The 115,343-nt window shown below is 68.1% G+C and carries 89 protein-coding genes and 1 pseudogene (2 of these 90 running past the window's edge); 35 read left to right on the top strand and 55 right to left on the bottom strand.

Annotated elements, in window-relative coordinates; translation table 11 throughout:
* From bglX to JOE57_RS18320, 16 genes are all read right to left on the bottom strand, one after another.
* Positions 1 to 824, bottom strand: the 5' portion of a protein-coding gene (gene bglX / locus JOE57_RS18390; RefSeq protein WP_204920089.1) for a beta-glucosidase BglX. 1,408 nt of this gene lie to the left of the window's left edge; 824 of the gene's 2,232 nt are visible here — the first part of the coding sequence; it begins with the start codon at positions 822 to 824; its stop codon lies beyond the left edge, outside the window.
* A 115-nt stretch (positions 825 to 939) separates the two neighbouring features.
* Complete coding sequence (locus JOE57_RS18385; RefSeq protein WP_338041412.1) at positions 940 to 2,577, bottom strand: GAP1-N2 domain-containing protein; 1,638 nt, start codon at positions 2,575 to 2,577, stop codon at positions 940 to 942.
* Positions 2,578 to 2,582: 5 nt separating this feature from the next.
* Positions 2,583 to 3,707 (bottom strand): TRAFAC clade GTPase domain-containing protein, encoded by a 1,125-nt coding sequence (locus JOE57_RS18380; RefSeq protein ID WP_204920087.1) that lies wholly within the window; start codon positions 3,705 to 3,707, stop codon positions 2,583 to 2,585.
* Complete coding sequence (locus JOE57_RS19040) at positions 3,700 to 3,822, bottom strand: hypothetical protein (protein WP_275588370.1); 123 nt, start codon at positions 3,820 to 3,822, stop codon at positions 3,700 to 3,702. The genes JOE57_RS18380 and JOE57_RS19040 overlap by 8 nt, the downstream gene beginning before the upstream one ends.
* A gap of 1 nt (position 3,823) precedes the next feature.
* Positions 3,824 to 6,097, bottom strand: coding sequence for a serine/threonine protein kinase (locus JOE57_RS18375; RefSeq protein ID WP_204920086.1), 2,274 nt, complete (start codon positions 6,095 to 6,097; stop codon positions 3,824 to 3,826).
* 264 nt (positions 6,098 to 6,361) lie between these two features.
* Positions 6,362 to 7,366 carry a LacI family DNA-binding transcriptional regulator gene (locus JOE57_RS18370; RefSeq protein ID WP_204920085.1) on the bottom strand — a complete coding sequence of 335 codons (1,005 nt, stop codon included), beginning with the start codon at positions 7,364 to 7,366 and terminating at the stop codon, positions 6,362 to 6,364.
* A gap of 73 nt (positions 7,367 to 7,439) precedes the next feature.
* Positions 7,440 to 9,965, bottom strand: a complete 2,526-nt coding sequence (locus JOE57_RS18365) for a GH116 family glycosyl-hydrolase (protein ID WP_204920084.1) — start codon at positions 9,963 to 9,965, stop codon at positions 7,440 to 7,442.
* Between the two features lie 48 nt (positions 9,966 to 10,013).
* Positions 10,014 to 10,634, bottom strand: coding sequence for a hypothetical protein (locus tag JOE57_RS18360; protein ID WP_204920083.1), 621 nt, complete (start codon positions 10,632 to 10,634; stop codon positions 10,014 to 10,016).
* A 47-nt stretch (positions 10,635 to 10,681) separates the two neighbouring features.
* On the bottom strand, positions 10,682 to 11,566 hold the full coding sequence (locus JOE57_RS18355; protein WP_204920082.1) for a carbohydrate ABC transporter permease: 885 nt from the start codon (positions 11,564 to 11,566) through the stop codon (positions 10,682 to 10,684).
* Positions 11,563 to 12,426, bottom strand: coding sequence for a carbohydrate ABC transporter permease (locus JOE57_RS18350; RefSeq protein WP_204920081.1), 864 nt, complete (start codon positions 12,424 to 12,426; stop codon positions 11,563 to 11,565). The genes JOE57_RS18355 and JOE57_RS18350 overlap by 4 nt, the downstream gene beginning before the upstream one ends.
* Before the next feature lie 71 nt (positions 12,427 to 12,497).
* Entirely contained in the window at positions 12,498 to 13,802 is a 1,305-nt protein-coding gene (locus JOE57_RS18345; protein WP_204920080.1) for an ABC transporter substrate-binding protein, read from the bottom strand.
* Positions 13,803 to 14,156: 354 nt separating this feature from the next.
* Positions 14,157 to 15,794: a hypothetical protein gene (locus JOE57_RS18340; protein WP_204920079.1), complete on the bottom strand. Its 1,638-nt coding sequence runs from the start codon at positions 15,792 to 15,794 to the stop codon at positions 14,157 to 14,159.
* Positions 15,791 to 18,367 carry a GH116 family glycosyl hydrolase gene (locus JOE57_RS18335; RefSeq protein WP_204920078.1) on the bottom strand — a complete coding sequence of 859 codons (2,577 nt, stop codon included), beginning with the start codon at positions 18,365 to 18,367 and terminating at the stop codon, positions 15,791 to 15,793. Before JOE57_RS18335 ends, JOE57_RS18340 begins: the two co-directional genes overlap by 4 nt.
* Positions 18,368 to 18,795: 428 nt before the next feature.
* Complete coding sequence (locus tag JOE57_RS18330; protein ID WP_204920077.1) at positions 18,796 to 19,491, bottom strand: hypothetical protein; 696 nt, start codon at positions 19,489 to 19,491, stop codon at positions 18,796 to 18,798.
* Between the two features lie 35 nt (positions 19,492 to 19,526).
* Positions 19,527 to 22,769 carry an ATP-binding protein gene (locus JOE57_RS18325; protein ID WP_204920076.1) on the bottom strand — a complete coding sequence of 1,081 codons (3,243 nt, stop codon included), beginning with the start codon at positions 22,767 to 22,769 and terminating at the stop codon, positions 19,527 to 19,529.
* The gene (locus JOE57_RS18320) at positions 22,759 to 23,598 is read right to left on the bottom strand and encodes a hypothetical protein (protein ID WP_204920075.1); all 840 of its coding nucleotides are present in this window, start codon (positions 23,596 to 23,598) and stop codon (positions 22,759 to 22,761) included. Before JOE57_RS18320 ends, JOE57_RS18325 begins: the two co-directional genes overlap by 11 nt.
* Before the next feature lie 493 nt (positions 23,599 to 24,091).
* Here JOE57_RS18320 and JOE57_RS18315 point away from each other — a divergent pair, with 493 nt between their 5' ends.
* From JOE57_RS18315 to JOE57_RS18290, 6 genes are read left to right on the top strand one after another with little or no spacing between them, the layout of a single operon-like run.
* The gene (locus tag JOE57_RS18315; RefSeq protein WP_204920074.1) at positions 24,092 to 24,586 is read left to right on the top strand and encodes a matrixin family metalloprotease; all 495 of its coding nucleotides are present in this window, start codon (positions 24,092 to 24,094) and stop codon (positions 24,584 to 24,586) included.
* 18 nt (positions 24,587 to 24,604) lie between these two features.
* Positions 24,605 to 25,618: a HEAT repeat domain-containing protein gene (locus JOE57_RS18310; protein ID WP_204920073.1), complete on the top strand. Its 1,014-nt coding sequence runs from the start codon at positions 24,605 to 24,607 to the stop codon at positions 25,616 to 25,618.
* Positions 25,619 to 25,629: 11 nt separating this feature from the next.
* A complete protein-coding gene (locus tag JOE57_RS18305; protein WP_204920072.1) occupies positions 25,630 to 28,410 on the top strand; it encodes a hypothetical protein in 2,781 nt (926 codons plus the stop codon).
* A complete protein-coding gene (locus JOE57_RS18300) occupies positions 28,407 to 30,521 on the top strand; it encodes an outer membrane protein assembly factor BamB family protein (RefSeq protein WP_204920071.1) in 2,115 nt (704 codons plus the stop codon). Before JOE57_RS18305 ends, JOE57_RS18300 begins: the two co-directional genes overlap by 4 nt.
* Positions 30,518 to 32,701 carry a WD40 repeat domain-containing protein gene (locus JOE57_RS18295; protein WP_204920070.1) on the top strand — a complete coding sequence of 728 codons (2,184 nt, stop codon included), beginning with the start codon at positions 30,518 to 30,520 and terminating at the stop codon, positions 32,699 to 32,701. The genes JOE57_RS18300 and JOE57_RS18295 overlap by 4 nt, the downstream gene beginning before the upstream one ends.
* A complete protein-coding gene (locus JOE57_RS18290) occupies positions 32,698 to 36,276 on the top strand; it encodes a hypothetical protein (protein WP_204920068.1) in 3,579 nt (1,192 codons plus the stop codon). Before JOE57_RS18295 ends, JOE57_RS18290 begins: the two co-directional genes overlap by 4 nt.
* Here JOE57_RS18290 and JOE57_RS18285 read toward each other — a convergent pair.
* Entirely contained in the window at positions 36,273 to 38,861 is a 2,589-nt protein-coding gene (locus JOE57_RS18285; protein ID WP_204920067.1) for a cation-translocating P-type ATPase, read from the bottom strand. The genes JOE57_RS18290 and JOE57_RS18285 overlap by 4 nt on opposite strands.
* A gap of 308 nt (positions 38,862 to 39,169) precedes the next feature.
* Between JOE57_RS18285 and JOE57_RS18280 the strand changes: the two genes are divergently transcribed.
* The gene (locus JOE57_RS18280) at positions 39,170 to 40,849 is read left to right on the top strand and encodes a SpoIID/LytB domain-containing protein (RefSeq protein WP_204920066.1); all 1,680 of its coding nucleotides are present in this window, start codon (positions 39,170 to 39,172) and stop codon (positions 40,847 to 40,849) included.
* A gap of 74 nt (positions 40,850 to 40,923) precedes the next feature.
* On the opposite strand, the gene JOE57_RS18275 is transcribed toward JOE57_RS18280, so the two are convergent.
* A complete protein-coding gene (locus tag JOE57_RS18275) occupies positions 40,924 to 41,136 on the bottom strand; it encodes a hypothetical protein (protein WP_204920065.1) in 213 nt (70 codons plus the stop codon).
* A gap of 222 nt (positions 41,137 to 41,358) precedes the next feature.
* A complete protein-coding gene (locus tag JOE57_RS18270) occupies positions 41,359 to 41,856 on the bottom strand; it encodes an ArsI/CadI family heavy metal resistance metalloenzyme (RefSeq protein WP_204920064.1) in 498 nt (165 codons plus the stop codon).
* Positions 41,857 to 42,005: 149 nt separating this feature from the next.
* Here JOE57_RS18270 and JOE57_RS18265 point away from each other — a divergent pair, with 149 nt between their 5' ends.
* Positions 42,006 to 42,299, top strand: coding sequence for an ArsR/SmtB family transcription factor (locus JOE57_RS18265; protein ID WP_239578991.1), 294 nt, complete (start codon positions 42,006 to 42,008; stop codon positions 42,297 to 42,299).
* Between the two features lie 52 nt (positions 42,300 to 42,351).
* Here the strand turns inward: JOE57_RS18265 and JOE57_RS18260 are convergent, their stop codons facing one another.
* A complete protein-coding gene (locus JOE57_RS18260; RefSeq protein ID WP_204920063.1) occupies positions 42,352 to 43,152 on the bottom strand; it encodes a class I SAM-dependent methyltransferase in 801 nt (266 codons plus the stop codon).
* A 185-nt stretch (positions 43,153 to 43,337) separates the two neighbouring features.
* Here JOE57_RS18260 and JOE57_RS18255 point away from each other — a divergent pair, with 185 nt between their 5' ends.
* From JOE57_RS18255 to JOE57_RS18210, 10 genes are all read left to right on the top strand, one after another.
* Complete coding sequence (locus tag JOE57_RS18255; protein WP_204920062.1) at positions 43,338 to 44,858, top strand: glycosyltransferase 87 family protein; 1,521 nt, start codon at positions 43,338 to 43,340, stop codon at positions 44,856 to 44,858.
* 83 nt (positions 44,859 to 44,941) lie between these two features.
* The gene (locus tag JOE57_RS18250) at positions 44,942 to 45,892 is read left to right on the top strand and encodes a YihY/virulence factor BrkB family protein (protein ID WP_239578990.1); all 951 of its coding nucleotides are present in this window, start codon (positions 44,942 to 44,944) and stop codon (positions 45,890 to 45,892) included.
* A 4-nt stretch (positions 45,893 to 45,896) separates the two neighbouring features.
* Positions 45,897 to 47,228 (top strand): glycoside hydrolase family 15 protein, encoded by a 1,332-nt coding sequence (locus JOE57_RS18245; protein WP_204920061.1) that lies wholly within the window; start codon positions 45,897 to 45,899, stop codon positions 47,226 to 47,228.
* Between the two features lie 381 nt (positions 47,229 to 47,609).
* A complete protein-coding gene (locus JOE57_RS18240; RefSeq protein ID WP_204920060.1) occupies positions 47,610 to 49,304 on the top strand; it encodes a nitrite/sulfite reductase in 1,695 nt (564 codons plus the stop codon).
* 13 nt (positions 49,305 to 49,317) lie between these two features.
* On the top strand, positions 49,318 to 49,467 hold the full coding sequence (locus JOE57_RS18235; protein ID WP_204920059.1) for a hypothetical protein: 150 nt from the start codon (positions 49,318 to 49,320) through the stop codon (positions 49,465 to 49,467).
* Complete coding sequence (locus JOE57_RS18230) at positions 49,464 to 50,153, top strand: phosphoadenylyl-sulfate reductase (protein ID WP_204920058.1); 690 nt, start codon at positions 49,464 to 49,466, stop codon at positions 50,151 to 50,153. Before JOE57_RS18235 ends, JOE57_RS18230 begins: the two co-directional genes overlap by 4 nt.
* Entirely contained in the window at positions 50,150 to 50,743 is a 594-nt protein-coding gene (cysC, locus tag JOE57_RS18225) for an adenylyl-sulfate kinase (protein WP_204920057.1), read from the top strand. The genes JOE57_RS18230 and cysC overlap by 4 nt, the downstream gene beginning before the upstream one ends.
* Positions 50,743 to 51,675, top strand: a complete 933-nt coding sequence (gene cysD, locus JOE57_RS18220; RefSeq protein ID WP_204920056.1) for a sulfate adenylyltransferase subunit CysD — start codon at positions 50,743 to 50,745, stop codon at positions 51,673 to 51,675. The genes cysC and cysD overlap by 1 nt, the downstream gene beginning before the upstream one ends.
* Positions 51,675 to 53,063 (top strand): sulfate adenylyltransferase subunit 1, encoded by a 1,389-nt coding sequence (locus JOE57_RS18215; RefSeq protein WP_204920055.1) that lies wholly within the window; start codon positions 51,675 to 51,677, stop codon positions 53,061 to 53,063. Before cysD ends, JOE57_RS18215 begins: the two co-directional genes overlap by 1 nt.
* A complete protein-coding gene (locus JOE57_RS18210) occupies positions 53,060 to 53,872 on the top strand; it encodes a sirohydrochlorin chelatase (RefSeq protein WP_204920054.1) in 813 nt (270 codons plus the stop codon). The genes JOE57_RS18215 and JOE57_RS18210 overlap by 4 nt, the downstream gene beginning before the upstream one ends.
* Before the next feature lie 32 nt (positions 53,873 to 53,904).
* On the opposite strand, the gene JOE57_RS18205 is transcribed toward JOE57_RS18210, so the two are convergent.
* Positions 53,905 to 54,465 (bottom strand): hypothetical protein, encoded by a 561-nt coding sequence (locus JOE57_RS18205; RefSeq protein ID WP_204920053.1) that lies wholly within the window; start codon positions 54,463 to 54,465, stop codon positions 53,905 to 53,907.
* Between the two features lie 94 nt (positions 54,466 to 54,559).
* On the bottom strand, positions 54,560 to 55,093 hold the full coding sequence (locus JOE57_RS18200; protein ID WP_204920052.1) for an NUDIX hydrolase: 534 nt from the start codon (positions 55,091 to 55,093) through the stop codon (positions 54,560 to 54,562).
* A gap of 137 nt (positions 55,094 to 55,230) precedes the next feature.
* Between JOE57_RS18200 and JOE57_RS18195 the strand changes: the two genes are divergently transcribed.
* Both JOE57_RS18195 and JOE57_RS18190 read left to right on the top strand, forming a co-directional pair.
* The gene (locus tag JOE57_RS18195; RefSeq protein ID WP_204920051.1) at positions 55,231 to 55,971 is read left to right on the top strand and encodes a histidine phosphatase family protein; all 741 of its coding nucleotides are present in this window, start codon (positions 55,231 to 55,233) and stop codon (positions 55,969 to 55,971) included.
* A complete protein-coding gene (locus JOE57_RS18190; protein ID WP_204920050.1) occupies positions 55,955 to 56,821 on the top strand; it encodes an NAD(P)H-hydrate dehydratase in 867 nt (288 codons plus the stop codon). Before JOE57_RS18195 ends, JOE57_RS18190 begins: the two co-directional genes overlap by 17 nt.
* Before the next feature lie 214 nt (positions 56,822 to 57,035).
* Here JOE57_RS18190 and JOE57_RS18185 read toward each other — a convergent pair whose 3' ends face one another.
* The 4 genes from JOE57_RS18185 to JOE57_RS18170 all read right to left on the bottom strand — a co-directional run bounded on the left by JOE57_RS18185 (position 57,036) and on the right by JOE57_RS18170 (position 60,049).
* A complete protein-coding gene (locus JOE57_RS18185; protein WP_204920049.1) occupies positions 57,036 to 57,683 on the bottom strand; it encodes a DUF3618 domain-containing protein in 648 nt (215 codons plus the stop codon).
* Complete coding sequence (locus tag JOE57_RS18180) at positions 57,680 to 58,141, bottom strand: phage holin family protein (protein WP_204920048.1); 462 nt, start codon at positions 58,139 to 58,141, stop codon at positions 57,680 to 57,682. The genes JOE57_RS18185 and JOE57_RS18180 overlap by 4 nt, the downstream gene beginning before the upstream one ends.
* Positions 58,138 to 58,887, bottom strand: a complete 750-nt coding sequence (locus JOE57_RS18175) for a hypothetical protein (protein WP_204920047.1) — start codon at positions 58,885 to 58,887, stop codon at positions 58,138 to 58,140. Before JOE57_RS18175 ends, JOE57_RS18180 begins: the two co-directional genes overlap by 4 nt.
* Positions 58,888 to 59,143: 256 nt before the next feature.
* Positions 59,144 to 60,049: a PPK2 family polyphosphate kinase gene (locus tag JOE57_RS18170; RefSeq protein ID WP_204920046.1), complete on the bottom strand. Its 906-nt coding sequence runs from the start codon at positions 60,047 to 60,049 to the stop codon at positions 59,144 to 59,146.
* A 50-nt stretch (positions 60,050 to 60,099) separates the two neighbouring features.
* Between JOE57_RS18170 and JOE57_RS18165 the strand changes: the two genes are divergently transcribed.
* Positions 60,100 to 60,870, top strand: coding sequence for a dihydrofolate reductase family protein (locus tag JOE57_RS18165; RefSeq protein WP_204920045.1), 771 nt, complete (start codon positions 60,100 to 60,102; stop codon positions 60,868 to 60,870).
* 89 nt (positions 60,871 to 60,959) lie between these two features.
* On the opposite strand, the gene JOE57_RS18160 is transcribed toward JOE57_RS18165, so the two are convergent.
* Positions 60,960 to 62,027 carry a DNA polymerase domain-containing protein gene (locus JOE57_RS18160; RefSeq protein ID WP_204920044.1) on the bottom strand — a complete coding sequence of 356 codons (1,068 nt, stop codon included), beginning with the start codon at positions 62,025 to 62,027 and terminating at the stop codon, positions 60,960 to 60,962.
* A gap of 94 nt (positions 62,028 to 62,121) precedes the next feature.
* On the opposite strand from JOE57_RS18160, the gene msrB reads away from it, so the two are divergent.
* On the top strand, positions 62,122 to 62,568 hold the full coding sequence (gene msrB / locus JOE57_RS18155) for a peptide-methionine (R)-S-oxide reductase MsrB (RefSeq protein ID WP_204920043.1): 447 nt from the start codon (positions 62,122 to 62,124) through the stop codon (positions 62,566 to 62,568).
* A 1-nt stretch (position 62,569) separates the two neighbouring features.
* On the opposite strand, the gene hemQ is transcribed toward msrB, so the two are convergent.
* Genes hemQ through hemE form a run of 3 tightly spaced genes read right to left on the bottom strand, consistent with a single transcriptional unit; the run spans position 62,570 to position 65,729 of the window.
* Entirely contained in the window at positions 62,570 to 63,250 is a 681-nt protein-coding gene (gene hemQ / locus JOE57_RS18150) for a hydrogen peroxide-dependent heme synthase (protein ID WP_204920042.1), read from the bottom strand.
* A 2-nt stretch (positions 63,251 to 63,252) separates the two neighbouring features.
* The gene (hemG, locus tag JOE57_RS18145) at positions 63,253 to 64,653 is read right to left on the bottom strand and encodes a protoporphyrinogen oxidase (protein ID WP_204920041.1); all 1,401 of its coding nucleotides are present in this window, start codon (positions 64,651 to 64,653) and stop codon (positions 63,253 to 63,255) included.
* Entirely contained in the window at positions 64,650 to 65,729 is a 1,080-nt protein-coding gene (gene hemE / locus JOE57_RS18140) for a uroporphyrinogen decarboxylase (RefSeq protein ID WP_204920040.1), read from the bottom strand. Before hemE ends, hemG begins: the two co-directional genes overlap by 4 nt.
* 77 nt (positions 65,730 to 65,806) lie before the next feature.
* Here hemE and JOE57_RS18135 point away from each other — a divergent pair, with 77 nt between their 5' ends.
* The 4 genes from JOE57_RS18135 to JOE57_RS18120 all read left to right on the top strand — a co-directional run bounded on the left by JOE57_RS18135 (position 65,807) and on the right by JOE57_RS18120 (position 71,110).
* Positions 65,807 to 66,421: a DUF3000 domain-containing protein gene (locus JOE57_RS18135; protein ID WP_338041383.1), complete on the top strand. Its 615-nt coding sequence runs from the start codon at positions 65,807 to 65,809 to the stop codon at positions 66,419 to 66,421.
* On the top strand, positions 66,418 to 67,653 hold the full coding sequence (locus JOE57_RS18130; protein ID WP_204920039.1) for an HRDC domain-containing protein: 1,236 nt from the start codon (positions 66,418 to 66,420) through the stop codon (positions 67,651 to 67,653). The genes JOE57_RS18135 and JOE57_RS18130 overlap by 4 nt, the downstream gene beginning before the upstream one ends.
* Before the next feature lie 122 nt (positions 67,654 to 67,775).
* The gene (locus JOE57_RS18125) at positions 67,776 to 68,975 is read left to right on the top strand and encodes a thiolase family protein (protein WP_204920038.1); all 1,200 of its coding nucleotides are present in this window, start codon (positions 67,776 to 67,778) and stop codon (positions 68,973 to 68,975) included.
* A complete protein-coding gene (locus JOE57_RS18120) occupies positions 68,972 to 71,110 on the top strand; it encodes a 3-hydroxyacyl-CoA dehydrogenase NAD-binding domain-containing protein (RefSeq protein ID WP_204920036.1) in 2,139 nt (712 codons plus the stop codon). The genes JOE57_RS18125 and JOE57_RS18120 overlap by 4 nt, the downstream gene beginning before the upstream one ends.
* A 599-nt stretch (positions 71,111 to 71,709) precedes the next feature.
* Here the strand turns inward: JOE57_RS18120 and JOE57_RS18115 are convergent.
* The 3 genes from JOE57_RS18115 to JOE57_RS18105 all read right to left on the bottom strand — a co-directional run bounded on the left by JOE57_RS18115 (position 71,710) and on the right by JOE57_RS18105 (position 75,880).
* On the bottom strand, positions 71,710 to 73,209 hold the full coding sequence (locus JOE57_RS18115) for an amino acid permease (RefSeq protein ID WP_204920035.1): 1,500 nt from the start codon (positions 73,207 to 73,209) through the stop codon (positions 71,710 to 71,712).
* 261 nt (positions 73,210 to 73,470) lie between these two features.
* On the bottom strand, positions 73,471 to 75,378 hold the full coding sequence (gene dxs, locus JOE57_RS18110) for a 1-deoxy-D-xylulose-5-phosphate synthase (RefSeq protein ID WP_204920034.1): 1,908 nt from the start codon (positions 75,376 to 75,378) through the stop codon (positions 73,471 to 73,473).
* A gap of 127 nt (positions 75,379 to 75,505) precedes the next feature.
* Entirely contained in the window at positions 75,506 to 75,880 is a 375-nt protein-coding gene (locus JOE57_RS18105; RefSeq protein ID WP_204920033.1) for a hypothetical protein, read from the bottom strand.
* Positions 75,881 to 75,958: 78 nt separating this feature from the next.
* Here JOE57_RS18105 and JOE57_RS18100 point away from each other — a divergent pair, with 78 nt between their 5' ends.
* On the top strand, positions 75,959 to 76,372 hold the full coding sequence (locus JOE57_RS18100; RefSeq protein ID WP_204920032.1) for an HIT family protein: 414 nt from the start codon (positions 75,959 to 75,961) through the stop codon (positions 76,370 to 76,372).
* Positions 76,373 to 76,543: 171 nt separating this feature from the next.
* Here JOE57_RS18100 and acnA read toward each other — a convergent pair whose 3' ends face one another.
* From acnA to JOE57_RS18085, 3 genes are read right to left on the bottom strand one after another with little or no spacing between them, the layout of a single operon-like run.
* The gene (gene acnA, locus JOE57_RS18095) at positions 76,544 to 79,345 is read right to left on the bottom strand and encodes an aconitate hydratase (RefSeq protein WP_204920031.1); all 2,802 of its coding nucleotides are present in this window, start codon (positions 79,343 to 79,345) and stop codon (positions 76,544 to 76,546) included.
* A 53-nt stretch (positions 79,346 to 79,398) separates the two neighbouring features.
* Positions 79,399 to 80,634 carry a class I SAM-dependent RNA methyltransferase gene (locus JOE57_RS18090; protein WP_204920030.1) on the bottom strand — a complete coding sequence of 412 codons (1,236 nt, stop codon included), beginning with the start codon at positions 80,632 to 80,634 and terminating at the stop codon, positions 79,399 to 79,401.
* A complete protein-coding gene (locus JOE57_RS18085) occupies positions 80,627 to 82,627 on the bottom strand; it encodes an amino acid permease (protein ID WP_204920029.1) in 2,001 nt (666 codons plus the stop codon). The genes JOE57_RS18090 and JOE57_RS18085 overlap by 8 nt, the downstream gene beginning before the upstream one ends.
* Before the next feature lie 214 nt (positions 82,628 to 82,841).
* Here JOE57_RS18085 and JOE57_RS18080 point away from each other — a divergent pair, with 214 nt between their 5' ends.
* Together JOE57_RS18080 and JOE57_RS18075 are read left to right on the top strand one after the other, a co-directional pair.
* The gene (locus JOE57_RS18080) at positions 82,842 to 83,489 is read left to right on the top strand and encodes a potassium channel family protein (RefSeq protein WP_239580190.1); all 648 of its coding nucleotides are present in this window, start codon (positions 82,842 to 82,844) and stop codon (positions 83,487 to 83,489) included.
* A gap of 1 nt (position 83,490) precedes the next feature.
* Positions 83,491 to 84,183, top strand: a complete 693-nt coding sequence (locus tag JOE57_RS18075; protein ID WP_204920027.1) for a potassium channel family protein — start codon at positions 83,491 to 83,493, stop codon at positions 84,181 to 84,183.
* Positions 84,184 to 84,189: 6 nt separating this feature from the next.
* On the opposite strand, the gene JOE57_RS18070 is transcribed toward JOE57_RS18075, so the two are convergent.
* From JOE57_RS18070 to JOE57_RS18040, 7 genes are all read right to left on the bottom strand, one after another.
* Positions 84,190 to 84,897, bottom strand: coding sequence for a DUF3159 domain-containing protein (locus tag JOE57_RS18070; protein WP_204920026.1), 708 nt, complete (start codon positions 84,895 to 84,897; stop codon positions 84,190 to 84,192).
* Positions 84,894 to 85,313: an OB-fold nucleic acid binding domain-containing protein gene (locus JOE57_RS18065; protein WP_204920025.1), complete on the bottom strand. Its 420-nt coding sequence runs from the start codon at positions 85,311 to 85,313 to the stop codon at positions 84,894 to 84,896. The genes JOE57_RS18070 and JOE57_RS18065 overlap by 4 nt, the downstream gene beginning before the upstream one ends.
* An 82-nt stretch (positions 85,314 to 85,395) precedes the next feature.
* Positions 85,396 to 86,205: a DUF3710 domain-containing protein gene (locus JOE57_RS18060; RefSeq protein WP_204920024.1), complete on the bottom strand. Its 810-nt coding sequence runs from the start codon at positions 86,203 to 86,205 to the stop codon at positions 85,396 to 85,398.
* The gene (gene dut / locus JOE57_RS18055) at positions 86,202 to 86,684 is read right to left on the bottom strand and encodes a dUTP diphosphatase (RefSeq protein ID WP_204920578.1); all 483 of its coding nucleotides are present in this window, start codon (positions 86,682 to 86,684) and stop codon (positions 86,202 to 86,204) included. Before dut ends, JOE57_RS18060 begins: the two co-directional genes overlap by 4 nt.
* A gap of 35 nt (positions 86,685 to 86,719) precedes the next feature.
* A complete protein-coding gene (locus JOE57_RS18050; protein WP_204920023.1) occupies positions 86,720 to 87,175 on the bottom strand; it encodes a DUF3093 domain-containing protein in 456 nt (151 codons plus the stop codon).
* A gap of 75 nt (positions 87,176 to 87,250) precedes the next feature.
* Complete coding sequence (locus JOE57_RS18045; RefSeq protein ID WP_204920022.1) at positions 87,251 to 87,553, bottom strand: DUF4193 domain-containing protein; 303 nt, start codon at positions 87,551 to 87,553, stop codon at positions 87,251 to 87,253.
* 81 nt (positions 87,554 to 87,634) lie between these two features.
* The gene (locus tag JOE57_RS18040) at positions 87,635 to 89,791 is read right to left on the bottom strand and encodes a prolyl oligopeptidase family serine peptidase (RefSeq protein ID WP_338041382.1); all 2,157 of its coding nucleotides are present in this window, start codon (positions 89,789 to 89,791) and stop codon (positions 87,635 to 87,637) included.
* Positions 89,792 to 89,932: 141 nt separating this feature from the next.
* On the opposite strand from JOE57_RS18040, the gene JOE57_RS18035 reads away from it, so the two are divergent.
* Positions 89,933 to 91,021, top strand: coding sequence for a glycerate kinase (locus JOE57_RS18035; RefSeq protein ID WP_338041381.1), 1,089 nt, complete (start codon positions 89,933 to 89,935; stop codon positions 91,019 to 91,021).
* Between the two features lie 3 nt (positions 91,022 to 91,024).
* Here JOE57_RS18035 and JOE57_RS18030 read toward each other — a convergent pair whose 3' ends face one another.
* Together JOE57_RS18030 and JOE57_RS18025 are read right to left on the bottom strand one after the other, a co-directional pair.
* Positions 91,025 to 92,158, bottom strand: a complete 1,134-nt coding sequence (locus JOE57_RS18030; protein WP_204920588.1) for a ferrochelatase — start codon at positions 92,156 to 92,158, stop codon at positions 91,025 to 91,027.
* Positions 92,159 to 92,256: 98 nt separating this feature from the next.
* Positions 92,257 to 92,901: a trimeric intracellular cation channel family protein gene (locus JOE57_RS18025; protein WP_338041380.1), complete on the bottom strand. Its 645-nt coding sequence runs from the start codon at positions 92,899 to 92,901 to the stop codon at positions 92,257 to 92,259.
* Between the two features lie 107 nt (positions 92,902 to 93,008).
* Between JOE57_RS18025 and sepH the strand changes: the two genes are divergently transcribed.
* Complete coding sequence (sepH, locus tag JOE57_RS18020; protein WP_204920020.1) at positions 93,009 to 94,502, top strand: septation protein SepH; 1,494 nt, start codon at positions 93,009 to 93,011, stop codon at positions 94,500 to 94,502.
* A gap of 423 nt (positions 94,503 to 94,925) precedes the next feature.
* Here the strand turns inward: sepH and JOE57_RS18015 are convergent, their stop codons facing one another.
* The 5 genes from JOE57_RS18015 to JOE57_RS17995 all read right to left on the bottom strand — a co-directional run bounded on the left by JOE57_RS18015 (position 94,926) and on the right by JOE57_RS17995 (position 103,038).
* Complete coding sequence (locus JOE57_RS18015) at positions 94,926 to 97,613, bottom strand: glycoside hydrolase family 2 protein (RefSeq protein ID WP_204920019.1); 2,688 nt, start codon at positions 97,611 to 97,613, stop codon at positions 94,926 to 94,928.
* Positions 97,610 to 99,667 carry an MGH1-like glycoside hydrolase domain-containing protein gene (locus tag JOE57_RS18010; protein WP_204920018.1) on the bottom strand — a complete coding sequence of 686 codons (2,058 nt, stop codon included), beginning with the start codon at positions 99,665 to 99,667 and terminating at the stop codon, positions 97,610 to 97,612. The genes JOE57_RS18015 and JOE57_RS18010 overlap by 4 nt, the downstream gene beginning before the upstream one ends.
* Before the next feature lie 5 nt (positions 99,668 to 99,672).
* Positions 99,673 to 100,605: a carbohydrate ABC transporter permease gene (locus JOE57_RS18005; protein WP_204920017.1), complete on the bottom strand. Its 933-nt coding sequence runs from the start codon at positions 100,603 to 100,605 to the stop codon at positions 99,673 to 99,675.
* Positions 100,606 to 100,672: 67 nt separating this feature from the next.
* Positions 100,673 to 101,611, bottom strand: a complete 939-nt coding sequence (locus JOE57_RS18000; protein WP_204920016.1) for a carbohydrate ABC transporter permease — start codon at positions 101,609 to 101,611, stop codon at positions 100,673 to 100,675.
* Positions 101,612 to 101,616: 5 nt separating this feature from the next.
* Positions 101,617 to 103,038, bottom strand: a complete 1,422-nt coding sequence (locus JOE57_RS17995; RefSeq protein WP_204920015.1) for an extracellular solute-binding protein — start codon at positions 103,036 to 103,038, stop codon at positions 101,617 to 101,619.
* Positions 103,039 to 103,285: 247 nt separating this feature from the next.
* On the opposite strand from JOE57_RS17995, the gene JOE57_RS17990 reads away from it, so the two are divergent.
* Positions 103,286 to 104,335 carry a LacI family DNA-binding transcriptional regulator gene (locus tag JOE57_RS17990; RefSeq protein WP_204920014.1) on the top strand — a complete coding sequence of 350 codons (1,050 nt, stop codon included), beginning with the start codon at positions 103,286 to 103,288 and terminating at the stop codon, positions 104,333 to 104,335.
* Positions 104,336 to 104,348: 13 nt separating this feature from the next.
* Positions 104,349 to 106,217, top strand: coding sequence for a glycoside hydrolase family 127 protein (locus tag JOE57_RS17985; RefSeq protein WP_204920013.1), 1,869 nt, complete (start codon positions 104,349 to 104,351; stop codon positions 106,215 to 106,217).
* A 228-nt stretch (positions 106,218 to 106,445) separates the two neighbouring features.
* On the opposite strand, the gene JOE57_RS17980 is transcribed toward JOE57_RS17985, so the two are convergent.
* Both JOE57_RS17980 and JOE57_RS17975 read right to left on the bottom strand, forming a co-directional pair.
* A complete protein-coding gene (locus JOE57_RS17980) occupies positions 106,446 to 107,288 on the bottom strand; it encodes a rhodanese-like domain-containing protein (protein ID WP_204920012.1) in 843 nt (280 codons plus the stop codon).
* Positions 107,289 to 107,410: 122 nt separating this feature from the next.
* Positions 107,411 to 108,058: pseudogene (locus tag JOE57_RS17975) on the bottom strand (thymidine kinase); the annotation flags it as partial.
* 86 nt (positions 108,059 to 108,144) lie between these two features.
* On the opposite strand from JOE57_RS17975, the gene JOE57_RS17970 reads away from it, so the two are divergent.
* On the top strand, positions 108,145 to 109,335 hold the full coding sequence (locus JOE57_RS17970; RefSeq protein WP_204920010.1) for an aminotransferase class I/II-fold pyridoxal phosphate-dependent enzyme: 1,191 nt from the start codon (positions 108,145 to 108,147) through the stop codon (positions 109,333 to 109,335).
* Between the two features lie 17 nt (positions 109,336 to 109,352).
* Here the strand turns inward: JOE57_RS17970 and JOE57_RS17965 are convergent, their stop codons facing one another.
* The 3 genes from JOE57_RS17965 to JOE57_RS17955 form a co-directional block, all read right to left on the bottom strand.
* A complete protein-coding gene (locus JOE57_RS17965) occupies positions 109,353 to 110,495 on the bottom strand; it encodes an alkaline phosphatase family protein (RefSeq protein WP_338041379.1) in 1,143 nt (380 codons plus the stop codon).
* Positions 110,492 to 111,070, bottom strand: a complete 579-nt coding sequence (locus JOE57_RS17960) for a DUF5998 family protein (RefSeq protein ID WP_204920009.1) — start codon at positions 111,068 to 111,070, stop codon at positions 110,492 to 110,494. Before JOE57_RS17960 ends, JOE57_RS17965 begins: the two co-directional genes overlap by 4 nt.
* Positions 111,071 to 111,133: 63 nt before the next feature.
* A complete protein-coding gene (locus tag JOE57_RS17955; protein WP_338041378.1) occupies positions 111,134 to 113,791 on the bottom strand; it encodes a GNAT family N-acetyltransferase in 2,658 nt (885 codons plus the stop codon).
* A gap of 139 nt (positions 113,792 to 113,930) precedes the next feature.
* On the opposite strand from JOE57_RS17955, the gene glpK reads away from it, so the two are divergent.
* A protein-coding gene (gene glpK / locus JOE57_RS17950) for a glycerol kinase GlpK (protein ID WP_204920007.1) crosses the window boundary here: on the top strand, positions 113,931 to 115,343 show its 5' portion. The gene runs 105 nt beyond the window's last position; only the first 1,413 of its 1,518 coding nucleotides appear in the window; the start codon lies at positions 113,931 to 113,933; its stop codon lies off the right edge, out of view.

Below are 115,343 nucleotides of genomic sequence, written 5' to 3'. Positions count from 1 at the left end.
CTACGCACGACGTTGGCGTCGCTGACAACGAAGCCCTCGAACCCCCAGGTATCGCGCAGCACGTCGGTGAACAGCCACCGACTGCCGGCCGCCGGGATCCCGTTCAGCGGCATGTAGGCGGTCATCACGTTGCCGGCACCGGCATCGATCGCCGCCTTGAACGGCGGGAAGTAGACGTTCCAGAGCTCAGAGTCGGAAAGGTTCACCTCGTCGTAGTCGCGCCCGCCGAGGGCGGCACCATAACCGGCGAAGTGCTTCGGACCGGCGATCACGCGGTCAGGTTCACCCAGCTCACCGCCCTGGAAGCCCCGCACCTGGGCGACGGCCACGGCGGCGCCGAGATAAGGGTCCTCTCCGGCGCCCTCGATGATCCGGCCCCAGCGCGGGTCGCGGGCGATGTCGACCATGGGCGCGAACGTCCAGTGGATGCCGACCGCACGCGCCTCCCGGGCCGCGACGGCCTGACCACGCTCGATGGTGTCCGGATCCCATGAGGCGGCCATGGCGATCGGCACCGGAAGGATCGTCCGCAGCCCGTGGATGACATCGAAGCCGAACAACGCGGGGATGCCGAGCCGGTTGCCTTCAATGGCGAGCCGCTGGAGGCGATTGACCTCGGCCGGATCGAACACGAAGAGCAGCGAACCGGCGGCGCCCGAGCGCAGGGCCGACTCGACCATCTGCGGCTGCTGGTCGGCGTCGAAGTCCAGACCCGGCTCGGCGCCTTCCGGCAGACGGAAGTAGAAATACTGGGTCAGCTGCCCCGCCTTCTCGGCCGGCGACATCTGACTGATCAGCTGGTCCACCTGCGACTGGATCGTCATCCCATGCTCCTTCTGGCCTCAGCCCTGCGCCGCGCTCGGGTCACCCGCGGTCACGTTCGGGAGCGTACCGCGGCTCGGTCAGACTCGCCATGACAAGAAAGCTGAAGCGCGAGCGTCAAGGACGCACGATCATGATCACGGCCAGGACCACCACAGCTACGCCGAGCACCCCGACGGCCAGCAGCAGGAACATCCGCTGCAGCCGCAGCATCCGCTGCTGGTGGGTCACCTCCAGCATGGCGCCACGGATCCCCTCTGGCCAGTCCAGTAGCGAAACCATCCTCGGCCATGCCGCGGCAAGGCGACGTCGCGCATCACGCTGCAAGGCAGCGCCATCCGAGGAGAACCATCGGCCCAAGAGGTAGGTTGCCGTCGCCGCCGACGCCTGGGCGAACACCCGCTCGCGACGCTCAGGGCTGGAGATGCTGGCTAACCGATGCCAGCTCTCCGACAAGGCGGCGCCCTGCTCGTCGGCCGCCACCACAGCCGCGGCGAGCTCCGCGTCAGAGGAGGCCTCGCCCAGTGCGGCCGAATTCTTGCAGGTGCGCTGTCCAGCGAAGAGGAGCTCGAGGCAGATCGCGCGCCACTCGGGCGACAGCGGCTCGGTCGCATCCAGGCTGGCCGCGACCGGACCGAGCAGGACCTGTGGGAGATCCGCGGGGCTCTGTTGTCGTAGGTGCTCCTCCAGGACCGCGGGCAGCCGATCCCCTGGCCACTGGACCGACAGCTCGGTGGCCAGGTCCAGCACCTGCTCTGGGGTCCCTGCGGCCGCGACCCAGCGGGCCGCCGCTGACCTCTTCGAGGGACTCCCGGTCACGCCGAGCTCGACGATCTCGTCCACGAGCTGTGGCCGGGCCGCCACGTCCCGTCGCACCACCGAGTCGCTGCTCAGGGTGGGCCGGACCAGCAGCTCCAGGGCCACCGCTGCACGGCCGCGTACGTCCGAGCGATCCCACCGGGTCGTGAGCGACGCATCAGGCACCGAGCCGACCGGCTGGGTCACGATCATGTACTGCTCCAGGACCGCCCTCCACTGATCCTCGGTCCACCCACGACGTTCCCACCACAGATCCTCCAGGACCGCACCCAACGCCACCGCCTCGTCGAAGATGGCCAGTTGGGGGACCACCGGAACCTCGGGCCGCCGCATGGCCTGCGCTGGGGTGACCGCGCCGTCGACCTCACAGCGGTTGACGAGGTCAGCCGGAAATTCGCGACACGCACGACCCAGGATGGCGTCGGCCTCGGCAAGATCCCAACAGGCGAAGCGAGATCCCGGTGCGGGGGTCACCGACCCGGGCGCTTCCACCCTGCTCACGGACTCGTCCCACTGGTCGGGCGCCTTGATCTCGACCAACTCGGCGGCTGGGTCAGGTGCGGCGTCGACGCAACGATCCAGCACGAAGGCACCGCCCCGCACCAGCGGGCCAAGGTCGAGCGCGCCCAGGGTCCCCGACGGGTCGAACAGGGCGTGCACCGCATAGTTCTCCGGCCGGCCGGCGCCGTCAGTTCCTACCGGGCGTTTCGCCACCAGCAGCGACCCACCACGCACCCGTCGGCAGGAGACGAAGATGGCGCCGTCGGCTGAGACCCGCCGAGCCTCGGTGGACAGGGTCGTGACGGCCTCGCGGAGCCCAGGTTCGTCCAGCAAGCCCTTCGGCCAGCCGCGTGACAACAAAATCGTGCCGAACCCGGCCCCGTTCCCGTCAAGTCGTCGTTCCGCCCACGTGAACCGGAGCTGTTCACAGCGCACCACAGTCACCGAAGGGCCTGCGTTCCATGGTTGGGGTCCAGCATGCCGGTACGGACCAACGAGGTGAGCAGCGGGTCGAGGACGCGTTGCGGACGCGGGTTGACGAACCGACCGGTGCCTGGGTCGGCAGGCCCACCGGTCGCCGAGACGAGGTGATAGCTCACAGTCGTGAACGTCTCCTCGATCCGGCGTGCGACGACACGACCGTCGTCGTTGCTGTCCATGAACCTGCGGATATAGGCGGAGTCCTGTTCGATCACCTCGAAAGCGCGGTGCAGGGTGAGTCCATCGCCATAGCGGAGATCGGCCCGGGCCTCCTTGAGGATGTTGAGCGACGACGGGTCGATGTCGTCCGACTTGCACAAGATCACCGCCGCATGGGCCAACGTCTTGCTGTGCTTCGCCGCCTCCAACGCCACCTGGATCAGCGCATGGGTGTCACTCCAGGACTGCCGCTGGTCCGGTCTGCGCTGCGGTCGCGACTTCGGCAGGTGCAACGCCTCGGGCGTGATGAAGAACATCATGACGTCGGCCGCGAAGAGGGCACGGTTGTGCTCACCGAGGTCGGCATAGTCGCTGTAGTCACCGGCAGTGTCGAAGAAGGACAAGTAGGCCTGGAGCTCGCCGTCCTTGTAGCCCTCGACCGTGATCGCCTCGCGCGGTGCCGCCGTCGTCGTCGCCGCCGGCGCCTCACCGAAGCGATAGAACGGCCCGAACCGTTCGGCGATGACGCGTCTGGCCGCCTCCGGTCGGCGGAAATCCAGGTATGGCATCAGCCGACCGCGTTCGAGCAGGTCCAGCAGCGAGGCGAGGAAGACCGACTTCCCGGCCGCTGCCTCCCCCACCAGCCCGATGGCCACCGAGCGCACGCCGAAGGCGTCATCGGGAACGACGTGACCGTTCGGGCACTCGCCATGGATCCCCTGCCTGAACCGCTCGGCCAGAGCAGCCCGATCCTTCTGGTGGATGTGCCGCGGGTCACCCGTCCAGATCGCCTTGGCCCATTCGGCCGGCCCCCGGTCGTAGACGATCACGGGCTGGGCCGTCTCCTCGCCGTTGCGGGTCCGATACCGCACCTGCTCCTGGTTGATCTTGGCGAGGCAGTTCGGACAGAAGTAGGTCCTAGCCATGAACGACCGCCACCACGAGGAAGATCACGAAGAACAGGCCGAAGGTCGCCGCGAACACCCTGATCCGGAGGCCGCCCTGGCTCACGGGCTTGGTTCGACGCCGAAGCTCAGCCATCTCAGCCACCTCCCAGCGGTCCGATGAGCGCGGAGACGACCGCACCGGTGATGATCCCGAAAGCGGACCCGAGCACGGCGCATCCCCCGACGATCAGGCGGTAGGTGTTCACCGGCAGCTCCGCGACCTGCTGCCTCAACTTTGCCGGGCCCCGCAGCACCCTTCTGGGGATGGTCACCGGGGCGACGCCAGTGACCGTCTCGAGCTTGGCTGTCGGGGCAGGCTGGTGCAGGTTGCGGGCGAGCTGGGCTGCCAGCGCGTTCCGGTACAACCGCCCCTGCGGATCCGCCGACAGGGAGGCGGCCACCAGATCTCGAAGCTGTTCCGGCAGCCGACGCAACTGCGCGGCTCGGCGGTCGTCGTCGGCGGCGGGGATCTCCCCGAGGGCGGCCTTCATCACGACGGCCCCCCACGAGTACACGTCGGTCTGGGTGCTGATGGCCCAATGGTCGATGAACTCCGGCGGGGCGTACTCCCGGGTGGCGAACACCGGGGCGGTGGCCTGGGTGTTCTCGAGCGGAAACGCACACCCGTAGTCGACGACCACCGGGCGCCGATGCGGTGCCAGGATGACATTGCTCGGCTTGATGTCGCAGTGGGCGATGGCGACGTCTTCCATCTCCTCCAGGGCACCGAGGAGCTCATAGGCGAACTTGAGGAGCTTGTCTCCCGCCAGGGGTCCCCGCTTGAGCAGGTGCGTCTCCAGGTCCTCGCCTTCGACGAAGCTCAACGCCAGGTAGGCGGCGGCCTCGCCTCGGCGTTCGGAGTGGTCGATGTAGTTGCTGAGCTGGTTGCAGTTGAGGACGCGCTGAGCGATCATCGACTCCCGCTCGAACGCAGCCCGGTGATCGCTCTGGGCGTCGTCTCGCAGGACCTTCAAGAAGCACATTCCACGGCCGTCCCGGGCGATGAATTTCTCGGTGGAGTCCTGGCCGCCGCGCACCCGCTGCAGCAGGGAGAACGGCCCGAAGCGTTCGGGGTCCCCCGGCTCGAGCGGCGTGAAGTCGCGTCCCGTGAGCAGGACAGTGGGGGTCAGAGCCCAAGCCTCTGAGCCGTCGTGGCGCGGGTGGTCGGCCGACGGGTGGGCGGTCGCAGGCGGCGTTGTGCCGTTCGTCTGTGTGGCTGGTCGCAACGTGTTCGACTCGGCCGGACGAGGCGCACGCCGAAACGCCACGGCCGGTTCAGACGCCGGGTCGGCACCCGCCCGGGCAGGGTCGGTCTGCACCGCCGTCGCAGCGGCGACGCGTGCGAGCTGCGTTGACGCTGACCGCAGCAGCGTGGCCGGTGGCCTGCCTGATGCGGTCGGCACCGTCGCCTCGTCGGCGCCGTCACGAGCCGGCACCGGGCGCGACCATGGCAACGGGACGTTCTCCCAGCCGGACTGTCCCTCCACAGGGATCCAGTGCCTCAGTAGAAACCGGCCGTCCGCGGTGACGGCTCCAACCTCTGCGCCACCGGCGGCGTCAGCACCCGCGCCGGAGAGGGCCCGGATGGTCCGCCCCAGCGGGGCAGGCAGTTGCTGCCGGCTCGGGAACCACGGCCCCCAGCCGCCAACGCCGGTTCGACTGCTGGTCACCTGCTGACCGCTGTCCAGCACCGCCAGACGCTGGCTCGCCGTCGGGCCGGTCCCCCAGGAGGCATGGGCGAGGATCCTCTGCCCAGACAGCGTCAGGTCCATGGCCGGTGGATGCCAACGACCGCCGCCGTCTCGGAGGACGCGGTGCAGGTGGCCCTCCGCGTCAAGGCAGAACAACTCGAGGCTGCCGTCGTCGGCGACCGCAGCGTCGAGCGATATCGCACCGGGAGTGAACCCGACCGGTCGCCACCGGTCCTGCCCATCCTGGAGCCGGACGACCAGCTCACCGCGATCGGTGAGCAGCGCTTTCTCGGCCCGCCCGGCCGACCCGATCCAGACCGCCAGGGCCGTCACCCGGGCGCCGCCCAGATCGACGCGTTCCGCGCGTGACTCGTGCCAACCCGTTCCTGAGCTCTCACCGGGACCGGAGTGGGTCCAGCCCATCAGCACGGCCTGACCGTCCACCTCGGTCACCACCAGAATCTGTTCGCCAGGGTCACGATCTGACAGACGGCTGGATCCGAGAGCCACAATGGCACCGTCCAGCTCGGACACTCTGGTCCACTGCTCCCGGTTGAAGGCATCAGGGAGCGGTCGGAACTCCATCAGCTGCCGGCCGCTGGCAATAACGACGGAGTTGCTGAGCAGGCAGGCGTGCAGCGACCCTGGAGTGGGTCCACCCTGCCCGTTGCCAGCCATAGCTCTCCTTCACTTGGGCGCCGACCAGGAACCGCCGCGCGACCTGTCGGCGTCGCAACCAGTCAGAAGAAGGGTAGGCCACGGCCCGACTCACTCCGGCGACGGTTGAGGCAACGATCGTATAAACGCCGCCCAGCCGCAGGTGACGGACGTGGATAGCCGAACGGCAGCCTGCGGTTGCTATGCGCCGCCTATGGGAGCCACTTGCTGCCACTCGACCAGAGGCCCGACTGTCACGAAGGCTCATCAGCCCCTGGCCCAGCCTCAGCGGGTCTTCCGGGCTTTGGGTCGTTGGCAGCTGCCGCGAACAATCAACGTCGTGCTCATGATCATCGTCTGAGGATCCTCCGGGCCCTCCTTCTTGATCCGCCGCGCCAACAACCGCGCCGCCTCCGCACCGATTTCGTACGCGGGTTGCGCGATCACCGAGAGCGGGGGTTCGACCACCGTCGCCCAGTCGGCGTCGTCGAAGCTGATCATGCCCACGTCACGGCCGATCTTCAGCCCCTGACGTTTCAGGCTGGTCATGACTCCCAGCGCGAGCATCGCGTCAACGGTCAGCAGTGAGTCTGGCGGATCCGCTGAGCCGAAGAGCTTGTTGATCACGTCGACGCCGCTGTCGGTGTGGAACGGCACATGTCGCACGATCGAGGGCAGCCCGTGACGACGTACGACGTCCTCGTACCCGAGCCGGCGCTGCTCGGTCGTGGCCGTATCGGCGGGTCGGGTGATACAGGCCGGCCGCTGCCAGCCCTGCCGCAACAGATGCTCGGTGGCCATCACCGCCCCCTCGAAGGACGCCGCCGTGACGAAGTCCACCGGTTGCGCCAGGCGACGGTCGACGATGACCAGCGGGATGTTCCCCGACTGCACACTGGACACGTCGGAGTCATCGGCGCGGGGCGCGAGAATGACCCCGGCCACCCGTTCCTGCGCGGCAACCTCGAGATAACGGTCCTGCTTGGTCTGGTCCTCGTCGGTATTGCACAGCAGCACCGAGAACCCCAGCTCCTGGGCCACATCCTCCACCCCCCGGGCCACCGCGGTGTAGAACGGGTTGTTGATGTCGGTGATGATCAACGCCCAGACCTGGGTGCCCTGCCGGCGCAGGTTTCGCGCCACCGCGTTCGGCCGGTAGCCCAGCTGCTGAGCCGCAGCGTGCACCCGAGCGGCCAGGACGGGATCCACCCGGGCGCTGTTGTTCAGGGCACGTGAGACGGTTGCAGCCGAGACGTTCGCCGCCAAGGCGACATCGCTGATCTTCACCATCTCTGCTCGCCCCGCTCCTCTCTGCTCGGGCGCCAGACTACCCGCGGCTGGACGGTCGGCCGGAGCCACTCCGTCACGGTCGGGCGGAGACAGAAGTCACTCTCCACGTGCTGCCGGTGGTCAGGAGCTCCGTTGAAGGAGAGTAGTGGAGGTCGCCGACTATGAGGGTCGCAACGGCGAGCGGTCCGCCGAGTACGTGCAGGAGGCCGACCGTCTCGGCATCGTCGCCGGGCTCCCAGGTGCCGAAGGTCGATCCTGTCGACCAGAACGCCCGCCCGGTCCTTGGACGATCTTCGATCCGCAGAGTTCGGGTCACCCCGGAGTAGGAGATCCCGTTCCAGGTCGCAAACGCCGACCAGCTGGCCATCGCCCGTGCGTAGTGATGGCCGCACTCGGCCTCGTCAAAGGGGTTTCGTTTGGCCCCGTCGTAGCGGTCTCGAATGGCGCGGATGATCTCGCGTCCCTCGTCGACCGCACCGATCTGCAGCAGGCCGGTCGCTGCGGTGTATTCGAATCCGGTCATCACCTCGTTGAAATAGGGAAACGGACGCCTCGGTCGCCGGTCCTCGTCGTAGCTGCACATCAGGACGCCGGCTTCGTTCCCCAGGACAAAGCTCCGCATGTGGTTGAAGTGGTGCGTGAAGTCGCCTCGGAAATTGCGCTCCCGCACGGCCAGCAGGGCCGAGTTCACCTGCCGGGGGTCGAGCAGCTCACCGAGACCTACCAGGGTCGCGGCATACTGCCCCACCAGCTGGTCAACCAGGCACCCGTCGGCCAGCTGCAGGTCGGGCTCGGCTGTATCGGCCGAGCCCATGCTCCGGTGACGAAGTCCGGGGAGAATGGCGTCGGCATCCGCCACCGGCCTGACCTCATGTCGGTAGTAGGACCCGTTGAACAAGTGCTCGTCCACCCACTCTGAGCCGCTGGTGAAGAGCTTGCGACAGTAGCTCGCGAACTCGGGATCGCCGGCCGCGGTGGCCAGCTCCTCAGCCGCCCGGAGCGCGGCCAAGTACCACGAACCCATCTGCGGGTTGGGGCCGTAGTACTCCACGTCCATCGTGTTGTGCTGGACGCCCTCCATCACCCCGTCCCGGTCGGCGTCCCAGCCTCCCGGCAACCAGCAGAACTCCAGCGTCCGGCGGGCGGCGGGCCACAGGTCGCGCAGCATACTGTCGTCACCGCTGAGGACCCAGTCCAGGTACAGATGCACCAGACAGGCCATCTGTCCGTCTGCGGCAGCCAGTTTCCAGCTCTGTGACAGCTCCAGCGGAAGTCCTGCTCGGAAGCTCATCAGTCCGGCTTCGTCGGTGCAGCGGGCGAACTGCGTGTATCTGAACGACCGGGCGATCGGGGCGAACAACAGCGAGGTCGCGAACTCGTAGCCCCAAACGTGGGTACAGGTCCCGTAGCAACTGCCCTCCCGGTCCCCGACCCCTTCCCAGCCGTAATAGTCACCCGCCGCCGTCTGGAAGACCGTGGGGCTGCGCAAGGTACTTAGGTTGAACAGCGCCGCCTCGCGGATCTCGGCGGGAGCATCGGTCTCCACCACGCTGCGGATGCAGTCCACCGTGGCCGCCTCGAGGTCGGCCAGTCGGTCTTTCACCTCAACAGCGGTCAGCCAGGAGTCGGGATGTGCCACGGCGTAGGCGTTGCCAACGATGGCGTCGCTGTACTCCCCGATGTTGATCCCGCCGTACTCCTCCGAGCGCCAGGCGCGCCGATGCGGGAAGGACCAGGTGAGGAGGAAGGTCAACTCAGTGCTTTCCCCCGCGGCCAGTGTGACCTGCCCGGCAATGGAGGCGGTCGGCCGTGCGGCCTCGCTGACCCGCTCGTCGAGCCGGCCATCCTCCAGCAGGTCATCCCAGAAGTCCAGCAGTGAGTTACCCCAGCTCAGGTCGGCCCAGCCGGTGCGATGACTGACCCGCACATTCTCTGGGGCCAGCACAGCCATCGTCATCTCGCCCGCTGCCTCGGCATGATGTGGGAGGCCCGGCGCAGTCATGGTGACACCGGCCAGTCCCGCGGCGGTTCGATAGGTGTTCTGGTTCTCGCCTGCCTGGTCCTCGGTGCCGTTCGCGCCCACGAAGTTGGTGAGGGAGAACGCGACAGTGGCCTGCACTGTTTCAGCTGACCGGTTGGTGAGCCGGTGCCGCAGCACGGCGACCGGCAGGCTGCTGGTCTCGACATCGCCGATCACCAAAGGGTTGAAACCCTGCAGTGTGACGGCAAGTGGAAAGTCATCGTCCTGCAGTCGCACCTGACCGAACGGGTAGGCCGCATCGAAGCTGCACGACCGGAACCGCGGCAGCCCGTGGTTGGGGGCGGGCGAACCGAACGCGCCCTCGTAGAGGCCCGTCGGCAGCGGGCCCTCAACGGCCATGGCCTGCGCCGGCTGACCCGCCGCCTGGGCGCGAACTGCGAAGAACGCCGTGGAAGGGCGGAACCCCTTGCCCGGACGATTGCCCAGTTCGAAGTCCCGTAGGTCTCCCCTGCCGCCCAACCCCAACGTTCCCGTGCCGATCCCACCGAGGGGCAGCGAGATGCGTTCCAGGTGCTGCGAGTCGTAGGAACGCAGCACGGGCCAGTCGATCGAGTTCATCGAAGTCCTCTCCAAAGACGGTGGGTAGAGATCCAAGCAGAGCGGAGGTTAGGCGAGCTGACTCCGGCTACGCGCGGTGGCGGCAGCCACCCCGGCCGCCCAGACCAGCGCCAGGGGCCCGGGAAGCAACAGGATCATGGCGAAACTCAGGTAGGCGCTGGCCCAGATGCCGAGAGACAGTGCCGACAACACCGCCAGGACCGGCACCGGGTTCCGGGCAGCGATGAAGAACGCGACCAGCCATCCCTCGATCAGCCGCGGTGAAGTCCGCACGAAGAGCGGCAACGCGACCACCGCCGTGTAGACCGCAACCGTGCTGAGTGCCCCACCCAGGCCGACCGAGACGAGCATCCAGGTCTGTCCGCTCAACAGCCAGAGCTTCAGAGCGACCAGAGTGAGCAGGACGGTCACCATCGGTGCAGCAGTCACCTTGACCGCGGGCAGGTAGGCGACCTTCAGACCATGAAGCAGCTCAGCCAGGCCGAAACGCTCGTCCACGAGCAGACCCTCGCATCCGCACAGCAGCGCCGCGAACACGGGCACGACGACCAGCCCGAGGCCGATCAGCGTGACCCAACCGAGTTGGGGGGACAGCGCGCGGATCAGTGACCACCCGAGCGCCACGATGAGCGATCCGCAGACGAGCACGGGCAGATTGGGCCAGACCACTCGGGCTGCTCTGCGCAGCGGATCTGCTGAGCCGTGGGCGAGGCCGTTCACCCTCGGATGCCGATCGAGGCGACGCTCTCGACGAATGCCCGCTGGAAAGCCACGAAGACGATCAGCATGGGCAACACCACGATCGTGATGCCGGCGAACACCACGACCGCAGGCCCGCCGCCCTGGCCGGCAGAGAGCGAGACGAGGCCGATCGGCAGGGTCATCTTCTCCGGGCTGGTCAGGAAGATCAGCGGTCCGAAGTAGTTGTTCCAGGACGCTTCAAAGCCCAGGATGGCGAGTGCCGACAGGGCCGGACCGGCCAGCGGGATCATGATCTGGAACAGGATGCGGAGATGGCCTGCACCGTCTATCCGTGCCGCCTCATCCAGGTCACGCGGGATGGTGTTGAAGTACTGCCGCAGGAAGAAGATCGCGAACACGTTGATCAGTGCCGGCAGCCAGAGGGCCGTGAGATGGTCGATCAAGCCAAGCTTCCGCATCAGGATGAAGGTCGGGATGATGGTCAGCTGGGTGGGCACCATGAGCGCGGTGAGCAGCACGACGAAGACGGACTCTCGACCGCGGAAGGGGATCCGGGAGAAGGCGTAGGCGGCCAACGAGGCGGTGAACAACGAGCCCAACACCGAGATGGCGGTGACGATCAGGCTGTTCAGCGCCATTCGGCCTAACGGGATCAGATCGAACACATCCCCGAAGTTCTGCAGGCTGAACGGAATCGGCAGCCATGCGGGTGGCAGCTGGAAGGCCTCGCGGGGATCGATGAGACTCGTGGAGATCAGCCAGATCAGAGGCGCGATCATCAGGATGCCGATCACGAACAGGATCAGGCTGGTGACGAAGCGACCTGCGCGGAACCGCCTCCGACGCCGCTGGGGCGGCGACTGGACAGCGGACCGGTCGCCCGCAGTTGTTGCACTCATGCGTGATGCACCCACTTCCGTGAACCCCAGAACTGCAACAGGGTGACCAGCATGATCACCGCGAACACCACCAGGGCGATAGCTGACGCGTACCCGATCTGGAAAGCCTGGAAGCCCGTCTGGTAGAGGTACATCACGGCTGAGATGGTGGAGTCATTCGGCCCACCGCCGGTGATGATCTGGATCGGGTCGAAGATCTGGAACGCTCCGATGAAGGTGATCACCGAGGCGAAGAACATCGTCGGCGTCATCAGCGGCAGGGTGACGAAGAAGAACGTCTGCACCCGACTCGCCCCGTCGACCCGAGCCGCCTCCGTCATCTCGTTGGGGACGGTCTGCAAGCCAGCGAGCATGATCAAGAATGTGTAGCCGATGGTGTGCCAGAAGTCGATTCCTATGATCGACGGCAAGGCCCAGGACGGGTCGGTGAACCAACCTGGAGCCGTGATTCCGACCAGGCCCAGGTAATAGCTCAGGATGCCGAAGCTCGGATCCAGCACATATTTCCACAGCAGCGCAACAGCGGCCCAGGAGATCAGGAAGGGGAAGAACAGGGCGGTCCGGACGAAATAGGACAGCAGCCTGTTCAGCCCGCGGTTGACCGCGACAGCGAGCAACAGGCCACCAATCAGGTGGGTGACCACCGACGCGAAGGCAAACGCGAACGTGTTGCCCAGTGCCTTCAGGAGCAGGTCATCCGAGCCCAGGGCGCGAAAGTTCTTCAGTCCCACGAACTTGGCCGGCGTGAGCAGATCATAGGAGTAGAGACTCAGCACCATCGCCGCAATGAACGGCCCCAGGATGAAGATCAGGAACAGCAACAACGCCGGGCTGATGAACAACCATCCGGGCAGTGGCATGTTGCGACCCGAGGAGCTGCGCCGTGACCGTTCCCGCGCAGCCCCCCTCACACGGGTCGCCGTCAGTGCGGTCACGCCAACAGGTCCTGCAGCTTGGCGTTGGCCTCCGACAGGGCTGCCTGCGGAGTCTTCGTGCCACTGATGCCCTGCAGCCACGCCTCCTCGATCGCCTTCTGACACTCGGCACCTCGGTTGGGCGCGGGGATCGGGGTGGCGACCTTCAACAACTCGTACAGGAGCTGCGTGTTCTTTGGCGCATTCTGGAGAAATGCGTCTCCGGTCGCGTCCGAGATGCGGCCCGGCACGGCACCGCCGCCGCCGGTGGTGATGGTGTCTCCGAACTGCTCCGAGATCAGATAGGTGATCAGGGTCCAGGCCGCGTCCTTGTTCTTGGAGCCCTTGAGGATCGGCCAGGCGTCCCAGCCGACCGGGGAACCCGGTGTCGCCTTTGTCGGCCACTTGACCAGCTGGACGCCGTCGATGGCCTTGAGCCGACGCAGGTCGTTGGTCGGCCATCGACCACCACCGAACGAGGCCAGCTTGCCCCGGGACATCTGGGTGGGGGCGTCGAAGGTTCCGCCCGGTTTCGGAGCCAGACCATCCACCACGAGCGAACGAGCGTAGGTCAGTGCCTCGACCGCTTGGGGGCTGTCGTAGGTGGCCTGGGTCCAGTCCGCGTTGAACGTGCTGGCGCCGTTGTTGAGCAGCCACGGCATGACGTCGGTGAAGTAGCCATTGCCGGCACCGGTCAGGAAGGCACCGGTCTTGTCCTTGATCGTCCGCCCCACCTGGCGGAACTCGTCCCAGGTCCAGGCCTCGGTCGGAACCTCCACACCGGCGGCCGAGAGGACCTTGCCGCTGACATAGAGGGCCATCGTGTTGTAGCCACCGGGCAGGTAGTACGTCTTGCCGTCCGGGGAGGCGTACTTCCCCAGCCATTCCTTCAGCTGCGGTGGCGTGTCCTTGTAGTAGGCGTCGACAGCGGACTGGTCCTTCTTGATGTAGTCGTCCAGCGGCTCCAGAAGTCCCTTGGAGGCGAAGATGCGCTGGCCCTCGGTGGCGATCTGCACCACGTCCAGGGGCTGACCGCCGGCCAGCCTGGTGGAGACGGCGTTGGCGAAATCCGCCCATGACTTGGCGGCAATGCCCTGCGCCTTCAGGGTGATCTCCGGGTGTTCGGCCCGGAACTTGGTGAAGAGCTTGTCGTAGTCCTTCTGGCTCTCGGCATCGCCGTAGTAGACGAACGTCACCGTTCCGCCGGCCTTGCCGCCGGATCCGCTCGCACCCTCGTCACCGCCGCAACCGGCCAGCGGCAGGCCAACGGCCGGGATCAGAGCTGCTCCCCCGACTCCTGCCAGGAAATTCCGCCGGCTCAAGTGCTGCCTGAGCAGGCCCTGAACCCCTTCGTCTGATCCAGCTGATGTGAACTTCCCGCGCCTGCTCATTCGAGCCCCCTTTGGCTTGAAATCGATTACCATGATTGAACCCTTTGCCGATCAATGCGTCAACCCCTCAGAGTGATCCGAGGAGATCTTTTTCTCTTCCGGGCTGCTCCAGACCCGAAGGTGCGTGCAGTGCCTTACCTGTCAAATCCCTTGTCTAACGGCTAATCCTCGGGGACGTCCTGCCTCGGGCCTGAAACCCAGAGGGACTTTGTCGCCCGACTCGCTGCCCGGCTCGCTTGAGGAGAACGATTACTCGAGCCGACCAGCGCCTTTCACCGAGGCGGCTCAGAGGCTCACGTCGCCGCATAGATGTACCTGCAGTCCGAGCCGCTCGAACAGCGCCGCTTTGGCCAGTGCCGCCCTGTCGGCCGACTCCGCATCGGTGCCGTACGCCACCTGGACGTGGTTGGCCTTGTGACGAGCCATCAGCTGATCCCGGCCCACTCCATGAAGCACCGCGTGCATGATCGGCCATTGCGGGTCAGTGGCGTCCAGCCGGCGCTGGGTCTCCTCCGGCGGAAGCTCCGCGACATGGCCACGCCCGAGGTCAACGTGCAGTGCGCCATCGAGGATGAAGACCCGTGACCAGACGATCTCTCCCGGCCTGGAACAGCCCGAGAGTGTGCCGCCGCCGAGGGGGAAGAACATGGGCGGCTGCCGCATGCTGTAGGAGTGGTCATACCCGCCGTTATGGCTGGCCGGAACCGAGCCGGAGATCTCGAAGACCCAGACGAACTCGCCGTCGTATTCCTCTCCCCAACGCACGTCGTGCAACGTGGTCGCCGGGTCCAGCCCCATCGCCGTCCACAGCCGGTTGGTGATCAACGCGTCGACCGCGACACACTCGTCGACCTCGTTGAAGTGCGGCAGCGCCCGTCCGTCGTAGAGCACCCGAGAGCCGTCTCGACTGGTCACCGGGGGGCGTTCCACATTGTTGAGGAGGCCCTCGACGAGATCGCTGGCCGGCACCGTGTCCTTCAACCCCTGCTGGTACTGGATCCCGACCGCGTCGACACCGAAGTCGTCACTGATCCGCATCGCTGCGATGTACATCTTGAACTGCGAGTGCACCTGGTCCGGGGTGAGGTCGATCTGCGGATCGCTGCCGAAGCGGAACTCCAGGCCCGCCGCTTCCAGCCACTCCCCGATCGCCTCGGCCTCGGAGTCGCTCACGCGGTTCATCTCGGCCACCAGCGCACTCTGCGACAGCCGCTCCTTGTAGATGCCGAGCGGGTTGAGCAGCTCGTCATCGATGATCGCGTTGTACATCCCCATGCAGCCCTCGTCGAAGACTCCGATGATGGCCTTGTCTCGCCTCAGCTGGTCGGCGATCGCGCGACCGAGCTGGACCTCCAGGCTGCTGCCGTCCAGAGCAGGCAGATCGCGCACGTGTCCGAGGTCATGGTCGATGCTGCCGGTCTTCAGCCATTCGTGCAGCTTGTCGATCGCCCATGCATCGGTGAAGTCCTCGCTCCACAAGGGAGAATAGGGCACTCCTGCCTTCGTCAAGCTGCCCATCAGGTTCAGCAGTCCGACCAGACCCGGAAACTGGCCCGCCCAGTTCGCGACCAGCAGAATCGGCCCACGATGCGTCCGCAACCCGGGCAGCAGGTGATGGCTGTACTGCCAGACGGCCTCGACCACCACCAGCGGCGCGTCCGGAGGGATGTCGCGAAAGACCTCGATGCCGCGACGCTGGCTGTCGATGAACCCGTGCCCGGTGCCGTGGTCGACCTGGTGGGCACGCTCGACCTGCCAACCCAGCTGAACGGCGGCCGCAGTGAAGTCGGCCTCGAGTTGTTGTTGGGTCGGCCAGCACTTGGTGTTCGCCGACAATCTCAAGTCGCCGTTGGCCACCAGGTAGAGCGTGTTCGGCTCGGCGCTCGCGACCGGTGGCTCGGTGGGAAAGAGATAGGTCGTCACCGCTGCTCTCCTTGCCCGGTGGACTGCCGTGGCGCGTTCGACGGTTCCGACGTCAGCTGGATCGTCTGCCCAGCCACTAGCCGAGTCGGGCCGTCGAGGGTGAAGCGGGCACCGCCCGGGTGCACGAGGTCAACGTCCTCCAGCTCCAGCTCACCCCAGAGAAGCCGCAGGGTTGCGACGTCGGGCCGGATCTCGGCCTCGCCCCACCCTGACGCGGTGGACACGAACACCCGGGCTGTCTCGCCCTGGCTGGCCGCAGCGACCGGCGCCAGTCGGAGGGACCGACTGCGGGCGTCCCATTGCGCCCCGGACAGAGCGATGAGGGCTCCCCAGCTGGCCATGGAGCGGGCGTAGTGGTTGCCGCACTCGGCCTCGTTCCAGGGGTTGCGGCGGATCCCGTCATGGCGCTCCCGAACCGCGCGGACGATCTCCAGACCCTCATCCACCAGGCCCTCATAGATCAGGTGAGTGGCCACCTGGTACTCGATACCGCTCCAGACCTCGTCGCTGTAGACGAACGGGATGCGGGGCCGGCCGCTGTGCGGCCAGGTGCACAGCACCAGACCACGATCGTCATTGAGGGCATAGGTGCGCTGCACGCTTGCGTAGTCGGTGAAGTCGCTCCGGAAGTTGTGACGATAGATGGCGCCGGCGGCGCTGCGGACATGGTCAGGAGGCAGCACGTAGCCGAGGCCGGTGAGGTGCGCCAGGGTCTGGCCGAGCAGCTGGTCGGACAGGCAGCCGGTGCCGTACTGGTAGCGATGCTCATCGACGTCGGCAAGGCGCTGGTCGTAGTACTCGCCGTTGTACAGCATCTCGTCCATCCGCGCCGCTCCGATGTCCGCTGCCTCGGCATACCGCTTCGCGGTCTCGGTCTCTCCGACCGCTTCAGCCATCTCCGCGGCGGCCCGTAGCGCGGCGAAGAACATGGAGTTGGCCAGCGAGTTCTCGCCGTAGAACTCGATGTCGTAGGTGTTGTGCTGCTGGCTGTCCAGGACGTTGTCGCCATTGGAGTCCCAGGCGACGAAGGCGAAGTCCATCGCCCGCTTGGCGCCTGGCCACAGCTCGGCCAGGAAGCCGTCGTCGCCGCAGAAGCGCCACTCCCGGTAGAGCCGCACCACGGTGCCCATCTGCCCGTCGACGGCGGGGTGGAACTCGTGCGGCTCATTGCCGAACACCGAATTGGTGCGGAACCGCATCCGTCCGTCCGGCAGCGTCTCGTGGAGGAACTCGGTGCGCCGAGCACTGCGCTCCAGGACCGGAAAGAGGTGGGCGACAGTCTGCGCGTAGTTCCACACGTGCGTGCAGGTCCCTTCGCAGCTGCCCGCGTGATCGAAGCTTCCCTCCCAGGCGGCGAAGCAACCCTCCTCGCTGCCGTCGTCGAGCAGCAGGCAGGTCGTGCTGCGCAAGACCACCAGGGTCGCCGACACGGCGTCCACCAGCTCACGCGGCAACGTGGACCCGAACAGAACGTCGTGGAACGCTCGGGTCGCACCTTCCAGCTCGCCGAGCCGACCGTGCAGGTGTTCGGCGACCGCCCACGCATCACCGAACCTGGTTGCGTAGTGGTTGAGGACGATCTCGTCGGCATGCGTGTTCGGTAGCCCGACCATGCCGTTCCAGGCCTTCGATCGGTTCGGCGTATGCCAGGTCAGAAAGAACTCGAACGTCCTCGTCTCCCCGGGCGCGAGGTCGGCGACGATTCCGAGGCTGCCGGTACGCAACTTCGGCAACCGATCCAACGAACGGCCAAGCTCCGAGCCCCCTTCCAGGGTGAACGGATGGTCGCCCAACAGGCCGTCGCTGGTCAGATCGTCCCAGAACAGCTGCACGCCGTCCTGCCAGAAGTCGACTGCCCACTGCTCCGTCAGGGTGGTGCTGGGATCGGCGGTGGTGAGGCTCGCCGAACCGTACAGCAGGTGATCGGTGGGCAGGTCGGTCCCGAACTCCAGCCCTGTCAGCCCACCAGTTGTCCGCCGACGTACGGTCGGATTCCCCTCAAAGACGGGAAACTGGAACACGTTGTGGTCCACGATCCCCACCGGCGAGGACATGGAACCGGCCACGGTGACCTTGACGCCAGTGGCCAGCGGGTTGAACACGGTATACCGCAAGACCGCGCCAGGCAGTCCGGACGCCTGCACGTCCAGCGGAACGAGTGGAGTGAAGGCGTCCAGCCGCACCTGGACCGGAAGCACATCGTCAACGAAGTCAATGCCCAGCATTGGGTACTCACCGCGCATCGTGCTGGTGCGCAGCCGGGGCAGCCCGGCCACCTTGCCGATGTGATGCCCCGAGTCGCCCTCGTGCGGCGGCTGGATGCGCGACTCCAGGACGCGAGTCACAGCCGCCCCGCCGTGCGGCTGGGCGCGGATGGCGAAGAAGGTGAACGGCAACCAATGACCCTTGTCGGGATGGTTCGCGATCTCCCAGTCGCGAAACTCGCCGCGGGAACCGATCGAGACAGTTCCGGTGCCGATACCGCCCAGCGGAAACGCAGCGACCGTGGCCTCGGGGCCATAGCTACGTGCTGCCGGCCAGGCGCTGCTGGATGTGGACTCAACCGCAGCCATGGCGGTCCCCCTTCACACGTCGTGGTGGATGGTGATGGATCACGGCCGACGGGGATGGTGTGCAGCCCCGGCGGCCCGTCGGCTCGTGCCCGTTCCCGGCTTTCCGCCGGGTCGAGCCTGCCGACGTCCCTTACCGTGACAGAAATCGATTTCAAGCGCAAGACCCAATTTTTGACCGGGCTGCGCCTTCGAGAGTAGGACTGTTGTCGCTGGAGTGAGGAATCGATTGCGGCAGCCCTTCGACAGGCTCAGGGCGCGGAGGGACGGCTCTGGGCACGCCTCTTCGACAGGCTCAGGGCGCGCTGGGACGGCTCTGGGCACGCCCCTTCGACAGGCTCAGGGCACGCCCTTCGACAGGCTCAGGGCGCGCCAGTCAGCCCCTTCGACAAGCTCAGGGCGAGGGGGCTGCTCAGGGCGCGGCGGACGGGTCAGGGCATCATGCGCTGTGCACGCGCGTTGGCGCGCTGCTGTTCCTGCCTGGCCTTCTCCTCCCAGGCACGCCTGCTCTTGGCCATTTCGTCGCCAAGGGTCTTCATTCCCGCATGGCTGCCGACCTTCCGCTCCTCCGGCGAGCTTCCGATGCGGAGGGAGGCGCCGATGGCCCCTACGGTCAGCGCGACTCCCTCGTCGTACTGCTGCTGCACCTGGCGGGTGTTCTCCACGGCCAGCGTCCGGAACCAGTCGTTCTTGTCCGATGAAAGTGCGGAGTTAATCTTGTCCTTGATCAGTTGTTCATTGAGCGGCTCACCATTCTGGATCGAACGATTGTCCGGCTTGGCGAGGTCGACCTGCAGCACACTCAACGCGTGTCGAGCCCCCAGCGCCTTGGCCTCTTTCGCATTGGCGTCCTGGGTCTCACCGATGGCCTTCGCCACCTCATAGCCCTGATGGATCCCGTAGGTCGCCGCACCGAGAAGACCGGCCGTTGCGCTCTCGAGCGCGTACTCCCCGGCGTGGCCGAGCGCCTCCGCTATCAGGGCGTTGACGTGCACTGTCGTGTCGACGGTGGATTCGCGACCCGGTACGTCGGCACCGTGCACGGCACGTCGTGCCTCCTCCAGGCGACGACGCTGCTCCCGCCGAAGTTCCTTGAGGTGCTCGCCCGAAGTCCGCTTCTTGTCCAATGGTCCTCCCATGATGCCTTTCCTCCTAGTCGGGTTCAGCGCTGCTGAGGCGGTGTCTGGTCCGGCGCCGGCTCGTGGTCGAGCCCAAGGACGGATCGGGTCAGCCAGTCCCGGGTCCGCGACGGCCACTGCGACGGGTCGTGGTTGGTCTTCTGAATCAGGTAACACAGCGCCGCCCGGCGCAGCTCTCGCCGATCACCGGCATTCTGGTGCTCTTTCGGCTGCGACAGCACGCGCAACGCCGCTCCCTCACAGGCAGCGGTGATCAACTGTGGATCGTTCCCGGCCTCGACGAAATCCGCCTCCAATTCCTCATCCGCCAGCAGGGCGCGAATCCCGGACCGGTACAGGCAGATCGGCGGTTGGCCACAGACCTGGTCGCAGAAGGCATAGGGGGGCGCCGCCAACTCCGACGCAGCCCGGAAGGTGCGGCAGAACTCACCCAGGGAAGCGACCTGCTGCAACGAGAGGTTGACTCCAGCCACCAGCTCCGCACCCACAGGCAGGATGAGCTCGAGCATCGATTCGACCTCTGCGTACGACCAGCCATTGGTGGCGCCGACATCATCCAGCAGGCGGTGCAGGGCATGGGTGACGATGCAGAAGGCATAGGACCCGTCACGCTGCTCCCCGCCCACCTCTGAGCGGATCGCTTGCAGCACCTCGAGGATCAGGTCCTTCGTCACCGCCGCAGTTGCCGTTTCGTCACGCTCTGCACTTGCCGCGACGGCGCCGAGCACCGTCCTGGTGATCGCCTCCACCACCGACTGGCGTTCCGCCACCTGCCGTGCCTCGACGCACCAGGCTGCCGCGGGGGCGCAGTAGACCGCACAGGTGCGATAGCTGCGGAACAGGTCGACGAGGCCGGCATTGCGCCGGAACTCCTCCCACTGGGCGCGGATGTCGACCGCCGGTAAGGCACGCCCCTGGACCGGCCACACCCTGATCAAGATCGCACGATCGTCGCCGTAGGGACCGCCACCGTGCACGACCGCCTCCAGCGGAGCCAACGTGACCAGCTGACCCAGCTGTGCCTGGTCGAGGTTCATCGACGCACCCACTGCCGCCCGATCATCGCCGGCCACCAGCCGAAGTACGATCTTGAGCGCCGTGTTCTTGATCACCTCCGGGGCCAGCTTGGTAGGGATCTGCTCGGCGATCACGAACCCCTCCCCGTACGCCCGGATCTCCGAAAGCATATTGACGAAGGTGTCGACGGCTTTGCCCCGCGGATCTCCGGCTTCGGGATCACGCGCTGTGGACACGTTGGCCAGCAGACGGTGCGCCTCCTCGATCACAGTAAGGTGGCCGAGCGATCCTGACCTCTGAAGTGTGCCCGCCTGATAGGCCTCGTAGATGGAGATCAGGATGAGTCCCATCACGAAAGCCTTGTCGTCATCGTCGCCGATCCCCTCCAGCTCGAGCACAGTGCAGTCGTGAAACAGCGTCTCGATCGGGATCGACGTGGCGGTGTCCAGCATCCGGCCCTTCGCTCCAACCCGCAGACTGTCCAGGCGCGTCAGCAACGCCGTCCTGATGTTGGCCGCGATCTCCGGTTCGTAGCCGAGCTGGGGCACCAACATATCGATCTTGTGGTGCAGGTCGCTCAGCGTGGGGTGCGCCCGCGGGTGCCAGCCATCATGGTCCAGGCCGGCACGCACGTTGTCATTCGCAACGGCGTTCCAGCCCTTGTCTTGGTAGATCTCGTGAATCGCTCGCTCGAGCACCTGAGGCAGCGGTGACCACATGCCGAAGGTTGCGTTGAAAACCGACTTCAGCAGGTTGATGTGGGTGCTGACACTCACTCCCCGACGGATTTCGAACGGGTTCAGGCGGAACGGAGCCGAGCCAGCGTGCTCCTCACCCACAGTGAAAACGTGCAATGGGCGGTTGGGAGGGAGGATTCCGGCCAGCCGACGATACTCACGCTTGGCAGGTTCGACAGCGAGAAACGGCACCGGTGGCGTCTGCTGCTGCAACTCGGTGAGCAGGCGGAAGATCGTCTGCGTCTTCCCGCTGCCAGTGATGCCGACCACCAGGGCGTGCTTCGTGAGATCGTCCAGGTGTACCCGATAGGCGGTCTGCGTCGGGCGGCCCAGATTCAAGATCTCGCCGACGACGACTCCAGGCAGGCGTGCGGGCAGGTGGGAGGTGACGTCGAAGCTGGCCATGTCGCGGATGAAGAAGCCGGGCACCTCACGTCTGGGGAGGTGAACGAGGGCGGACAGCTGTGCTGAGGGCACCATGGTCTCGTAACGATGCGGCTGCCAACCGGCAATGGAGAACGGCCCCGGTCCGCTGGACCGTAGCTGCTGGATGGGACTGAAGCTGGCCGCCTTGCGACCGGCTCCCGGCGCGTCCAGGACCCTGATCCGGTCGATCCGTGCATTGTCGCCGCTGAACACCGACCGTACGAGGGCCTTGGCTCGTTGGTAGGTGGGCCGATCGCCGCCGCACAGGTAGGTCTGTGTCCACCAGGCGCCCTCGTACTGGCAGGCTTCGAGAAGTTGGTCCTGCAGCCCGAGGAGCTCGTGGTACATCGCGGCAATCGACTGGCCGCCCCGCTCCCGTCTCCCCCGCAGCTCCTCCTCCTGCTCGACCCGCAGCTGCTCACCCAGCAGCGCCATCCGCATCGCGCTCAGTGCCGAGTCGCTGATCGGGGTAGCCAGCACCAGATAGAGCCAGTTGGCGCCGTACAGCCCCCGGATCACTCGATCGATCTGGGCCTCCGCCTCGGCCGGGTCGGCAGCCTTGACGGTCGGCAGACCGGTGACCACGCCGATATGCTCGCTCTGGTCGAGAAAGGTGCGCATCTCCTGCAGCTGAGCGGCCAGTGAACGGTGATCATCGATGTTGCGTTCGGTCGGTGCTGCGGGCCACAGCTCGCCACCTGGGAACTGGCTTTCGAACAGGGCCTGCATCCCCTCCCCGTCACGCTGGTCATCGGTTCCCAGGTACAACCGCACCGCCCGCGGTGTTCCCCGGATGGCGAAGTAGACGGGCATGTCCTGCCCGTGACAACCCGCCAGCAGGTCCTCGGTCGGATAGGCGGACTCGCCGGACCGCTGGCTGGGCGCCCGGCTGATACTCGACACCTGTCGCAGCCAGACCGGCAGCGCCGCGGACACGTCGAATGCGGTTTCGCGCGCCGCAGCGATCTCCCAGGGCGGGATCACCAGACCCTGGTCGTCGAGTTCGGCGCGTTGGAGGTAGCGAATGCTGTCCGCATAGCGTTGCGCTCCGGCACGTTCCTCGTCATAGCGCTGATCAGGCGACACGCGTCGGCCCCTTCACCGTCAGGGCCGCGCCACCAGCGCTGTGATTGATGACCTCCCGGGCGTGCAGCGTTCCGGCCCTCATCCGTCCGACCACCACCACCCGGTCACCGTCTTGAAGCGACCCGGTGATCTCACGAGCACGAATCTCGATCGGGACGGCGGGGATCAAGCCGCCATGCTCGTCCCGTCGCGCCTGCACCCATTCGGCGTCGGTGGGCTGTACGCGGAACGTGTACACCTGGAGCGTCCGTCCATCGGCGTAGCGGGTGTCGACGACGCGATCAGGTGGCTGCCAATCCGTCACTCGGCCAACGACCCGTGTCTGTCCAACCCCCAGCCCGGTCTCGTCAAGCACAGTGAGGTTCCACACCTCCGAGGCCTTGATCGCTCCCCTCTTGGGTCGACCGATGACCGCCACCGGGCAGCCTTCGTCGATCTCGTCGCCATGGACGCGGGTCGCGTGATAGGTCACCTCGACCCTGGGGAGCAGAAAGCCGGAGCGATCACGTTGCGGCTGCCAGGACCGATCACAGAGCTGGAGATCGAAGACCCAGCGCGCCTCTTCCTTCGGATCGGCGCCACCGTCACCTCGACGGAGCTGGATGACGGTGCCGACTGTCGCCGGACGAGACCAGCGGTGAAGAAAGGGATAGAGGCCGAGGCTGAACACGACCGCGAAAACGATCAGGTACTCGGCCACCACGTCCGCGTCGAGCATGGCCCTGGATCCGGGCACGAAGACGTACATCACGAACGCGAGCACAGCGACCACCAGCGAGTAGGACACCCAGGCTCGAATCCGCGGACCTCGTCCGCGGGGGATCGGCATGGCTCTGAGCGGCGGCACTGGCAACGGGGGTGGCTGCGGCCCCGGCAGGACAGGCGCTGCAGACTGGCCTACCCGGAGCGGACGCGCGACGGGTCCCACCAATGGTGCACCGCAGCTGTCACAGAAGGCGGCGTCGTCCCGGTTCGCGGCTTTGCAGCGTCGACATTGCAGTGGCATGACATCCCCTGAGCGTCATGATCGCGACGAGGAGCAACACTCCCCTTCGCTTCCAACGTAGGTCAGGGGCACCCACGTCGTCAGGGCCGAAAGGCCTCAGCAGCGCGGCACCCGCTCGACCGCGCCGACGCCGGGTCGGCGCTGATCGGGCCGGCTGGCACCGTTGACGGTGACCTGTGCAGAAGCGGAGAATGGGGAATCAGCTTTTCAAGCGGCAGCCATGGCCGTGGAGGGTTTGGCACCGCGCTTTCGAGTCTTTGAATTCGGTTCAGCCACGGGGGCAGCTATGGCTGGTATCAGTCTCAACCTCATCCGAGTGGGTTCTGAACAGTTCACGGCAGACGACGAGACGATCCTGTCCTTCGCGGTCAACTACACCCGCGCGATCTACGGCAGCGTCGGGATAGCCATCAACCGCGTCGAGGACTACTTCATCAGCAACGAGCAGGCCGGTGGTTACGCGGTCATCGACCAGGACTCGGAAGCCGAGTTCCTCACCTCGCAATGGACTGTGCCGAACAACGCCATCGACGTCTTCGTGGTCAAGCTCTACGTCGGTGGCACTGCTGGTCTGTCTCCAGTGAAGGGGACCTGCAACAAGGACCTTCCCTTTCCCACCATGACCGGCGTAGTGATCGAACTGGTCGATGTGCTCACCAACCAGGTCCTGGCTCACGAGGTGGGTCACTACCTGGGCCTCGACCATGAAACCGACACCACCAACCTGATGTACAAGGACGTGCCGAACGGTGGGCTGCTCACGTTCCTGCAGGGGATCGCTATGAGCACGCACTGCTTCATCGAGGGCTGAGCGATTGGAGGTGGAGCCATGGTGCGGATCGATCTTCCCGAGGATGCCATCCGACCCGAGGTGATGGGTGAGGCGCTCGCCGGCCGGGTGCCGAACATTCCGGCCTCGGTGGCGCTGGCGCGGATCGCAGCGGCCGAGCTGCCTGGCATGGATCGGCAGGCGCTGCTCCGGGGCGTGGCCATGGATCAGGAGGTCGACGTCAGCGCCCGTGCGGGTGCGGTTCGCACTCTTCTGCGGGTCGATCCCTCGGCGGCCCTGCCGACAGCGCTCGACCTGGCCGGCGACGCGAACGACCTGTTGGCCAGCGTGGCGACCCAGACCCTGGGCAGGGCGGGTGACCCGGACACCTTGGCCGTCATCGAGCAGACCCGACAGGAAGCCCCGGGTGAGATGACCCGCCGGGCCGCGACCTTCGCCGAGACGCTCATCGTCCACCGCTTCGGTCTGACTGATCGCGAACCTGAGGTACCGGCGCTCGACACGCTGCCGGAGCCGGCCGGCGCCGGTGCCCTTTCGTTCGTTTCCTCGGCGCCGGGAGCGTACCGGCGGGCCGAGGCCCTCCAACGGGTGGGCGCCGACCTGCCCTGGGTCGCCCAGCTGGAGGTGGAGGTTTGCGAGCTCCAGTGCGGTCCTCGCCTGCTGGAGATCGTCGTCGCGGCCGACCTGATGACTGCGGCTGGGCGACAGGCCTTGCTGCTTCGCCCTTCCGTTCCGGCCATCGTCGCCTCGTTCAGCCAGGAGCACGACGAGTTCAGCACGTCTCTGCTGGCGCTCACCCGACCGTTGGGGCCGCACACTGTCTCGGTTCTGCTGACCCAGTTGACCGGCGACCCTGTGTACAACGGTGAGGGGACGGTGACCGAGTACGGTGTCGACGTCACGTTGTACGCCGTCCGCGCGCCCGGAAGCGCAGCCGTCGTCATCCGCGCCAGAGTCAGCGATGATGGCCTGGACGTCTCGGGCCTGTCGGGCCGCGGGCCCGAGGAGCCGGCGCGTGCACCGCAGCGCATGGACAGTCCGGACCACGGATAGACTGCAGGGAGATGTCGCCATTCCGGGGCTCGCCCACACTTCTGCTGATTCGTCCCGCTGACCACGTGATCCTCAGCGTCAACTGGACCGGCTTGCGCCTGGAGACCTCAACCAGCGGTGAGGCCCCCTTCCTGGTGGCCGCCGATGCCGGCGCCACGCTGCTCGTCACCTTTCCACCGCAGCATCTCGCCGAAGAGACCTTGGCCGAGTCCGGGACGCCCACTCTGTCCGCCCCAGTTGCCGGGCCGGGGAGCGATGTTCCGGTGTGCCGAGCGCTGCTGTCCGGGCCGAGCAGGCTGTCCGTGCGACTGCCGGCCGGGACAGTGGTGCGCGCCAGCGTGGCAGGGTTCCTGGACGCCCTCGCCGCCGGATCGGTACAACCGTCACCCAGCCCTCCCACCGATGCGGACACCGCCGTGGAGGTGCCCTGGCGGATGGTCTGGGCACCCGGCAGCGCGGTGCCCAGCGGACGCGTCCGTGTCGTGCCGGCGTCTCGGCCGGACTCGGCGACCAGCGGGGCGTCGCTGTGGCAAGCCCGCCTGATCGACGCCGGAGACGCCGCGCCGACGGCCCCACTGCTGACGGCCCCCCTGCTGACGTGCATCGACCCGACGATGGCCGGTTCGCCCGACCCCCCGTTCCGCATCCCGCTCGGCAGACTCGACCGCGTCAGCCTGGCGCGCGAAGCCGCCCGGATCCCGGCGCGGGCCGAGCGGATTGAGCTGACGGCGGTCGGTGCCAGCCTGCAGGCCACGGGGCTCTGGCCGGGCTTCGAGTGGGAGCAGTCGGTCGCCCTCGGCCGCGACATGCGGGTCCGCACCCTCGCGAGGGGAGCCATGTTCCCGTTCGGCCACCGCGCGGAGTTCCTCGAGTTGACGATGCGGAGCTTCGACCCAGCGATGGCCCAGGCAGCCGCGCTGCGCACCCGGCTCGTCCTGGTGGTGACCGAGCCCGTACGCACCCCGACTGCAGATCTGAGCTTTCCGTTCGGCGCGGTCACTGTGGTGTCAACGGTGGTCGACAACCTCGATCCGGTCCCCGGCACCGGTCGGGTGTCGTTCTTCCGGCCGATGAGAGGCGGCGTCCCGGTGCTGTTCGACGTCGAACTGGCCAACCCCAGCCAGCCAGCATCCGCCGCTCTGCCGATGATCTTCGTCGCCAATGTCTCCGAATCCACCTCCCTCGGTGATGAGCGTCTGATCGATCCGGGCTTGATCAGGCAGGTCTCGGCCGCGTACGGACAGGTCAGAGTCGCCCTCAAGTCGCCGGCTGCCCTGGACCTGGTCGGAGCCTCGACTCCCGCGCCAGGCGACGTGCACGAGGTGCACGCACTGACACTGGGCGGAGCTCGGGACGCGGACCAGTTCGTCCCCCAGCTCAGCGGGCTTCAGGTGGGGCTCCCCGCTGTACGCACGCTGCTCGACGACACTGCCACGCGGGAGGTGAAGTTCGCCGAGCGTTATCTCCGCGGTGGGGACGGCCATGACGCCCTGCTGGAGCTCGTCGACAGCACGATCAAGATCAACTTTGTCGGGCGCACGGAGCGCTCCGGCGGACTGGTGGCGCCGCAGTACGTCGCCAACGCACTATCCCGCACGGTTGGCCCGGTGAGCCTCCAGGCACTCCCCGATCCGGTCAGCGGTCTGATCCAGCCAGGCAACCTTTTCGGCCCCGATGCCAGCCTGTTGGGTTTCAAGCTGCGTGATCTGTTGGGGCCACTCCCCAACAAGTCCCCACGCATCACCTCGAGCCTGCGGGCCGGTCAGATCCCTGAGGTCAGCATGACGTGGACCGATGTGAAGTTCGATCCGCGTCCCCCGTTGCCGATGTTCATAGCCAATCCGCAGACCCGGCTCTCCGAGCTGACGGTCACCAGCTCGGGCGACTCCACCACGACGCTTTGCGTGATCAACAACTTCGACCTGTTGATGCCACCCGTCGGACCGCAGGTGCTGCGGCTGCATTTCGGATCGATCACCTTCGAGCAACACAACGGCCAGACACCCGCAGTCAACGTCCGGGGGGTCGAAGCTCGCTTCCTCGGCGTGCTGCAGCTGCTCGAGGAGCTGCAGCACTTCGTGGATCTCGGGGCAGCCGGTCCCTACCTGGACCTCAGTCGCACAGGGGTGACCGCCCGTTACAGCCTGCCGTTGCCACCCGTCGCCGCCGGCGCCTTCGTCCTGCGCAACATCGTCTTTCGCGCGGCGATCACCGTGCCCTTCAACGGAGACCCGGTGACCCTGGAGCTGGCTTTCGCCAGCAGGCGTGAGCCCTTCGTGCTGACCGTACTGGCGTTCGGTGGCGGCGGGTACGTCGAGCTGGCGATGGACCACACCGGACTGACCCGTCTGGAGGCCGCGCTGGAGTTCGGTGCCGTGATCGCGCTGGACTTCGTCGTCGCCAGTGCCGAGGTGCACGCCTTGGGCGGGATTCGCTTCGCGATACAGCCGGGCGGATCGGTCTCACTGACCGGCTATCTGCGGATCGGCGGCTCCGTCGACATCCTCGGCCTGGTCTCGGTCTCGGTGGAGCTGCGGATCGAGCTGTCCTACCAGGCGGAGAGCAAAGCGCTCGTCGGTCGGGCAACGCTCGTCGTCGAGATCGACCTGACTCTCTGGTCGGACAGCGTCGAGCTGGACTCCGGCGAGTGGGTGCTGGCGGGCGGGGCATCACCTCTCGAGGAGGCGATCCCGTTCGCGGCCCTGGGCGGTGCGACCGAGCATGATCGGGACCTGCAGCGCTGGAAGGACTACCGGGCCGCCTTCGCCCATCACGACACGGACTCGACGTGAGCACCGCCGGAACCGTGGTCGTCTCGACGCCACTTCCGTTCTCGGCCGGGACCCTTGCCTGCAGCCCCGACGGTGGGTCGATCGCCGTCGGGGCGTCCGCCCTCCTGGCTAAGGAAAGCACAGTCGGCGGACTGGCTCTCATCGAAGCGTTGAACGGCGAGGTCAAGTGGCAGGTCCCCGAGTGGCGGGTCGACGGCGTGCAGTTCACTCCTGACGGCGGCCGGCTGTTGGTGGGCAGCGAGTGGGGGTCGGGCTTGGACATCCCGAGATGGGGTGTGCACTCCGACCTGCGGTACCGCACACGCTGCCTGGACAGCTCCAGCGGGCAGCTGCTCTGGGAGCAGCCGGACCAACCCGGGTTCCTGTTCACCGTCTCCGGCGAGGGGCGCTGGGCCGCAGTGACCGCGGGCAGCGGGCAACGACTGATCCGGCTCGATGACGGCACGACCATGCACGATCTCGGAGAAAGCTCGCTGCCCCTCGTTGCACCGCTCTTCAGCGCCGACGGGGCACGGGTCGCGGTGGGCGCGGCAAGGCAGGTGCAGATTTTCGAGCTGCAGAGCGGCACGGTTGCGGCCGCCCTCGCCCTGCCGGATCGGATCGTCGCCCTCGGAGACCTGTTCGACGGTACGGTCGCGGCGCTGTGCCGGGGCGGCCAGCTGGTGACGTTCGACCTGTCGACGGGAGCGACGCTGGGCCAGTCGGCGCTGGAAGCCGGAGGGGTACAGCTCGGCTACTTCGGCATCCAGCTGTTGCCGCCTGCCGGGTTCAGCCCCGACGGACGACGCATCGCGGCCTTCTCCCGAAGCGGGGCGGTCGTCAGCGCGAGTGGGGATGGACGCCGGTTGACCGAGGCCCAGCCGCTCAAGCGCGACGTGAGTCACCACGTCTGCTTCAGCCCCGACGGGCGCCTGGTGGGCTCCAATCGGGTGGGCCCCGACGACCAGGACGGCGTCGGGGTGACGGTGCTGGAGGCGGGTACGGGGGCGGTGGTCTGGCAGCGACCGGACGCCAAGGTCATCGACGTCGGCTTCACCGCCCGCGGGGACCGGCTGGTCGTCGTCGGGAATGGCTTCGTCCGGCTGCACCGTCTCGGCACCGAACCGACCCAGGTCCTCATCGGCTCCCCGGTCAGCAGAGTCACGGTGACCGGCGGGATCGGCCTGGTCGGGGCGATCGGCAGCTCGCCGGTGGCCTCGATCTTCAGTGTTCGATCTGGCGAGCTGCTGCTGGAGAAGACCCATCCCGGGGCGCTCAGCTGGATCGGGTTCACACCGTCGGGTCAGACGTTCGCCACCGCCGGCAGCAGCGGCGGCGTCTGGCTCTACGAGACGGTGTCCGGTCGCAAGCTGTGGTTGGTCAACCACCAGGATGCGATCAGGGACGTCGCCATCAGCCCGGCCACCGGCCAGTGGCTGGCGACGGCCAGCGCGGACAGGACAGCTCGGCTGCTGGCCATGGACGGGGGAACCGAGCGCTGGCAACACCGTCACCCCCAGTCAGTCACCCAGGTCGCGATCAGTGCTGACGACCAGTTCGTGGCGACCGGTTGCGCCGACCGCGCGACCAGGATCCTCGACGCGGCGACAGGCGCCGAGCGGTTCAGGCTCGACCACGATGCGAAGATCGTTGCGCTGTGCTTCGACCTGACCGGGAGCCTTCTCGCTGTAGCCAGCCAGGACGGCACGGCAACGGTCGTCGACGCAGCAACGGGGCAGGTGGCCGCCCAGGTCACCCACCCCCGCGCGGTGAACGCTGTCGCGCTCAGCGCCGACGGGTCCCTGCTTGCCAGCGGCGGGGCCGACTGCCGCGTCCGCCTGACGGCTCTGAGCGCCGCCGAGCCGGCCCTGGTGCGGACGCTGGTCTTCCGCACGCCGGTGGAGCAACTGGCGTTCTCCTCCGCGGATGGGACGCTGGCCGTGCGGTCGGAGGGCCGTACGGTGCACGTCTTCGATGTCGACGCCGGGATCGAGACGTACCGGCTGGTGCATCCGGCCGGTGTCCGCCACGTGGCGTTCAGCGGTGACGGCCGGCTGCTCGCCACCGCCTGCGAGGACGGCGCTGCCCGTGTCTACCCGACCCGTGTCTCGGATCAGGGCGGCCGGCCATGAGCCTGGGACGTCTGATCTGCTCGGCCGAACTGCCGTTCACCGTGAGCCGGGTGGCCTACAGCGCCGACGGGCTCTGGCTCGCGGCAGCAGGCACCAGCTCGGATGCGGCGGGCGGCGTCGTGGTGCTGGATGCCGGCAGCGGGCGGCCGCGCTGGATGGTGGACCTGCCCGGTCCGACCGCCCTTCAGTTCACCTCGGACGACAGGCACCTGGTGGTCGGCTCCGAGTCCCTCCCCACCGGACCGGACGGTCTCACAGTGGAGAACCGCACGGTGCGGCTGTTGCGGGCCGACAGCGGGGCGCAGGTCTGGCAGGTGTCTGGTCTGTCGGCCTACGAGATCGCGGTCAGCCCGGACAGTGGCCTGATCGCCGTCGTCCGCGGCATGGAGCCGCCCGGCGAGGTGATTCTGCTGTCCGCGACCACCGGACAACGGCTACGTGACCTGGGCCAGACGTCCCATCTCCGCTTCCGCCCGGTGTTCAGCGCAGACTCCCAACGGCTGCTGGTCTATGCCGATGGCGTGCTCCGGCTCGTCGACTGTGCCACCGGAGAGTCTCGAGCCTCGCTGGCCTCACCCGGCATCGTGCAGGCGACTCTGCGCCCCGGCGGCGGCGAGATCGTCGCCCTACGCCGCGACGCCCGAGTCGCTCGACTCCCACTGCACCCACCCACGACGGCTGCCGAGGTCCCCCTGCCGGGTGCGGTACGGGTTCCCCTCGATCCGCTCGAGCAGTTCTTCCACGGCTTCCGCAACGCCTTCGCACCCGTCGCTTTCAGCCCCGATGGCAGCCGGGTGGCGGTCCGGTACGCCGGGCGGTTCCCCCCGTTGGGCGACCTGAGGCTCGGTGTCTTCGACACTGACGACGGCCACCCGGTCTTCCCGCCACGTCCATTGCCGAGCCTGTCGTTACGTCTGAGAATCGACTTCAGCCCGGATGGACGGCTGATCGCTGCCAACGGGCTGTTCACTGATGCGCCCCCCGATGCCGTCGGCTTCAGCGTCTTTGACGCCGACTCCGGCCTGGGTGCCCAGCAGGAGACGGATGAGATCACTGACCTGGCGTTCTCACCAGATGGCTGCCAGATCGCGGTCGGCGGCGCGGGTTTCGTCCGCGTACGCGACGTCGAGACCTTGCGAGCCACTGTGTCGTTCGGGGTACGGGTGACGCGGATGGCCATCCAGAACACTGCGGCAGGTAGCGGCCTCGTTGCCGTGATCGGGGAGCCTGCCCCAAGGGCACTCGCTGATCGGTCATCGGCGGGTGGCGAGCAGGAGAACCTCGCTCTTTTCGACGCCAGGACGGGGACCCGGCAATGGGCGCAGCACCTGCACCCCGGCACACCGCGATGGCTCGGCTTCGGCGCTGGCGCCGAGACGCTCGCGGTCGCGGACAGCAACGGCGCTGTTCGGATCCTACTGACGTCGTCCGGCGAGCAGCGTGGCCTGGTCAACCACGGTGATGCGGTTCGCGGCTTTGCGATCGGTCCGAGCACCAGGACCTGGCTGGCCACAGCCAGCCAGGACAAGACGGCTCGCCGGATCGATCTTCCGGCCGGCGTCGAGCGCTGGCAGTCCCGTCATCCTCGATCGGTCACCCTGGTCGCGATCAGCAGTGACGAGCGGCTGGTCGCGACCGCCTGCACAGACAATGTGGTCCGCGTGCTGAACGCGAACGATGGCGTCGAGCTGCGCCGCGTCGACCGGCAAGCCCAGGTGCGAGCACTCAGCTTCGCGCCCGGCAGCGTCCTGCTCGCTATCGGCTACGCCGACAGCTCCGTCACCCTGGCCGATGCCGACACCGCGACCACAGCCGACCCACTGACCCAAGGCGGTCCAGTGACCGCACTAGCCTTCAGCAGCGACGGGGCGTTCCTCGCCATCGCAGCCGGCTCGCGAGTGCGCCTCTACGCCCTGCAACCGGGAGCAGCCGTCCTCATCCGGGAACTTCGCATGACAGCGCCGGTGACCGCGCTTACGTTCCACCCGGCCGAGGCGCTTCTCGCCGTGGTCACCGAGGGGCCGGCCGTGATCATCTTCGATCCGCGCACCGGTCGCGAACGACGTCGGGTGATCCATCCCGGGGGCGTCCGCGACGTCGCGTACTCGCCGGACGGCACGCTGCTGGCCATCACCGGCACAGACGGCACCATCCGCATCTACCCAGGGAGAGTCGGTTGAGCGAGCTGCTTTTCGTCGCGGTGCCGAACGGCCTGCTCGGCATCGACACAGTGAGGATCCGGGTGCTGGTCGTCCCGAGGCTCTCGGTCGGCACCGTCGCCGACTTCGGCCTGCGCGACTGGCCATCTGTCCTGGCCGAGTCGAGCTTCGAGCTGCGAATCCGGACCAGCGCCGGCACGGCGGCAGCGGTGACCCCGCCGGTGTACCTGCCCCGGGCGCGCAGCGAAGTCTGGCACGCCTTCTTCGATGGCGACGCCGGCGTCATCGATGACTTCCAGCCCAAGACCCAGCCTGCGCCGACGGTGGCGCCCACTTTTGGACCGGCCGACACCGTGACCGGGAGCTACCAGTCCGCTGCTCGCACCCTCGCCCGCGATCCCACCCTCGACCCCGCGAAGGTCGCCGAGCCGCACCTCCCGGCTTGGGTCACCTCGCCCTCGGCCTCGCCGCAGCCACGACGTCCCGCTCCTCCCCCGCCGCCCAGGCTCGATTTCCACCAGACGGTTGCCCTGCTGCGCGAGCATCCCACCGTGCTGGAGGACCTGGGCCTGGTCTTCTGGCTCGCCGCGGAACGGAGCGACCTCGACCTGGGTGACGCCGACCGCCCACGCTTCCTTCGGGTGAGCACCGCAGATGCGCCGCTGACGGTGACCTCGGGCTGGACGTGCTACGACCTGTCAGCCGGCTTCTGGCCCGGCAGCCGATCGACGACGTCCACGCCGGCCCTGCGGGCCGGGATGCTGGACCTGACGGGCACGGACCGGATCCGGGGCCATGCTCCTGGCGAGGCTCCTGGCCCCGCGCCGGCCTGGGCACTGGCGACGTTCGACGTGGACGGCGCGGTCCAGGGTCTGCGCGAGGCGGCACTCCGCCTCACCGACGCTGCGCCCGATGCGGCTCCGGTGGTCCTGCCGGCCTTGCGCTCAGGTGGGCTGCAGTTGGTCCGGCCCGGTCGGGCGGCCGACTTTTCCGCTCGGTCGGCTGCAGGCGCCAGCGGTTCCGCCCGGTCCAGCATGGAGGGTGCAGAGCTCTTCGCTGAGGATCTGCTGCTCGGCTACCGGGTGGACATCCGCAGCGGTGTCGGTCCCTGGCGCTCGCTCTGCGAACGTGAGGCCTCGTATCTGGTCGACGGCTTGCCCATCGGCCCACCCGAGGCCGGACAGGACAGGCACGATGGGCAGGACAGGGACGATGGGCAGGACAGGGACGCTGGGCAGGACAGGGACGCTGGGCAGGACAGGCGACGCTGGCGGCGCGAGGAGGGTCACCTGCAGGCGTACGCCGCTCTGAAGGGCGACGATGGGGTCCTGCAGGCGGACGAGGTGGTCGCCCGTTGGAACGGCTGGAGCCTGGCTCTGCCCGCCCCGAACCCGGCCGGGACAACACCAGGCTCGCTCCGCCATCCCGGCACGGAGCTGCCGTTCGACTTCGACTTCAGGTTCCGGGCGCCACGGGGCCGGCTGCCGCGGCTGCGGTTCAGCACCACCTACCAGTTGCGGATGCGCGTCGCAGACGTCACCGGCGGCGGCCGGTCGTTGGACGAGATCAGCGGCGACGCGCGGGCCACCCGAGCGATCATCTACCGTCGCCACGACCCGATCCAGCCGCCGGTGATCGTGGCCGACGAGACCGATGTGTTCGCACCCGGCAGTACCGTCGACCGGCTGGTGATCCGTAGCGACCTGCACATGTCGGTCGAGGAACTGTCGGTGATCGATCCGACCCTGCCGATCCGGGACCTGCGGAGTCTTCGCCCACCAACGGCCTCGCTGGCGTTGATCGAGCAGCACGGCTTGCTCGACTCCGAGACCGACGAGCGATCCTGGGAGCTGGCACGTCGCGCCCTGGCTCCAGGGGTGAGTGACGACCGCGAGGCGACCGGGCTGCCGGATCCAGTGACCGACGGCATTCGGGCGTTCCTGCCGGCGGCACCGGGTGGGCTGACCGCACCGATCGAAGACGCCACCGCCTGGCCGGTCGCCGCACAGTGGCCGGACTACACCCCAGACCACAAGATCATCGAGCTGGCCGCCAGCACCGATCCGACCGAGCGGATCAGCATGGCCTGGAATGGCAACCGTCTTCAGATCCGGCTCGCCCAGGCGGAGAAGGCCAGCATCGAGCTGTCATCCACCGTCCGCGACGGCTTCCTTGATCATCTGATGATCCGGGACTGGCTGCCGACGACCACGGACGCTGCGGGCGCTCGGACCGACGAGGTCAACGTCCGGCTCGGGCGGCACCCCATGGTGACGCCGGTCCGCCGCATCGAGGTGGTGCACGCGGTGCGCAAGCCGCTGGCGGAGCCGCGCTGGCAGCTGCCCGACTCCGCGCTGCACCAGAACGCCGGCGAACCGCACGCTCTGCTCACCCCTTCGTTCCTGCCGAGTGGGCTGGACACGGACAGCACGGGCAGGCTGGTGGTGTCGGCGGCCTGGACCGACGTCACCGATGATCGGCCGCAGCCTCGATCAGTGGTGGAGCTGCACAGCACGGCGATCGGGAAGGGGGAACCGGTGCCATTGTCGTTCCGGCATGAGTTCGGTGACACCGCGCATCGTCGGGTGAAGTACACGCTCACCGCCATCTCGCGGTTCCGGCCCTACTTTCGCAGCGACGAGCCCGATCAGGCCTTCCAGCGATCAGCCGAGCAGCCGGAGGTCACCATCCTGTCCACCGCCCGGCCGCCCGCGCCGGTGGTGATCTCAGTGCTTCCGGCCTTCCGCTGGGAGCGGTCGGCTTCCGGCGGCAGTCTGGTCCGCACCAGGCACAGCTCGACGCTGCGGGTGGAGCTCGCCAGGCCCTGGTTCGTGACCGGCGACGGTGAGCAGTTGGCGGTGATCCTCGCCGAGACGGGTGCCGATCCGGCGACACGTGCTGCAGTCAGCCGGAGCGGGCGCGATCCGATCTTCGCCACGCCGAACATCCCCGGCTTACCGACGGCGGACTGGTTTCCGGCCGGCTTCCCAGTGGCGCACCTCGCGGTGGGGGAACCGCCAGCTTCTGGACAGGTCATCGGCTTCACACCGGTGAAGGGACCCGAGCACTGGTTCGTGGATATCCGCGTGGCGCCACCGCCGGCGTTCACCTCATACGCGCCGTTCGTGCAACTGGCATTGGCGCGCTTCCAACCACACAGCCTGCCCGGCCTGGAACTGTCCTCTGTCGTGATCAGCGACAAGATCAAGTTGTGGCCGGATCGGACACTGGTGGTCGACCGCGACGGTGCAACGGTGCGGCTTCGGCTGGATGGTGTCCAGCCGAGGCCAGCGAACCGGTTCGACGTCCTGGTCGAGCGAGGCACGAACGGTGCTCAAGCCGGAGCCGACCTGGTCGCCGTGGCCGATGATGTCCCGAGTGACCTGCCCGTCTGGCGTCCCGTCCCGGGAACGTTGGTCAGTGTCGACGCCGGCACCACGACTCCGCCGATCCTGCTGCCCCCCGGACCGGGCCCGCTGCGCCTGTACTGCCGCGAAGTCGAGCGTATCGAGAGCGTTGCGGGCCATGACCCAGGACCGAGCGAGCTGCGCGAGCGGACGGTCTTTGTGGAGACCGTCGATCTGACTCGTGTCTAGGGGTCTTGGAAGCGGCGGTTGGGTGTTCTCACGGTCTTGCGGGCGCGCCCCGTGATCTTGTAGATCTCGAACCACACCACGCCAGCGACCCCTGCGAGCAGAGCGAGGAGCCAGTCGACGGCCCGTACCGGGCCGAGGTTGAAGGCCTCCCGGAGCCAAGGAACGCTCAGTACGACGATCAGCAGTAGCAGGGTCGCTGTCAGGATCCACTTGAGCGTGCCATTGCGTCGCTCCCGGAACGTGCGCCAGATCGACAGTCGCCAGGAGCGGTTCACCAGAATCAGAGCCAAGTTCCCGATCACGAGCGTGGCGAAGGTGATCGAACGCACGACGGTGTCGGGACGCCCCGTCAGCACGGTCCACAGAAAGACAGCCAGCACGGCAGCGAGCATCGAAAGTCCTTGCAGCACGGCCAGAATGAGCACTCTGCGGCGGAACATCGGCTCTTCGAGCCCTCGCGGCTGCTGGTCCATGATCGCCGGGTCGAACTCTTCCGCCTCGAACACCACAGAGCAGGCAGGGTCGATGATCAGCTCGAGAAAGGCGATCTGCGCCGGTAGCAGCACCAGCGGCCAGTCGCCGACGAAGATCGGCACCAGTGACATGCCCACGATCGGCACGTGCACAGCAATGATGTAGGACATCGCCTTACGCAGGTTGTCGAAGATGCCACGTCCCTGGCGCACACCGGCGGCGATCGAGGCGAAGTCGTCGTCGGTGATCACGAGGGCGGCCGCCTCCCGTGCCACATCGGTACCCCGTGCCCCCATCGCCATCCCGATGTCGGCGGCACGCAAGGCGGGTGCATCGTTGACGCCGTCGCCCGTCATCCCGACCACCTCGCCATTGGCCTTGAGCGCGCGGATCAGCCGCAGCTTCTGCCCGGGGACCATCCGCGCGAAGACGCTCACCGAACGAACTCGGCTGGCAAGCTCGTCGTCGTCGATGACCTGGAGCTCTGGACCGGTGATGTAGCCGGCGCCATGGTCCAGGCCGACCTCACGAGCGATCGCCATCGCCGTGCCCGGATAGTCACCGGTGATCATGACCGTACGCACCCCGGCGCTGGCACACTCGGCCACAGCGTGCGCCACCCCTGGGCGTACGGGGTCGAGTAGACCGGCCAGCCCGAGATACTCGAAGTCGAAACCCTGTTGTTCGGTGGGCAGGTCCTCATCCTGGTCGACCAAGGCCCGGGCGACGGCCAGCACGCGCTGGCCGCTGGCTGTCGCCCTCTCGACCTGGGCCGTGAGCGAGGCGAGCTCTTCGGGCCCGAGATGACACAGGGCGGCGATGGCCTCCGGAGCCCCCTTGGCGGCGACGACGTAGTGGCTGTTGGTGGGGGATCGCCAGACATGCGAGAGAGCCAGCATGTTCTCCGAGAGCGCGTACTCGCGCACCAGCTCCCAGTCGGCGTGCAGGTGCTCGGTCTGTTGGAGATAGCGCTCGCCCAGGACGGTGAAGGCCTTGTCCATCGGGTCGAACGGGTCGATCGGCGAGGCGAGGACGGAGAACTCGGCGATCGTGTGGAACGCCTCGGGAAGGGGCTGCGCGTCGAGCGTGAAGACCTCCTCGCCAACGATGAGGTCCGCGACCGTCATGCTGTTCATCGTCAGTGTGCCGGTCTTGTCGACACAGATCACCGTGGCCGACCCGAGTGTCTCGATCACCGCTGACCGCCGCGTCAGCACATGCTTCTGCGACATGCGCCAAGCGCCGAGCGCCAGGAACACGGTGAGGACGACCGGGAACTCCTCCGGCACCATGGCCATGGCCGTCGCGATTCCGGCGAGGAGGCCCTCGAGCCAGGCCCCGCGCGTCAGTCGGTAGACCAGCACCACCAGCGCGGCTGCGGCCAGACCCAGCACCGCGATGAAGCGCACCAGCCGGTCGATCTCCCGCTGCAGGGGTGTGCGCTCGACCTCGATGGTGCTCAGTGCCGTGCCGATCCGGCCCAGCTCGGTGCTGGCCCCGGTCCCCTTCACCAGCGTCAGTCCTCGGCCCTTGACCACCAGCGTGCCCGAGTACACCCACGGGGTCGCATCACCTCCCGGCGGGCCCATCGCAGCGGAGAGCGAGCCGGCGTCGATCGACGCCTTGCGAACCGGGACCGACTCGCCGGTCAAGGCAGACTCGTCCACCGCGAAGTTGACGCTCTCGACCAGCACCCCATCGGCCGGGACCCGGTCGCCCTCGGCCAGCACCACCCAGTCACCGCGCACCAGGTCGCGGCCAGCGATGCGCATTTGCACGCCGTCGCGGATCACCAGGGCACGTGGTGCGGACAGATCGCGCAGGGCGGCCAGCGCACCTTCGGTCTTGTGCTCCTGGTAGATGGAGATGCCGATCACCACCACCACGAAGGAGATCAGGACGATCCCGTCCAACGGCTCGGCGAGCAGGAAGTTGACCGTTCCGGCGACGGCGAGCAGCATCAGCATCGGTTGGCGCAGCACCTGCCAGGCCTGCTGCAGGAGGTTGCGTGGCTTCTCCGTGGGCAGCTCGTTGGGCCCCTCCGTCGCCAGGCGCCGTGCCGCTTCCTTCGTGGTCAGGCCAACCAGCGCAAGGTCCGCAGTAGCGTCCATCCAGGCACCCCCTCCACGGATCCACCCTCGAAGCCAGCCAGCCGGGCGGCCGTCGCGCTCCCACTGTCGAGGCCTGATCATGATCATGTCGTGGCCATGACTCTATCCCCGTGATGGGGCCCGATCGAGCTTCGGGAGCGGGCCACCGCGCCTGCCCTCGTGCAGGTGGAGCGCAGGTGCGCCTGCCTGCGCTGAACTACCTCCCGGAAGGGGCGCTAGCACAACGAACGAGCTTTCGCCACGCGACTCGCCGGGAGCGACACGCCCAAGCCTTGGCAAATAGAGCGTTTTCCCTCACGCTTTCCCCCATGATCACAGAGGTCCCAGCCACCCCATCTGCCACCACTGGCACGTCAGCAACTGTGCGCAGGGTGCGCCGCCGACTGCTCGCGGCCGCAGGCGCCGCACTCAGCGTGCTCCTGGGCTGCCAGCTGCTGGCCCCCTCCCCGGCCGCAGCCGACTCGGCCGTGCTTCCGCAGGACGGGACCTTCACGCTCAACGGCGCCGGGTTCGGTCATGGCTGGGGCATGTCCCAGTACGGGGCCGAGGGCGCCGCGAGGCAGGGGTTGAGCTGGCAGCAGATCCTCAACTTCTACTACCCCGGCACGACGCTGTCCTCGCTGCCGAAGAGCACGAAGATCAGGGTCTGGATCACCGCCGACTACGACCATGACACCCGAGTAGTGGCCAGCCCCGGGTTGAAGGTTCTCGGCGCGGGTGGGACCTCGCTCGTGCTGCCGACCGGAAGCAGCTACGCGTACTGGCGGATCATGGAGTCCGACTCGGCGCTGAAGCTGAAGTACCGCTCGGCCACCGGCAGTTGGAAGACTCTCCAGACGACGCTCACCGGGACCAGCTGGGGCTTCGAGAACACCGCCAAGATTGTCGCGGTTCAGCTGCCGAACGGGACGGTGCGAGAGCTCCGTGGCCGTGTCTCGGCGGTCCTGTCCGGTGGTGTGATCAAGACGGTCAACAGGCTGACGATGGAGCAGTACCTGCAGTCGGTGGTCCCCTCGGAGATGCCGACGTCGTGGGATCGTGACGCCGTCGCGACCCAGGCAGTCGCGGCCCGCTCGTTCGCCGCCCGAACCCAGGCCAACACCAGCTCGCGCGCCAGCTATGACGTCTGCGACACCACGGCCTGCCAGGTCTACTCCGGCTATGCCACCGTCTCTGGCGGTCGGCGGACCATCCGGGAGACGGCTGCCGGCAACGCCGCCGTCGCCGCCACCGCCGGGCAGGTCCTCAAGTACGGCTCCACCATCGCGTTCACCCAGTTCGCCAGCTCCAACGGCGGCCATACTGCCCAGGGTGACTTCCCTTACCTCAGTGCCCACCCCGACCCGTACGACGGCGTCGTCGTGTCGAACGCCTGGTCACGGAAGATCACCGCAGCGACCGTGGCTCGCGTGTGGCCGTCGGTCGGGACCGTCAGGCAGCTGCAGGTCACCGTGCGCGACGGCGCCGGCAGGTATGGCGGCCGGGTCAAGACCATCAAGATCATCGGCAGCAACAGCACCCTCAGCGTCAGCGGCGGTTCGTTCCAGTCCGTTTTCGGCCTGCGTTCCACCCTCTTCACCATCACCGGTGCCGTGCCGCCGGCCGCTGCCCCGGTCGCCAAGGTGACCACGACAGGGTCGTGCGTCGACGGTGGCGGGATCACCTGGAAGACGAAGGCTGTCTGGGGCTCGACCTACACCGGCGCCGACGGCATCAAGCGGGTCCGCATCGACTACGCAGGTTGGACGACCAGGGCACGCACCGTGGCCACCGACTCCACCGTCAGGAGCTACACCGGTTCCGGTGTCCGACTGCAGACCCTCAACCGGACCCGCTCGCTCGACTACCGCTTGGGCACGGTCTACGACGCCCGCAACCCGCTGAATCCGCCGAGCGCTCCCGGCAAGGCGAAGATTCGGATCTCGGTCGGCAAGGACCGCGACGGCAAGCCCCGTTGCACGGTCACACACGTTCAACCGAAGCAGTGAGTCGCTGAACCGCTCCCGACTCGGGGGTCAGCCGAGCCATCCGGCTCGGCTGACCCCCGGTCCCGTCGGGGGCCTCAATGCTCGGCGGGTCGGTGCACGTCGTCGAGGAGCGCCAGCCACGTCAGGGCACTCGCCTTGGCCGACTCGAGGCTTCTGTGCGCGCCGCCGCGCATGGCACCACCCGACACGACGAAAAAGGTGTCCCGCGCCTGCCTGACCTCCACCCAGACGTACCGCCCGTTCGCACGGTGCGACCCGTCCTGTTGCCTGATCCATCCGTCGTTCAAGTTCCGTAGATCCGTTCCCTAGGTCCCCTGTGCCGCATCGCGTCGAGGCCAAGAGGAGTGAACTGTCCGCGCCCCGACGATCGTTCTGCATCAACATGCGTACCGCAAGACCCTATTCGCCGCCGCAGACAGAATGGTTTGCTCCGCCAACCGTCTGTGGGCGGGATCCCTACCGACCACGGTAGAAATCCCGCCCACAGGGCTTCGGAGAGCCGGGACCTCTCAGCAGCAGCCGCCGACGCTGGCTACCGGCTCGCCCGCAGCCCCCTGGTCAGCTGTCGCAGCGTGTTCAGCTGCCACCTGTTGAGGGCCACAGCAGGCGTCCTGCTCGGGCGTGGTGGCAAAGAAGCTCTGGCTGTCAGCCAGGACGGTGTAGATCTCCCACCGCTCGCCGCTCGGCGCTCCCTCCACCCAGAACTTGTCCTGCTTCGCGTAGCAGCAGGTGGTTCCACGCTCGTCGATCGAGGCCAGACCCGCCTCGGCAAGGCGGGTCTGCTCGGCATCGACGGTGTCGACGTCGGCAACCTCGACGCCGAGATGGTTGAGAGAGCCGCCCTGACCAGGGTTCTCCAGCAGGACAAGCTTGAGAGGCGGTTCGGCAATGGCGAAGTTGGCGTAGCCGGGGCGGCGCTTGGCCGGTTCGGCACCGAACAGCTTGGAGTAGAAGGCAACCGCCTCGTCGATGCTGTCGACGTTGAGGGCCAGCTGTACTCGGGACATGACGTTCCTCCAGGTATTGAGACTTAGACGATGGTCTATGTGTGTAGGTTGCCACGGACATCGACTCATGTCAATATAGATGGGTGTCGAAGTTAATGCTGAGTCCGGTCGAGGCAGTGGCCTGTTGCCCGCCCCTGTCCCGTGAACCATTGAGCCAGCCTCAGGCGGAGCAGATCGCGCCGCTGCTGAAGGCGCTGGCCGATCCCGTTCGGCTGCGGTTGATGTCGATGGTGGCGTCCCACAAGGGTGGTGAAGCCTGCGTCTGCGACCTCACCGATGCCTTCGACCTCTCCCAACCCACCATCAGCCATCACCTCAAGGTGCTGCACGAGGTGGGGTTGCTCGATCGCTCCAAGAGAGGGGTCTGGGTCTACTACCGGGCCCGGTCCGAGGCGTTGGCGAGCCTGGCCGCCCTGATCGGGAGCTCCGAATGCGCGCCCTGACCCCGTCGAAGGGCGGCTACTCGACCCCGCCCGGCGGTGTTCGCAGCCGGCGCTAACGACGCGCCTTGACTGCCCAGGCGCGTGCCGACAGGGAGATCGACCCGTCGTGGCCCTGCGGAAGGCGGTCATGGACGGCAGTGCGGAGCTCGTTGCGCCGGTTCTCATCCAGGGATCTGACGTAGGTCGGTGCAGGTCCCTGGCCACCCAGGAACGGCTGCCAATAGTCGTCGAAGCTGGAGAACACCGTAGGGACCACAAGACCCCGGCTCACCACCTGCGCGAACCCGGCAGCCTCGAACAGCAGCGCCAGTTCCGCCTGCCGGCAGAAGGCGAACCGGTATCCCTCGTGCAGGTCGAGGGCAGCAGCGTCGAGCTCAACCGCCGCGTCCCAGAAGTGCCGAAGCAGCCACATCTCTCCTGGATAGTCCCAGACGTAGGCAGCAACGACACCGCCGCTGCGGGCCACCCGACGCATCTCGCCCAGCGCACCGGGACGGTCCGGGATGAAGTTCAGCACCAGCCCCGACACGACGGCGTCGAAGGAGCCATCGTCGGCGGGGAGCCGCTGCGCGTCACCGACGGCGAAGCTGACCGCCGAGTCGACCACGTGGCTGCGTGCGTAGTCGATGAACGCCGGCGACGGGTCCACCCCCAGCAGGTGTGACGGTGCTGCCAGACGCTGCACAGCCCCGCTGAGCGCCCCCGTACCGCATCCCACGTCGAGCCAGGTCGCCCTAGCCGGGAGGCCCAGCCACGCGACGAAGTCCGAGGCGACCGCTCGGCTCCAGCGGCCGATATACGGCTCGTACTGCTCACCACTCGACCACCGGTCACCCGGAACCGCACTCCCCATGATGTTCCCCACCCTTCTGAGGATCCAGAGCCCCCCGGTGCTGGGATCTGACCACTCGAATCCAGGATCCACCCCCAGCTGGCAGTCCGCCGGCCACCAGCGCAACGGGTGAGGGGGCCGGGGCGTCCCCAACCCACAGGTGCAGTGTCTGGCTATCGGGGTTGTCGACTGCTTCACTGGTCGCTATGGGGGATGAAGGAGAAGCGGTCGCACCGGCCCCCAGGCTCGGCTGGTTGCTGGCGCTGGCCATAGCCGCCGCCGCCTTCCTCGCTCGGCTGATTCCGGTACTGCGCTCCTCCGGCCTCTATGCGGTCAAGCAGTATGACTCCGCCGTCTACTTCGGAGCCGCCATCGGCCTGGTGCACGGCAGGATGCCCTATCGCGACTTCCTGCTGCTCCACCCGCCCGGGATCGTGCTGGCTCTGGCCCCGTTCGCGGTGCTCGGCTACGGGGTCGGAGACGCCCAGGCGATGGCGCTCGCCAGGCTGGGTTGCATGCTCCTAGGGAGCCTGAATGCCGTTGTGATCTACCGGATCCTGAGGCCCGCCACGATCTTCGGTGCGGTCTTCGGTGGCCTCTTCTATGCGGTCTTCTACCCGGCGGTCGCCGTCGAACAGACCACCCGGCTGGAACCGGTCGCCGGCACCTGTCTCGTCGTCGCCCTCCTGCTCCTGTGCCGCGAGCGGCGCCGCGACGTCGCCGGCTGGGTGGTGCTGGCCGGGGCGCTGTTGGGCTATGCCACTGTGGTGAAGATCTGGGGAGTCGTCCCGTTCCTGGTGCTCGCCGTCTGGCTCCTACGCGCTGCCGGCCTCCGACAGCTGCTCTGGTTGACACTCGGCGCGGTCGGTGCCGGAACCGTGGTCTGTCTGCCATTCTTTCTCGCCTCTCCGGTGCAGATGTGGCGTTATGTCATCGTCAACCAAGTGGATCGGGCTCGTTCCGCGACACCCGTGACTGCACGGTTGGCCGACATGACGGGACTCGGCCTGCTCAAGCAGCCGCTGGCGGCGTGGCTACCACTGCTGGTGGGGGTCGCCGTCCTGTGTTTCGTCCTAGCCGCGGTGCTCGCGACCCACCTGCCGGAGGCTCGCCTCGCCGTCGCGTTGCTGGGCATCCTGTCGCTGATGCTGCTTGCCGTGCCGTCCTGGTTTCCGCACTATCCGGGCCTGATCGCAGGACCGGCGGCCATCACGGTCGGCGCAGCGACAGGACCACTCCTGCGCAGGACGGCCCGGTGGAGGCCCAGGGCACCCGTCCTCGTGACCGCGGCTCTGGTGGTCGGCCTCACCGTCTACGCTGTGCCGCTGAGAGGGGCGCGCTTCGGGCACTCCTTCCCCGCGGCGCGCCTGCAAGCCGCCGTCCGCACCCTCCCCGGCTGCATCACCTCAGACGACCCGAGCACTCTGATCGAACTCGACGTTCTCAGTCGCAACCTGGACCGGGGGTGTCACCTCTCCCTCGACCTGGGCGGGTATTCCTACGTCCGACGCTCAGAAGGCAGCAACCTCAGACGCCACAACGACCCTGAATGGCAGCGGTTTGCGCTAAGCTATCTGAGCAGCGGGTCCGCGACCCTGGTGGTGCGCTACAGCACGCGGTTCGGGTTCACGCGCGCAACGGAGGCGACGATCAACCGCTGGCCCGTCATCGCTCGTGCCGGCCGATATCAACTTCGCCGTCCCTCGTGGGTGGCACCGCCACCTTGACGCCAGGCGAAGGGCTGGAAGGGTCAGCGGACCAGGAGACGTGGCATCCCGGGCTTCGATCACCCCTCCCCTAGGCTGAGGTCATGGGAGATCGCGGGCGGCCTGCACGGAGGTTTCCGCTGCACCGGGCGCCGAGCGCGTGGATGCGGTCGGTCTGGCGCCTGCTGGCCCAGACGGTCGGCGCCTGCTTCCGCTACCGGGTCACCGGGCTCGCCGCCGAGGCGGCCTTCTTCGCCATTCTGTCCCTGCCGCCGTTGATCTTCGGTCTTGCTGGAGCCATCGGCTATGTCGCCAACCGCTTCGACGTCAAGACGGTCAGCAACTTCCGTTCCCAGGTGCTGGCCCTGGCCTCCCGGGCGCTGACCACCGACTCCGTCAACAAGGTGATCAAACCCACTCTGGACGAGGTGCTGGCCGGCGGCCGGTTCGAGATCATCTCCATTGGCTTCATCATCGCCCTCTGGTCAGGTTCGCGGGCACTGAACGTCTTCGTCGACACGATCACCATCATGTACGGTCTGGCCGGCAAACGCGGCATCGTCCGCACCCGGGCGCTGTCCTTCTCGCTCTACCTGGTCTTCCTGCTGGTCGGGGTGGTGCTGCTCCCGCTGGTGCTGGCCGGTCCCACCGTCATCGATGAGATCCTGCCCAGCCAGCTGGAGATCGTCGGTGCGCTGTACTGGCCGGTGGTCCTGCTGGGATCGGTCTGCATCCTCGCCACCCTGTACCACCTGGCGGTGCCCGTACGGACGCGATGGCGAGCGGACCTGCCGGGCGCGGCACTGACCCTGCTGATGTGGATCGGCGGCAGCGCCCTCCTCCGGGTGGTGCTGAGCGTCTCCACCGGGGGCACCTCGATCTACGGTCCGCTCGCCGCGCCGATCGCGGTCCTGATCTGGTTGTACGTGATCGCGATCGCGGTGCTGATCGGCGCCGCGTTCAACGCCGCCCTGGACGTGGTCTGGCCCCGGCTCTCGGGCATCCACCCGGCCCAGGCGGACCAGATCGACGAGGCGACGCGTCTGCCAGACTGAGCGGGTGACCACGGGCCATCTCCACCAGTTGGCGCGGCCCTCCCGGGCGGCGGGCCTGTGGTGGCTGGCTGCGGCGCTGGTGGTGGTGGTCACGCTCACCGCGGGCTGGCTGCAGCATCGGCAGAGCCGCGTACCGCTCTACCTCTCCACTCTGGCGGTCGGCAGGGACGGCTCGGTGGTCGAGGTCAAGCCTGGTGACGAAGGCCAGCTGATAGCCGGAACCCGGGTGCTGCGCGACACACCGGACGCGGCCAGCCAGGTCCGCCGGCAGCAGGACTGGTTGGCAGCCGGTACCGTCCCGTCGGTGCCGGAGCTGGGCGACACCACCCTGGTGCGCGATGCGCTGCTGGATCTCCACCTGCTCGCCCAGCCCGGCGGGGTGGCGGTCGCCGGAGCGCCTCCGCCCTGGAACAACGTCTGGCCCCGCGACTCCGCCTTCGTTGCTGCCGCGTTGGCCCGCACCGGGCATCACGGCGACGCTGAGCATGTGCTGAACTTCCTGACCCGTGTCCAGGGTCACGATGGCACGTTCCAGGCCCGCTACCGGACCGACGGCAGCCTGGTGCCGGACGACCGCGGCAGCCAGCTCGACGGCGTGGGCTGGTCGTTGTGGGCGCTCGAGGTGGTGGCAGGCACGGTGCCCAGGTCTGAACGTGCCGACTACGTCCGCAGCCATCGACGCCTGCTCGATGCGTCCTCAGCTGCGATCGGCAACGCGCTGGATCCGGACAGCCACCTCCCGCCACCGTCCTCGGACTACTGGGAGAAGCCCAGCGAGGACCGGCTCAGCCTGGCGACCGCGGCCGTGCTGCTGGCCGGGTCGGAGTCGGCCGGACGGCTTTACCGCACGATCGGGGCCACCCGCGCGGCGGAGACCAACACCAGCCGGGCCATCGACCTCCGCACCGCCATCAGCACCAGGTTCGGGCCGGATGGCTATCCGCGCTACCTCGGCGGACCGGCTCGCTCGGTCGACCTCGGCGCCTCCTTCCTACTGCCACCCTTCGTGCGAGAGCACCCGGCCGACGTCGTCGACGCCTGGCGTCGCTCAGCCAGTGAGATGGCGAGACCAGCGGGTGGACTGGCTCCTGGCGGGGGCTGGCGGCCTGACGGGATCAGCTGGACGCCGACGACGGCGACCTACGCCCTGGTCGCCGCAGCCCTGGGGGACCGGGAGTCCGCAGTCCACTACCTCCGCTGGTTGGACGTCCACCGCACAGCGGGAGGGTCGATTCCGGAGAAGGTGCTGGCCGACGGGTCACCGGCCTCGGTGGCGCCGCTCGGGTGGTCCGCTGCCGCGGTGATCCTTGCGGCAGCGGAGCTGACAGCCGGGTGAGGCGGGCTCAGTCCGGTCGACGTACCATATTCTGATACCTCATCTTACTATTTGAGATTTCGACTTGATCCGGGAGGTCGTCAGGGCGGAAGGTTGACCCATGCGCATCAGACTGGGAGCTCTGCCGAGCCGAACTCAGTCGTCGGGCGCAGCCGACGTCAGCCCGCGGAACGCCTCTTCGGCGCCGGCGCAGGGCACGTCGGCCTGGCTCACCACGCGCCGGTTCGTGGACCTCGGTCGCACCGAGTCAATGATCTGTCATTCGCAGACGTACTGAGACGACCACGCGCTCAGCACCATCGCAGCACACTGCCGTGCTGACGCAGGCAGGTGCCTGAGCAGACTTCCAGCCGCTCCGCGACTCACCACACTGAGGACGAGATGACCACGACAACCGGCGAGACCCGAACCGCAGGCGCTACCGCTCGCCCGCGCCGGAAGAAGGGCGAGGGCCAGTGGGGCCTCGGATTCCGTGAGCCGCTGAACGCCAACGAGCAGCAGAAGAAGGACGATAATCCGCTCAACGTGCGCGGCCGGATCGAGAGCATCTACGCGGTGCACGGGTTCGACAGCATCGACCCCGCCGACCTGCGGGGCCGGTTCCGTTGGATGGGCCTCTACACCCAGCGCCGGCCCGGCATCGACGGCGGCCGGACCGCCACCCTCGAGCCGGAGCAGCTCGAGGACAAGTACTTCATGCTGCGGGTGCGGATCGACGGCGGCGCGCTGACAACGCAGCAGCTGCGGGTGATCGGCCAGATCTCGGTGGAGTTCGCCCGGGGCACCGCCGACATCACCGACCGGCAGAACATCCAGCTGCACTGGATCCGGATCGAGGACGTGCCCGAGATCTGGCGCCGCCTGGACGAGGTTGGCCTGTCCACCACCGAGGCGTGCGGCGACTGCCCACGGGTCATCCTCGGCTCGCCTGTTGCCGGCATCGCCGCTGACGAGATCATCGACCCGACGCCCGCCATCCGGGAGATCGCCGAGCGCTACATCGGCGACCCCCAGTTCTCCAACCTGCCCCGGAAGTACAAGACCGCGCTGACCGGGCATCCGCTGCAGGACGTCGTACCGGAGATCAACGACATCGCGTTCGTCGGTGTCCACCATCCGGAGCACGGTCCTGGCTTCGACCTGTGGGTCGGCGGCGGCCTGTCCACCAACCCGATGCTGGCCCAACGACTCGGCGCCTGGGTGCCGCTGACCGAGGTCGCCGAGGTCTGGGCCGGTGTGACCGGGGTGTTCCGGGACTACGGCTACCGCCGGCTCCGGACCCGGGCGCGGCTGAAGTTCCTGGTCGCCGACTGGGGGCCGGAGAAGTTCCGTCAGGTGCTGGAGACGGAATATCTGCACCGCACCCTCATCGACGGCCCGGCGCCGGCCACCCCCGACCGTCCGGGCGACCACGTCGGAGTAAACCGGCAGCAGGACGGGCGGTTCTTCGTCGGCTTCTCGGCCTCGGCCGGCCGGGTCAGCGGTGAGACGCTGGTCAAGATCGCCAATGTCACCGAGGCCCACGGCTCGTCCCGGCTGCGCACCACCCCGATGCAGAAGCTGCTGGTCCTCGATGTGGCCGAGGACCGGGTCGACTCCCTGATCGGCGAGATGGAGGTCCTCGGTCTGTCGGCTGACCCCCGCACCTGGCGTCGGTCGGTGCTGGCCTGCACCGGAATCGAATACTGCAAGCTCGCCATCGTAGAGACCAAGGCGCTGGCCACCCGGGTCGCCGACGAGCTGGAGAAGCGGCTGGGTGCGTTGGACTCCCCCATCACCGTGAACATCAACGGGTGCCCCAACTCCTGCGCCCGGATCCAGGTCGCCGACATCGGGCTGAAGGGTCAGCTGGTGCCCGGGCCGGACGGGGAGCCGGTCGAGGGGTTCCAGGTCCACCTGGGCGGCGGTCTCGGCCTCGATGCCGGCTTCGGTCGCAAGCTGCGTGGTCACAAGGTCACCGCCGCGGAGTTGCCCGACTACGTCGAGCGGCTGGCCCGCAACTATCTGGACGGTCGCCGGGACGGCGAGCGATTCCCGCAGTGGGCGTCCCGGGCCGAAGCGGCGGAGCTGTCATGACCGGGGTCTCCCGATGAGCGAGACCACCGCGTCTCGGCAGGCCGTGCTGTACTGCCCGTACTGCGCCGAAGAGGACCTCTTCCCCATCGAGGAGGGCGGCTGGGAGTGCCGCAGCTGCCGGCGCGCCTTCGCCGTCAGGTTCCTGGGGCTGGTGTCGCGATGAGCACGACGACCGACCTGAGCGAGCTGGCGCTGACCGCAGCCCACGATCTCGAGGACGCCAGCGCTGAGGAGATCCTCACCTGGGCGCACGACGAGTTCGGCTCCCGTCTGGTGCTGACCTCGTCAATGACCGACACCGTGCTGATCGACCTCGCGGCCAAGGTGGCGCCGGGGATCGACGTCGTGTTCCTGGACACCGGCTACCACTTCGTCGAGACGATCGGCACCCGGGACGCGGTCCAGTCGGTGTACGACGTGAACGTCATCAACGTCACGCCGGAGCTCACCGTGGCCGAACAGGACGCCCAATACGGTGAGGACCTGTTCGCCCGTGACCCTGACCGCTGCTGTGGGATGCGCAAGGTTGCCCCGCTCGGGCGCGCCCTCGAGCCGTACGCGGCCTGGGCCAGCGGTCTTCGGCGTGCAGACGGACCGACGAGAGCCGGCACCCCGGTGGTCTCTTGGGACGCACGCCGCCGGTTGGTCCGGGTGGCACCGCTCGCCCGCTGGAGCGACGAGCAGGTGGCGGACTACATCGAGACCAACGCCTTGATGGTCAACCCGCTGCTCGACGACGGCTACACCTCGATCGGCTGCGCGCCGTGCACCCTGCCGGCCACCTCCGACGACCCCAGAAGCGGCCGTTGGGCCGGCTTGGCCAAGACCGAATGTGGGATTCTGCAATGACCTCCGATCTGACCGACGAGCGGATCGGCTCCGTTCTCGACCGACGGCCGACGTCGGGAGCCACCGTCTGGTTCACCGGCCTGCCGTCGGCGGGCAAGTCGACGATCGCACATGCACTCGCAAGCAGGCTGCGTGATGCCGGAGCCAAGGTCCAGGTGCTCGACGGCGACGAGGTTCGACCACATCTGTCGGCCGGCCTCGGTTTCAGCCGCGAGGACCGCGACATCAACGTCAAGCGAATCGGCTGGGTGGCCCGGCTGCTGGCCGGCCACGGCGTGATCGTCCTGGTGCCGGTGATCGCCCCTTACCGCGAGACCCGGGGCGCGGTCCGAGATGATCATGCTGAGCACGATGTGCCGTTTGCCGAGGTCTTTGTGTCCACCTCCGCCGCAGTGGCCGAGAGCCGCGACGTCAAGGGTCTGTACGCGAAGGCGCGCCGCGGCGAGATCCAGGGCATGACCGGGGTCGATGACCCCTACGAGGAGCCGAAGACTGCCGAGCTGGTGCTGGACACCGCTGAAGTTGATCTTGAGACTGCGGTGGACCTGGCCAGCTCGCTGGTCACCACCGTGCTGGGAAGGGACCTGTGATGAGCACCAACCAGACCGCCGCCGCCTTCGACGGGCTTCGGCCGCTGACCGAGCTGCAGGCGCTCGAGTCGGAGTCGATCCACATCTTCCGCGAGGTGGCCTCGACCTTCGCGTCCCCGGTGATGCTGTTCTCCGGCGGCAAGGACTCGGTGGTGATGCTGCACCTGGCAGCCAAGGCCTTCTGGCCTTCGCCGGTGCCGTTCGAACTCCTGCACGTCGACACAGGTCACAACTTCGACGAGGTGCTCGCCTTCCGGGACGAGGCCGTCGCCTTCTACGGTGCTCGGTTGAAGGTTGCCTCGGTGCAGGACTACATCGACGACGGCCGGCTGCGCGAGCGACCGGACGGCACCCGCAACCCGTTGCAGACCGTCCCGTTGCTGGACGCGATCACCGAAGGCAAACATGACGCCGTCTTCGGCGGCGGCCGTCGGGACGAGGAGCGGGCCCGCGCCAAGGAGCGGGTCTACAGCCTCAGGGATGAGTTCGGGCAGTGGGATCCCCGCAACCAGCGGCCCGAGCTCTGGTCGCTGTACAACGGCCGACACCTGCCCGGGGAGCACGTCCGGGTCTTCCCGTTGTCCAACTGGACCGAGCTGGATGTCTGGGACTACATCGAGGCGGAGAAGATCGCGCTGCCGTCCATCTACTACGCCCACCAGCGTGAGGTGGTCGAGCGCGACGGCATGTGGGTGGCGATCACCCGGGTCACTCCGGTGCGGGATGGGGAGCGGACCGAGCTCCGGTCGGTGCGCTACCGGACCGTCGGCGATATGTCCTGCACGGCCGCTGTGCTGTCCGAGGCGACGACCGTCGCGGATGTGATCACCGAGGTGGGCACCAGCCGGCTGACCGAGCGGGGCGCCACCCGCGCAGACGACCGTCTGTCCGAGGCGGCCATGGAGGATCGCAAGAAGGAAGGCTATTTCTGATGCCCGGCACTGTGACACGCCCAGCACCGAGGACGGCGACCCCCGGCCGGACCCTGCTCCGGTTGGCGACGGCCGGCTCCGTCGACGACGGGAAGTCCACTCTGGTCGGCCGGCTGCTGTTTGACACCAACTCGGTGCTCAGCGACACCCTGGACCATGTGGAGATGGTCAGCAAGCGTCGCGGCCTGGCCCGCGCCGACCTGGCACTGCTCACCGACGGTCTTCGGGCCGAGCGCGAGCAGGGCATCACGATCGATGTCGCCTACCGCTACTTCGCCACACCCGCCCGCAAGTTCATCCTGGCCGACTGCCCGGGGCATGTGCAGTACACCCGCAACACGGTCACCGGCTCGTCCACCGCGGACGTGATCGTATTGCTCGTCGACGCCCGCAACGGTGTGGTCGAGCAGACCCGACGCCACCTTGCGGTGGCCTCGCTGCTGCGGGTGCCGCACGTCGTGCTGGTCGTCAACAAGATCGACCTGGTCGACTACTCCGAGGAGGTGTTCACCCGGATCGCCACCGAGTTCTCGGTGCTGGCCCGCAGCTTCGGTCTGGTCGACTCGCGCTGCATCCCGGTGTCGGCGACCGAGGGCGACAACGTCGCCACCCACTCGGCGCGGACGGCCTGGTACGAGGGGCCGACGGTGCTCGGTTTTCTGGAGACCGTCGACGACACCCGGCGGGCCGTGGGATCGGAGTTCCGGTTCCCGGTGCAGCTCGTCATCCGTCCGCAGCAGGCACCGTCCGCGCCCTGGGCCGCGCAGCTGCCGGCAGTGGACGGCGACTACCGCGGCTATGCCGGCAAGGTCGAATCCGGCCGGGTGTCGGTCGGTGAGGAGGTGGTCGTGCTGCCCAGGGGCTCACACGCCACGGTCGCCGGCATCGACACCCCGGACGGTCCGCTGCAGGTGGCGGTCGCCGGCCAGTCGGTCGTGCTGCGGCTGACCCAGGACCTTGACGTGTCCCGCGGCGACATCCTGGCTGCCACCGATGCCCCGCCGGCACCGGTACGCGAGGTCAACGCGACCGTCTGCTGGCTGGCCGAGCGCACGCTCGCGGTCGGCGCCCGGGTGCTGGTGCAGCACGGCACGTCGATCACGAAGGCCATCGTCAAGTCGATCGACGCCACTCTCGACCTGGACACTCTGCCGGGCGCGTTGCCGGAGTGGGTGGACGCCGACGCCCTCGGCCTGAACGACATCGGGCGGGTTCGGCTGGCGCTGGCCTCGCCGCTGCCGATCGACCCCTACCGCGAACATCGCACCACCGGCTCCTTCATCATCGTCGACGAGGCGGACGGCTGGACGCTCGGCGCGGGCATGGCGGGTGTCTCCGCCCTGGCCCCACCGCCACATCAGCACACCCCCGGAAAGGAAGCATCATGACCGCTCCTTCACTTATCCTGCTGGGCTACGGATCCAGCGACCCGCGGGTCGCCCAGGTCAGCCACGAGCTTCGGGCCGAGCTCAACCGGCTCCGGCCCGAGCTCGACGTGCATGTGGCCTTTCTCGACCACTGCCCGCCGAGTGGACCGCAGGTGATCAGCAAGCTGGTAAAGCGTGGCGTCCAGGAGGTCGTCTTCGTCCCGCTGCTGCTCTCCGACGCGTTCAAGGCCAGGGTCGAGGTGCCGGCGCTGGTGGCCAAGGTGCAGGCGAACCATCCCGGCCTGCGGGTGACCGCGTCCAGCCCGATCGGCCCGGACGCCAGCCTGCTGTCGATCGTCGACCGCCGGCTCCGCGACGCGCTGCGGTCCCGACGCGTCACCGAGCTGGACGGACTGGTGTTCGCCGCAGCGGGCAGCTCCGACGTCCGGAGCAATGCGCTGGTGGCCCGCCGGGCCCGGCAGTGGGCGACCCACCACAAGCTGCCCTGTGTCACCGCCTTCGCGACCGTGTCCGGTCCGTCCACTGCCGAGGCCGTTCGCAGCCTCCGGGCGCAGGGTCGCCGGCACATCGCGGTCGGCGGCTGGTTCCTGGCACCGGGTCTGTTGTACACCCGGCAGGCGGAGCTGGCGTACGAGGCCGGTGCCGTCGCCGTGTCCGCTCCACTGGGTGCCGAGCCCGAGATCGCGCACGCAGCGCTCAGCCGGTATGTGGTTGCCGCCATCGATCTGGTCGATGTCGACCAGGGCGTCGAGGCGGCTGAGCCGGAGGAGGCGGCCCCGGTCCGACACCTCAGCGTGGTCAGCGCCTGAGCCGACGGCTCACCGTCTCCCAGGCGTGATCGTCACTGCGCGGTGTCGAGCTCGTCCATCCGGCGTTTCGCCGTCGCGACGGACAGCAACCACAGTCCGGCTGCAACCGGCATCAACAGGCGGGGCTGCAGCGGTGTTGCCACATAGTCGTCGGAGAGCCAGATCTGGGCCAGGGCGAGAAGTCCGACCGAGATGAGCAGCAGGGTTCCGCCGGCCCGGGCGAGGATGTGGGTCGGCCGACCGGTGCGGTCGAGTGCGAGACCGAACGTGGCGACCGCGGCAAGGATCAGTGCGACCAGTAGCAGCACCAGCACGATGCGGGTCATCCAGACCCCGCCCGGGACGTCGGCCGGAGGCGAGTCGCGATCGCCGAACTGGTTCGGCTGCGCCGTGACGTACGCGGCGAGGCTCGCGAGCAGTCTGGTGCTGACGCCAGGGTCGGAGTCCTCGGGGTGGGTGTCACGGCCGAGCAGCGGTACAGCCAGCGACGCGAGCAGCAGTGCAGCCTCGATCATCAGCGCGGAACGCAGCACCAGCCGCCAGACGACCTCGAGTCGGTAGGACACCGATTCCTGGCTGGTGGGAGTCAGCATTGGAGCAGGCTACCGTCACGCTGACGCCTACCGCGGTGAGGCCGGACCGCGGGTCCGCATCAGGACGGTCGGTCGATGGACGCCGGTTCTGGGGTCAGATCAGACCCATGGCTGCGGTCAGCCGGACAACGTCGGCGTGGATCGGGTCGTGCACGGCCAGGAAGTCTGCCGCGTCGGCCGGCGGCAGCACCAGCACCTCCGTGACCTGTTCACCGTCGGGCGGGTTGGTCGGTAGGCCGTCGAGCAGCACGTCGGCAACGGCGTAGGCCCAGTAGGCGACCGGATGCGGCATGTGCGGGCGATAGGGCTCGGGGGCTCGGATCTGGGCGCGGAAGGCGCCGACCACCGACCACGGACCGATGCGTCGCGCACCCGCCTCCTCCCGGATCTCGCGGTCCAGCCCGGCCGCGAGCTCCTCTCCCGGCTCACGGGTACCGCCCGGCAGGAAGCGCCACCCGAGGTCGTTGACGCAGACGATGACGCTGCCCTCCCCCGTTCTGGCGACCAGATGGATGCGGCTCACCAGCTCCGGCGGCGGTGCCTCGAGCGAGAACTGCACGTCGGCGCTGGCGTAGTCGATGAACCTCGGTGCGAACAGCTCCGCGAACTCCTGCTCCCATGCCCGCATCGTCCGAGGCTAGCGCGAAGGGTGTGCCGGTTGCACGCAGCCGTGTGCACGCGCCCCGGTCGACGACGACCGTGTCACTGAGCTCTCACCGGGGCGCCTCACCGGACTCCGGCCTGGGCAGCCGTTAGGGTCGACGTATGGGTGTTGAAGAGCTTCTCCTGGTGCGTCATGGCGAGAGCATGGGCAACGTGGCCGCTTCCGCGGCGGAGGCGGCAGGTGCCGAGGTCATCGAGATCGGGCAGCGGGATGCGGATGTGCCGCTGTCGGACACCGGGATCGAGCAGGCCAGGGCGTTGGGTGCCGGGCTGCGAGAGCTGCCCGATCACGAGCTGCCGACAACGGTCTGGTCCTCACCGTACGCTCGCGCGGTGCAGACCGGCCAGATCGCCCTGCAGGCCGCCGGTCTGGCGCTACCGTTCTCTGTCGACGAGCGGCTCCGCGACCGCGAGCTGGGTGTCCTCGACCTGCTGACCAGCCGTGGTGTCCAAGCCAGGTTCCCGTTCGAGGCTCAGCGGCGGCGCTGGCTCGGCAAGTTCTACCACCGACCTCCCGGTGGTGAGTCGTGGGCCGATCTCGTGCTGCGTGTCCGCTCGTTCCTTGCCGACCTGGAACGTCTCGAGGAAGGCCAACGCGTGCTGGTGGTCTGCCACGATGCGATGGTGCTGGCCTTCCGGTACGTCTGCGAGCGGCTCACGGAGGCGCAGATCCTCGAGATCGGCGCCACGACCCCGGTCATCAACGTCTCGATGAGCCGTCTGGTCAGGCCGCCTGGGGACCGGGTCTGGCAGCTGGTCACGTTCAATGACGTGTCGCACCTGCACCGCCACGACGTGCCCGTCACCCGGCACGAGGGGGACCGCGATGTCCAACCGCGTTGAGCTGGTGACGCCGAACTCGCTGCGTGAGTGGGCACTGCCGGCGATCACCGACTCGAAGTACAGCCGTGGCCAGGTGCTGGTGGTCGGCGGAGCGGCCTCGACCCCAGGAGCCGCCCTGCTGGCTGGCCTGGCCGCTATGAGAGTCGGCGCCGGCCACCTGTCGTTCGCGGTGGCCGAGTCAGTGGCGACAGCCCTCGCCGTCGCGGTGCCGGAGTCCGGCGTCACTGGTCTGCCGCAGGACCGCCGCGGCTCGGTGCTCGGTGCGGACCTGAGCGCCATCGCCGACAAGCTGGAGTCGGCCGATGTTGTGCTGGTCGGGCCGGGTCTCGACGACGCGGACCAGACCGTCGAGCTGCTGCGGACGCTGGTGCCGCTGGTGGCCGACGACACCTGGCTGGTGCTGGACGCGTACGCCCTCGGCGTACTCCCCCGGCTCACCGATCTGCGTGACCGGCTCAGTGGCCGGTTGGTGCTGACGCCGAACAAGGAGGAGGCGGCCCGGCTACTCGAGCGCGATCTCGACGACCTCGAGTCGGACGTGGCGGCCGTCGCGGACCGTTACGGTGCGGTGGTCACCTGCCATGGGGCGGTCGCTGACGCCGACGGTGCCCGCTGGCAGGCCACCACCGGCTTCGGAGGTCTTGCCACCTCGGGCAGTGGTGACGTACTTGCGGGTGCCGTAACCGGCCTCCTCGGCCGCGGTGCTACCGGAGCGCAGGCGACCTGCTGGGCCACGCATCTGCACGCCGCCGCCGGCGACCGGTTGGCGGCCCGGGTCGGCCCGCTCGGTTTCCTCGCCCGCGAGCTCCTGGACGAGCTTCCGGCCCTGATGATGGAGCTCAGCAGCTGACCTCCCCTGCTGACCTCCGCGCCCTGAGCCTGTCGAAGGGCCCTCCGCTCACCGCTCTTCGACAAGCTCAGAGCACGTACACCCACCGCTCTTCGACAAGCTCAGAGCACGTACACCCACCCTGAGCCCGCTATAGGGACCCGGACATGACCACGGGCCGACGACCTCAGTGAGAGATCGTCAGCCCGTGGTCCTGTTTCCGAGCCCAAGCGTGTTACCGGCTCGAGGGGTTGCCCTGTCCGGTCGGCCAGGTCTGCGCTCCCGACGGAGCGTCCTGACCCGACTGCGCTTCCTGAACCGACTGCTTGGACGAGGCGGCCTGGTCCTGCACGTCGGCTGCCGCCGAGGAACCCTCGTCCTTCACTGTCTGGGCCGCCTCGGTCGCGGTGTCCTTGACCGACTCGGCTGCCTGCTGCGCCGGCTCTTTCAGGTGGGCAGCGGCATCCTTGGCGATGTCGGTGGCCTGCTCTTTGAGCGGCTCGACGCGCTCCTTGACTGTGCTGGCGGCATGCTGCTCCTTCTCGGACGGCGGGAACAGCGACGCCACCAGCAGACCGGCACCGAAGGCAACCAGGCCGGCTGCGAGCGGGTTGCCCTGCGCCTTGGAACGCACCGCGCTCGGCGCCCCGGAGACCGCGTCACCGACGTGTGAGGCGGCGTCGCCGACGGCGTCACCGGCATCGGAGGCGGAGCCCATGATGCGGTCCTTGACTCCGATCGTCGCGTCCTTCACCTTGTTTGCCTGGCGCTTGGCGATGTTCTTCGGGTTGGCCTCGTCAGTCAGCGCATCGACGTCGCTGCTGAGGTTGGCCCGGGTGCGCTCGATATCAGCGCGGATCTGGTCCGGATCATTGGTAGTCATCGGTTGTTCTCCTCGTTGCCTTTGAGTGCGTTGGGAATCTTGCCTAGCGTGTCCGTGGTCTGCTGCAGACCTCGGATTCTCTCCATCTCCTTCTTCCCCACCATGGCGAGGATTGCGGCGATGATGGCCCAGATGATGGCGACGATCAGAGCGGCCCAACCGCGTCCGATCTGGTTGCCGATGGCCCACCAGAGGGAGACCGAGAGGAAGAGCAAGACCAGGAAGCCGGCCACACCGGCGCCCACGAACATGCCTGTTCCCTTGCCGGCTCGCGAGGCAGACTGGCTCAGCTCGGCCTTGGCCAGTGCAACCTCTTGCCGCATCAGAGTCGACAGATCCCGGGTGACGTCACCCAGCAGGTCGCCGATCGAGCGAGTGTCCTGTTCCCTGGGTGGGTAGCCCGGACCGGTCGCGTCGCTCCGGCTGGACGCCGGGGCACTGGTGTACGGGTCAGTCATCGCGTCACGTCGTCTTCGCGTGCCGCGACCGGGTACTCGGACCCTGCGACCAGCGGATCATAGGGAGCCTGCGTCAGCGAGGGCCGAGCCTCCAGGGTGGCGTAGTCCGACTGCGACGGCTGCTGGCTGTTGCCGGTTGAGGAGGAGTCGCTTGCCAGGGCGGCCATTCCCCGGGTCAGTCGTCCCGCCAGCACTCCGGCCACAGCGGCACCGGCCAGGAAGACGGCCGGGCGGCGGCGGGCGAACGAGCGGGCTTCGTTCAGCAGATCCCGGGGCTCGTGGGTCTGCAGCCAATGGGCAATGTGGTCACCCTTGGCCGAGGCCTGCCTGGCCAGATCGGTCATCGGCCCCGACTCCTGGGAGGCGGAAGCCATCGATCCGAGCTCACGAGCAAGCGACTGGACGGTGTCGGCCAGTCGCTGCTGCTGGGAGCCAGCCTGGCTGGACACCTCACCCATCGTCTGCTGGAACAGGCTCTTCAACTGGTGGCCCGCCTCAGCCGCAACATTGCCGGCCTGCTCCTTGGCGACGCCAGCGACCTGCTGGCCGGCCTCTACGGTGGTGTCCTTCACGGCACCGGCCTCGTCCTTCGCGACCTCCTTGGTCGACCGGTCGTCAGCAACCGGGACGGGCTCGTAGGCCGGCACCGGCTCGTAGGCCGGGACCGGCGGCGGTGGGGTCGACGAGACTGGCGGCACCGCACGGTCCGGCAGGGTGGGATCGGATGTGTAGGGATTCTGGGTCATGACATCTCCATTCGATGGGATGGCGTACCTGGTCAAACAGTGCCTTTCGGCACGCGACCAGATCAGGACGGGTAAGGGACACCGTCATCAGCTCGCGGAGGCGCGCCAACGACGATCTTGATAGCGCGAATTGATCAAAGATGCTCGGGACCGGCCCCTCGCACCGCAACGCGTCCGGCCCTCTTACTTTTCCCCTCACGCCCGATCTCAAACATCGAGCTCGGTGCTGGGCCGCTTCCGCTCCCTCAAACGTCGATCAGGTGGCTGCGAGCCTGACCTTCTCCTGCTCGACGTCGAAGTCCGCCTTCGGCCATTGCGGGTCGATTGCCTCAAGGTGCTCAGCGAGCAGCTGCGCGACAGCCCAGTTGCGGTACCACTTGCGGTCGGACGGGATCACATACCACGGTGCGGCATCGGTGTTGCACTTCTCCAGCGCAGCAGCGTAAGCCTCGGCATAGTCGGGCCAGCGGAGCCGCTCATCCACATCGCCAGGGTTGTACTTCCAGTGCTTGTCCGGCTTGTCCAGCCGCTCCATCAGGCGTTCCTTCTGCTCGTCACGGGAGATGTGCAAAAAACACTTGAGCACCGTGACACCCGCTGAGGCCAGCTTCTCCTCGAACCTGTTGATCTGGCTGTAGCGCCGGCTCCAGACTGCCCTCTCGACGAGCTCGTGAACGCGGACGATCAACACGTCCTCATAGTGCGAACGGTCAAAGATCCCGATCATGCCCGGCGCCGGCAGCGCTTGCTCGATCCGCCACAGGTAAGGGTGCTTGCGCTCCTCCGCCGTCGGAGCCTTGAACGCCTTGAGCTGGACGCCCTGGGGGTCCACCAGACCGAACGCGTGCCGGATCACCCCGCCCTTGCCTGAGGTGTCCATGCCCTGCAGCACAACGAGAACCCGCTTCGCGTTGTCCTCACCGCTGCGCCCCTCGGCAAACAGCCGCTCCTGAAGGTCGCTTAGCCGTGGCCCGAGCGCCTCGGTCAGCCCAGGAGCGTCCTTCTTCTTCCCCTGGAACCCCGTCGTGGCGCGCGGGTCGAGGGCAGCCAGGTCGACCGGGCCGGTCGGCAGCCGGAGTGCCTTGGTCAACGGTGTGGTCGGTTCGATGGGGTCGACGACCTCCACCAGGTGCTTTCCCTTGCCTTGCTTCGACTTGGCCATGGGGTGATTGTGCACCAAAACAGCGGTCGCGACGTGAAAAGATGCCGTGCATGCAGCAACTCTTCGGACGGTCCGACGGAATCGTGGGCATGCCGCTGGATGATCTTGCCCTTCGGCGGCTCTACCGCCATCCACTGCCGACCGGAGACTCCCACTGGCTCCGGACCAACTTCGTCGCCACCCTGGACGGCTCGGCCCAAGGACCGGACGAGCGTTCCGGAACGATCAACACCCCCAGTGACCAGCATGTCTTCGCCCTGCAACGTGCCCATGCCGATGCCGTGATCGCAGGCGCCGGCACGGTCCGCAAAGAACGCTACCGGGCGGTGGATCTGGCTCCCTGGCAGCAGGAGGTCCGCCGCAGTGAAGACCTGAGCCCGGTACCCACGTTGGTCGTCGTCACTCGGTCACTCGACCTCTCCCTCGAGATGGCGACCGCGCCCTCCGGTTCGGGCGGAAGGGTGATGATCATGACGACGACCGACCACCGGCCGGAGGACCTGCGGAGGTTCGAGCAGGCCGGTTTCGATCTTCTGCAGGTGGGTAGCGGCAGCGTGGACCTCGCAGCCGGAGTCGATCTGCTGGTGGCCTCCGGTTACCGCCGGTTGCTCTGCGAGGGTGGCGCGACCCTGCACCACGCGCTGCTGGCGGCCGACCTGCTGGACGAGATGTGTCTGACGCTCGCCCCGACCGTCATCGGTGGTCCCGGCCAGCGCACCGTCGTCGGCCCGCTGCTGAACGACCCGCGTGCATTCGCCCTCGAGTTCGCCATGTTGGCCGACGATGGCGCGCTCTTCACCAGCTACCATCGCCACCGCTGACCCGCGTCGTCCCGCACCGCGACCGTACGAGGTCTCGGTACGGCCGTGACGCCACCCAAGGGCAGCTCGCTGCATCCCCGGCCGCGACGTCACCGATCGTCGCCGGGGTCCTGGCGCTTGCGCGAGGGCTGCACCCTGGGTGGCTCGCCCGGCATCTTCGGGTACTCCGGCGGGTAGGGCATCTCCCCCTCGCCGCGGTCACGTTCGTCCCGGGCGTACATCTCCAGCGCCTGCTCCAGCCGGCCGGGGGGCTCGGAATAGAACGACTCCCACACGTCACCGGCCTCCGCGAACCGGGTCAACATGGTGGACACGGTGAAGTCCTCCGGGCCGACGGACGACAGCTCTTCCCAGCGCAGCGGGGCCGAGACTCTCGCCTCGGGGGTCGGCCGGATCGAGTACGCCGAGGCGATCGTCCGGTCCCGGGCCATCTGGTTGAAATCGACGAAAATGCGCTCCCCCCGCTCCTCCTTCCACCAGTTCACCGTGACCTGCTCGGGCATCCTCCGGGCCAGCTCACGACCAAGGGCGATCACCGCGTGGCGGGCGTCGATGAAGTCCCAGCCGGCCTCCACGGGAACGAATACGTGCACGCCCCGGCCACCACTGGTCTTCGGGAAGCCGACCAGTCCCGCGTCCGCCAGCACGCCACGGAGCTCGTGGGCCGCCCGAACGGCATCGGCGAAGTCCGTCCCCGGCTGCGGATCAAGATCAATGCGCAGCTGGTCGACCAGGTCGGTGTCGTCCTTCTTCACGGGTTGGGGATGGAACCGCAGCGTTCCGAGGTTGGCTGCCCAGGCGACGGTAGCGAGCTCGGTCGGACAGACCTGGTCAGCGGTCCGGCCGGAGGGGAACTTGATCTTGGCCGTCTGCACCCACTCCGGCCTGCCCTTGGTCGGCGCTCGCTTCTGGTAGAACGCGTCACCATGCCCGTCCTGACGGGTGGTCAGTCGCGCCTCCGGCGAGTATCCCCCTGGCCAGCGCTCCAGCGTGGTGGGCCGGTCCTGCAGAGCCGCGAACACCCCGGCGCCGACGGCCACGAAGTACTCCACGATGTCGATCTTGGTCAGTCCGACATCGGGAAAGTAGACCTTGTCCGGGTTCGACACGCGCACGGGCCGTCCGCCCACCTCGATCTCAGTTGCCGGGGTCGCCATGGCGTCAGCCTACGCGGCCTGGGCTGGGCGGGCCCAGGCCAAGTACCCTGGTGGGGCCCGGGGAACTCACTCGACCGGCGCGGAGGAGAACATCATGACCGACATCGAGAACACCAGCCCGGCCGCCCAGGTCGGCAAGGTGGTCAAATCTGAGTCCGAGTGGCGTGCCCAGCTGAGCCCGCTCGAGTACAAGGTGCTGCGCGAGGCCGGCACCGAACGGCCGTTCACCGGCAAATACACCGACACCAAGACCGAGGGCATCTACCGGTGCCGCGCCTGCAACGCCGAGCTGTTCCGGAGCACCCAGAAGTTCGAGTCGCACTGCGGCTGGCCGTCCTTCTTCGCGCCACTGGCCGAGGACCGGGTCGTCTATATCGAGGACAGCTCGATGTTCATGAAACGGGTCGAGGTGCGCTGCGCGAAGTGCGACTCTCACCTGGGACACGTATTCACCGGGGAGGGCTACGACACCCCCACCGACATGCGGTACTGCATCAACTCGGTGTCGCTGACCCTCGAGCCGGCCGAGCACGGCAAGTAGGTCACCAGGAGGTGAGGATGGTCTCCAGCTCGCGCCGTCGCCCGGTGTAGAAGGGGACCTCCTCGCGGGTGTGCCGCCGGGCGGCGGCCGCGCGCAGATCGCGCATCAGGTCCACGATTCGGTGCAGATCGTCCGCCTCGAAGGCGAGCATCCACTCGTAGTCGCCGAGCGCGAACGCCGACACAGTGTTGGCGCGCACATCCGGGTACGGTCGGGCCAGCTGTCCGTGCTCCGACAGCATCGCCCGGCGGTCCTCATCAGGCAGCAGGTACCACTCGTACGAGCGCACGAAGGGGTACACGCACAGGTGCGCCTTGGGCTGCTCGTCCTGCATGAACGCCGGCACATGGCCCTTGTTGAACTCCGCGGGCCGGTGCAGCGCCAGCTGGGACCAGACCGGCTCCAGCAGGTCGCCGAGCGCAGAACGGCGCAGGGCGTGGTAGGCGTCCTGCAGCGTCTCCGACGACGACGCGTGCCACCACACCATCAGGTCGGCGTCGGCGCGCAGCCCGGCCACGTCGTACCAGCCGCGGATGACAAGGTCGGTGCCCTCGGTGGCGGCCGCGACCTCCTTCAGGGCGGCCTCGGCCAGCTCTGCGGCTGGCGCGTCCAGCCGAGCCGTCCGACGGAACACCGACCACATCGTGTAGCGGATCGACGCGTTGATCTCTCGTGCCTTCATCCTCAGTTCCTCTCGGAGTTGATCTTGTCGACGGCGGCGCCGGCACTGCCGACACAGGCGGCGATACCCACACCGCTCAATGCCGCCCCACAGACGGCCAGGCCGGGCACCTCGTCGACGGCCCCACGCAGGTCGGCCACCAGGTCGGTGTGGCCGACCAGGTACTGCGGCAACCCACCACCCCAGCGTTGCACCTGCCCGGCGACGAGCACGCTGCCACCCCAACCCGGAAGGGTCTTCGCCTCCGCAAACGTCCGCGCCAGCAGCGCGTCATCGTCGAGCTGCAGCAGCTTCGCCTCACCGAAGCGTCCGACACTGGCCCGGACCACGTCGACCCCCTCGCCCCAGGTCGACGTGGTCGTCGCTGCGACCCAGTCCCATTTCCGGCTGGAGAACGTCAGCGCCTTGATCGTGGGCAGCTCCCCCGGTGGCACCAGCAGACCAGAGCCGGTCAGCTGAGCATTGCTGACCACCAGCGTCAGAACCGCCATCGAGGCGTACGGGACCCGGGCGTACGCCTCGGCCGGCCGGCCGACCAGCGGGGACAGCAGTCGGCCCACGGGTTTCGCCGGCGCCGCCAGCACGACGACGTCCGCGGTGACCGTGGTCGGGGTCGGCACCGGCCCGCAGACCAACCGGAACCGGCCGTCGGCGTCCCGCCGCAGCTCGCGCACCGTGACCCCGGTCCGAACGGCCACCCCCCGCTGCTCCAGGTCCTGCTGCAACGACGTGACCAAGCCGTGGACGCCGCCGAGCAGACCTGCGAAGACGGGATCACTGCCCTGCCCGTTCGGGTTCTCCGGGCTAGGACGCTCCGGGCGGGCGTGCTCGAGCAGGGATCCGCCGAACCGGGCCTTCTCGAACAGCCTCGGTGCGACAGCCGCGAACGACAGCTCTCGCGAGTGCCCGGCGTACACCCCACCGAGCAGCGGTTCGAGCAGCCGGTCGGTGACCTCGTCACCGAACCGGTCGGCAACATAGTTGCCGATGCCGACGTCGCCCGGCAGCGGCGGGGCCGGAAGGTCCGGTTCCTGGCGGGCCCGCTCCAATCCGGCCGGCGTCAGGTACCCCGACAGCCGGTCCAGGTCGTAGGGGACACCGGTCGCCGAGGGCGGCAGCGGGCGGACCTGGGCGTCCACGAACACCTGGGCCTTCGCCTCGGTTGGGCGCACCATCCGGTCCCCGAGTCCCAGCTCGCCGATCAGCTGCACCGCCTCGGGTCGCCGGGCCAGCACCGACTCAGCGCCGCTGTCCAGCTCGGCGCCGTCCAGCTCGATCCCGGCCAGCTTGCCGCCGACCCGCGCGCCCGCCTCCAGCACGGTTACGGAGAACCCTGACAGGGCCAGCCCGCGAGCCGCTGTCAGCCCGGCGATACCGCCCCCGACGACAACCGCAGACGTCATGCCCGGCCGCTTGTCACGTCGGCGAGCGCCCCGGCCTCGGCTCGGATCTCCGGGCCCTCGGTGTGCACCAGCTCGACGATCCGGGTGAGCACGTCCGGGTCGGTGGTCGGCGGAACCCCGTGGCCGAGGTTGAAGATGTGACCCGGCGCGTGGGCACCGGAGCGGATGACGTCTCGGACCCGCTCGGCCAGCACCGGCCATGGCGCCGTCAGCAGCGCGGGGTCGAGATTGCCTTGGACGGCGAAGTCCGGTCCGATCCGCCGACTGGCCTCCGCCAGCGGCAGGCGCCAGTCGACGCCGACCACGTCGGCTCCGGCGGCGCCCATCAGTGGCAGCAGCTCGGAGGTGCCGACCCCGAAGTGGATCCGCGGCACGCCGAGCTCACCGACCCGGCGGAGGACGGCGGCCGAGTGCGGCTGAACGAAGCCCGCGTAGTCGGCGGCGCTGAGGCTGCCGGCCCAGGAGTCGAACAACTGCACCGCACTGGCACCTGCCTGGACCTGGACGGTCAGGAACGCAGCGGAGATGTCGGCGAGTCGGGAGCAGAGGTCGAGCCACAGCTCGGGCTGGGCAATCATCAGCGACTTCGTCTTGGCGTAGTCCTTGCTCGGACCGCCCTCGATCAGATAGCTCGCCAACGTGAACGGCGCGCCTGCGAAACCGATCAGCGGCCGGTCACCGAGCTCGGCCACAATGGCAGCGACCGCCTCGCTGACGTAGCCGACGTCGGCCGGCTCCAGCGGGCGGAGCGTGTCGAGGTCGGCCACTCGGGTGATAGGTGCGGCGATCACCGGACCGACGCCGCCGACGATCTCCAGGTCGACCCCGATGGCCTTCAGCGGCACCATGATGTCGCTGTAGAAGATCGCCGCGTCGACAGCGTGACGGCGCACCGGCTGCAGCGTGATCTCGGTGACCAGATCCGGCCGCGCACAGCTGTCCAGCATCGAGATCCCCTGGCGCAGGGCGCGATACTCCGGCAACGACCGACCGGCCTGCCGCATGAACCAGATGGGCAGTCGATCTCCCTGGCGACGGTGGGCGGCGGCGAGCAGAGCAGAATCGTTGAGGGCCACACGTGAATCTTTTCACGACCGGAAAAACTCGGCGCGTCGAGCCGGTCATCCCACCCCACCGCGCATAGGCTCGCCTGGTGGGAGCAAAGAAGGACGCCGCACCAACGCCGGGGGCTTTCCAACGCGCCGTCGCAGACCTGATGTCTGCGACCTGGCGCTCGGAACTGGCCGTGGAGGAAATCCCTGCCCCGCAACGGATCGCGCCCTATTCCGTGGCCATCACCGCAGATGTCATCGTCGGCGACGAGGAACTCGGCAGCGGCCGACTCGTCCTGCTGCACGATCCGGCCGGCAACGCCGCCTGGCAGGGGGACTTCCGCTGCGTGAGCTATGCGAGGGCCGAGATCGACCCGGAGATGGTCACCGACCCGCTGCTGGCCAAGGTCGGCTGGTCGTGGCTGATCGACGCGCTGGCAGCGCATGAGGCGGCATTCCTGGCGCCCAGCGGTACGGTCACCTCGGTCTCCAGCGAGTCGTTCGGAGGGATGGAGGACGACCCCGCGCAGGCGGAGGTGGAGATCCGTGCCTCGTGGACGCCTGACCTCACCGACGCCGGAGGCGGCCTGATGCCGCACCTGGACGCCTGGGCCGAGCTGTTGTGCACCACCGCCGGCCTGCCACCGGTGCCCTCCGGTGTCGTTCTGATGCCGTCGCGACGTAACCCACAAACGCGGAACGCGCGGCGCCGGTGACAGAACCCGACCAGGAGACCCCGACCGAGCTCGATGTTCCGCTGCTCACCGAGCCGGCTGAAGGTGTCCCGGAGGTGGTGTCGGACGCCTCAGGCCTGGGCCGTGTGATCGAGTCCCTCGCCGCCGGTGTGGGACCTGTCGCCGTCGACGCCGAGCGCGCGCACGGTTTCCGCTACAGCCAGCGCGCGTACCTGATTCAGCTCCGGCGACGCGGCTCCGGCACCCATCTGGTCGACCCGGTCGCTTTCGGCCAGCCCGCGGACCTGGCCGAGCTCGGCACCTCCATCCAGGACGCCGAGTGGGTCATCCACGCAGCCAGCCAGGATCTGGCGTGCCTCGCCGAGGTCAGAATGGTGCCACAGACACTCTTCGACACCGAGCTGGCCGGCCGGCTGCTGGGCTACCCCAGGGTGGCCCTCGGGACTCTGGTCGAGGAGCACTTCTCCGTCCGCCTGTTGAAGGAGCACTCCGCCTCGGACTGGTCCAGCCGGCCGTTGCGACCGGAGTGGCTCACCTACGCCGCCCTGGACGTCGAGCTGCTGGTCGAGCTCCGTGACGTACTGGCCGCGGAGCTCGAGGTCGAAGGCAAGGCGGAGTGGGCGCAGCAGGAGTTCGAGGCGCTGGTGGCGGGGGCGGACATCGTCGCCGAACCGCGGACCGATCCCTGGCGGCGGACCTCCGGCATCCACCACGTACGCACCCGACGCGGGCTGGCGATCGTCCAGTCGCTGTGGGAGACGCGCGATGAGATCGCCCGCCGGCTCGACAAGGCGCCCAGCAAGATCCTTGCCGATGCGGCCATCTCCGAGCTGGCTGCTCTGAAGACCCCCGACCGCGACAGCCTGCGGAAGATTCCCGGCTTCCTTCGCCGACAGGCGCGCAGGTTCGAGTCCAACTGGCTGGATGCCCTGAACCGGGCGCTGGCGCTGCGGGAGTCCGAGCTGCCACCGCTGCACATCCGCAACGAGGGTCCGCCGCAGCCACGGATGTGGGCCGCCAGGGATCCTGAGGCGGCCGAACGGCTGACCCGCATCCGGGCCGTGCTGACGACCCGGGCCGAGGAGCTGAGACTGCCGATCGAAAACCTGCTCACCCCTGACTACGTGCGCAGGCTGGCTTGGCGACCGCCCACTGACCCCACCCCAGAGCTGGTCGACCGGGTGCTGGCGGAGCTCGGCGCCCGCCGCTGGCAGCGCGATCTGACCGTTCCGTTGATCACGCCGTTGCTGTAGCCACCGCCCACTCCGCTTCGTTCTTCACTGCAGCTGACGGAAGGTGCGGATCGAGCCCCACACCTCGGTGGACTTTTCCTCCCGCGCCGCCACACCTTGTTACTCATGAGTAATATATGATCATGCCACGTGAATCCCGTGAGGTCATCTTCGTCGACGGCGTACGAACCCCCTTCGGCAAGGCCGGCTCGCTGTACGCCGAGACACGCGCTGACGACATGGTCGTGAACTGCATTCGTGAGCTGATGCGGCGGCACCCGCAACTGCCGGCGGAGCGGGTCGACGAGGTGGCGATCGCCGCCACGACGCAGATCGGCGACCAGGGGCTGACCATCGGACGTACCGCAGCCCTGCTGGCTGGTCTCCCCCGCTCGGTCCCGGGCTATGCCATCGACCGGATGTGCGCCGGTGCCATGACGGCGGTCACCACGGTAGCCTCCGGAATCGCCTTCGGCGCCTATGACGTCGCCATCGCCGGCGGGGTCGAGCACATGGGACGGCATCCGATGGGTGAGGGCGTCGACCCGAACCCGCGCATCCTGGCCGAGAAGCTGGTCGACCCGTCGGCTCTCGTAATGGGCTCGACCGCCGAGAACCTTCATGATCGTTTCCCGGCGATCACCAGGGAGAGGGCGGACGCCTTCGCCGTACTCAGCCAGGACCGGGTGCAGCACGCCTACGAGCAGGGCATCATCCAGGAGTCCCTGGTGCCCGTCGCCACCCGCAGCGCCGAGCACGGGTGGGGCCTGGCCACCGCCGACGAGCCACCGCGACCGGGCACCACCGCTCGGACGCTGTCCACCCTGAAGACGCCGTTCCGCCCGCACGGCAGGGTCACTCCGGGCAACGCCGCCGGCCTCAACGACGGCGCCAGCGCCTGCCTGATCGCCTCCGAGCAGGCAGCGCAGCAACTCGGCCTGCCGGCTGCCATGCGGCTGGTCTCGTACGCCTTCGCCGGCGTCGACCCCGAGGTGATGGGTGTCGGCCCCATTCCGGCCACCCAGAGGGCGCTCGCCTCCGCCGGTCTGACGATCGACGACCTCGGAGCGATTGAGATCAACGAGGCGTTCGCGGTCCAGGTGCTGGCCTTCCTTGATCATTTCGGGATCGAGGCCGACGACCCCCGGGTGAACCCCTACGGCGGCGCCATCGCTCTGGGCCACCCGTTGGCGAGCTCCGGGGTGCGCCTGATGATCCACCTGGCCCGCACCTTCCGTGACCAACCGCAGATCCGCTACGGCATCACCACGATGTGTATCGGCCTCGGCATGGGTGGCAGCGTCATCTGGGAGAACCCGCACTACCAGGAAGCAGACCAGTGAGCACCTACACCGTCCCCGACCTGCAGACCTTGATCAGCGATGCGTCAGCCCTCGCCCCGGACGAGGTGGTGACGAAGGCGCTGAGCCGCGACGTCCAGCTGCCGCACGGAGCCGGGACGGCTGTGTTGATCACGCTCGACAACGGCTTCGACCACACCAAGCCCAACGTGTTCGGCCCCCGTGGGTTGGGCAACCTGAACGCGGCCCTGGACGCCGCACTGGGTCGAGATGACATCACAGCCATCGCCGTGACCGGCAAGCCCTTCATCCTGGCCGCCGGCGCCGACCTGACCGGAGTCCCCCGCATCACCACTCGCGGCCAGGCCAAGACGATTGCCCAGATCGGGCACGCCGTCTTCAACAAGCTGGGGACTGCACCGGTGCCCACCTTCGGGCTGATCAACGGGCTCGCCATCGGCGGCGGCCTGGAGATCGCGCTGCACTGCCGGTATCGCACCGTGTCTGCGGTGGCCCCCGCTGTCGGTCTCTCGGAGTGCTTCCTCGGGATGCTTCCCGGCTGGGGAGGCTCCTTCCTGCTGCCCAACCTGATCGGCGCCGACAAGGCCGTGACGGTGATCATCGAGAACGCCCTGAACCAGAACCGGCTCCTCAAGGGCCCGCAGGTGCAGGCGCTGGGCATCGCCGACGCGATCTTCGACGGTGCCGACTTCCTGGAACGCTCACTTGACTGGGCTGGTCGGGTGGTCGCCGGCGACCTCGAGGTCCAGCGCCCCGACATCGACCGCGGTGCCGCCTGGGACGAAGCCGTCACCCGCGGACTCGCCCTCGCCGACCAGAAGGTCTCAGGGGCCGCCCCCGGCCCCTACCGCGCGCTGGAGCTCATCCAGGCTGCGAAGTCGACTGAGGCCGCCGACGCGTTCCGGGCCGAGGACGAGGCGTTGGCGGACCTGCTCATGTCGCCGGAGCTGCGTTCGGGGCTGTACGCGTTCGACCTGATCCAGAAGCGGGCCAGACGGCCGGCCGGTGCCCCGGACCGTACCCTTGCCCGCGGGGTGACCAAGGTCGGCATCGTCGGTGCCGGGCTGATGGCGAGCCAGCTCGCGCTGCTCTTCGTCCGCCGGCTCGAGGTGCCCGTGATCATGTCTGACCTCGACCAGGACCGGGTGCAGAAGGGGCTCGGGTACGTCACGGCCGAGGTCGACAAGCTGCTCGGCAAGGGCCGGCTGACCACCGACCAGGCGAACCGTTTGAAGACCCTGGTCTCCGGCACCACGGACCAGAGCGATTTCGCCGACTGCGATTTCGTTCTCGAGGCGGTGTTCGAACAGTTGGACGTCAAGAAGCAGGTGTTCGCCGACCTGGAGAAGCAGGTCTCGCCCGAGTGCGTACTGGCCACCAATACCTCTTCGTTGTCGATCACCGAGATGGCTGCCGATCTCCAGCATCCGGAACGCGTGGTCGGCTTCCACTTCTTCAACCCGGTGGCAGTGCTTCCCCTGCTCGAGGTCGTCCGGGGTGAGCGGACCGACGATGCGACGCTGGCGACCGCCCTGGCGGTGGCGAAGAACCTGCGCAAGAACGCGGTCCTGGTCAAGGATGCGCCCGCTTTCGTCGTCAACCGCCTGCTGACGCGGCTGATGGGCGAGGTGATCAAGGCAGTCGACGAGGGAACTCCGATCAAGGTCGCCGATGCGGCGCTCAGGCCCCTCGGACTCCCCATGTCGCCGTTCGTGCTGCTGCAGCTGGTCGGTCCCGCGGTCGCTCTGCATGTGGCGGAGACGTTGCATGCAGCCTTTGGCTCCCGGTTCCCGGTATCGGAGAACCTGCGCGCCCTGGTCTCGGCCAGGAGGGCGGGCATCTACGACTGGACCCCTGGGGGCAAGCCCTACGTGTCGGAGGAGACGCTGAGCCTTCTCACTGTCCGAGACACTCCGAGCTCGGCCGAGGAGGTCCGCCTCCGCGCGGTGTCGGCGTTGGCCGAGGAGATCGCCCTGATGCTCGCCGACGGTGTCGTCGAAGCCCCGATGGACATCGACCTGTGCCTGATCCTGGGCGCCGGCTGGCCGATGCATCTCGGCGGCATCACCCCCTACCTGGACCGCGAAGGCATCTCGGAGAAGGTAGTCGGTCGCCGCTTCCTTCCCCCCGGCGTCGCCAGCGTCTCCCTGCCCTGAGCCCTGCGCCCTGAGCCTGTCGAAGGGCCCGCCCTGAGCCCGCCTAGGTGTCCTGAGCCTGTCGAAGGACGTGCACTGAGCTTGTCGAAGGACGTGCCCTGAGCTTGTCGAAAGGCCGGAACGCGCGCCTGGTGCAAGGAACCGACCAGTCACCAGTCTCGGGCAGGCTTGCTCAGCCTTGCTGCTCTGCAGTCTCCCCGACGAGTGGTCGATATCTTGCATGTCCCCGAACCTGCCCTGAGCCCGCGTAAGTGCCCTGAGCTCGTCGAAGGGCGGGAACGCGCGCTCTGGTGCAAGAAACCGACCAGTCACCAGTCTCCGGGCAGGCTTGCTCAGCCTTGCTGCGCTGCCATCTCCCCGACGAGTGGTCGATATCTTGCATGCCCCGAACCTGCCCTGAGCCTTTAGCCTTCGACAAGCTCAGGCCGTGAACTCCAGGGTGGCCTTCGACAGGCTCAGGCCGCGAACTCCAGGAGTGGCCTTCGACAGGCTCAGGCCGCGTATTCCACGAGTGGCCTTCGACAGGCTCAGGCCACGTTCTCAACTACAGTGGCCTTCCACAGGCTCAGGGGACGGATGCGTGTCCGAATCGCGCTTCCCTATTCGGTCGGCTGCTTCTCCAGGGAGCGGCGCATCTCCGACAGGGTCTCTCCAGTGGCGAGCCGTGACTTGCGCCGGCCGTAGGCGAAGTAGATGGCGAAGCCGAGGGCCATCCAGATCAGGAAACGCAGCCAGGTGTCGACCGGAAGGTTGAGCATCAGGTAGAGGCAGACGAGAGTGGAGGCGATCGGCAGGAATGGCATCAGTGGCACCCGGAAGGCGCGAGGCAGGTCAGGACGCTTCTGCCGCAGCACGATGACCCCCACCGACACCAGCACGAAGGCCGACAGGGTGCCGATGTTCACCATCTCCTCCAGCCTGCCGATGGGGGTCAGCCCGGTCACCAGCATGGTCAGCGCACCGATCAGGATGGTGATCACCCACGGCGTCTTGAACCGCGGGTGGACTGCGCTCAGCTTCGGCGGCAGCAGGTGGTCGCGAGACATGGCGAACACGACCCGGGAGGCGCCGATCAGCAGGGTCAGTACCACGGTAGTGAGGCCGGCCACCGCACCAGCCGAGATGAGGGTGGCGAACCCCGGTTTGCCGACCGAGGTAAAGGCCGACGCCAGCGCCGCCTTCGGGTCGATCTGGTCATACCTGACCATTCCGGTGATCACGATCGAGACGGCCGCGTACAGCACCGCGCAGATGATCAAGGAGGCGATGATCCCGATCGGCAGGTCGCGTTGCGGGTTCCGCGCCTCCTCCGCCGTGGTCGCCACGACATCGAAACCGATGTAGGCGAAGAAGACCAGGGCGGCGCCGGTGAAGATGCCGGCGACGCCGAACGCTGTCGGCTCCAGCCCGAAGAGCAGCTGGACCAGCGGCTGGTGCAGGCCCTCGGAGCCCTGGGTGGCCTGGGCCGGAGGCACGAACGGCGACCAGTTGGCCGGCTTGATGTAGCTGATACCGGCGATGATCACGAACAGCACGATGAAGACCTTGAGCCCGACCAGCACGAGGTTGACCCGCATCGACTCCTTGATCCCGATGGTCACCAGAGTGGCCAGGACGGCGACCAGCAACATCGCCAACACGTCGACGGTGCCACCCGGACCGATCGCGGCCGGCCAGCTGATTCCGAGCTGATCCAGCAGCACGACGGCGTACGTGCTCCAGCCCTGGGCCACCACACTGGCCCCCAACAGCAGCTCGAGCAGCAGGTCCCAGCCGATGATCCAGGCGATCACCTCGCCCAGGCTGGCGTACGAGAAGGTGTAGGCCGACCCGGAGACCGGCACGGTGGATGCGAACTCGGCGTAGCACAACGCAGCCAACCCGCAGACGACCGCGGCGATCAGGAAGCTGATCATGATCGCTGGACCGGAGACGGTCGCCGCCGCCCGGCCGGTCAGAGTGAAGATACCGGCTCCGATCACCACACCCACCCCGAAAACGGTCAGGTCAACGGCGGTGAGGTTCTTCTTGAGCTGGTATTCCGGCTCATCGGTGTCGGCAATGGATTGCTCGATGCTCTTCGTCCGCAGGATGCTCACCCGGTCCACCTCCGCTTCGAGGGCCTCACCGCGAGGCTGTTCCCTGGTCAGACTAGACCCGAGAAACGGACCTGAATAGCCGCAGATCGCGCTTCAGGGACGGCGTGTCGGGCCTAGCCTGGTCGGTCCGCACCCTGCGCCTGTCGAGCGCTTCCCACGGGTGCGCGTGGGCCGCTCTTCGACAAGCTCAGAGCGCGTTTTTGGCGGCCTCGGCTTGGAGCGCGTTTTTTGCGGCCTGGGCTCGGAGCGCGATGGGCGGGTTCAGCTCTGTTCGATGGCGGAGCTTGGCAGCGGCGACTCGTTGCGCACGATCGCTTCGACCGCGAAGCGGGCGATGTTCTGCGGGGTGAGACCCATCTCCTCGAGCAAAACCGAACGACTGCCGTGTTCGAGGAAGCGCTGCTCGATCCCGAACTCGCGGACCGGCGTCGTCACTCCCGCCAGCCGCATCTCCTGAGCCAACCGGGCGCCGCAGCCACCGACCACCCCGTTGTCCTCGATGCTGATGACCAGCTCGTGCCCGGCGGCGAGCTCGACCAGGGCCGGGTTCACCGGCAGCGCCCACACCGGGTCAACCACGGTGACGCCGATGCCCTGGTCGGCGAGCCGGTCACCGACGCCGAGCGCGGTCTCCACCATCTGGCCGTAGCCGACCACCAGCACCCGCGGGTTCTCGTTCTTGAGCAGCACATCCACTCCGTCGACCTGCTCGACCGCCGCGATGTCGTCAGGCACCGACTCCTTCGAGTAGCGGATCACACTAGGGCCGTCGTCGATGCTCGTCGCCCGCCGGAGCGCTTCCCGCAACCGGGTGGCGTCCCGCGGGGCCGCAAGATACAGACCGGGCACCACCTGCAGGATGGACATGTCCCACATCCCGTTATGGCTGGCGCCGTCGGAACCGGTGATGCCGGACCGGTCCAGCACGAAAGTGACGCCGCACCGGTGCAGGGCAACGTCCATCAGGACCTGGTCAAAGGCACGGTTCAGGAATGTCGCGTACACCGCGAACACCGGGTGCAGACCGCCCATGGCCAGACCGGCGGCCGAGGTGACGGCATGCTGCTCGGCGATCCCGACGTCGAAGGTGCGGTCGGGGAACTCCCGGGCGAAGCGGTTCAGCCCGGTGGGATAGAGCATAGCCGCCGTGATGGCCACCAGCCGGTCGTCCTCGCGGCCCAGCGTGACCAGCTCGTCGGCGAAGACCTCGGTCCAGGTCGGCGCGGAACTGGTCGACAGGGACCGTCCGGTCACCTCGTCGATCTTGCCGACGGCGTGGAACCGGTCCTCCTCGTTGTCCTCGGCGGCCTTGAAACCGTTGCCCTTGCGGGTCAGGCAGTGCACCAGCACCGGGCCGCCGAACTGCTTGGCCTGCTGGAAGGCACGCTCCAGCGCGGCCTCGTCATGGCCGTCGATCGGCCCGACGTACTTGAGCCCGAGATCGGAGAACAGGCCCTGCGGAGCAAGGACGTCCTTCAGTCCGGTCTTGATGCCGTGCAGCATCTCGTACGCGGCCTGCCCGACCAGCGGCGCCCGGCTGACGTTGCGCTTGATCACGTCGAGGATCTGCTCGTAGCGTGGGTTGGTCCGGAGCCCCGTCAGGTGGTTGGCCAGGCCGCCGACGGTGGGTGTGTAGGAGCGGCCGTTGTCGTTGACGACGATCACCAGCGGCAGGTCGTCCGCCGCGGCGATGTTGTTCAGCGCCTCCCAGGCCATCCCACCGGTCAGTGCGCCGTCGCCGATCACGGCTACGACGGTCCGTTTGCGCCCCTGCTGGCGGAACGCCTTGGCCAGGCCGTCGGCGTAGGACAGCGAGGTGGACGCGTGCTGGTTCTCGACCCAGTCGTGCCGGGACTCGGCGCGGCTGGGATAACCGGACAGACCGTTGCGCTGCTTGAGCGTCGGGAACCGGTCCTGACGCCCGGTCAGGATCTTGTGCACATAGCTCTGGTGCCCGGTGTCGAAGATGATCGGGTCCTGGGGTGAGTCGAACACCCGGTGCAGCGCGATGGTCAGCTCGACCACGCCCAGGTTCGGCCCCAGATGGCCGCCGGTCCGGCTGACCTGGTGGATCAGGAACGCCCGGATCTCCTCGCTGAGCTGCAGCAGCTGCTGCGTGCTCAGGGGGCGTAGATCACGCGGGGAGGCAATCGAGTCCAACAGGGCCATGCGTGCGAGTTTACGTGTTGCTACTGAGCAGTACTCACATGCCGCCCGCAAACCACCCAGTTTGCACAGGTCTTTCACACTTCCAGGCCTTTTCACCCGACCTGGCCAATCCATGTCGGTGGACCGCTCAGAGCCGGCGTACGAAGACCTTTCCTCTCAGGGCCTCCTCCACCAGTGCGACCGCCCGCCTGGTCCGGGCCAGCTGGGCGCTCTGTTCCAGCAAGGCATCGGCCGCGGACTCGACGACGTCCGCGCTGACATAGTCGTGCAGCGAGACCCGCACTCCGGCCAGGCCCTCCTGAGTCGAGTGATACTGCCCCTCGACGAACTGGGCGGCAAACCGGGCGAGCACCACCGGGTGCCGGCGCAGCACCGGATAGGCCCTGAAGTCCGGTGGGCAGCAGTCCAGCAGGAACGCGATGGCCGTGGCCTCCCAGTCGGGTGCCCCCGGCGGCCTGACCCGATCCGGCCAGCCCGGCGGGGTGTAGATCTGAGTGCTCATGCGCCCTCCTGGGATCGAACGTGTGTTCGATTGTAGTCTCGGGGCCGGCCCTCGTCCACTGCAAACGAATCAGGCAGGATGGCTGCTGTGACTGACGTGATCTGCCAGATCGTGGCCGGAGAGCTGGACGCCGCAGTGGTGACCAGGAACGACGACGTGATCGCCTTCCTCGACCACCGACCCGTCTTCAAGGGTCATGTGCTCGTCGCCCCGGTGACGCACATCGACACGCTGCTCGACCTGCCGACGGCGTTGATGCCGAGCCTGCTGACGATGGCCCAGCAGATCGCAGCAGCGATCGGTTCGGCGCTCGGAGCCCAGGGCACCTTCGTTGCGGTCAACAACGTGGTGAGTCAGTCCATCCCCCATCTGCACGTCCATGTTGTGCCCCGCACCAAGGGTGACGGGCTGCGCGGCTTCTTCTGGCCACGAACCAGGTACGCCGACGGCGAGATGGACGGCTACGCCAAGCGGATCGCGGCCGCCCTGTAGCCAGTGGGGGGTCGGCGCCGGCCGCGCCAGCAGCCGGAGATGGCCCAGCAGCCGGGCCTGGCCCAGCACCCGGACAGGCGAGGGCCTGGCAGCACACCCGCGCCGAACAACCGCTACCGGTCGACGTCGAGGCTGCCCTGCCGAGCCCTGAGAGACGGGCGACGCGCCCGGTCAGCCCCTGTTCCGCAGCGACCGCAGCACGTACTGCATGATCCCGCCGTTGCGGTAGTAGTCGGCCTCGCCCGGGGTGTCGATCCGAACCACGGCGTCGAACACCACAGGCTCTCCGACCCCCTGGGCGGTCACCTTGACCGTCTTCGGGGTGGTGCCGTCGTTGAGGGCCGTGACCCCGCTGATGTCGAAGGTCTCCTCCCCGGTGAGGCCGAGCGAGTCAGCGCTCGCGCCCTCCGGGAACTGCAGCGGCAGAACGCCCATCCCGATCAGGTTCGACCGGTGGATCCGCTCGTACGACTCTGCGATGACCGCACGCACCCCGAGCAGGGCGGTGCCCTTGGCGGCCCAGTCCCGCGAGCTGCCCGAGCCATACTCCTTGCCGGCCAGCACGACCAGCGGAGTGCCGCCGGCCAGGTAGTTGGCCGAGGCCTCGTAGACGGTGCTCACCGGACCGTCGCCCTGGGTGAAGTCGCGGGTGAAGCCACCCTCGGTCCCCGGCGCCAGCTGGTTGCGCAGCCGGATGTTGGCGAAGGTGCCGCGGATCATCACCTCATGGTTGCCGCGCCGCGAGCCGTAGGAGTTGAAGTCTCCCCGGGCGATGCCGTGCTCGGTCAGGTAGGCACCTGCCGGGCTGTCGGCCTTGATCGCCCCCGCCGGGCTGATGTGGTCGGTGGTGATCGAGTCACCCAGCTTGAGCAGCACCCGCGCCCCGGCGATGTCGGTGACCGGCTCCGGCTCGGCGGGCATCCCGTCGAAGTACGGCGGCTTGCGGACATAGGTGGACTCGTCGTCCCATTCGAAGACCTGGCCCTCGGGCGTCGGCAACGACTGCCACTGCTGGTCACCGGCGAAGACGTCGGCGTAGTCCTTGGCGAACATCTCCGCACCGATCGAGGAGGCGACCACCTCGTCGATCTCCGCCTCGGTGGGCCAGATGTCAGCCATGAAGACGTCGTTGCCGTCACTGTCGACGCCGAGCGGCTCGTGGTAGAGGTCGATGTCCATCGTCCCGGCGAGCGCGTAGACCACCACCAGCGGCGGGCTGGCCAGGTAGTTCATCTTCACATCCGGGTTGATCCGGCCCTCGAAGTTGCGGTTGCCCGACAGCACGGACACTGCGGCAAGATCATTCTGGTTCACCGCCGCGCTGACCTCGGGGATCAACGGTCCGGAGTTGCCGATGCAGGTGGTGCAGCCGTAGCCCACCAGGTTGAAGCCCAGCTTGTCCAGATAGGGCGTGAGACCGGCGCGCTCGTAGTAGTCCATCACCACCTTCGACCCGGGAGCCAGCGTGGTCTTGACCCACGGCTTGCGGGTCAGGCCCTTCTCGACGGCCTTCTTCGCCACCAGTGCCGCGCCCAGCATCACACTGGGGTTGGACGTGTTGGTGCAGGACGTGATCGCCGCAATGGTGACCACACCATGATCAATCCGGTGTTCGGCCCCGTCGAGCGTCACGGACGCCGGGTTGCTCGGCCGGCCGAGGTCCTTCGGCGAGTGTTCGCCGAACTCCTTCGGCGCAGCGGCACCGTTGCCGTGCGCGTGCGAGGGCGGGTCGGACGCCGGGAAGCTCTCGACCACCGACTCGTCGTAGCCCTCCTCCGGCTCCTTGACGTAGTCGGCCAGCGCCGCCCGGAAGCCGACCTTGGAGTGAGCCAGCGACACCCGGTCCTGCGGGCGCTTCGGACCGGCGATGCTCGGCACCACCGTGGACAGGTCGAGCTCGAGGTATTCGGAGTAGATCGGCTCACGGTCGTCGTCGTGCCATAGTCCCTGCTCCTTGGCGTACTTCTCCACCAGGGCGATCTGCTGCTCGCTGCGGCCCGTCAGCCGCAGATAGTCGGTGGTCTTGCTGTCGATCGGGAAGACGGCGATGGTGGAGCCGTACTCGGGGCTCATGTTGCCGATGGTCGCCCGGTTGGCCAGCGGCACCTCAGAGACGCCAGGTCCGTAGAACTCGACGAACTTGCCGACCACGCCGTGCTTGCGCAGGATCTCGGTGATCGTCAGCACCAGGTCGGTCGCGGTGGCGCCCTCCGGCAGCCGCCCGGACAGCTTGAACCCGACCACCCGCGGAATGAGCATCGACACCGGCTGGCCCAGCATGGCCGCCTCGGCCTCGATCCCGCCGACTCCCCAGCCCACCACGCCCAGACCGTTGACCATGGTGGTGTGTGAGTCGGTGCCGACGCAGGTGTCCGGGTACGCCTGGGTGGCGCCGTCCACGTCGCGGGAGAAGACGACCCGAGCCAGGTGCTCGATGTTGACCTGGTGCACGATCCCGGTGCCGGGCGGCACGACCTTGAAGTCGTCGAAGGCCGTCTGCCCCCACCGCAGGAACTGATAGCGCTCCTTGTTGCGGCCGTACTCGATCTCCACGTTGCGGGCGAACGAGTCTGCGGTGCCGAAGACGTCCGCGATCACCGAGTGGTCGATGACCAGCTCTGCCGGGGCCAGCGGGTTGATCTTGGTCGCGTCGCCGCCGAGGTCGGCCATCGCCTCACGCATCGTGGCCAGGTCGACGACTGCCGGTACGCCGGTGAAGTCCTGCATGATCACCCGCGCCGGGGTGAACTGGATCTCCGTGTCGGGCTCCGCTGCAGCGTTCCATCCCGCCAACGCCCTGATGTCGTCCGCGGTGATGTTGGCGCCATCCTCCGTGCGGAGCAGGTTCTCCAGCAGGATCTTGAGGCTGTACGGGAGCTTGTCGGCCCCCTCGACGGCATCGAGTCGGAAGATCTCATATGACTCGTCGTTGACCTGCAGGCTGGCTTTCGCGCCAAAACTGTTGACACTCATCGGTTCACTCCCGGGCTCGTCGGTCGTTTCAAAACTCTCTCGACATCAAGATATCACCGACGCGTCAGGATGGCGACGCACTCGACGTGCTGTGTCATCGGGAACAGGTCGAACGCGCGGATGGATTCCGGGTCGTAGCCGAGGTCGTGTGCAGTGCCGAGATCGCGTCCCAGTGCCGCGGGGTCGCAGGCGACGTAGGCGACCGACCGTGGCCTCCGTGCTGCGATCGCCTGCATCACGGCCCGTCCGGCCCCGCTCCGCGGGGGGTCGAGGACGACAAGGTCGCTCCGGCCGGGCAGCTGCGCCAGGCGCTGGTCCACCCGGCCGGCCACCAGCTTCACCCGGTCAGCGACATCGGCCAGGTTGTGCCGCGCGTCAGCCACCGCCGAGCGGCCGGACTCGACCGCCCACACCCTGCAGCCGGCGTCGGCGAGCGCACCCGCGAACAGACCGACCCCGCTGTAGAGGTCGAAGGCCTGTTCTCCCGGCCGCGGCCGCAGCCCTTCCAGCACGGTGCGCACCAGCAGGTCGGCGGCGGCCGGGTGCACCTGCCAAAAGCCGTCGGCCCGCACCCGCCAGTCCCGGTCGACGGCCCGTTCGGTCACCGACACCGTCGGCCGCCGCTGTCCCCCGACCGGCGCCGGCCCGCCCTGGGTCTCCTCGCCCAGCGTCCGTCCGTTCACCAGGACCACCGGACCGCTCGTCGCCCGCACCACCTGGACCTCGGCACCGGGCGGCCAGTGCCGGTCGGTCAGGCCCGAACTCTCTGCGGCGATCGCACAACCCTGGTCGGGCAGCGGGATGACCTCGTGCGAACGGTGCCGGTGCATCCCCAACCGTCCAGCCGCGTCCACGTGGTAGCGCATCCGGGTCCGCCAGCCCAACCCGGAAGGCTCTGCTCCCTGGCCGCCGGTGGTCGGCACCGGCTCGACCGTACCGGTCCAGTCGATCCTGGCCAGATGGTGCAGCTGCTCGGCGACTACTGCGGCCTTGAGCCGGCGCTGCGCAGCGAGCGCGACGTGCTGGAAGTCGCAGCCGCCACACCCGCCCGGGCCCGAGATCGGGCAGGGCGGTGTGACTCGATCCTCGCTGGCCTCGATGACCTCGATGACATCGCCGCGCCAGAACCGGCCCGTGCCCTGGTCGGTGATCAGGACCCGCACCAGCTCGCCCGGCAAGCCGTGCCGGACGAAGATCACCCGCCCGTCGTGCCGGGCCACACAGTGACCGCCGTGGGCGACCGGCCCGATCCGGAGTGGGCCGACCTCCAGCGGCGGGTCGCTACTCATTGCCGAATCGGCCCAGCCCACGGTCGACACCCTCGCGCTCCAACCGGCGCTGCGTCCCGCCCGAGGACTGCAGGACGTAGGGCACCGAGGTCACCATCACCCCTGGTGTGAACAGCAGTCTCGCCTTCAGCCGCAGCGCACTCTGGTTGTGCAGGACCTGCTCCCACCAGTGCCCGACCACGTACTCGGGGATGTAGACGGTGACCACGTCGCGCGGGCTGTCAGTGCGAATGTTCCTCACGTAGTCGAGGATCGGGTTGGTCACCTCCCGGTAGGGCGAGGCCACCACCTTGAGCGGGACGTCGAGGTCGGCCGCATCCCAGTGCTCGACCAGCCGCTCGGTCTCCTCGGGGTCGACCTCCACCGTCAGCGCCTCCAGGGTGGACGGACGGGCGGCCTTGGCGAACGCCAGCGCCTGCAGGGTCGGCTTGTGCAGCTTGCTGACCAGGACGACGGCACGCACTCGGCTCGGCAGCGTCTTGGACTGGCCGGGCACCCAGGCGGTCTCCCGTGCAACGTTGTCGTAGTGGCGTCGGATCGACTTCATCACGATGAAGACCACCACCATGGCGATGATCGCGATGTAGGCACCCTGGACGAACTTGGACAGCAGCACGATGATCAACACCGTCCCGGTCATCGTCAGGCCGACGGCGTTGATCACCCGCGATCTCATCATCCGGGCCCGCACGGCCGGGTCCGACTCGGTCTTCAGGTGCCGGGTCCAGTGCCGCAGCATGCCGAGCTGGCTGACGGTGAACGAGACGAACACGCCGACCACATACAGCTGGATCAGTGCCGTGACGTCGGCGTTGAAGGCGAGAATCAGGACCACCGCGAAGAACGACAAGACGATGATGCCGTTGCTGAACGCCAGCCGGTCACCCCGGGTGTGCAGCTGGCGGGGCAGGTAGCCGTCACGGGCCAGGATGGATCCGAGCACCGGGAAGCCGTTGAAGGCGGTGTTAGCCGCCAGGAACAGGATGATCATCGTTGAGGCGATGACGAAGTAGAAGCCGGGCGGGAAGTTCGAGAAGACCGCACGGGACAGCTGCCCGATGGCCGTCTGCTCCACGACGTCCACCGGCTTCCCATTGAGGGTGTAGGTGGAGAACGGCTCGTCGATCAGCCTCAGATCGGTCAGGTTCGCCAGCAGCACCACCCCGACCAGCATGGTGACGGCAACCGAGCCGAGCAGGAGCAGAGTGGTTGCAGCGTTCTTGCTCTTGGGCTTCCGGAAGGCGGGCACTCCGTTCGAGATCGCCTCGACACCGGTCAAGGCGGCGCAGCCGGAAGAGAACGCTCGAGCCAGCAACGCGATCATGACGAACCCGCTGAAGGAGGTATACCGCGGGTCCCCCTGGATCCCGTATTTCGCACTGTCGGCCTCGACAGCGTGACCGAGAACGAAGATCCGGAACAGACCGTAGAGCACCATCGACAAGATCCCGACCATGAAGCAGTACGTGGGAATGGCGAACAGGGTGCCGGACTCGCGCACTCCCCGCAGGTTCAGTGCCATCAGCAGCAGCGTCACGCCGGCCGCGATCAGACCCTCGTGGCCCTCGATGAAGGGGGCCACCGTCTTGGCGTTCTGCACCCCCGACGAGATCGACACCGCAACGGTCAGCACGTAGTCGACCATCAGCGCGCTGGCCACGGTGAGGCCGGCGTTCGCTCCCAGGTTGACCGTCGCCACCTCATAGTCGCCGCCGCCCGAGGGGTAGGCGTGCACGTTCTGCCGGTAGGAGGCGACGACCACCAGCATCACCGCCGCCACCAGCAGCGCGATCTTCCAGGAGAAGGCGTAGCCGGCCAGACCGGCCAGGGACAGGGTCAGCAGGATCTCGTCGGGAGCGTAGGCCACGGACGAGAGCGCGTCGGAGGCGAACACGGGCAACGCGATGCGTTTCGGCAGTAGCGTCTCGCCCAGCTGGGTGCTCCGCAACTTGCGTCCGATCAGGACGCGCTTGCCGACGTCGGAGAGGTTCACGTCCGGACACTCTATGCCCGTTCGGCACGGATCCGGGAACCCCTGGTCACAATCCGGCTCGATAGCCGAGGTCTCCCTTGCATACGCACCCGCGGTGCGGTGGGATTGACTACACACCTGCGGTGCGGGGGGATTGATCGGTGTAGCGTGCTGCGCCAGAGGTCGGTCACATCCACCACGTCAGTTCGAGGAGCCCCAGTTGCATATCGTGATCATGGGTTGCGGTCGCGTCGGGTCGATGCTGGCGCGTTCGCTGGAGAAGCGCGGGCACAGCGTCGCCATCATCGACATGAACACCGAGGCGTTCCGCCGGCTCGGCCCGGACTTCGCTGGAAAGACGGTGAAGGGGGTCGGGTTCGACCGGGAGGTGCTGCTCGAGTCCGGGATCAACGATGCCGAGGCCTTCGCCGCCGTGTCGAGCGGTGACAACTCCAACATCCTGGCTGCCCGCGTGGTCAGGGAGACCTTCAACGTCGACAATGTGGTGGCCCGGATCTATGACCCCGGACGAGCCGAGGTCTACGAGCGGCTCGGCATCCCGACTGTGGCCACCGTCCGCTGGACCTCCGACCAGGTGCTGCGGCGGCTGCTGCCGGCCGGCTCGGAACCCCAGTGGCGTGACCCGTCCGGCTCGGTGCGACTGGTCGAGGTGCATGTGAACCGGTCCTGGGTCGGTCAGTCGATCGACCAGATGGAGGCCGCCACCGGCGCCAGGATCCCGTTCCTGGGCCGCCTCGGCTCCGGTCAGGTGCCGCGGCACTCCACCATCTTCCAGGACGGTGACCTGGTCTATGCCGCGGTCGAGGACCGGCGACTGGCCGAGGTCGAAGCCATCCTGGGCGATCCTCCGAAGGGACACTGAGATGCGCGTCGCTATTGCCGGTGCCGGCAACGTCGGTCGGTCCATCGCGGCCGAGCTGGTCGAGAACGGTCATGAGGTGCTGCTGATCGACCGGGAGCCGGCCGCCATCAAGCCCAACAGCCTGCCGCAGGCGGAATGGCTGCTCGCCGACGCCTGCGAGCTGTCCTCGCTGGAGGAGGCCGGCGTCGACAGCTGCGATGTGGCCATCGCGGCCACCGGGGACGACAAGGCCAACCTGGTGATGTCGCTGCTCGCCAAGACCGAGTTCGGGGTGCCGCGCACGGTGGCTCGGGTCAACCATCCCAAGAACGAGTGGTTGTTCAACGAGGTCTGGGGGGTCGACGTCGCCGTCTCCACGCCCCGGTTGATGAGTGCTCTGGTGGAGGAGGCCGTCAGCGTCGGCGACCTGGTCAGGCTGCTGACCTTCCACGAGGGTGAGGCGAACCTGGTCGAGATGACCCTGCCGCCGGACAGCCCAGCCGTCGGCAAGCAGATCGGGACGATGCACTGGCCCGGCGACGTGGTCCTGGTCGCCATCATCCGCGACGGCCACGCCCGGCCGCCGGACCGGGACGGTTCGCTGGAGGCGAGGGACGAGCTCCTGTTCGTCACTGCGCAGGACTACGAGCGCGAGCTGGGCGAGATGCTCTCGCCGAAGGGTGTCAGCCCGCAGATCGTCACCCCGAGCCGCTGACCCCTGCTACCCGTTGCCCTCGGTGCGTACGAGGACAGAGTCCTCGATCGGTGTCCGTCCGCGGGACAGCAGCAGGCCGATCACGAACAGGGCGCCGAGAAGCAACGGCCAGCCGAGTGCGACCTTGGCCACCCCCAGCGCCACCACCTGGCCGCTGAGATAGAGCGGCAGCTGGACCACGAAGCGCAGCACATACGGCACGGCGAGCACGGCGGTCAGCTTCGCCGTCATCCGGACCAGGCCGCGGTCCCTCGCCCAGCCGGTCGGGTCGCCGGTGGCGGCGCCGATGATGAAGCCGACCAGCGGCTTGCGGATCAGGATCGTGAGGATGGACAGCAGCGCCAGGGCGCCGTTGTAGAGGATGCCCGGCAGGAAGGCGTCCTCCGCGCGGCCGGTGCGGGCCGCGATCAGCGCGGCCAGTGCGGTCGGGAAGATCGTCTGGGCGACGAACTTGAGCGACTGCCGCTGCAGCAGCCGGAGCAGACCGAGCACGAGGGCGACGATGACGGCGGCAGCCAGCGCCGGATAGAGCTGTCTGCCGACCACCCACGCGCACGTGAAGGCGATGAACGGCAGGGCACCCTCAGCCATCCCCCGTAGACCGCCGAGCGAACTCGACAGCTCGTGACGGACCAGCTCTTCGACGTAGCGGAAACGCGGCCGCTCCGACGGCTCGCGGTCCGGCTCCTCCGTCGGCGACGGTGAGCCGGTCACCGAGGCGTCGGGGTCTGCAGCAGCTCGTACCGCGGGTTGTAGATGATCTTGCTGCCCTCGTGACAGCTGACCCGTCCGGACAGGATCTTGATCGACCGGCCAGGGTCGACGCCGGGGATGCTGCGGCGGCCGAGCCAGACGAGCGTGACTGCGCCGGAGCCGTCGCGCAGCTCGACCTCGAGCGAGGGGTGACCTCCGCGAGGGGCGATGGTGACGGTCGAGATCGTGCCGGTCAGGTCAACCACCTGACGGTCGGTGCAGTCGCTGATCGGCACCGCTCCGGCCTCCGAGACGTGGCGCTGCAACTCCTCGGACTCGAGTTCGGCGTTCGACGATGCGAGCCGGCGTAGCGCTCGCTGAAAGAGGTTCCCCCGGCCCTTGACATCGTCCTTGTAGGTCCGATGCTGCTCGGTCATCTCCATCACTTCCCAAAAGTTCCGACTGATGCCGGTGTGGCGTCATGCTCACTGCCGTATCCACTCTGCCACGAAATCCTTGTCACAGGTCAGCGTCTCCCTGAGCGGGCGCTAAATTCTGAGGCAACGACAGCGGCAGCAGGTCGCCGGGCGCCTTGGCCTCCAGACCACGCCGGACGATGATGCTGCGAAACGAGTCGAACAGCACGTCGACCGGCGCGTCGACGCCGTCCTCGAGTGCGGCCCGGCCGTAGACGATGCCGCGCAGCAACCAGCGTGGCCCCTCGACCACCCACATCCGCGACGGTTGGTAGCCCTGGTCGCCGTCGGGGGTGGAGACCGGCAGCAGCCGGCGCAACTCCACGCCGAACGGGCCCTCCACCATGGCAGCCGAACCCCCGTGCTCGGCGGCGTGCTCCACCATCTCCTCGCGCAGCTCCGGCCATAGGCCGCCACTGCGCGGTGCGGCGAAGGCAGCCACCTCGAGCGCCGAGTCGTCCTTGATCATCATCGCGGAGATGATCTGGTTCGTCTCCTCCGACATCTGCAGCCGCAGCTCCATCCCGTCGAAGCCGGTCAGGATCATGCTTCCCAGGTCGATCCGGGGCCCGCCTTCGCTGTCCTCGTCGGGCACCTCCTCGTCGTCACCGTCGGAGTCCCGGCCCGTCACCTCGGTGATGTCGAAGGGGCCGCCCGAGCGCCATTCCTGCGCGTCCAGCGCCGCCACATCCAGCTCTGCCGCGGACGTCTCCGCCTCGCCGTCGGTGGGGCCCTCTCCGGTGTGGTCCGCGTCCTCGGGCTGGTCCTGGCCGGGGGTCTCGACCTCGTCGGCGATGGTGTCGCGGCCGGCGTCCTCGTCCGCGTCGACGCTCTTCTTGCGCCTGAAGATCATGCCTCGTGCTCCTGACTGACTGCTGGCTGGTTGTTGACCACGATCCCGCCGGTGGACCCGTACCCGCCAGCGCCCCGAATGGAACGCGGCAATTGTGCCACTGGTTCGAACTCAGCCCTATTCACCGGCTGGATCACAAGCTGGGCGATCCGATCTCCGCGTGTGATGGTCACCGGCTGCTCGAGGTCGGTGTTCAGTAGGCACACCTTGATCTCTCCGCGGTAGCCGGCATCGACGGTTCCGGGGGCGTTGACGATGCTGATCCCGTTGCGGGCGGCCAGCCCGGACCGCGGGTGCACGAACGCCGCATACCCCTCCGGCAGCGCGATGGCCACCCCGGTACCCACCAGCCGCCGCGCCCCCGGAGTCAGCTCGAAGGTCTCAGTCGAACACAGGTCAGCGCCCGCGTCACCGGGATGGGCATAGCTCGGCAGCGGCAGCTCCGGGTCGAGCTGCTGAATCAGGATCTGAACCGACATCACCGGGTCAGCCTATCGACGGGCCCGCGGCCGGGTCAGCGCGTGGGCCGCTCAGCAAGGTGGCTCTGCACCGCCGCAGCCAGCTCGACCGGCCGCCGGCTCGCCACCAACCAGTACGGGACGGGGTCGTCGGGATCGTCCAACGTCAGCTCTACTCCGGTGCCGACATAGGGCCGCAGCACCAGGAACGCCCGGGCGTCCGCCCCGGGCCCGCGCCGTAGCCGCATCTCTGCTTCTGTCAGGCTGGACGCGTTCTTGAGGTAGCCGAACTCGATCATGGCCCGGCCCACCCGGACAGCTCCGTCGCCGACTTCGATGACCGTGCTTGCCGCCCAGAAGACAGCCCCGATCGCCAGCAGCGTCAACGCGCCGACGCCGATCGCCCAGCCAGGGCCCAGGTAGAAGAAGAACGCGGCCATCATCGACAGCGTGAACAGCCCGAGGATCACCCAGTAGGCCAACGGTACAGAGAGACGTTCGCGAAAGTGCATAGGCTCAAGGTCCAGCGGGTACCGCGTCAGCGGCCGCCATCGGCGACCGCTGGCGCGTCAAATGCCGCAACCGATCTAGCCGGCGCAGTCGTAGCAGTAGGCGTCGCCGTTCGCCCTTTCCTCGGCGATCTGGCTGCGGTGCCGGACCAGGAAACAGCCGGCACAGGTGAACTCGTCCGACTGACGCGGGAGCACCCGCACCGTCAGCTCCTCGTGCGAAAGGTCTGCACCGGGCAGCTCGAAGGCCTCGGCCGCCTCGGCCTCGTCCTCGTCGACCTTTCCGGAGTTCTTATCGTTGCGTCGGGTCTTCAGTTCCTCGATGCTGTCTTCGTTCAGCTCTTCATCGGTCTTGCGTGGGGCGTCGTAATCGGTCGCCATCTTTCCCTTTCCGGGTCTAAGGCCCAGGTACTGCACGGTACTTCGTGCGCATGCATATCACACCGTGACAAGTTGCGTCGGCTATAACGTCTCTGCCCGGACAAAATTCCCGCCCAGTACGGTGCTCTCCATGAACGACAGCACCGTCTCGTACCAGACGATCGAATGCTGCGGAGTGAGAATCCAGTGGTTCTCGTCCGGGAAGTACAGGAACTTGTGCGGCAGCTCCCGCGGGTCGCCGTCGTGGCCGGACACCAGGGCCCACCAGAGGGCCAGCCCTTCCGAGATGGGCACCCGGTAGTCCTTGTCGCCGTGGATCACCAGCATCGGGGTGGAGATCCGGTCGGCGAAGCGGTGCGGGGAGTTTGCCTGCTGCATCGTCGGCGTCATCTCCCGCGCCCAGTACCAGGACGCGTCGGTCGTCGGACCGAAGGACTCCAGGTTCCACAGGCTGGCGTGGGTGACGATGGCGTCGAACCGGTCGGTGTGACCGGCCACCCAGTTGGCCATGTATCCGCCGAAGGACCCACCCATCGCCGCAGTCCGGGTCTCGTCGATGTCGGCCCGCTTCTCCGCCTCATCGGTGATGGCCATCAGATCCGTGTACGGTGCCGCGCCCCACGCTCCCCAGCCGCGTTGGACGAAGTCTCGGCCGTAACCGGTGGAGAGCGCCGGATCGGGCAGCAGGACGGCGTAGCCCCGGGAGACCAGCAGCCACGGGCACCACCGCCACGACCAGGCGTTCCAGGAGCCCAGCGGCCCACCGTGGATCCACAGCGCCAGCGGCGCGGGTGCTTCGGCCGAGGCGCGCTCCGGCAGCAGCAGGTAGCCGCGTACGCGGGCACCGTCGGCCGCCACCGTCTCCACGTCCTCGAGCCGACCCGGCAGTTCCGGGTAGTCGGTTGGGGCCCTCAGCTCGGTGAGTTCACCACCGGCCGTGCCGATCGCCACCACCGTTCCCGGGTCGAGGTAGGAGGACCGCACGGCGTACAGGGTGGCACCGTCGGCCGACATCACCACCGATCCGAACGTGCCCTCCTCCGTCAGCCGACGGCGGCCACCGGTGGCGACGTCGACGGCATAGATCGGACCGTGACCGTCCTCGTCGACGGTGACATAGAGCGTCCGACCGTCCGGTGAGAACGTGACCGGGGTGGCCCAGCGATCCCAGTTCTCGGCCAGCAGCCGTCCCTCGCCGGACGCACGCTCGATCAGCCACAGCTGCTGGTCCGGGGCCCGGTCCGGCGTCGAGGGAGTCTCGCGCGAACAGGCCACCAGGCCGCCGTCGGCACTGACGACAGCACCGACGAACTCGTAGTTGTCGTCCTCGGCCAGCACCGTCCGCTCGCCGGTGGCCACGTCGACAGCGATCACCGAGCTGACGACCTCCCCTCGCGACCTGGCCGTCTGCCAGTCCAGCACCAGCACGTCACCGGCGGCGCTGAGCGACCCTGCCGAGCCGATCCCGCGGCCGGCGTCCGGGATCAGGTTGCGGAGCTGGTCCGCGGTCGGGGCGAAGTCCCCGTCTCCGTCGACACGGCTCGCGGTCAGGTCGACGGCGAACAGCCGCTGTTCCTCGGGTCCGAGGTCGTGGTCCCAGAACCGGACCGGATAGCCCTCGTGCAGGATCGCCGAGACCTTCTTCTTCTTCCGCAGTGCCCGCTTCTTGGCGTCGGCCTTCTCGTCCTCGACCCCGGCGTGCACGGCCGCCGCGAACAGGGCGAGCTCGGCGTCCCGGGCGGTGACGATCCCCTGCCAGCCGCCGTCTCGGCGAGCCACCACATAGGCCTCGCCCCCGCCGGCCGGCAGACACCAGATGACGCCGGCGTCGCCGCCGTCCTCCTCACCGGTGGCCGGCACCGGACGCTTGGAGGTGAAGAGCAGGCTGCCGTCGGACAGGAAGGCTGCCGCGGCCTCACCCTCCACCGACCGGGTGTAGCGGCGAGCCGGCTGGCGACCCTGGGCGTCGACCTTCCACCAGGCCGAGGTGTAGCCGGTCTGCTTGTGATCGAGCTGCGCCACCGAGACGAGCAGCGTCCCGTCGTTGGCCAGCGCCAGGCTGCCGAGCCTGGGTGCGGCGACATAGGCACGAAGGTCCTCCCAGGGAGAGCCGAGCGGCTTCTCCGGCTCGGAGTCCGCGGACAGGTCGGCGCGGTCCCCGGCACCGGTCACCGGGCGGTGGTCCAGGTCCGTTCTGGCATGATCGCCTTCGGCGAGTTTCTCGGCATCGTTGGGCACGCTCAGCTCCTTCGGCGAAAGTCAGCGGGGTGTGGGGCAGCGGGTGCGGCGCCGATGACTATGCCATGGGCTTTTCCCCCGCTTCCGACCGGGTGGTGCGGGGAGTCGAACGTCATACAGCCAGAGCCAGGGAGTGCGTCCGTGTCGGAATTGTCGGTGGTCATCGCCCCGGATTCGTTCAAGGGTTCCTTGTCCGCAGCAGAGGTCGCGGCGGCGCTGGCCGAGGGATGGCTCGAGGTGCGACCGAGCGACCGTGTGCGGCTGCTGCCGCAGGCCGACGGCGGTGAGGGCACCCTGGACGCGATTGAGGCCGCCAGACCCGACAGCCGCAGACACTGGCTTGACGGCGCTACCGGCCCGGACGGCCGCGCGGTCCGAGGCTGCTGGCTGGAGCTCGACGACTCCACTGCGGTGGTCGAGCTGGCCCAGGTCTCCGGGCTGCCGCTGATGGCCGAACCCGACGCACTGGCCGCCACCACCACCGGTGTCGGGGAGCTGGTCGCTGCGGCCCTTGACCACGGCTGCCGGACCGTCCTGGTGGGCCTGGGCGGCTCAGCCTCCACCGACGGCGGAGCGGGCGCGTTGGCAGCGCTGGGGCTCCGGTTGCTGGACCCGGACGAACGCCCGATCGGCGCCGGCGGTGCCGCTCTGATGTCGCTCGCGTCCGTCCGCGGCGAAGCACGCCGTCCTGCGGAGCTGACGCTGCTCACCGACGTAACCGCGCCCCTGCTCGGGCCGGCCGGGGCGGCAGCCGTGTTCGGACCGCAGAAGGGCGCGACCCCGGACCAGATCGTCCGCCTCGAGGCCGGGCTGGCCCGCCTCGCCGGCCTGCTCGGAGGCCGCACCGATCTACCCGGCATGGGGGCGGCGGGTGGCATCGGCTACGGCCTGGTCCAGGCGCTGGGCGGTCGGATCGAGGCCGGAGCCCCCTACATCTCCCGGTTGAGCGGTCTGGACGAGGCGGTCGCCGACGCCGATGTGGTGCTCAGCGGGGAGGGTCGGTTCGACCCGACGTCGCTGACCGGCAAGGTCGTCGGCCACACCCTGGGCCTCGCCGCCGCTGCGGGAGCCCGCCGGGGGGTGGTGGCGGGCCAGGTCGCCACCCAGCTGGACGACGTCTGGACCCAGGCCCTGGTCGACCTGGCCGGCTCGACGGAGGCGGCGATGGCCGAGCCTCGTCGCTGGTTGGTCGAGGCCGGTCGCCGTGCCGCGGCCGCACTGGGCGGCTGACCGTCAGGCCTGGCAGCAGGCCGGTCGCTGAGGGTCGCGAAGGTTGGGGCAGCAGTCGGCCGGGCAACGGAAGCGGCCCGCGACCGACCCCTCGATCACCGGCACTGCCGGTTCCTCCTCGCGGGCCACCGCGGCCCGTTCCTGCATCAGGTCGACCAGGGCCCGGACGAAATCGGGATGCACACCGGCCGTCGCGGCCCGGGCAAACCCGAGGCCGAGGTCACGCGCCGTCTGGGCAGCCTCGGTGTCGAGGTCGTAGATGACCTCCATATGGTCGGAGACGAACCCGATCGGGACCACCACCACAGCCTGCACGCCCCGGTCCTTCAGGGCTCGAAGGTGGTCGTTGACGTCCGGCCCGGTCCACGGCTGGCTCGGCGGACCGGACCGGGAGCAGTAGACCAGGTCGTGCTCGAGCTCGATCCCGCGCTCGGCCGACACCCGCCGGGCGACGTCGGCAGCGACGGCCCGGTGCCAATCGACATACCCGCCCTCACTGCTGCGCGGCTGGGGTCCGGACGACTCTGCCATCGCTGTGGGGATGGCGTGGGTGACGAACACGAGCCGGGTCAACCCGGCCTGCTCGGACAACGTGTCCAGGGCGGCCAGGGTGGTCTCGACGAACGCCGAGACGAAGCCGGGATGGTTGGCGTAGTTGCGGATCTTGTCGATCTGCAGCTCAGTGCCCTCGGCGGCGTCGAACAGGTTCTCCCGGTACTGCCGGCAGGACGAGTAGGACGGGTACGCGCTGGTGGTGACGGTCAGCACCCGGCGGTGGCCGTCGGCCTCGATCCGGGCCAGGGTGTCGGCCAGGTAGGGACTCCAGTTCCGGTTGCCCCAATACAGCGGAACGGCGATCCCGCGACGCCGGAACTCTAGACCCAGTTCCGCCAGCAGCGCGCGGCATTGGTCGTTGATGGGGCTTCTGCCGCCGAACAGGAAGTAGTGCTCCCCCACTTCGGCCAGCCGCTCGGTCGGGATGCCACGGCCCCGAGTCACGTTCTCGAGGAAGGGCAGCACATCGTCGGGCCGTTCCGGGCCGCCGAACGACAGCAGCAGGACTGCCTCATAGGGAGCCAGCACTGAGCCGGAGGCCGGGTCGGTTGCCGACGAGCTCGCAGCTGGAAGGTGGTTCACGAGATGATCCTCGCAAAGCGGGACATGCGCCCGGCGCCCGGGCTGGGTCGTGATCGCCGGTCGCCGACGTCGTCCATGACCGGTCCGCCGAGCTCCGGTCAGCCGCGCAGGCTGCCGGCGTGCGGCATCTCCCACCGGAACCGGATAGCGAGCAGGCGGAGCGCAATGCAGACCCCGGCGGCGGCGATCGCCACCCACGGCCGATACAGCCCGAGCTCCCATGGCACGACGACGACGAGGGCGCCGGCGAGTGCCGGCAGGGCGTACACCTCCTGCCGCAGCACAATCGGTGTCCGGCCGGCCAGCAGGTCACGCAGGATCCCGCCGCCGATGCCGGTGAGCACGCCCATCAGCGCACTCGGCACCGGGCCGAGGCCGTACTGCATGGCCTTCGCTGACCCGGTGACGCAGAAGAGGCCGAGCCCCAATGCATCGGAGACGTTGATGTAAGGCTCGATCCGGGCGATCCGAGGGTGGAACCGGAAGACGACCAGCCCTGCCAACATCGGCACCAGCAGATAGCGCCAGTCCTGCAGCGTCGCGGGTGGGACCGCGCCGATCAGCAGGTCACGCAGCATCCCGCCGCCGAGACCGGTGACCAGAGCCAGCACCAGCACCCCCACCACGTCCAGTTTCTTGCGTACGGCGACCAGCGCACCGGAGAGCGCGAACACGGAGATGCCCGCCAGATCGAGGGAGACCTGCAGCGGGCTGACCAGGAGAGCAGGCAGCGGGAGGGACACACCCCGACGCTAGTACGGTCGGCCCGCAGGGTGCCCAGAGCCTTCCGCGACGGCCCTCGCGGCGGAGTAGGTTACGGGTAGCCACACCCGAAGGAGCTGCCACATCGATGCGCACGGCACGACCCGTCCGGCTGACCGCGGACGGCCGGTCGCTGATTGTGGTGACCGATAGTGGCGAGGAGTTGGCTATCCTTGCCGACGACCGGCTGCGCGCTGCATTGCGTGGCGACCGACCACGACTTGCACAACTGGAGATCGAATTGGAAAGCGCACTAAGACCCCGCGACATTCAGGCGCGGATCCGGGCTGGCGAGTCGTTGGAGGACGTCGCCCGGGCTGCCGGGATACCGGTGGAGCGGGTCGAGCCGTTCGCCGCACCGGTGCTGGCGGAGCGCGAGCACGTGGCCGGCTTGGCGATGGCTTCGTCAGTGCGTCGCCGCGGTGAGACCTCGGGACACCGCAACCTGCGGATCACGCTGACCGATCGGCTGGTCAGCCGCGGGGTGGACATCGACACGCTGGACTGGGACTCCGCCCGGATGGAGGACGGCCGCTGGTCGGTCACCGCCACCTATGGCTCCGACGAGTCACAGCGGCAGGCCACCTTCCTGTTCGACGTCCGCGGCCGTTTCTCTGTTGCCGGAAACGACGAGGCGCGCTGGGTGCTGGGCGAGCAGTCGTCGGTGAAGAGATCACAGCCTGGCAGCGAACCCGCAGCCATGGCCGAGGGCCAGGAGCCGGCAGACACCGAGCCGACGCTCGACCTCAGTGACGAGCTGGCCCTGGTGCGGGCGACGGCTGAGCGGCAGCGGGGCCATCTTCCGGGCAAGACCGCCCCCGAGGAGGAGACGTCGTTCCAGGAGCTGCATGCCGACTGGGACGCGAAGGCCGCCGCCGAGGAGGCCGCTGTCTACGCCGAGCTGCACCGTGAGACCGGGAAGCGGTTCGACCGGTCACCTGCCGAGGTGGAGCCCGTCCCCAGCGGCTCGCTGGAGGCGACCGAGGAACACCAGCCTGGCGAAGGCCAGTTGGACACGCTCTACGACATGCTCGGCGGTGACGGCTACAGCGAGGACTCGGTCCGGGTGTACTCGGGCCTCAGCGACGCCTCGGCCGTTCCGGAGACCGACAACGGTGGCTGGGAGCCGGCGATCGTGGTCAACTACCCGGTCGAGCCGGGTGAGCAGGACGACGAGGAGCACGACCAGCCGGACGGGCCGAACGAGCCCCGGATCGAGCCTGCTCTTCACGAGCTCGGCGCAGCGCCCGAGATAGCCGAGAGTGAAGCGGCGGAGTCAGACGATGTGGCCCGGGAGGAGAGCGAGCAGACTCCCGTCGCGCCAGCGGAAGCACCCGCCGCTGAGGCGCCCGACCAGGACGCTGGAGTCGTGGTGGAGCGGGATGCTCCTACCACCGACGTGGCAGATCCGGGCGATGACGGGCGCGAGGTTCAGAGCGAGCAGGCGGAGACGCTCCCGCTGGGTGAGGCCGGCATAGCCCCACCCGTGAAGAAGAAGCCGGCCAAACGCAAGCGTGCCTCGGTTCCCAGCTGGGACGAGATCATGTTCGGTGGTCCGCCGCGCGACGGCGGACCCAAATAGGTCGAGCTGGGCATCGCAAGGGGTGGCGCCCCGCGCCTTGAGCCAGCCGACCGCACCCTGAGCCAGCCGACCGCGCATGAGTCAGTCGAAGGGATCCTGACCACCGCGCCCTGAGCCAGTCGAAGGGCCCCCACCCAGGCCACCGCGCCCTGAGCCAGTCGGCCGCGACCTGAGCCTGTCGAAGGGCCACTCCCGCACCCCGGCCCGGAAGCCGCTGCGCATACTCGCGTACGAGAGCCTCGAACGCGAGCCGGGGGTGATCCGGTCTCGAAAACTCGCGTTCTGTCAAGTTTTCGACGCGATCCGGGCGATCTGGGCTCCAGTTCTCGCGTTCTGTCGAGTTTTCGACGCGATCCGGGCGAACGGGGCTCTAGTTCTCGCGTTCTGTCGAGTTTTCGGCGCGATCCGGGACGGTCCGGCGTCCTACGACGCCGGGCTCAGACCCTGGAGCCACGTCGCCAGCAGAGCCTGCGCGCCGACGTTACGGGCTAGGCCCACCGGCTGCGATCCACGACCACCTTCGAAGCGCAGAGAGGTGAGCAGCAGCTTGCCCGACCCCCACTCCGCGGACACCGCGTAGTCGTGCGTGATGCCGGTGCGAGCGTCCAGCCGGCGGAGCAGCGGATCCACCGTCTGGATGTCAGGCAGGTCAGCCAACCCTGAGGTGTCCATGCTGAGGTCGGTGGCGCAGCCGAGAAACTGCAAACCTACGGTCCCGGTGTGGGGAAAGCCGTCCCACCACGGGTGCGGTTCGATTACCTTGAGCGACTCGCGCCAGAACGGTTCAGCCACCAACGGCACCGGCCCACCACTCTGCCGGTCCAGCGCGATCAGGGCCCGACCGCCACCGTCCCGGACGAAGGCAGCCAGACCGTCGCTCCACCGGGCCGCCAGCACCGGAACATCGAGCGGCGCCTTCGGGAGCTGTCGCCCACCGCTCTGCAGAGCAGCCGGCAGGCCGCGGAACCGGTCGGCGGGGTCGTCAACGGTGATCGCGGCCAGGCCCTGCCAGGGGTCGGCCGGAACCACCCAGAGGGTCCAGCTGTTGCTGACCGTCTGTCCGGACACCTCGCCCCGGATGCGCAGCTCGACCGGGCCGCTCTCAACAGGCAGGGCAAGGTCGGCGACACCGATCTGCTGGACGCCGACAGCGAGTCGCTGCGCAGGAATCTGGCCGGCACCGCCCACGTGACCGGCGGCGGTCGTCAGCGTCCACGAAGCCCGCTCCAACCTGGTCGGAGCGTGATGATGCGCCACCAGCAAGTGCAGCCTGGCCTGGGAGCCCGCCGGGTGGCACCAAGGGTCGGGCGGCGCCGGCCGGTCACCGCCCGCCTCCCACCGCCGCCGTCGTTCCGGTGCGATCAGCAGAACCGTGTCGGAGTTGAAGGTGGCGAACTGCTGCGGGTCGAACTTGGGACTGCCGAGGTCGTCGATCAGGCCTGACGTGCTGATCGGGGTGTCACGTTCGGTGGTGATCACATAACCCGAGGTATCGGACCGCAACCGGACCGTCTCCAGCGTGACCTTGCGGTGCAGCTCAGCCGCGTTCCGGCTGATCCGGTCCAGCTCTTCTCCGCGTTCCCACCAGCCACCGGCTCGCAACCGATCCTCCATGAACGGGACGTCGAACTGCCAGCGGGCACCTTGGGAGTTGGTCTCGGCGGCACCGCTGAGCCACCACGGCGCCTGGTCGGTGCCGGCTCCGAGGACCCGCAGGTCCCGGAAGGTGTCCAGGTCGCAGAACTCGCCGAACAGCCACGGCATCGGCGCACGCCAGCCGGGCGCGAAGTAGTCGAAGGTCTCGCCGAGGTGCTCCAGCTCACAGTAGAGATGGTGGTCGTAGAAGTCCCGGAACGCGTCCGCCGCACCACCGTACGCCTCACCGGAGCCGGAGTTGTCACACACGATCGCGTCCCTGGTGAGCTCCTTCACCTGCCGATAGAGCGGACCCAGTACGGTCGCGTCGACGGCCGAGCTGAGCTCGCATCCCAAGGTGTAGATGATCACGCTCGGATGTTGACGTGCCGCCTCGACCAGCGCCGTTGTCTCGGCCTGCAATTGGTCCGCGAAGCCCGGAGTGGGCCTGGGCAACCACATCGGCAGTTCCACCCAGAGCAGCATGCCCAGCTCGTCGGCGATCTCGAAGTAGTAGTCCGGCGGGAACCACAGGCACAGCTTGACGCCGTTGAATCCCATCTGGCGAAGGGTCTCCAGGTCGGCCCGGACCCGCTCTGGCCCCGGGTCCGGCGCCAGCCGGTCCGGGTACCAGCCCCAGCTCAAGATCATCCGCGGGTAGAGCGGCTCGCCGTTCAGCCGTAGCCCCGAGGTCCGTCCCTCGGTCCGGACCTCGAGTCGACGCAGTCCGAGCCGTCTGACGACGGGCGGGTCGGTGCCGTCGTCAAGATAGACGCTGACGGTGTACAGGGCGGGGTCGTCGACCGACCAGGGCCGGGCCGCGGCGACCCGGATGTGTACAGTGCCGCCGGCGGTGGTGTCGAACGGATGGCTGCCCATCGGGACACCGTTCGGGTCGCAAAGGTCAATCCGCCCGCGGGCCGGCCGGGACGTCGCCACCACGGCACTGACCAGGCCGTCCGGGTCACCCCACACGTCAAGGCCAGTCACCCTGGTCTGGCTGACCACGACCAGTTCGACCGGTTGCCAGATGCCACCGTGGATACGGCCCCACACATAGGGCAGGAAGCCGGCCAGCACCTCCCGGGTGGCATAGCGTCCGGCGACGTGAGCGGAGTCGGGGCCCGCAGTGAGGCTTGCTGGCTTCTCTACCGTCACACCGAGGGTGTGGCCGCCGGGGTCGCGGACGGCATCGGTGACATCGATCTCGAAGCTGTCCCACAGACCGGTGTGGCGGCCCACCTCCACCCCGTCGACGTCCACGACGCAGGCATAGCTGACCGCGCCGAAGCGCAGCAGGACGCGTTCGTGGTCACCCACGATCACCAGAGGCAACGAGGTCAGGTAGCGGAACGGACCCGAGTCGTCCTTGGCGAAGCCCAGCTCCTCCCAGGCTCGCGCACGGTCGGTCTGCACGCTGCGGCCCCCGGCGAACTTCTGCACCGTCCACGGTCCGAGCGTCTGTGCGGTGCTCACCCGAGCTCGGTCCAACTACGCTCGAGGGCCTCGCCCCAGGTCAGTCGGGCAGGCTCCCCCAGACCGCTCACCCGTACGGTCCGGTCGGGACCGGGCTGCAGGACGATCTCGCGGCGGTGGCCCCGGATGGTGATGGCGAGAGCGTAGCGTCGCCCGCTGACCCGGAAAGCCTCCGGCAGGTTGGGGCGCACGGTGATCCCGTCGGTACCCAACGCGACACCGACGACGGTGCTGATCAGCAGCTCGACCGTGAAGGCGCCCCAGCCGTAGCCTTCGCCGCCACAGCGACCGCTCAACGGCCAGTACTCGCAGGCGACGCCGGGCAGCGTCGTGGTGCCGTCGTAGGTGCGCGCATCCCAGTGCCGGTAGGCGCGGTCGATCACGTCGGCGCTGAGCCCACCAGCGATGTCGGGTCGGCCGATCTGTTCCGCCGCGAGCACCGGCGTCCAGACGAACATGGGCCAGACCAGGTCGACCGGGTCGACCTTCTCCAGCGCGGTCTCCAGCGCGCGGGCCTGGTCGGTGCTCGCCACGGCCAATGCCAGCGGCGACAGCAGCATCACGTCATCTACCGCGGTCGGCCGGCCGCTGCTGCCGTCGACGTCGGCGAACCGACCGGCACCGTCGTCGGCAGGCCGCCACAGCTGCCGTGTCCGTTCGGTCATCTCGGCCGCGACGCTGCGCCAGCGCGAGGCCTCCTCGGGCGCCACCAGCTCGGCCCAGGTGGACATCAGGGTCGCGGCGTGCGCCACCGCCGCGTGCAGGTCGACCGGACGCAGCGCCCACGTCGGGTGGCCACCACCGAGCGGCTGGTCCCCGAACCGGGGCGACAGATCCTGCCCCGACTCCCAGCTGCAGGCGTGCACCAGCCAACCGTCGGCGTCGCGCCGGTAGTCCAACCACCAGCCCAGGAAAGTGGACAGGTGCGGGTAGAGGTCACGCAGCCAGTGGTCCGGCGCGGGTAGCCGGTCGGCGATGCGCTCCGCGACCAGGAAGGGGAAGCCCCACTGGGGTCCGGTGCCGCAGACCGTCCCGTCCGCCGACACCATGTTGTAGCTGCCATCCTCGCGTGAACAGGGCACATTTGGCAGCGGGGCGTCGGCGAACACCCCCAGCAGGATCTCGGCCGCCACCTCCGGCTGTGCCCAGGCCAGCGCCAAGGCATCCATGGCCGCTTCAGCCAGCACGATCCGGGGAGACTGGATCTGCATCGCATCCCAGCGATGCCGGTAGATGCCGATCGGTTCCTTGATCATCATCCGGAGCGTCTCCAGGTCGTAAACCACGCCGCGACGCCAATGCTCCGGCCAGTCGCCGGTGAGCACCGGCGCGTCCGCCCAGAAGGCGTGGTCGGCGGCCAGCCGTTCCTGCAGAATATGGTCCGGCTCGGGCGCCAAGGCCAGCTTGGTCAGCGCATCGTCGGCGGTCGCCCCACGGGCCATCAGCACCGACACGGGTCCGGCCCCGTTCGGACGGACGCGCAGGTCCGCCCGCAGGGTCAGCTGGTCCTGGCTGTCGCCGATGAGGGTCAGCCGGGTCCGCCCGTGGTCGTCGAAGCTCACCTCGAGCTCGGCGCCGACCGCCATCAGGGCGAAAGCGTCCCCGTCCTCGAAGGACTGCAGCACCAGCCGGTCCTCGACCAACCTCCCGACCAGCCCCGACTCGCCCCACTCGCCGTCGGCGGAGACCACCCGCTCATACTCGGCCACCAGGTGGACGACCTGGTCGGTGGTCTCCAACCGGCCGCACAGCAGGTCGTCACCGAGCGTGAACCAGGTGCTCCGTCCGGATGGGTACTCGAAGACGACGACGTTGCTCGAGTGGTGCGGCGCGATGGTGCGGCCAAGGTCGACGCCGGCACAGCGCAGGCCGGCGCGGTACTTCTTCCGCCGGCCGCCGTAGGTCGCCGCGAGCGCCGGGTAGTGCCATTCGAACCCGACGCCGTTGGAGCGCAGCACTCCTCGCGGGCTGAGCCGCCGGGTGTGTGTGGGCAGGTTCAGGTAGCCGTACGGGGTGTAGTCGTCTGCAGGGAAACCGACAGCGGAAGGGTTCACGGGGGTCACTTCACTCCGGACAGAGAGATGCCAGCGACGAAGTACCGCTGGGCGAAGATGTAGACAGCCAGCACGGGCACCAGCACCACCACCGCAGCGGCCATCATCAGCGGCCAGTTGGGCTGCTGGAAGGCCGACGCGCTGGCATTGAAGTAGGCCAGGCCGAGCTCGAGGGTCCGGTGCTCCTCATCGCGACTGACCAGCAGCGGCCACAGCAGGTCGTTCCAGGTGCCCATGAAGGAGAACACCCCCACTGTGGCCAGAGCCGGTTTGGTCAACGGCAGGAAGATGCGGAAGAAGACGGTCCACTCCGAGGCACCGTCGATCCGCGCCGCGTCCTGGTAGTCACGCGGGATGGTGAGGAAAGCCTGCCGCAGAAGGAAGATCCCGAAGGCGCTGGAGATCCCCGGCCCGATCAGACCGAAGTAGGTGTTCACCCACCCCAGCTGGAAGACCATCAGGAACAGCGGGATCATCGTCACCTGGAACGGGATCATCATCGTCGCCAGGAACAGGATGAACAGTGCCTTGCGACCGATGAACTGCAGGCGCGCGAACGCGTAGGCAGCGGTCGAGCAGAAGATCGTCTGTCCGACGACGGTGGCGGCCGTGACGATCAGCGTGTTCAGGAAGTAGCGGGCGAACGGCACCAGGGTGAAGAGCTGCCGATAGCTGGTCAGGTCGAAGGTGGTCGGCAGGATCTTCGGGGGGTAGCTGAATGCGGTGCCGGGCGGCTCGAGTGAGGTGGTGATCATCCACAGAAACGGCAACAACATGCCGACCGCGAGGAAGATCAGCATCGCATAGAAGAGCAGGGTCTTGATCACGCTCCAGAGGGTGATCTTCGCCTTCCTCGGCCGTGACGTGACCGAGGGCTTGCGATCGCGCCGGGCGAGGTCCTCGACGGACGGTGCCACTCCTGTTGCCGGGATGGCCATCAGTGTCTCTCCCTGGGTGGTGCCGGAACGGACAGGGCGCTATGGGACGGTGTGCTCGCCGACGGGGTCATGCCAGCGCCGACTCGCCGCGACGCTTCGCGTAGGCGAGCTGGATCAGGGTCGCCAGGAAGATGATCCCGAAGAGGACCCAGGCCTGGGCCGAGGCGTATCCCATCGAGAACTCCTGGAAGGCCCGCTTGTAGATGTGGTAGACGGCGACGTCGGTCGCCCCGAGCGGCCCGCCCTTGGTGATCACGTACATCGGGGTGAAGACCTGCAGGCCACCGATCACGCCGGTGACCAGCAGGAAGAAGGTGGTCGGGAACAGCAGCGGCACGGTCACATGCCAGAAGGACCTGAACTTGCCGGCGCCGTCGATCGAGGCCGCCTCGAGGATCTCGGTGGGCACAGACTGCAGGCCGGCCATCCAGATGACCATCTGGAAGCCGGCCCCCTTCCAGACCGTGATCACGATGATCGCGAACATCGCCCACCGCTCACTGTCGAGCCAGTGCTGTCCCGGCAGGCCGACCTGACCGAACAGGTAGTTCAGCAGACCACCGTCAGGCGCCAGCAAAGTGATCCAGATGACCGACACCGCCACCCAGGACGTGATCACCGGCAGGAAGAAGACGGCCCTGAACACGTTGATGCCCGGGATGCGTCGGTTGACGATCACCGCCAGGAACAGGCTCACCGCCATCCCGAACGGAACCGACACGAAGGTGTAGATCAACGTGTTCTTGACCGCGTGCCAGAAAGGCACATCGCCGATCAGCTTGGCGTAGTTCTGCAGACCGACGAACGGCGCATCCAGAAAGCGGGGACTGGTCCACTCGTGGAACGAGAGGTAGACGCTGAACAGGATCGGCACCAGCACGAAGACCGCCAGGTGCAGACCGGCCGGCAGCGTGAAGAGGTAGCCGGCCCGGTCGTTGTGGCGACCCCAGAAGCGCTTCCACAGGTTGTCGGCGGAACGCCTGCCGGCGGCAGAGTCGGTCGGCATCAAGGTCAGCCCTGCAGCTCGCGGTCGACCGCGGTGACGGTCTTCCTGACCTCGCCCTCGACATCACCCTTCCGCATGATCCTATCCATCATGTCGTTCAGCAGGTTCTCCACGCTGGGGTACTTGGCCACCTTCGACCCGCTCGGCGGCCGGCCCTTGGCGGCAGCGGCGATGTAGATCGGGTCGTACTCGGCGAACTTGGTGTCCTGGCTGGCCGACTTCTTGGCGACCTCGGCGTTGGCCGCAATGGCGATGCCGGTGACGGCCTTCGTCTGCTGGTACCCGGCCGCGGTGGCCGCCTCTATGAAGGTGCCGACCGCCTTCTTCTTGCTGTCCGGCAGGTCGTAGCGCACAGTGAAGCTGGACTGGTAGATCACGGTCGAGTCGTCCACCTTCTTCGGCTGGCCGACGACTCCGAGCAGGTCAGTGGAGAAGCCCTCGGCCGTGGACAGCCCGGTGAGCTCCCAGTGGCCAGAGTCGAACATGCCGAACCGGCCCTTGATGAACTGGGCGTCGAAGCTCGACTTCTGGGTCAGCGTGTCCAGCGTCGACGGGTTCGGCGACACCTTGTGCTTGAGCACCAGATCGGCATACCACTGCAGCGCTTCCATGGTGGCGGCCGAGTCGAGGAAGCCCTTGGCCGTGGTGCGATCGGGCGACAGGATGTCGGAGCCGTTCTGCCAGACGCGGTAGACCCACAGGTAGGCGTACTTGCTGGCCCGGTAGCCCCACGTCTTCACATCGGAGCCATCGAACCCGGCGTCGCCGGCCGAGCGGCCCTTGCCGTCCTTGGTCAGGGCACGGGCGTACTCGAGCTGCTGGTCCCAGGTCCAACCGTCCTTCGGCTCCTCCAGCTTGGCTGCAGCGAACAGCTTCGGGTTGTAATACACGACCACCGGGGTGAAATCGTTCGGCAGTCCGTACAGGCTGCCGTCCTCCTGCTTGTTGATGTCCAGCACAGCCGGGAAGAAGCGGTCTGTGGTCAGCGCCGGCACCTCCTTCTGCAGCTCGCGCATGTCGAGCAGCAGTTTGCGCTGCACCAGCGGCGCCAGGCTGGAGGCGTCCTGGGACCAGACGTCCGGCGCGGTTCCTGAAGCCAGGTCGACGATGATCTTGGTATCGAACTCCGGCGGGGTCTCCTTGGAGTCGATCACGATGTTGGAATGCTTGGCCTGGAAGTCACTCAGGAACTGCTGGTACGCCTTGTCCAACGGCGTTCCCTTCTCCTCCGGCGTGACCTTGAAGCCGACAACGGAGATCGTTACCTTGCCATCGGCGCCTGGGCCCTGATCTGCCTCGTCCTTGCCGCAGGCAGCCAGCGCGGGACCGAGGGCCAGCGCCGCTCCGGCTCCTCCGGCCAGCTTGAACAGCGTTCTCCTGGTGAAGGGGTTCACCTGCATCGCCCTCTGGTCCGAAGTCGCGGACATGTCTGCCTCCTGGAAGAAAATGGGACTGGGACCGACCCAGGCGACGCTGGATGGCGACTGCACTGGTCGTGCCGGATGAGTGCAGACACTAGCCATGGAGTTGCTTTCAGGTCAACGGTTCAAATATGAGAAAACAATTTCTCTTATTGACGCTCTCGCACGGCACATGGGACGGTTTCCTCAACCACGGCAACGTTCTGCGTGATGCTGATCCGAGCAACCATTTGCGCAACCCTGAGGAGGACTGATGGCACCGACGATCCGTGACGTGGCCGAAGCCTCCGGTGTGTCCATCTCGACCGCTTCCAAAGGCCTTCACGGAAAGGGCCGGATGCGCGACGACACGCGGGACCGGATCATCGCCGTGGCGCGTGAGCTGGGATTCCGCCCCAACCTGAACGCCAGCTCGCTGACCAGTGGCCGCACCTTCACCGTGGGCCTGCTCACCAGGGACGGCTACGGCAGGTTCACGCCCACCCTGCTGGGTGGAATCGAGGACTCGTTGACCGCCGAGACCAGCAGCCTGCTGCTCTGCGACGCCCGCCGCGACACGGTCCGGGAGCGTCACTACCTGGATGCCCTGATCGCCAAGCGAGTCGACGGGCTCATCATCACCGGTCGGGCCACCGACCCGACCCCACATGCACCCAGAAACCTGCCGTTCCCGGTGGTCTACGCCTACCGGACATCTGACGACCCCACCGACACCAGTGTCACCGTCGACGACGAGCACGGCGGCTACCTGGCCGGTCGGCAGCTGCTGAGGCAGGGCTGCCGCTCGATCCTGCACCTGACCGGGCCGGCGCACTACCTCGCCGTGACCGAACGGATCAGCGGAGCACGCCGGGCGCTGGCCGAGCACGGTCTCGAGCTGCCGGACGAACGGGTGGTGCACCTGCCCTTCGACGAGAATCAGGCCTACCGGTCCGTCAACCGACTGCTCGAGCGGTTTCCCGATACCGATGGCATCTTCTGCGGCAACGACCAGCTGGGACGTGGGGTCGCCGACGCGCTCACCGCCGCCGGGCGTCGGGTGCCGGAGGACATCGCCCTGGTCGGCTTCGACAACTGGACGCTGCTGGCAGCACACACCCGCCCACCCCTGACGTCGATCGACATGAACCTGTACAGCCTCGGCCGCACCGTGGGTGAGACCATGCTGAACTCGATCAACGGCAGCGCCACCCCCGGCGTGGTCAAGCAGACCTGCATGCTGGCGATCCGCGAGTCCTGTCCCGCGCCCGCCGAGGGGGACCCGGTCTGGACCTCCGACTACCCGATGATCCCCGACGCCTGATGGAGACGCCTTCATGACCCACCGCAACACCGCCGTTGTCGACACGACCTCCAGCCCGCACGCCCTGCTGCGCCCTGTCGGAGTCGACTCTGTCCGGGTACGGGACGACTTCTGGTCGCCGCGGCTGGACGCCAACCGCGGTCGCTCGATCGCGTTCGCCCACGACAAGTGCAGCAGCACCGGTGCACTCGACAACTTCCGCCGCGCAGCCGGAGAACTCGACGGGCCGTTCCAGGCCCGCTACTACTCCGACTCGGACGTCTACAAGTGGGTCGAGTCGGCGTCCTGGGCGCTCGCGGCCGGTGACGACGAGGACATCCGCCGGAGGCTGGACGAGACCATCGAGCTGATCGCCGCAGCTCAGGACGACGACGGCTATCTCAACACCTACTTCAGCGTCGATCGTGTCGACGAGCGCTGGACGGACCTGGTGAACAAGCACGAGATGTACTGCCTGGGGCACCTGGTCCAAGCCGCCGTGGCCCATTTCCGCGCCACCTCAGAGCGTCGGTTGCTGGACGTCGCCCTGCGCTGCTGTGCTCTGGTGGAGTCGCGCTACTCCCCCGATCGGACGCTGGCGGCTTGCGGCCACCCCAACCTGGAGATGGCACTTGTCGAGCTCTACCGGCTCACCGGCGAGCAGCGGTGGCTGCGGCTGGCCGAGTGGCAGCTCGACTCCCGGGGACACGGTGTGCTGAACGGCAGCGAGTATCTGCTCGACCACCAACCGGTACGCCAGCAGAGCCGGGTCACCGGGCATGCGGTTCGTGCGCTGTACCTCTATGCGGCCATGGCGGACGTCGTGCTGGAGACCGGCGATCCGGAGCTGACCAGGCGTCTGGAGGAGCTGTGGACCGATCTGTCGACGAGCAAGATCTCGGTCACCGGTGGGGTCGGGGCCCGCTGGGACGGTGAGGCGTTCGGGGAGAGCTATGAGCTGTCGGACCGCCCTTACAACGAGACCTGTGCGGCCATCGCTGAGATCTACCTTGCCTGGCGACTGTTGCTGCGGACCGGTGACGGCCGCTATCGCGAGGCGATCGAGTGGGCTCTCTACAACGCGGTGCTGCCCGGGCTGTCACTGGAGGGCACCGACTTCTTCTATCAGAACCCGCTGGCGGATGCGGGGCGCCACCGACGGCAGCCGTGGTTCGACTGTGCCTGCTGCCCGCCCAACATCACCCGGCTGCTGGGGTCTCTGCCCGGCTACGCCCTGACCACCTCGGACGAGGGGCTGTGGCTGCACCAGCTGCTCGGGATCGACGCCGACATCGACCTGCCGGACGGCACCCGCGCCCAACTGAGCACCACCTCCGGGCTCCCCTACCGGGGCACGTTCACCGTTCGGCTGGGACTGTCCGCTCCGAGCAGCTTCGTGCTCCGGCTGCCCGCTCCCAGCTGGGCTGCGGAGATCCGGTTGACGATCAACGGCGTCGAGTCCGCCGCACGACCGGCGGCCGGCTACCTGGTGCTGGAACGGGAATGGGCCGATGGAGACGAGCTCAGCATCGACTATGACTTCCCCGTACGGCTGCTGGCGGCTCACCCCTACCTCGCCTCTGCCCACCACCGGGTGGCCATCACCCAAGGACCGCTGGTCTATTGCCTGGAGCAGGCCGACCACGTGGAGGACATCCGAGACCTGTCGCTCACCGGCACCGAACAGTGGAAGCGCGCCCCCGGACCCGACCTTCCCGGGGTGGAAGGCCTGTCGACGACGGCGTCCGCGAGGACACCGAGCGACCTCGCGCTCTATCGTCCCTGGCAGCCCGGCCCCGACGAGACTCGGCCCGCCGACGCCGCAGCTCTGACCGCCATCCCCTACTTCGCCTGGGCCAACCGCGAGCCCGGCCTGATGACCGTCATGATCCCCCTGACCTGAGTCCGGCCGAAGTGCCCTGACCCCTGTCGATGTGCCCTGAGCTTGTCGAAGGGGCGCATCCCACGTACGTGCCCTGAGCCTGTCGAAGAGCCCGTGAACTGCAGGGAGCACTCTTCGACAAGCTCAGAGCGCGTGAGGAACAAGCGTCTCCCACACCCCGCGGATATGTGCCCTGAGCCTGTCGAAGGGCGCTCTTCGACAGGCTCAGAGCGCGTGAGGTCGAAATGCTCAGGGGAGCGGGCCGGTGCGGACCGGTCGGTCGGGGTCTCTGATCCAGTCGCTCCACGAGCCGGGATAGAGAGTGCCACCGCCGATCCCGGCTGACCGCATCGCCAGCAGGGTGTGGGCTGCGGTGATGCCCGAGCCGCAGTAGAGGACGGCGTCGCCGTCGACACCGAGCGCGGTGAAGCGCTCCCTCAGGACTTTCGGTGCGACGAACCGACCGTCGGCGTCGACGTTGTCCATCGACGGTGCGCTCACCGCCCCCGGGATGTGACCCGCGACCGGATCGATTGGTTCGTTCTCGCCGGCGTAGCGTTCCGCTCCCCTGACGTCGACCAGCACCGGGGCCTCTCCCTTGTCGATCAAGGCTGCCAGCGTGGCCGAGTCGACCTGGCCCAGCTGGCCGGGTCGACCGTCGAAGTCCCCGGCCGGGACGTGCTCGGACTCCCCCGCTGTGACCGGCTGGCCGGCCTTCGTCCAGGCGGCGAGGCCACCATCGAGAACAGCGACCTGGTCATGCCCGGCATCGGCCAGCAACCACCACAGCCGGGAGGCAGCCAACGAGTTGGCCGCATCGTAGACCACCACGGCTCGGTCGTTGCTCACCCCAATCCGTCGCATCGCTTGTTGAAAGACCTCAGGCGGCGGCAGGGGGTGCCGCCCACCAGCTCCGGGGGGCGCGGCCAGTTCGCGGTCAAGATCAACGAACTGGGCACCAGGGATGTGACCGGCCTCGAAGTCGGCCCGGCCGGTGTCTCGGCCCAGTTCCCAGCGGACGTCGGCGATCACCGGTGGCTGGTCCGATCCCAGCGCTGCCAGGAGGTCCTGGGCCCCGATCAACACGCTCACCGCAGCTCCTCCAGCTCGTCCTCAAGCCCGAACGGCGCATCATCCTCATGCCCGAACGGCGCATCATCCTCATGCCCGAACGGCGCATCATCCTCATGCCCGAACGGCGCATCATCCTCATGCCCGAACGGCAATGGCTCCGGGGAGAGCGTCGCCCGCGCCACCATTCGGGTGACCTTACGACGATGGTGCTGTCGACAGAGCACCTCATAGGAGACCACCGAGCTGTCCACACCGATGACGGCCGTGTCCCCGACCACCACCTGGTCACCCTCGGTCACCATCGCCCCGTCGACGGTCCGAGCGTTGTGGGTGGCCCGCTGACCACACCAGCACAACGCCTGCACCTGCAGCGTCTCGATCCGATCACACAGCTCGACCAGTCGCTGCGAGCCGGGGAACATCCTGGTGCGGAAGTCGGTCAGGATTCCCACCGCGAACACGTCGATCTGCAGCTCGTCCACGATCCTGGCCAGCTGGTCGATCTGGATCGGCTGATAGAACTGCGTCTCGTCGCAGACGAGGTAGTCGATCCGTTCCCCGCTGGTGAGCTCCTGGACAACATAGACCCAGAAGTCGAACTCGGGATGTACCTCGATGGCGGGCCGTCGCAGACCCAACCTGGACGAAATGGTGGCCTCGCCCGCCCGATCCTGGCTGGTGAACAACCGCCCCGTCCGCCCACCGCTGGAATGGGTGTAGTCAAGTTGCAGGGCCAGCGTCGACTTGCCGCAGTCCATCGGACCGGTGAAGTAGAGGAAGTCAGCCACGGGTGAATCCTGCCAGCATCCGGACCGGCCCCCGAGCCAGCCCTCCCGGCTGGGATCCTGAACGGACCCGTACCGAGGAGCTCCCCGTGCCCAATCGGCCGACCGATCCGCCAGCACTCGCCACCCGACTGGCCGGAGTCACGTCATCGATCGTCCGTGACCTGCTCGCGCTCACCGAACGGCCCGGCATCATCTCCTTCGCCGGCGGGCTGCCCGCCCCGGAGCTGTTCGACGTCGAGGGAACCGCCGAGTCCTTCGCCACCGTGCTGAGCACGGGCGCCCGCGCGGCTCTGCAGTACTCACCCACCGAAGGGAACGCGACCCTGCGGGCGATCGTTGCCGACCGCTACACCGCCCTGGGTCTGCCCACCAGGGCCGAGAACATCGTGATCACCACTGGTTCACAGCAGGGGTTGTCACTCCTGGCGGCAACGCTGGTCGACCCCGGCGATGCCGTCCTGGTCGAACGACCCAGCTATCTGGCCGCCTTGCAGGCCCTGACACTGGCCGGCGCCCGGCTCATCGAGGTGCCGTCCAACGGCGACGGTGTCGACCTCGACGCGCTGGCTGAGCTGGCGAGGCGCCACTCCGCTCGCCTCTTCTACACCGTGCCGACCTTCCACAACCCGACCGGCCGCACCCTGGATGCCCACCAGCGCGGTCGGATCGCCGAGATCGCCCAACAGGTCGGCTTCCGGGTGATCGCCGACGACCCGTACCACGAGCTGCGCTACTCGGGTGAGTCGCTGGCACCGATGGCCGCCTTCTGCGACAGCGACCACGTGGTGAGCACCGGCAGCTTCTCCAAGATCCTGGCCCCAGGGCTCCGGCTCGGTTTCGTCCGCTGCGACCCGACGATCAAACCCGGACTGGTGGTGGCCAAGCAGTCGGCGGACCTGCACACCTCCACCCTCGACCAGGCAGCCGCAGCGCACTATCTGGCCACCGGTCGGCTGTCCGCAAGCCTGGCCCGGGCCCGCTGCGAGTACGGTCGTCGCCGGGACGCCCTGCTCGCAGGACTGGAGTCGGCGCTGCCCCCGGGCAGCCGCTGGACCAACCCGGACGGCGGAATGTTCGTCTGGGCGGAACTCCCCGAAGGGTGGGACGCGGCCGTACTGCTGCCAACGGCCATCGCGCACCAGGTGGCCTTCGTTCCTGGCGCATCCTTCTTCGCCAGTGCCCCGAGGGCCAACACCATGCGGCTCTCCTTCACCACCTACGACCCGGAGACCATCGCCGAGGGGACGCGCCGGCTCGGCCTGGCGCTGGCGGGCTGAGCTCACGCGTGCGGGACTCAGTCGGTGAAGAGGGGGACCATCATCTCGGCGGGGGTGAGCGACCCGTGCATTCCCACCAGTGACAGTTCCCTGGGGAACTGACGGGTCATCACCGCATGGTCGTCGCGCATGGCCACCATCACATGCCCGTAGCGGTCGACGATCGAGGCGTCGACCTGGCCGAACCAGCCCTCGTCGAACGCCTCGTCGCGGGTCCTGACCCAGGCCAGCTCACCGAGCCGATCGCGCCACCGGTCCGCGACCCGCTCGGGGTTCTCATGATCGACATAGAGCTGGCGGAAGCGACCCTCACCGGCCAGTGCGGACACTCCTGCCAACAGCCCCGGCTCGTCCTCGACGATCAGCCGGTTGCCGCTGGGGATGTCGATCATGCCGTGGTCACCGGTGATGATCATGGTCACCTCGTCCGGCAGGCTCTCTCGCAGCCGCTCACACATGGCGTCGATCCGGGCCAGATGGCGCAACCACACCTGCGAATCGCAACCGTCGACATGACCGGAATGATCAAGCTCCCGCTCGTACGCGTAGACCAGGCTCCGGCTGCCCCTCATCGCCGCCTCGACGGTCAGCTCGATCCGCGTGTCCTCGGCCTTCTCGTGCTCGAAACCGACGAAGTCCGCCCCGCGCAGGGCCGCCTGGGTGAGCCCGCTGCATTCGAACCGGTGCAGCGCCACCGAGCTCATGGCGACCCCGGCCGTGCTGATCCGCTCGAACGCCGTCGGCCGACTCTGGTAGTCCTTGGCGACGAGCTCGGACTCCCAGGTCAGCGCGTTGAGGATCTCACCGGTCTCCGGCACCCGGGAGGTGTAGCCCACCATCCCGTGTTGACCGGGGGCTAGGCCGGTGCCGAGGCAGGTGAGGCTGGTGACGGTGGTGCTGGGCACGGCCGAGGTGATCGCGCGACCGTCGCCGAGCAGCCCCGCCAGATAGGGCGCCGCCTGGGCGGCACGACGGATCAGGTGCCAGCCGAGACCGTCGATCAGCACCACGACGTAGCGGTCGGAGCCGGGCAGACCGAGCAGGTCCTCACGGTAGCCGGCGATGCCCAGGTGCGCACCGATGCTGGGCACCAGGTCACTGAGGGTGGAGTGCTGGTAGACCGGCTTCACCATCGGCGGCAGGGCGGTCCGTGCCGTCACAAGGCGGCCGCCCGCTGCAACGCCGTGGCGAAGCTCACCAGCCGGGCCACCCGGTCAGGACCCTCCGCAGCTGCCGACATCCTGACCGTCAGGTCGTCGCCGACCAACGCGCCGGTGAAGCCATGGTCGGCCTCGCACTGCGGGTCCGAGCAGCTGGCCGGCTCGAGGTCGAGTCGACGCATCGCTCCCCAGCCCACCGAGAGCCAGGTCTCGTGGATGTCCGGTGAACCGGCGTGGAAGTCCTCCGGTTTGGTGACCACCCGGGTCACGACGACAGTGTTCACCTGCCGCAGCGCGACCGACTCGGTCGAGCTGGACGCGTAGTTGCCGGGGATGTTCGGGTCGGCCGGATGGTCGTCAGTGTGTCCCACCACCAGGCGGGTGGGTGTCAGCGCCAGTACGGTGATGTGCCGGTGGATCTCGTCCCGGTTGAACGTCGGTTCGTGGTGCACGACGAAGTCCAGCAGCTCCTCGTCGGCGACGGCGAGCGAGATCGCGTCTTCGACCAGCTCCGGGAAGTAGCCGCAGGCGGCGATCTCGGCGCGCAGATCCGCCTTGGTCGAGTGCACCCTCATGGGAGTCATCCTGCCACGGGCCGCACCTGGCCGCCGGTTCGGGCGCAACCGAGGCGGGTTGGCTCAGCCCAGCGAGCGCGCCATCGGGTCACGCTGGTCGTCGGTGGGGGCGATGAAGATCCGTGCACCGAGCACCGACAGAGTGGTTGTAGAGGCGATGCAGGGGTTCAGCGTCGCCGTTGACAGCTGCGGCAGGTCGTCGGAGAGCTGAGCCACCCGGTGCAGCAGATCCTCGACCGCCGAGATGTTCACCCGCGGACTGCCGTGCCGCCCGAACAGCGTCGGCGCAGCACGCAGGTCGCGCACCATCGCCGCGGCGTCGACCGTGGTCAGCGGCGGCACCCGGTAGACGACGTCGCCCAGCAGCTCGCTCGCGATGCCGTCCAGTCCGAGGGAGACGATGGGGCCGAAGGCCGCGTCCTCCCGGCTGGTGAGCACCAGTGCCACCCCAGGCATCACCATGGGTTGCACCACCGGCACGGCGACACTCAGGTCGCCATCTTTGCCCGCCAGCCCGAGCTCGCGGACCAGCTCGCCGAGGTCGACCCACGCCTGCGACATCTCCGCGGCGTTGTCGAGGTTGCGATAGACGCTGGCCAGGTCCGGCCTCCCCCGGACCGCCTGGGCCGTCGCCTTCAGGACCACGTTCCAGCCGAGCTCCTCGGCCTTGCTGATGGCCTCGGCGAGCGAGTCGACCCGATACTTCGGCACCACCTGGACACCGTAGGCGCCGAGCAACTCGGCGGTCTCCTCGTCGGTGAGCTCGCGGCCCCGCGGCTCGGCGGACAGCACCCGGTTCACCACCCGCTTGGCCGCCAGCTCGTCGACGTCCAGCAGCGGCACCGCCCCTGGGTCGCGTTCCCGCCAGTGCGCGTACGCGGTGACGGCCGCCAGCGCCTGGATGGCGTCGGCCGGTGAGGTGTACGTCGGCAGCGTGTTGGGCAGGTCGGTTCCCTCGTGGTCCTCCTCCACGTCGGCGAAGTCCAGGAACACACCGAGCAGCGGCTTGTGCGACTCGGTGGCCACCTCACTCAGCTTCCACTGCGTCGCGCGGGTGCCATCGTCATAGACGCTCACCACGGTGCAGACCACCGAGTCACAGCTGTCGTCGGCCAGCGCCGCCCGCGCCGCGTCCGCCAGCTGCACTTCCGAGGCGTTCGCGGGAAAGACCATCGGCTCACCGGAGAGCAGCAGCCCGACCGAGGTCACGGTCTGCGCCATCTGCCGGGCCATCGAGGCTGAGTTGGTGATCAGTCGCACGCGCAAACCGTGGGGCAGCGGCTGACGCGCCGCCAGCTTGCCGATGTCCATCATGGCCCCACGGTGGTGGACGACGATCACGCCGGCCTGGCGGAACAGGGCGTCGACCGCCGCGTCCGGGGCCAGGGACAACCCTCCCCGGTCACCCGCATGCGAGGATCGGCGAGCCCGGCCCGGGGCCAGCACCACGACCGGCTTGCGGCGGGCCAGTCGGCGCGCGATCCGGGAGAACTTGCGCGGGTTGCCGAGGGAGTCCAGCGACAGCAGGCAGACCCGGGTCTCCTCGTCGTCCTCCCAGAACTGCATCACGTCGTTGCCGGTCACGTCGGCGATGTCGCCGCTGCTGATGAACGACGACAGACCGAGATGGGCCCGGACGGCGCTGCGCAGGAAGCCGACACCGGCGGCGGCCGACTGGCAGAAGATGCCGACGCCGCCGGTTCTCGGCATCGGTCCCGGGCTGGCGTTCAGCCCGACCTGGGGGTTGGTGTTGATCAGACCCAGCGCGTCCGGCCCCAGCGCCCGGACCCCGTACGCGCGAGCCAGGCTGACAACCGTCAGGTTGGAGCGGTCGGCCGGGTCACCGCTGGTCAGCACCACCATCCCGTGCGCGCCCTTGTGCGCCGCGTCGATCACCACCCCGCCCAGCTCGCTGATCGGGATCGAGACCACGGCAAGGTCGATCCGACCCTCGACGGTGGCGATCGAGCTCGCGGTGCGGACACCCGAAACGGGGGTGTCGTCGGTGCTGACCGCGATCACCTCGCCGCGGAAGCCGCCGCTGAGCATCGAGTTCACCAGCACCTGCGCCTCGGCGCCGGCACCGACCACGACCACCCGCTCAGGGGTCAGCAGCCGCTGCATCGATGCACCCTCCGCCCGGTGTTCGCGTCGTTCCATCACCCCGACCGACGTGTCGGTGGGCAGGATCGGGAACTCCACGGACAGCACCCCGTCTTCGATCCCCTTGTGCAGGCGGTAACCGGCGTCGGCGAACACCTGCGCCATCCGCCGGTTCTCCGGCAGCACGTCGGCGACGAACGCCGTGATCCCCCGCTCCCTGGCCGCTTCGGCGAGGTGCTCGAGCAGCAGCTGCGCCACCCCCCTGCCCTGATGGGCGTCCTCGACCAGGAAGGCAACCTCAGCCTCGTCGTTCTCGGTGCGGTCGAACCGGCCGACACCGATCATCCGTTCACCGACCGTCAGGATGAAGGCGACCCGGTCGACGTAGTCGACGTTGGTGAACCTCTCCACGTCGCGCTGGCTGAGCCGCGGATAGGGCGCGAAGAAGCGCAGATACTTCGACTCGGCGGAGACACGGTTGTCGTAGAAGTCGACCAGCATGTCGGCGTCGCTGGGTTTGATGGGTCGCAACCTCGCGGTCCCGCCGTCGGCCAGGACCACATCCGCTTCCCATTCGGTCGGGTAACCGGGTGGGTTCTCGGTCGGAGCGGGACGCACAAGCCCAAGCCTACTGAGTCAGTCCCGGGGCTCGCTGCAGGCGTCGGCGCATGGGCTTCGACGGTGTGGTTGGGTTAGGGGTGATGGTCCAAGGACCAGGACTGGCTATTGTCAGGTCACCTCCGAAGGGACACCTCAGATGGCTGATTTCGTTGCGGCGATCGACCAGGGCACCACAAGCACCCGCTGCATGCTGTTCGACGCGTCCGGCAAGGAGGTCGGCAAGCACCAGCTCGAGCACCAGCAGATCATGCCGCAGGCGGGTTGGGTTGAGCACAATCCGGTGGAGATCTGGGAGCGGACCAGCGCCGTCGTCCAGACCGCGATCAACGCCAAGGGCATCGCCGCCTCGGACCTGGCCGCGCTGGGCATCACCAACCAGCGTGAGACGACCGTGGTGTGGAACCGCCGCACCGGCCGGCCGTACTACAACGCCATCGTCTGGCAGGACACCCGCACCGACAAGACCGCCGCCGCACTGGAGCGGGACGGCAGCGGTGACCTGATCAGGCAGCTGGCCGGGATCCCACCGGCGACGTACTTCTCGGCCGGGAAGATCCAGTGGATCCTGCAGAACGTTCCTGGCGCACGGGCCGATGCGGAGTCGGGTGAGGCACTGTTCGGCAACACCGACACCTGGCTGCTGTGGAACCTGACCGGCGGCCATCGCGGCGGCGTGCACATCACCGACGTCACCAACGCCAGCCGGACCATGTTGATGAACTTGGAGACGCTCGACTGGGACGACCGGTTGCTGGCGCTGTTCGACATCCCGCGCAGCATGCTGCCGGAGATCCGGCCGTCCTCGGACCCGAACCTCTACGGACAGACGCTGGAGGCGGGACCGTTCGACGGCGCCGTGCCGATCTCAGGTGATCTCGGTGACCAGCACGCCGCGATGGTGGGGCAGGTCTGCTTCGCCCCCGGCGAGGCCAAGAACACCTACGGCACCGGCAACTTCCTGCTGCTGAACACCGGCACCGAGCTGGTCCGGTCGAACAACGGACTGCTGAGCACGGTCTGCTACCAGTTCGGCAGCGCTCCCCCGGTGTACGCCCTGGAGGGATCGATCGCCGTCACCGGCTCGGCCATCCAGTGGCTGCGTGACCAGCTCAAGATCATCGGTGGCGCAGCGGAGAGCGAGGCGCTCGCCCGATCGGTGCCGGACAGTGGCGGTGTCTACTTCGTGCCGGCCTTCTCCGGTCTGTTCGCTCCCTACTGGCGCTCCGATGCCCGCGGCGCGATCGTCGGACTGTCGCGGTTCAACACCAATGCCCACATCGCGCGGGCCACGCTCGAGGCGATCTGTTACCAGTCCCGCGACGTCGTGGAGGCGATGGAGAAGGACTCGGGCGTGCACCTCGAGGTCCTCAAGGTCGACGGCGGGGTGACCGCCAACGCGTTGTGCATGCAGATCCAGGCCGACATCCTCGGTGTGGAGGTCAGCAAACCGGTGGTGGCCGAGACGACCGCACTGGGTGCGGCCTACGCTGCCGGGCTGGCCGTCGGGTTCTGGCGTGACCCCGACGAGCTGCGGCAGAACTGGCATGAG

The organism is Microlunatus panaciterrae (assembly GCF_016907535.1).
Lineage (GTDB): Bacteria > Actinomycetota > Actinomycetes > Propionibacteriales > Propionibacteriaceae > Microlunatus > Microlunatus panaciterrae.
Note: the sequence above shows the minus strand (reverse complement) of the source record. Positions and strands in the feature narration are given on the sequence as shown.

What these genes read in the sequence shown, in the direction of transcription:
- JOE57_RS18235 (WP_204920059.1), top strand. Translation starts at nt 49,318, where the DNA reads ATGAGCGAGACCACCGCGTCTCGGCAGGCCGTGCTGTACTGCCCGTAC.
- acnA (WP_204920031.1), bottom strand. Translation starts at nt 79,345, where the DNA reads ATGAGTGTCAACAGTTTTGGCGCGAAAGCCAGCCTGCAGGTCAACGAC.
- JOE57_RS18200 (WP_204920052.1), bottom strand. Translation starts at nt 55,093, where the DNA reads ATGCGGGCATGGGAGCAGGAGTTCGCGGAGCTGTTCGCACCGAGGTTC.
- hemG (WP_204920041.1), bottom strand. Translation starts at nt 64,653, where the DNA reads ATGACGTCTGCGGTTGTCGTCGGGGGCGGTATCGCCGGGCTGACAGCG.
- JOE57_RS17995 (WP_204920015.1), bottom strand. Translation starts at nt 103,038, where the DNA reads ATGTCCGCGACTTCGGACCAGAGGGCGATGCAGGTGAACCCCTTCACC.
- JOE57_RS18005 (WP_204920017.1), bottom strand. Translation starts at nt 100,605, where the DNA reads ATGGCCATCCCGGCAACAGGAGTGGCACCGTCCGTCGAGGACCTCGCC.
- JOE57_RS18215 (WP_204920055.1), top strand. Translation starts at nt 51,675, where the DNA reads ATGCCCGGCACTGTGACACGCCCAGCACCGAGGACGGCGACCCCCGGC.
- JOE57_RS18175 (WP_204920047.1), bottom strand. Translation starts at nt 58,887, where the DNA reads ATGACCCAGAATCCCTACACATCCGATCCCACCCTGCCGGACCGTGCG.
- JOE57_RS18230 (WP_204920058.1), top strand. Translation starts at nt 49,464, where the DNA reads ATGAGCACGACGACCGACCTGAGCGAGCTGGCGCTGACCGCAGCCCAC.
- JOE57_RS18270 (WP_204920064.1), bottom strand. Translation starts at nt 41,856, where the DNA reads ATGTCCCGAGTACAGCTGGCCCTCAACGTCGACAGCATCGACGAGGCG.
- JOE57_RS18060 (WP_204920024.1), bottom strand. Translation starts at nt 86,205, where the DNA reads ATGATCTTCAGGCGCAAGAAGAGCGTCGACGCGGACGAGGACGCCGGC.
- JOE57_RS18205 (WP_204920053.1), bottom strand. Translation starts at nt 54,465, where the DNA reads ATGCTGACTCCCACCAGCCAGGAATCGGTGTCCTACCGACTCGAGGTC.
- JOE57_RS18090 (WP_204920030.1), bottom strand. Translation starts at nt 80,634, where the DNA reads ATGAGTAGCGACCCGCCGCTGGAGGTCGGCCCACTCCGGATCGGGCCG.
- JOE57_RS18285 (WP_204920067.1), bottom strand. Translation starts at nt 38,861, where the DNA reads ATGGACGCTACTGCGGACCTTGCGCTGGTTGGCCTGACCACGAAGGAA.
- JOE57_RS18210 (WP_204920054.1), top strand. Translation starts at nt 53,060, where the DNA reads ATGACCGCTCCTTCACTTATCCTGCTGGGCTACGGATCCAGCGACCCG.
- JOE57_RS18075 (WP_204920027.1), top strand. Translation starts at nt 83,491, where the DNA reads ATGCGCGTCGCTATTGCCGGTGCCGGCAACGTCGGTCGGTCCATCGCG.
- JOE57_RS18105 (WP_204920033.1), bottom strand. Translation starts at nt 75,880, where the DNA reads ATGAGCACTCAGATCTACACCCCGCCGGGCTGGCCGGATCGGGTCAGG.
- JOE57_RS18295 (WP_204920070.1), top strand. Translation starts at nt 30,518, where the DNA reads ATGAGCCTGGGACGTCTGATCTGCTCGGCCGAACTGCCGTTCACCGTG.
- JOE57_RS18355 (WP_204920082.1), bottom strand. Translation starts at nt 11,566, where the DNA reads ATGAGTGCAACAACTGCGGGCGACCGGTCCGCTGTCCAGTCGCCGCCC.
- JOE57_RS18240 (WP_204920060.1), top strand. Translation starts at nt 47,610, where the DNA reads ATGACCACGACAACCGGCGAGACCCGAACCGCAGGCGCTACCGCTCGC.
- JOE57_RS18310 (WP_204920073.1), top strand. Translation starts at nt 24,605, where the DNA reads ATGGTGCGGATCGATCTTCCCGAGGATGCCATCCGACCCGAGGTGATG.
- JOE57_RS18190 (WP_204920050.1), top strand. Translation starts at nt 55,955, where the DNA reads ATGTCCAACCGCGTTGAGCTGGTGACGCCGAACTCGCTGCGTGAGTGG.
- JOE57_RS18260 (WP_204920063.1), bottom strand. Translation starts at nt 43,152, where the DNA reads ATGGGGAGTGCGGTTCCGGGTGACCGGTGGTCGAGTGGTGAGCAGTAC.
- sepH (WP_204920020.1), top strand. Translation starts at nt 93,009, where the DNA reads ATGCGCACGGCACGACCCGTCCGGCTGACCGCGGACGGCCGGTCGCTG.
- JOE57_RS18170 (WP_204920046.1), bottom strand. Translation starts at nt 60,049, where the DNA reads ATGGCCAAGTCGAAGCAAGGCAAGGGAAAGCACCTGGTGGAGGTCGTC.
- JOE57_RS18125 (WP_204920038.1), top strand. Translation starts at nt 67,776, where the DNA reads ATGCCACGTGAATCCCGTGAGGTCATCTTCGTCGACGGCGTACGAACC.
- JOE57_RS18255 (WP_204920062.1), top strand. Translation starts at nt 43,338, where the DNA reads ATGGGGGATGAAGGAGAAGCGGTCGCACCGGCCCCCAGGCTCGGCTGG.
- JOE57_RS18370 (WP_204920085.1), bottom strand. Translation starts at nt 7,366, where the DNA reads ATGGTGAAGATCAGCGATGTCGCCTTGGCGGCGAACGTCTCGGCTGCA.
- dut (WP_204920578.1), bottom strand. Translation starts at nt 86,684, where the DNA reads ATGTCGGTTCAGATCCTGATTCAGCAGCTCGACCCGGAGCTGCCGCTG.
- JOE57_RS18335 (WP_204920078.1), bottom strand. Translation starts at nt 18,367, where the DNA reads ATGGCTGCGGTTGAGTCCACATCCAGCAGCGCCTGGCCGGCAGCACGT.
- JOE57_RS17960 (WP_204920009.1), bottom strand. Translation starts at nt 111,070, where the DNA reads ATGAGGGTGCACTCGACCAAGGCGGATCTGCGCGCCGAGATCGCCGCC.
- JOE57_RS18100 (WP_204920032.1), top strand. Translation starts at nt 75,959, where the DNA reads ATGGCTGCTGTGACTGACGTGATCTGCCAGATCGTGGCCGGAGAGCTG.
- msrB (WP_204920043.1), top strand. Translation starts at nt 62,122, where the DNA reads ATGACCGACATCGAGAACACCAGCCCGGCCGCCCAGGTCGGCAAGGTG.
- JOE57_RS18050 (WP_204920023.1), bottom strand. Translation starts at nt 87,175, where the DNA reads ATGCACTTTCGCGAACGTCTCTCTGTACCGTTGGCCTACTGGGTGATC.
- cysC (WP_204920057.1), top strand. Translation starts at nt 50,150, where the DNA reads ATGACCTCCGATCTGACCGACGAGCGGATCGGCTCCGTTCTCGACCGA.
- JOE57_RS17990 (WP_204920014.1), top strand. Translation starts at nt 103,286, where the DNA reads ATGGCACCGACGATCCGTGACGTGGCCGAAGCCTCCGGTGTGTCCATC.
- JOE57_RS18065 (WP_204920025.1), bottom strand. Translation starts at nt 85,313, where the DNA reads ATGACCGAGCAGCATCGGACCTACAAGGACGATGTCAAGGGCCGGGGG.
- JOE57_RS18165 (WP_204920045.1), top strand. Translation starts at nt 60,100, where the DNA reads ATGCAGCAACTCTTCGGACGGTCCGACGGAATCGTGGGCATGCCGCTG.
- JOE57_RS18185 (WP_204920049.1), bottom strand. Translation starts at nt 57,683, where the DNA reads ATGACTACCAATGATCCGGACCAGATCCGCGCTGATATCGAGCGCACC.
- cysD (WP_204920056.1), top strand. Translation starts at nt 50,743, where the DNA reads ATGAGCACCAACCAGACCGCCGCCGCCTTCGACGGGCTTCGGCCGCTG.
- JOE57_RS18380 (WP_204920087.1), bottom strand. Translation starts at nt 3,707, where the DNA reads ATGGCTAGGACCTACTTCTGTCCGAACTGCCTCGCCAAGATCAACCAG.
- JOE57_RS18000 (WP_204920016.1), bottom strand. Translation starts at nt 101,611, where the DNA reads ATGCCGACCGACTCTGCCGCCGGCAGGCGTTCCGCCGACAACCTGTGG.
- JOE57_RS18250 (WP_239578990.1), top strand. Translation starts at nt 44,942, where the DNA reads ATGGGAGATCGCGGGCGGCCTGCACGGAGGTTTCCGCTGCACCGGGCG.
- dxs (WP_204920034.1), bottom strand. Translation starts at nt 75,378, where the DNA reads ATGGCCCTGTTGGACTCGATTGCCTCCCCGCGTGATCTACGCCCCCTG.
- JOE57_RS18180 (WP_204920048.1), bottom strand. Translation starts at nt 58,141, where the DNA reads ATGACTGACCCGTACACCAGTGCCCCGGCGTCCAGCCGGAGCGACGCG.
- JOE57_RS18045 (WP_204920022.1), bottom strand. Translation starts at nt 87,553, where the DNA reads ATGGCGACCGATTACGACGCCCCACGCAAGACCGATGAAGAGCTGAAC.
- JOE57_RS18350 (WP_204920081.1), bottom strand. Translation starts at nt 12,426, where the DNA reads ATGCCACTGCCCGGATGGTTGTTCATCAGCCCGGCGTTGTTGCTGTTC.
- JOE57_RS18320 (WP_204920075.1), bottom strand. Translation starts at nt 23,598, where the DNA reads ATGCCGATCCCCCGCGGACGAGGTCCGCGGATTCGAGCCTGGGTGTCC.
- JOE57_RS18365 (WP_204920084.1), bottom strand. Translation starts at nt 9,965, where the DNA reads ATGAACTCGATCGACTGGCCCGTGCTGCGTTCCTACGACTCGCAGCAC.
- JOE57_RS18080 (WP_239580190.1), top strand. Translation starts at nt 82,842, where the DNA reads ATGGGTTGCGGTCGCGTCGGGTCGATGCTGGCGCGTTCGCTGGAGAAG.
- JOE57_RS19040 (WP_275588370.1), bottom strand. Translation starts at nt 3,822, where the DNA reads ATGGCTGAGCTTCGGCGTCGAACCAAGCCCGTGAGCCAGGGCGGCCTC.
- JOE57_RS18305 (WP_204920072.1), top strand. Translation starts at nt 25,630, where the DNA reads ATGTCGCCATTCCGGGGCTCGCCCACACTTCTGCTGATTCGTCCCGCT.
- JOE57_RS18280 (WP_204920066.1), top strand. Translation starts at nt 39,170, where the DNA reads ATGATCACAGAGGTCCCAGCCACCCCATCTGCCACCACTGGCACGTCA.
- JOE57_RS18375 (WP_204920086.1), bottom strand. Translation starts at nt 6,097, where the DNA reads ATGGCTGGCAACGGGCAGGGTGGACCCACTCCAGGGTCGCTGCACGCC.
- hemQ (WP_204920042.1), bottom strand. Translation starts at nt 63,250, where the DNA reads ATGAAGGCACGAGAGATCAACGCGTCGATCCGCTACACGATGTGGTCG.
- JOE57_RS18195 (WP_204920051.1), top strand. Translation starts at nt 55,231, where the DNA reads ATGGGTGTTGAAGAGCTTCTCCTGGTGCGTCATGGCGAGAGCATGGGC.
- JOE57_RS18160 (WP_204920044.1), bottom strand. Translation starts at nt 62,027, where the DNA reads ATGGCGACCCCGGCAACTGAGATCGAGGTGGGCGGACGGCCCGTGCGC.
- JOE57_RS17985 (WP_204920013.1), top strand. Translation starts at nt 104,349, where the DNA reads ATGACCCACCGCAACACCGCCGTTGTCGACACGACCTCCAGCCCGCAC.